This is a genomic window from Rossellomorea yichunensis, from assembly GCF_032337515.1.
Lineage (GTDB): Bacteria > Bacillota > Bacilli > Bacillales > Bacillaceae_B > Rossellomorea > Rossellomorea yichunensis.
This window is the reverse complement of sequence record NZ_JAVYAD010000001.1, coordinates 46,720-161,725: the sequence shown is the minus strand read 5'-3', so window position 1 is coordinate 161,725 and position 115,006 is coordinate 46,720. Positions and strand designations below refer to the sequence as shown.

The 115,006-nt window shown below is 41.6% G+C and carries 118 protein-coding genes and 1 riboswitch (1 of these 119 cut by a window edge); of the genes, 40 read left to right on the top strand and 78 right to left on the bottom strand.

Annotation, left to right across the window (positions count from 1 at the left end; all coding sequences use genetic code 11):
- On the bottom strand, positions 1-502 hold the 5' portion of the coding sequence (locus RSX31_RS00835; RefSeq protein WP_148968364.1) for a TetR/AcrR family transcriptional regulator. The gene continues 74 nt to the left of window position 1, outside the view; 502 of the gene's 576 nt are visible here — the first part of the coding sequence; the start codon lies at positions 500-502; the stop codon falls past the left edge of the window.
- Positions 503-688: 186 nt separating this feature from the next.
- Here RSX31_RS00835 and RSX31_RS00830 point away from each other — a divergent pair, with 186 nt between their 5' ends.
- The gene (locus RSX31_RS00830; protein ID WP_148993321.1) at positions 689-2,095 is read left to right on the top strand and encodes a LysM peptidoglycan-binding domain-containing protein; all 1,407 of its coding nucleotides are present in this window, start codon (positions 689-691) and stop codon (positions 2,093-2,095) included.
- Positions 2,096-2,221: 126 nt separating this feature from the next.
- On the opposite strand, the gene hemY is transcribed toward RSX31_RS00830, so the two are convergent.
- From hemY to hemE, 3 genes are all read right to left on the bottom strand, one after another.
- Complete coding sequence (gene hemY / locus RSX31_RS00825) at positions 2,222-3,619, bottom strand: protoporphyrinogen oxidase (protein WP_315633507.1); 1,398 nt, start codon at positions 3,617-3,619, stop codon at positions 2,222-2,224.
- Positions 3,620-3,734: 115 nt separating this feature from the next.
- Positions 3,735-4,664, bottom strand: a complete 930-nt coding sequence (gene hemH / locus RSX31_RS00820; protein ID WP_315632819.1) for a ferrochelatase — start codon at positions 4,662-4,664, stop codon at positions 3,735-3,737.
- 90 nt (positions 4,665-4,754) lie between these two features.
- Positions 4,755-5,786, bottom strand: a complete 1,032-nt coding sequence (hemE, locus tag RSX31_RS00815) for a uroporphyrinogen decarboxylase (RefSeq protein ID WP_315632817.1) — start codon at positions 5,784-5,786, stop codon at positions 4,755-4,757.
- A gap of 781 nt (positions 5,787-6,567) precedes the next feature.
- Here hemE and RSX31_RS00810 point away from each other — a divergent pair.
- Both RSX31_RS00810 and RSX31_RS00805 read left to right on the top strand, forming a co-directional pair.
- Positions 6,568-7,074, top strand: coding sequence for an antibiotic biosynthesis monooxygenase family protein (locus tag RSX31_RS00810; protein WP_315632815.1), 507 nt, complete (start codon positions 6,568-6,570; stop codon positions 7,072-7,074).
- 197 nt (positions 7,075-7,271) lie between these two features.
- The gene (locus RSX31_RS00805; RefSeq protein WP_148993318.1) at positions 7,272-7,847 is read left to right on the top strand and encodes a cysteine hydrolase family protein; all 576 of its coding nucleotides are present in this window, start codon (positions 7,272-7,274) and stop codon (positions 7,845-7,847) included.
- 96 nt (positions 7,848-7,943) lie between these two features.
- Here RSX31_RS00805 and RSX31_RS00800 read toward each other — a convergent pair whose 3' ends face one another.
- The 3 genes from RSX31_RS00800 to liaF are packed head-to-tail and all read right to left on the bottom strand — an operon-like array spanning position 7,944 to position 10,496.
- Positions 7,944-8,579 (bottom strand): response regulator transcription factor, encoded by a 636-nt coding sequence (locus RSX31_RS00800; protein WP_148994247.1) that lies wholly within the window; start codon positions 8,577-8,579, stop codon positions 7,944-7,946.
- A gap of 36 nt (positions 8,580-8,615) precedes the next feature.
- Positions 8,616-9,644, bottom strand: a complete 1,029-nt coding sequence (locus RSX31_RS00795) for a sensor histidine kinase (protein ID WP_262372522.1) — start codon at positions 9,642-9,644, stop codon at positions 8,616-8,618.
- Between the two features lie 36 nt (positions 9,645-9,680).
- Positions 9,681-10,496: a cell wall-active antibiotics response protein LiaF gene (liaF, locus tag RSX31_RS00790; RefSeq protein WP_315632810.1), complete on the bottom strand. Its 816-nt coding sequence runs from the start codon at positions 10,494-10,496 to the stop codon at positions 9,681-9,683.
- A 242-nt stretch (positions 10,497-10,738) separates the two neighbouring features.
- On the opposite strand from liaF, the gene RSX31_RS00785 reads away from it, so the two are divergent.
- Positions 10,739-12,136 carry a hypothetical protein gene (locus RSX31_RS00785; protein WP_315632808.1) on the top strand — a complete coding sequence of 466 codons (1,398 nt, stop codon included), beginning with the start codon at positions 10,739-10,741 and terminating at the stop codon, positions 12,134-12,136.
- Positions 12,137-12,175: 39 nt separating this feature from the next.
- Here RSX31_RS00785 and RSX31_RS00780 read toward each other — a convergent pair whose 3' ends face one another.
- Positions 12,176-12,775, bottom strand: a complete 600-nt coding sequence (locus RSX31_RS00780) for a phosphatase PAP2 family protein (RefSeq protein ID WP_148993315.1) — start codon at positions 12,773-12,775, stop codon at positions 12,176-12,178.
- 99 nt (positions 12,776-12,874) lie between these two features.
- Between RSX31_RS00780 and RSX31_RS00775 the strand changes: the two genes are divergently transcribed.
- Positions 12,875-14,077 (top strand): M20 family metallopeptidase, encoded by a 1,203-nt coding sequence (locus RSX31_RS00775; RefSeq protein ID WP_315632806.1) that lies wholly within the window; start codon positions 12,875-12,877, stop codon positions 14,075-14,077.
- Between the two features lie 44 nt (positions 14,078-14,121).
- Here RSX31_RS00775 and RSX31_RS00770 read toward each other — a convergent pair whose 3' ends face one another.
- From RSX31_RS00770 to RSX31_RS00755, 4 genes are all read right to left on the bottom strand, one after another.
- On the bottom strand, positions 14,122-14,529 hold the full coding sequence (locus RSX31_RS00770; RefSeq protein WP_148993313.1) for a DoxX family protein: 408 nt from the start codon (positions 14,527-14,529) through the stop codon (positions 14,122-14,124).
- 152 nt (positions 14,530-14,681) lie between these two features.
- Positions 14,682-15,386, bottom strand: a complete 705-nt coding sequence (locus tag RSX31_RS00765) for an EcsC family protein (protein WP_148993312.1) — start codon at positions 15,384-15,386, stop codon at positions 14,682-14,684.
- Between the two features lie 65 nt (positions 15,387-15,451).
- On the bottom strand, positions 15,452-16,678 hold the full coding sequence (locus tag RSX31_RS00760) for an ABC transporter permease (RefSeq protein ID WP_148994245.1): 1,227 nt from the start codon (positions 16,676-16,678) through the stop codon (positions 15,452-15,454).
- Positions 16,671-17,414, bottom strand: coding sequence for an ABC transporter ATP-binding protein (locus tag RSX31_RS00755; protein ID WP_148993311.1), 744 nt, complete (start codon positions 17,412-17,414; stop codon positions 16,671-16,673). The genes RSX31_RS00760 and RSX31_RS00755 overlap by 8 nt, the downstream gene beginning before the upstream one ends.
- 710 nt (positions 17,415-18,124) lie before the next feature.
- Here RSX31_RS00755 and RSX31_RS00750 point away from each other — a divergent pair.
- Positions 18,125-18,547 (top strand): HIT family protein, encoded by a 423-nt coding sequence (locus RSX31_RS00750; protein WP_148968351.1) that lies wholly within the window; start codon positions 18,125-18,127, stop codon positions 18,545-18,547.
- Positions 18,548-18,712: 165 nt separating this feature from the next.
- The gene (locus RSX31_RS00745; protein WP_315632800.1) at positions 18,713-19,249 is read left to right on the top strand and encodes a tryptophan transporter; all 537 of its coding nucleotides are present in this window, start codon (positions 18,713-18,715) and stop codon (positions 19,247-19,249) included.
- A 67-nt stretch (positions 19,250-19,316) separates the two neighbouring features.
- On the opposite strand, the gene RSX31_RS00740 is transcribed toward RSX31_RS00745, so the two are convergent.
- Positions 19,317-19,511, bottom strand: a complete 195-nt coding sequence (locus RSX31_RS00740; RefSeq protein ID WP_315632798.1) for a hypothetical protein — start codon at positions 19,509-19,511, stop codon at positions 19,317-19,319.
- Between the two features lie 163 nt (positions 19,512-19,674).
- Between RSX31_RS00740 and RSX31_RS00735 the strand changes: the two genes are divergently transcribed.
- Both RSX31_RS00735 and RSX31_RS00730 read left to right on the top strand, forming a co-directional pair.
- Positions 19,675-20,046 carry a YtxH domain-containing protein gene (locus RSX31_RS00735; RefSeq protein WP_315632796.1) on the top strand — a complete coding sequence of 124 codons (372 nt, stop codon included), beginning with the start codon at positions 19,675-19,677 and terminating at the stop codon, positions 20,044-20,046.
- Positions 20,047-20,423: 377 nt separating this feature from the next.
- The gene (locus RSX31_RS00730) at positions 20,424-20,999 is read left to right on the top strand and encodes an HTH-type transcriptional regulator Hpr (protein ID WP_113971262.1); all 576 of its coding nucleotides are present in this window, start codon (positions 20,424-20,426) and stop codon (positions 20,997-20,999) included.
- A gap of 1 nt (position 21,000) precedes the next feature.
- Here the strand turns inward: RSX31_RS00730 and RSX31_RS00725 are convergent, their stop codons facing one another.
- Complete coding sequence (locus RSX31_RS00725; RefSeq protein ID WP_148994244.1) at positions 21,001-21,330, bottom strand: DUF1878 family protein; 330 nt, start codon at positions 21,328-21,330, stop codon at positions 21,001-21,003.
- Between the two features lie 194 nt (positions 21,331-21,524).
- Here RSX31_RS00725 and RSX31_RS00720 point away from each other — a divergent pair, with 194 nt between their 5' ends.
- Together RSX31_RS00720 and RSX31_RS00715 are read left to right on the top strand one after the other, a co-directional pair.
- Positions 21,525-22,061, top strand: coding sequence for a DUF3267 domain-containing protein (locus RSX31_RS00720; protein ID WP_315632793.1), 537 nt, complete (start codon positions 21,525-21,527; stop codon positions 22,059-22,061).
- A gap of 238 nt (positions 22,062-22,299) precedes the next feature.
- Positions 22,300-22,479 carry a hypothetical protein gene (locus RSX31_RS00715; protein WP_034763303.1) on the top strand — a complete coding sequence of 60 codons (180 nt, stop codon included), beginning with the start codon at positions 22,300-22,302 and terminating at the stop codon, positions 22,477-22,479.
- A 462-nt stretch (positions 22,480-22,941) separates the two neighbouring features.
- Here RSX31_RS00715 and RSX31_RS00710 read toward each other — a convergent pair whose 3' ends face one another.
- The 3 genes from RSX31_RS00710 to RSX31_RS00700 form a co-directional block, all read right to left on the bottom strand.
- On the bottom strand, positions 22,942-23,028 hold the full coding sequence (locus RSX31_RS00710) for a YjcZ family sporulation protein (protein ID WP_082051156.1): 87 nt from the start codon (positions 23,026-23,028) through the stop codon (positions 22,942-22,944).
- 126 nt (positions 23,029-23,154) lie between these two features.
- Complete coding sequence (locus RSX31_RS00705; RefSeq protein WP_032089274.1) at positions 23,155-23,238, bottom strand: YjcZ family sporulation protein; 84 nt, start codon at positions 23,236-23,238, stop codon at positions 23,155-23,157.
- Positions 23,239-23,325: 87 nt separating this feature from the next.
- Positions 23,326-23,412, bottom strand: coding sequence for a YjcZ family sporulation protein (locus tag RSX31_RS00700; protein ID WP_044337791.1), 87 nt, complete (start codon positions 23,410-23,412; stop codon positions 23,326-23,328).
- Positions 23,413-23,593: 181 nt separating this feature from the next.
- Here RSX31_RS00700 and RSX31_RS00695 point away from each other — a divergent pair, with 181 nt between their 5' ends.
- Entirely contained in the window at positions 23,594-24,550 is a 957-nt protein-coding gene (locus RSX31_RS00695) for a peptidylprolyl isomerase (RefSeq protein WP_148993309.1), read from the top strand.
- 51 nt (positions 24,551-24,601) lie between these two features.
- Here the strand turns inward: RSX31_RS00695 and RSX31_RS00690 are convergent, their stop codons facing one another.
- From RSX31_RS00690 to RSX31_RS00660, 7 genes are all read right to left on the bottom strand, one after another.
- A complete protein-coding gene (locus tag RSX31_RS00690; protein ID WP_113971257.1) occupies positions 24,602-24,781 on the bottom strand; it encodes a sporulation YhaL family protein in 180 nt (59 codons plus the stop codon).
- A 131-nt stretch (positions 24,782-24,912) separates the two neighbouring features.
- Complete coding sequence (yhaM, locus tag RSX31_RS00685; protein WP_315632790.1) at positions 24,913-25,854, bottom strand: 3'-5' exoribonuclease YhaM; 942 nt, start codon at positions 25,852-25,854, stop codon at positions 24,913-24,915.
- Between the two features lie 175 nt (positions 25,855-26,029).
- Positions 26,030-27,235 carry an MFS transporter gene (locus tag RSX31_RS00680; protein WP_148993308.1) on the bottom strand — a complete coding sequence of 402 codons (1,206 nt, stop codon included), beginning with the start codon at positions 27,233-27,235 and terminating at the stop codon, positions 26,030-26,032.
- A 113-nt stretch (positions 27,236-27,348) separates the two neighbouring features.
- Positions 27,349-30,324 carry an AAA family ATPase gene (locus RSX31_RS00675; protein ID WP_315632788.1) on the bottom strand — a complete coding sequence of 992 codons (2,976 nt, stop codon included), beginning with the start codon at positions 30,322-30,324 and terminating at the stop codon, positions 27,349-27,351.
- Positions 30,325-30,341: 17 nt separating this feature from the next.
- A complete protein-coding gene (locus tag RSX31_RS00670; protein WP_315632786.1) occupies positions 30,342-31,550 on the bottom strand; it encodes a metallophosphoesterase family protein in 1,209 nt (402 codons plus the stop codon).
- Positions 31,551-31,698: 148 nt separating this feature from the next.
- Positions 31,699-32,949: an ABC transporter permease gene (locus RSX31_RS00665; RefSeq protein ID WP_148968340.1), complete on the bottom strand. Its 1,251-nt coding sequence runs from the start codon at positions 32,947-32,949 to the stop codon at positions 31,699-31,701.
- Positions 32,942-33,841 (bottom strand): ABC transporter ATP-binding protein, encoded by a 900-nt coding sequence (locus RSX31_RS00660; protein WP_148993304.1) that lies wholly within the window; start codon positions 33,839-33,841, stop codon positions 32,942-32,944. The genes RSX31_RS00665 and RSX31_RS00660 overlap by 8 nt, the downstream gene beginning before the upstream one ends.
- A 184-nt stretch (positions 33,842-34,025) precedes the next feature.
- Here RSX31_RS00660 and RSX31_RS00655 point away from each other — a divergent pair, with 184 nt between their 5' ends.
- The gene (locus tag RSX31_RS00655; RefSeq protein WP_148993303.1) at positions 34,026-34,211 is read left to right on the top strand and encodes a YhzD family protein; all 186 of its coding nucleotides are present in this window, start codon (positions 34,026-34,028) and stop codon (positions 34,209-34,211) included.
- Positions 34,212-34,327: 116 nt separating this feature from the next.
- On the opposite strand, the gene RSX31_RS00650 is transcribed toward RSX31_RS00655, so the two are convergent.
- From RSX31_RS00650 to RSX31_RS00625, 6 genes are all read right to left on the bottom strand, one after another.
- Positions 34,328-35,122 carry an enoyl-CoA hydratase gene (locus RSX31_RS00650; protein ID WP_315632785.1) on the bottom strand — a complete coding sequence of 265 codons (795 nt, stop codon included), beginning with the start codon at positions 35,120-35,122 and terminating at the stop codon, positions 34,328-34,330.
- A gap of 116 nt (positions 35,123-35,238) precedes the next feature.
- A complete protein-coding gene (locus tag RSX31_RS00645; RefSeq protein ID WP_148993301.1) occupies positions 35,239-36,852 on the bottom strand; it encodes a long-chain fatty acid--CoA ligase in 1,614 nt (537 codons plus the stop codon).
- Positions 36,853-37,634: 782 nt separating this feature from the next.
- On the bottom strand, positions 37,635-39,131 hold the full coding sequence (locus RSX31_RS00640; RefSeq protein ID WP_148993300.1) for a coproporphyrinogen III oxidase: 1,497 nt from the start codon (positions 39,129-39,131) through the stop codon (positions 37,635-37,637).
- A gap of 135 nt (positions 39,132-39,266) precedes the next feature.
- The gene (locus RSX31_RS00635) at positions 39,267-40,139 is read right to left on the bottom strand and encodes an HAD-IIB family hydrolase (protein ID WP_315632784.1); all 873 of its coding nucleotides are present in this window, start codon (positions 40,137-40,139) and stop codon (positions 39,267-39,269) included.
- 225 nt (positions 40,140-40,364) lie between these two features.
- On the bottom strand, positions 40,365-40,718 hold the full coding sequence (locus RSX31_RS00630; RefSeq protein WP_148968334.1) for a YlbF family regulator: 354 nt from the start codon (positions 40,716-40,718) through the stop codon (positions 40,365-40,367).
- A 95-nt stretch (positions 40,719-40,813) separates the two neighbouring features.
- Entirely contained in the window at positions 40,814-41,953 is a 1,140-nt protein-coding gene (locus tag RSX31_RS00625) for a DUF445 domain-containing protein (RefSeq protein WP_315632783.1), read from the bottom strand.
- A gap of 131 nt (positions 41,954-42,084) precedes the next feature.
- On the opposite strand from RSX31_RS00625, the gene RSX31_RS00620 reads away from it, so the two are divergent.
- The 4 genes from RSX31_RS00620 to RSX31_RS00605 are packed head-to-tail and all read left to right on the top strand — an operon-like array spanning position 42,085 to position 47,078.
- Positions 42,085-43,422, top strand: a complete 1,338-nt coding sequence (locus RSX31_RS00620; protein WP_315632782.1) for a YheC/YheD family endospore coat-associated protein — start codon at positions 42,085-42,087, stop codon at positions 43,420-43,422.
- Between the two features lie 4 nt (positions 43,423-43,426).
- Positions 43,427-44,515: a YheC/YheD family endospore coat-associated protein gene (locus RSX31_RS00615; protein WP_315632781.1), complete on the top strand. Its 1,089-nt coding sequence runs from the start codon at positions 43,427-43,429 to the stop codon at positions 44,513-44,515.
- Positions 44,515-45,888: a YheC/YheD family endospore coat-associated protein gene (locus RSX31_RS00610; RefSeq protein ID WP_315632780.1), complete on the top strand. Its 1,374-nt coding sequence runs from the start codon at positions 44,515-44,517 to the stop codon at positions 45,886-45,888. Before RSX31_RS00615 ends, RSX31_RS00610 begins: the two co-directional genes overlap by 1 nt.
- Positions 45,885-47,078: a YheC/YheD family endospore coat-associated protein gene (locus RSX31_RS00605; RefSeq protein WP_315632779.1), complete on the top strand. Its 1,194-nt coding sequence runs from the start codon at positions 45,885-45,887 to the stop codon at positions 47,076-47,078. The genes RSX31_RS00610 and RSX31_RS00605 overlap by 4 nt, the downstream gene beginning before the upstream one ends.
- A 27-nt stretch (positions 47,079-47,105) precedes the next feature.
- Here the strand turns inward: RSX31_RS00605 and RSX31_RS00600 are convergent, their stop codons facing one another.
- Complete coding sequence (locus tag RSX31_RS00600; protein ID WP_315632777.1) at positions 47,106-47,504, bottom strand: ferritin-like domain-containing protein; 399 nt, start codon at positions 47,502-47,504, stop codon at positions 47,106-47,108.
- A gap of 126 nt (positions 47,505-47,630) precedes the next feature.
- Between RSX31_RS00600 and RSX31_RS00595 the strand changes: the two genes are divergently transcribed.
- Together RSX31_RS00595 and RSX31_RS00590 are read left to right on the top strand one after the other, a co-directional pair.
- A complete protein-coding gene (locus RSX31_RS00595) occupies positions 47,631-47,840 on the top strand; it encodes a YheE family protein (RefSeq protein WP_148968327.1) in 210 nt (69 codons plus the stop codon).
- A 96-nt stretch (positions 47,841-47,936) separates the two neighbouring features.
- Positions 47,937-48,116 carry a hypothetical protein gene (locus tag RSX31_RS00590; RefSeq protein WP_148968326.1) on the top strand — a complete coding sequence of 60 codons (180 nt, stop codon included), beginning with the start codon at positions 47,937-47,939 and terminating at the stop codon, positions 48,114-48,116.
- A 424-nt stretch (positions 48,117-48,540) separates the two neighbouring features.
- Here RSX31_RS00590 and RSX31_RS00585 read toward each other — a convergent pair whose 3' ends face one another.
- On the bottom strand, positions 48,541-48,801 hold the full coding sequence (locus RSX31_RS00585; RefSeq protein WP_148968325.1) for a metal-sensitive transcriptional regulator: 261 nt from the start codon (positions 48,799-48,801) through the stop codon (positions 48,541-48,543).
- Between the two features lie 150 nt (positions 48,802-48,951).
- Between RSX31_RS00585 and RSX31_RS00580 the strand changes: the two genes are divergently transcribed.
- On the top strand, positions 48,952-49,866 hold the full coding sequence (locus RSX31_RS00580; protein ID WP_148968324.1) for a PucR family transcriptional regulator: 915 nt from the start codon (positions 48,952-48,954) through the stop codon (positions 49,864-49,866).
- Positions 49,867-49,962: 96 nt separating this feature from the next.
- Positions 49,963-51,060 (top strand): ABC transporter ATP-binding protein, encoded by a 1,098-nt coding sequence (locus RSX31_RS00575; protein WP_148993294.1) that lies wholly within the window; start codon positions 49,963-49,965, stop codon positions 51,058-51,060.
- 51 nt (positions 51,061-51,111) lie between these two features.
- On the opposite strand, the gene RSX31_RS00570 is transcribed toward RSX31_RS00575, so the two are convergent.
- Positions 51,112-51,363: a hypothetical protein gene (locus RSX31_RS00570; RefSeq protein ID WP_148968322.1), complete on the bottom strand. Its 252-nt coding sequence runs from the start codon at positions 51,361-51,363 to the stop codon at positions 51,112-51,114.
- A 295-nt stretch (positions 51,364-51,658) separates the two neighbouring features.
- On the opposite strand from RSX31_RS00570, the gene RSX31_RS00565 reads away from it, so the two are divergent.
- On the top strand, positions 51,659-51,877 hold the full coding sequence (locus RSX31_RS00565) for an alpha/beta-type small acid-soluble spore protein (RefSeq protein ID WP_034763234.1): 219 nt from the start codon (positions 51,659-51,661) through the stop codon (positions 51,875-51,877).
- Between the two features lie 110 nt (positions 51,878-51,987).
- On the opposite strand, the gene fumC is transcribed toward RSX31_RS00565, so the two are convergent.
- The 4 genes from fumC to RSX31_RS00545 form a co-directional block, all read right to left on the bottom strand.
- The gene (gene fumC / locus RSX31_RS00560; RefSeq protein WP_148968321.1) at positions 51,988-53,373 is read right to left on the bottom strand and encodes a class II fumarate hydratase; all 1,386 of its coding nucleotides are present in this window, start codon (positions 53,371-53,373) and stop codon (positions 51,988-51,990) included.
- Between the two features lie 155 nt (positions 53,374-53,528).
- Complete coding sequence (locus RSX31_RS00555; RefSeq protein WP_148968320.1) at positions 53,529-54,263, bottom strand: amino acid ABC transporter ATP-binding protein; 735 nt, start codon at positions 54,261-54,263, stop codon at positions 53,529-53,531.
- 18 nt (positions 54,264-54,281) lie between these two features.
- Positions 54,282-54,977, bottom strand: coding sequence for an amino acid ABC transporter permease (locus RSX31_RS00550; protein ID WP_113971234.1), 696 nt, complete (start codon positions 54,975-54,977; stop codon positions 54,282-54,284).
- The gene (locus tag RSX31_RS00545; RefSeq protein WP_282138171.1) at positions 54,961-55,785 is read right to left on the bottom strand and encodes an amino acid ABC transporter substrate-binding protein; all 825 of its coding nucleotides are present in this window, start codon (positions 55,783-55,785) and stop codon (positions 54,961-54,963) included. The genes RSX31_RS00550 and RSX31_RS00545 overlap by 17 nt, the downstream gene beginning before the upstream one ends.
- Before the next feature lie 207 nt (positions 55,786-55,992).
- Between RSX31_RS00545 and RSX31_RS00540 the strand changes: the two genes are divergently transcribed.
- From RSX31_RS00540 to RSX31_RS00530, 3 genes are all read left to right on the top strand, one after another.
- A complete protein-coding gene (locus tag RSX31_RS00540; protein WP_315632769.1) occupies positions 55,993-56,601 on the top strand; it encodes an NAD(P)-dependent oxidoreductase in 609 nt (202 codons plus the stop codon).
- A 351-nt stretch (positions 56,602-56,952) separates the two neighbouring features.
- On the top strand, positions 56,953-57,084 hold the full coding sequence (locus RSX31_RS00535) for a hypothetical protein (protein ID WP_262371578.1): 132 nt from the start codon (positions 56,953-56,955) through the stop codon (positions 57,082-57,084).
- A gap of 96 nt (positions 57,085-57,180) precedes the next feature.
- Complete coding sequence (locus RSX31_RS00530; protein WP_315632767.1) at positions 57,181-57,567, top strand: hypothetical protein; 387 nt, start codon at positions 57,181-57,183, stop codon at positions 57,565-57,567.
- A 163-nt stretch (positions 57,568-57,730) separates the two neighbouring features.
- On the opposite strand, the gene RSX31_RS00525 is transcribed toward RSX31_RS00530, so the two are convergent.
- The 11 genes from RSX31_RS00525 to yfcC form a co-directional block, all read right to left on the bottom strand.
- Entirely contained in the window at positions 57,731-58,225 is a 495-nt protein-coding gene (locus RSX31_RS00525; protein WP_262372518.1) for an endolytic transglycosylase MltG, read from the bottom strand.
- Complete coding sequence (locus tag RSX31_RS00520; RefSeq protein ID WP_282138175.1) at positions 58,222-58,599, bottom strand: hypothetical protein; 378 nt, start codon at positions 58,597-58,599, stop codon at positions 58,222-58,224. The genes RSX31_RS00525 and RSX31_RS00520 overlap by 4 nt, the downstream gene beginning before the upstream one ends.
- Positions 58,600-58,861: 262 nt before the next feature.
- Positions 58,862-60,880 carry an ABC transporter ATP-binding protein gene (locus RSX31_RS00515; protein ID WP_315632763.1) on the bottom strand — a complete coding sequence of 673 codons (2,019 nt, stop codon included), beginning with the start codon at positions 60,878-60,880 and terminating at the stop codon, positions 58,862-58,864.
- On the bottom strand, positions 60,877-62,634 hold the full coding sequence (locus RSX31_RS00510; RefSeq protein WP_315632761.1) for an ABC transporter ATP-binding protein: 1,758 nt from the start codon (positions 62,632-62,634) through the stop codon (positions 60,877-60,879). The genes RSX31_RS00515 and RSX31_RS00510 overlap by 4 nt, the downstream gene beginning before the upstream one ends.
- Positions 62,635-63,173: 539 nt before the next feature.
- Positions 63,174-63,488, bottom strand: coding sequence for a YbjQ family protein (locus tag RSX31_RS00505; protein WP_148968314.1), 315 nt, complete (start codon positions 63,486-63,488; stop codon positions 63,174-63,176).
- Positions 63,485-63,697 carry a sigmaY antisigma factor component gene (locus RSX31_RS00500; protein WP_148993287.1) on the bottom strand — a complete coding sequence of 71 codons (213 nt, stop codon included), beginning with the start codon at positions 63,695-63,697 and terminating at the stop codon, positions 63,485-63,487. Before RSX31_RS00500 ends, RSX31_RS00505 begins: the two co-directional genes overlap by 4 nt.
- The gene (locus RSX31_RS00495) at positions 63,694-64,014 is read right to left on the bottom strand and encodes a YxlC family protein (protein ID WP_315632757.1); all 321 of its coding nucleotides are present in this window, start codon (positions 64,012-64,014) and stop codon (positions 63,694-63,696) included. The genes RSX31_RS00500 and RSX31_RS00495 overlap by 4 nt, the downstream gene beginning before the upstream one ends.
- Complete coding sequence (sigY, locus tag RSX31_RS00490) at positions 63,992-64,531, bottom strand: RNA polymerase sigma factor SigY (protein ID WP_315632755.1); 540 nt, start codon at positions 64,529-64,531, stop codon at positions 63,992-63,994. Before sigY ends, RSX31_RS00495 begins: the two co-directional genes overlap by 23 nt.
- 148 nt (positions 64,532-64,679) lie before the next feature.
- Positions 64,680-65,951, bottom strand: a complete 1,272-nt coding sequence (locus RSX31_RS00485) for an MFS transporter (protein ID WP_148993284.1) — start codon at positions 65,949-65,951, stop codon at positions 64,680-64,682.
- Positions 65,952-66,238: 287 nt separating this feature from the next.
- A complete protein-coding gene (gene iadA / locus RSX31_RS00480; RefSeq protein WP_148993283.1) occupies positions 66,239-67,411 on the bottom strand; it encodes a beta-aspartyl-peptidase in 1,173 nt (390 codons plus the stop codon).
- 75 nt (positions 67,412-67,486) lie between these two features.
- Positions 67,487-68,989: a putative basic amino acid antiporter YfcC gene (gene yfcC / locus RSX31_RS00475; protein WP_148993282.1), complete on the bottom strand. Its 1,503-nt coding sequence runs from the start codon at positions 68,987-68,989 to the stop codon at positions 67,487-67,489.
- A gap of 174 nt (positions 68,990-69,163) precedes the next feature.
- Here yfcC and RSX31_RS00470 point away from each other — a divergent pair, with 174 nt between their 5' ends.
- Complete coding sequence (locus RSX31_RS00470; RefSeq protein ID WP_148993281.1) at positions 69,164-71,221, top strand: sigma-54 interaction domain-containing protein; 2,058 nt, start codon at positions 69,164-69,166, stop codon at positions 71,219-71,221.
- A gap of 364 nt (positions 71,222-71,585) precedes the next feature.
- Positions 71,586-72,110: a universal stress protein gene (locus RSX31_RS00465; protein WP_148968306.1), complete on the top strand. Its 525-nt coding sequence runs from the start codon at positions 71,586-71,588 to the stop codon at positions 72,108-72,110.
- Between the two features lie 57 nt (positions 72,111-72,167).
- Here the strand turns inward: RSX31_RS00465 and RSX31_RS00460 are convergent, their stop codons facing one another.
- Entirely contained in the window at positions 72,168-72,620 is a 453-nt protein-coding gene (locus RSX31_RS00460; RefSeq protein ID WP_149155053.1) for a helix-turn-helix transcriptional regulator, read from the bottom strand.
- Positions 72,621-72,787: 167 nt separating this feature from the next.
- Between RSX31_RS00460 and RSX31_RS00455 the strand changes: the two genes are divergently transcribed.
- Positions 72,788-74,194 carry a cryptochrome/photolyase family protein gene (locus tag RSX31_RS00455; protein WP_315632751.1) on the top strand — a complete coding sequence of 469 codons (1,407 nt, stop codon included), beginning with the start codon at positions 72,788-72,790 and terminating at the stop codon, positions 74,192-74,194.
- Between the two features lie 62 nt (positions 74,195-74,256).
- Here the strand turns inward: RSX31_RS00455 and RSX31_RS00450 are convergent, their stop codons facing one another.
- Entirely contained in the window at positions 74,257-75,501 is a 1,245-nt protein-coding gene (locus RSX31_RS00450) for a dicarboxylate/amino acid:cation symporter (RefSeq protein ID WP_148968303.1), read from the bottom strand.
- A gap of 369 nt (positions 75,502-75,870) precedes the next feature.
- Here RSX31_RS00450 and RSX31_RS00445 point away from each other — a divergent pair, with 369 nt between their 5' ends.
- On the top strand, positions 75,871-76,299 hold the full coding sequence (locus RSX31_RS00445; RefSeq protein ID WP_148968302.1) for a low molecular weight phosphatase family protein: 429 nt from the start codon (positions 75,871-75,873) through the stop codon (positions 76,297-76,299).
- A 46-nt stretch (positions 76,300-76,345) separates the two neighbouring features.
- On the opposite strand, the gene splB is transcribed toward RSX31_RS00445, so the two are convergent.
- From splB to RSX31_RS00405, 8 genes are all read right to left on the bottom strand, one after another.
- Entirely contained in the window at positions 76,346-77,374 is a 1,029-nt protein-coding gene (splB, locus tag RSX31_RS00440) for a spore photoproduct lyase (protein WP_148993278.1), read from the bottom strand.
- Positions 77,375-77,386: 12 nt separating this feature from the next.
- On the bottom strand, positions 77,387-77,632 hold the full coding sequence (locus RSX31_RS00435; protein WP_044337840.1) for a transcriptional regulator SplA domain-containing protein: 246 nt from the start codon (positions 77,630-77,632) through the stop codon (positions 77,387-77,389).
- Between the two features lie 122 nt (positions 77,633-77,754).
- Positions 77,755-78,537 (bottom strand): TatD family hydrolase, encoded by a 783-nt coding sequence (locus tag RSX31_RS00430; protein WP_315632746.1) that lies wholly within the window; start codon positions 78,535-78,537, stop codon positions 77,755-77,757.
- Positions 78,530-79,267, bottom strand: coding sequence for an ABC transporter ATP-binding protein (locus tag RSX31_RS00425; protein WP_315632744.1), 738 nt, complete (start codon positions 79,265-79,267; stop codon positions 78,530-78,532). The genes RSX31_RS00430 and RSX31_RS00425 overlap by 8 nt, the downstream gene beginning before the upstream one ends.
- Position 79,268: 1 nt before the next feature.
- The gene (locus RSX31_RS00420; RefSeq protein ID WP_315632743.1) at positions 79,269-80,030 is read right to left on the bottom strand and encodes an ABC transporter permease; all 762 of its coding nucleotides are present in this window, start codon (positions 80,028-80,030) and stop codon (positions 79,269-79,271) included.
- Positions 80,027-80,320: a thiamine-binding protein gene (locus RSX31_RS00415; RefSeq protein ID WP_315632742.1), complete on the bottom strand. Its 294-nt coding sequence runs from the start codon at positions 80,318-80,320 to the stop codon at positions 80,027-80,029. The genes RSX31_RS00420 and RSX31_RS00415 overlap by 4 nt, the downstream gene beginning before the upstream one ends.
- Before the next feature lie 12 nt (positions 80,321-80,332).
- Complete coding sequence (locus tag RSX31_RS00410; RefSeq protein WP_315632741.1) at positions 80,333-81,316, bottom strand: ABC transporter substrate-binding protein; 984 nt, start codon at positions 81,314-81,316, stop codon at positions 80,333-80,335.
- A 162-nt stretch (positions 81,317-81,478) separates the two neighbouring features.
- Positions 81,479-81,589, bottom strand: a riboswitch (TPP riboswitch).
- Positions 81,590-81,666: 77 nt separating this feature from the next.
- Complete coding sequence (locus RSX31_RS00405; protein WP_315632740.1) at positions 81,667-82,572, bottom strand: phosphotransferase enzyme family protein; 906 nt, start codon at positions 82,570-82,572, stop codon at positions 81,667-81,669.
- 86 nt (positions 82,573-82,658) lie between these two features.
- On the opposite strand from RSX31_RS00405, the gene RSX31_RS00400 reads away from it, so the two are divergent.
- A complete protein-coding gene (locus tag RSX31_RS00400; RefSeq protein WP_315632738.1) occupies positions 82,659-83,561 on the top strand; it encodes an aldo/keto reductase in 903 nt (300 codons plus the stop codon).
- Between the two features lie 53 nt (positions 83,562-83,614).
- Here the strand turns inward: RSX31_RS00400 and RSX31_RS00395 are convergent, their stop codons facing one another.
- The 4 genes from RSX31_RS00395 to RSX31_RS00380 all read right to left on the bottom strand — a co-directional run bounded on the left by RSX31_RS00395 (position 83,615) and on the right by RSX31_RS00380 (position 85,759).
- Positions 83,615-83,800: a Fur-regulated basic protein FbpA gene (locus tag RSX31_RS00395; protein WP_187443320.1), complete on the bottom strand. Its 186-nt coding sequence runs from the start codon at positions 83,798-83,800 to the stop codon at positions 83,615-83,617.
- Between the two features lie 91 nt (positions 83,801-83,891).
- Entirely contained in the window at positions 83,892-84,785 is an 894-nt protein-coding gene (locus tag RSX31_RS00390; protein ID WP_315632736.1) for a cation diffusion facilitator family transporter, read from the bottom strand.
- Between the two features lie 98 nt (positions 84,786-84,883).
- Positions 84,884-85,255: an ArsR/SmtB family transcription factor gene (locus RSX31_RS00385; protein ID WP_282138189.1), complete on the bottom strand. Its 372-nt coding sequence runs from the start codon at positions 85,253-85,255 to the stop codon at positions 84,884-84,886.
- A gap of 174 nt (positions 85,256-85,429) precedes the next feature.
- Positions 85,430-85,759, bottom strand: coding sequence for a hypothetical protein (locus RSX31_RS00380; RefSeq protein WP_315632733.1), 330 nt, complete (start codon positions 85,757-85,759; stop codon positions 85,430-85,432).
- A 286-nt stretch (positions 85,760-86,045) separates the two neighbouring features.
- Here RSX31_RS00380 and RSX31_RS00375 point away from each other — a divergent pair, with 286 nt between their 5' ends.
- The 5 genes from RSX31_RS00375 to RSX31_RS00355 all read left to right on the top strand — a co-directional run bounded on the left by RSX31_RS00375 (position 86,046) and on the right by RSX31_RS00355 (position 91,929).
- Positions 86,046-87,341 carry a hemolysin family protein gene (locus tag RSX31_RS00375; protein ID WP_315633497.1) on the top strand — a complete coding sequence of 432 codons (1,296 nt, stop codon included), beginning with the start codon at positions 86,046-86,048 and terminating at the stop codon, positions 87,339-87,341.
- 233 nt (positions 87,342-87,574) lie between these two features.
- Complete coding sequence (locus tag RSX31_RS00370; RefSeq protein ID WP_315632731.1) at positions 87,575-88,987, top strand: ABC transporter permease; 1,413 nt, start codon at positions 87,575-87,577, stop codon at positions 88,985-88,987.
- Between the two features lie 13 nt (positions 88,988-89,000).
- Positions 89,001-89,699, top strand: a complete 699-nt coding sequence (locus tag RSX31_RS00365) for an ABC transporter ATP-binding protein (RefSeq protein ID WP_315632730.1) — start codon at positions 89,001-89,003, stop codon at positions 89,697-89,699.
- Positions 89,700-89,847: 148 nt separating this feature from the next.
- Entirely contained in the window at positions 89,848-91,134 is a 1,287-nt protein-coding gene (locus RSX31_RS00360; protein WP_315632728.1) for a GntP family permease, read from the top strand.
- Between the two features lie 18 nt (positions 91,135-91,152).
- Positions 91,153-91,929 (top strand): 3-hydroxybutyrate dehydrogenase, encoded by a 777-nt coding sequence (locus RSX31_RS00355; protein WP_315632726.1) that lies wholly within the window; start codon positions 91,153-91,155, stop codon positions 91,927-91,929.
- 44 nt (positions 91,930-91,973) lie between these two features.
- On the opposite strand, the gene RSX31_RS00350 is transcribed toward RSX31_RS00355, so the two are convergent.
- Positions 91,974-93,578 (bottom strand): SLC13 family permease, encoded by a 1,605-nt coding sequence (locus RSX31_RS00350; protein WP_315632724.1) that lies wholly within the window; start codon positions 93,576-93,578, stop codon positions 91,974-91,976.
- 265 nt (positions 93,579-93,843) lie between these two features.
- Between RSX31_RS00350 and RSX31_RS00345 the strand changes: the two genes are divergently transcribed.
- Positions 93,844-94,473: a YczE/YyaS/YitT family protein gene (locus RSX31_RS00345; protein WP_148993269.1), complete on the top strand. Its 630-nt coding sequence runs from the start codon at positions 93,844-93,846 to the stop codon at positions 94,471-94,473.
- Between the two features lie 38 nt (positions 94,474-94,511).
- Here RSX31_RS00345 and RSX31_RS00340 read toward each other — a convergent pair whose 3' ends face one another.
- The 4 genes from RSX31_RS00340 to RSX31_RS00325 all read right to left on the bottom strand — a co-directional run bounded on the left by RSX31_RS00340 (position 94,512) and on the right by RSX31_RS00325 (position 98,754).
- The gene (locus RSX31_RS00340; RefSeq protein ID WP_148968283.1) at positions 94,512-94,856 is read right to left on the bottom strand and encodes a hypothetical protein; all 345 of its coding nucleotides are present in this window, start codon (positions 94,854-94,856) and stop codon (positions 94,512-94,514) included.
- Between the two features lie 129 nt (positions 94,857-94,985).
- Positions 94,986-96,398 (bottom strand): SpoVR family protein, encoded by a 1,413-nt coding sequence (locus RSX31_RS00335; protein ID WP_148968282.1) that lies wholly within the window; start codon positions 96,396-96,398, stop codon positions 94,986-94,988.
- A 661-nt stretch (positions 96,399-97,059) separates the two neighbouring features.
- Complete coding sequence (locus tag RSX31_RS00330) at positions 97,060-98,250, bottom strand: MFS transporter (RefSeq protein WP_315632721.1); 1,191 nt, start codon at positions 98,248-98,250, stop codon at positions 97,060-97,062.
- A gap of 201 nt (positions 98,251-98,451) precedes the next feature.
- Complete coding sequence (locus tag RSX31_RS00325; protein ID WP_315632719.1) at positions 98,452-98,754, bottom strand: DUF3889 domain-containing protein; 303 nt, start codon at positions 98,752-98,754, stop codon at positions 98,452-98,454.
- Positions 98,755-98,920: 166 nt separating this feature from the next.
- Between RSX31_RS00325 and RSX31_RS00320 the strand changes: the two genes are divergently transcribed.
- Complete coding sequence (locus RSX31_RS00320) at positions 98,921-99,175, top strand: YhdB family protein (protein WP_044337863.1); 255 nt, start codon at positions 98,921-98,923, stop codon at positions 99,173-99,175.
- 121 nt (positions 99,176-99,296) lie between these two features.
- Here RSX31_RS00320 and RSX31_RS00315 read toward each other — a convergent pair whose 3' ends face one another.
- The 6 genes from RSX31_RS00315 to RSX31_RS00290 all read right to left on the bottom strand — a co-directional run bounded on the left by RSX31_RS00315 (position 99,297) and on the right by RSX31_RS00290 (position 107,147).
- On the bottom strand, positions 99,297-99,836 hold the full coding sequence (locus tag RSX31_RS00315) for an NADPH-dependent FMN reductase (protein WP_315632718.1): 540 nt from the start codon (positions 99,834-99,836) through the stop codon (positions 99,297-99,299).
- A 20-nt stretch (positions 99,837-99,856) separates the two neighbouring features.
- Complete coding sequence (locus RSX31_RS00310; RefSeq protein ID WP_148993265.1) at positions 99,857-100,492, bottom strand: response regulator; 636 nt, start codon at positions 100,490-100,492, stop codon at positions 99,857-99,859.
- Between the two features lie 12 nt (positions 100,493-100,504).
- Complete coding sequence (locus RSX31_RS00305) at positions 100,505-101,620, bottom strand: GAF domain-containing sensor histidine kinase (RefSeq protein ID WP_262371782.1); 1,116 nt, start codon at positions 101,618-101,620, stop codon at positions 100,505-100,507.
- Positions 101,621-101,810: 190 nt separating this feature from the next.
- The gene (locus RSX31_RS00300; RefSeq protein WP_315632717.1) at positions 101,811-103,562 is read right to left on the bottom strand and encodes a phospho-sugar mutase; all 1,752 of its coding nucleotides are present in this window, start codon (positions 103,560-103,562) and stop codon (positions 101,811-101,813) included.
- A 186-nt stretch (positions 103,563-103,748) separates the two neighbouring features.
- Positions 103,749-105,290, bottom strand: a complete 1,542-nt coding sequence (locus RSX31_RS00295; RefSeq protein WP_148968275.1) for a bifunctional GNAT family N-acetyltransferase/carbon-nitrogen hydrolase family protein — start codon at positions 105,288-105,290, stop codon at positions 103,749-103,751.
- Positions 105,291-105,473: 183 nt separating this feature from the next.
- Positions 105,474-107,147, bottom strand: coding sequence for a glycoside hydrolase family 13 protein (locus RSX31_RS00290; RefSeq protein WP_315632716.1), 1,674 nt, complete (start codon positions 107,145-107,147; stop codon positions 105,474-105,476).
- Between the two features lie 165 nt (positions 107,148-107,312).
- Between RSX31_RS00290 and RSX31_RS00285 the strand changes: the two genes are divergently transcribed.
- Positions 107,313-107,738 (top strand): disulfide oxidoreductase, encoded by a 426-nt coding sequence (locus RSX31_RS00285; RefSeq protein WP_315632715.1) that lies wholly within the window; start codon positions 107,313-107,315, stop codon positions 107,736-107,738.
- A 1-nt stretch (position 107,739) separates the two neighbouring features.
- The gene (locus tag RSX31_RS00280; RefSeq protein WP_148968272.1) at positions 107,740-108,213 is read left to right on the top strand and encodes a thioredoxin family protein; all 474 of its coding nucleotides are present in this window, start codon (positions 107,740-107,742) and stop codon (positions 108,211-108,213) included.
- A gap of 188 nt (positions 108,214-108,401) precedes the next feature.
- Here RSX31_RS00280 and RSX31_RS00275 read toward each other — a convergent pair whose 3' ends face one another.
- Positions 108,402-108,803: a YhcU family protein gene (locus RSX31_RS00275; protein ID WP_262371575.1), complete on the bottom strand. Its 402-nt coding sequence runs from the start codon at positions 108,801-108,803 to the stop codon at positions 108,402-108,404.
- Positions 108,804-108,973: 170 nt separating this feature from the next.
- Here RSX31_RS00275 and RSX31_RS00270 point away from each other — a divergent pair, with 170 nt between their 5' ends.
- Positions 108,974-109,858 carry an RluA family pseudouridine synthase gene (locus RSX31_RS00270; RefSeq protein ID WP_148993259.1) on the top strand — a complete coding sequence of 295 codons (885 nt, stop codon included), beginning with the start codon at positions 108,974-108,976 and terminating at the stop codon, positions 109,856-109,858.
- 49 nt (positions 109,859-109,907) lie between these two features.
- On the opposite strand, the gene wrbA is transcribed toward RSX31_RS00270, so the two are convergent.
- The 4 genes from wrbA to helD form a co-directional block, all read right to left on the bottom strand.
- Positions 109,908-110,522: an NAD(P)H:quinone oxidoreductase gene (gene wrbA, locus RSX31_RS00265; RefSeq protein WP_148968269.1), complete on the bottom strand. Its 615-nt coding sequence runs from the start codon at positions 110,520-110,522 to the stop codon at positions 109,908-109,910.
- Positions 110,523-110,719: 197 nt separating this feature from the next.
- The gene (locus RSX31_RS00260) at positions 110,720-111,127 is read right to left on the bottom strand and encodes a DoxX family protein (RefSeq protein ID WP_148968268.1); all 408 of its coding nucleotides are present in this window, start codon (positions 111,125-111,127) and stop codon (positions 110,720-110,722) included.
- Positions 111,128-111,410: 283 nt separating this feature from the next.
- Complete coding sequence (locus tag RSX31_RS00255) at positions 111,411-112,241, bottom strand: aldo/keto reductase (protein WP_148993257.1); 831 nt, start codon at positions 112,239-112,241, stop codon at positions 111,411-111,413.
- A 130-nt stretch (positions 112,242-112,371) separates the two neighbouring features.
- The gene (gene helD, locus RSX31_RS00250; RefSeq protein WP_315632714.1) at positions 112,372-114,639 is read right to left on the bottom strand and encodes an RNA polymerase recycling motor HelD; all 2,268 of its coding nucleotides are present in this window, start codon (positions 114,637-114,639) and stop codon (positions 112,372-112,374) included.
- Between the last annotated feature and the right edge of the window lie 367 nt (positions 114,640-115,006).

The following is a 115,006-nucleotide window of genomic DNA, read 5'->3' as shown; positions in this document are numbered from 1 at the left end:
GTGCCCGTTCCCAATCGAAAATAAGTGAAACGTACATCTTCAACATAACAAAGGCGGTCATTTCAGGATTACATGGCTTAATCGCTTCTGAGGCAATCGCTTTTTCAATTCGTTGACTCAAGAATTCGATGACCACTTCCTCCATGCGATCAATGACTTCTGATACAGCAGGAGTTCCCATTTCCCTGGCTTCTTGATAAAGCTTGATGGTCAGCTTATGCTCTTTCCTGAATTCAAGCATGCGGAACAATGCACGATGAACATTTTCTGAGAAGGTTTCCTGCGGATCAATCACTTCTTCCGCTTCCCGTTTCATTTCAATGATTAACGATGATACAATTTCATCAAACAATTCTTCCTTATTTTTAAAAAACGTATAAATCGTTCCTTTTCCCACATTCGCTAATTTTGCCACTTGATCCATCGTCGTGGCTTTATACCCAAACAATGAAAACGAATTTGTCGCAGCCTCCAGAACCTGTTTCTTTCGATCGATCGCCATGAACACACCCCTCAATTTGACCATTTGACCAAATTTGTAATTTAGTCACTTTGTTAACATTATTAAATTTATCACATCACTTGCCAATACACAAGTGATTTTTTCTTTTAGTATACCATTCATCTTTCATATAGAATAAGCCCTTCTGAATAGGCTATAAAGATAAGGTTTGTTAGGAGGTGTCTTATGAATATTTATGTTGTCAAAAGCGGGGATTCTCTCTGGTCGATCGCACAGAGATATGGCGTCGAAGTCAATCAAATTTCTTACGGAAATCAATTAAAAAACCCAAATATTCTCGTGATTGGACAAAGTCTTCTCATTCCGGAACCTTTAAAAGAATACATCGTGCAATCAGGGGACACTTTGTATAGCATTAGCCAAAAGTACAATATAAGTTTAAAAGAATTGATCGATTACAATCAGATTTCCGATCCTGCCATGCTATTCGTCGGTCAATTGATCGTTATGCCTTCCTTTATTCATAGAGTAAAGTCAGGTGAATCTCTCTATACCATGTCCTATAACTATAAAGTCCCATTGCAGGAAGTATTAAATGCCAATTCTATTGCGAATCCCTCTCTCATTTATCCAAACCAGCAAATCAGGATTCCAAACACGAAACTCACGACGGAAGTAAATGCCTATATTACCCGGACAGACAGTGAAGGAGTAGCAGAAGTGAACGGTTTGGGCAGCTATTTCACCTACCTGACTCCCTTTACGTATTCCATTACAAAAGACGGTTCGGTCACTGAGTTAAATGATCGTGCTCTTATTTCAGCCTCATACAGCCAAAACGTCGACCCTTTACTGGTTCTCACAAATTTTACAGGTGGAAAATTCGACTCTGATCTTGTCGCCACCATTCTAAGAAGTGAAACTCTGCAAAACACCTTAATCTCATCCATCTTAAAGAAAATGGAGTCGAAGGGCTATAAAGGTTTAAATTTTGATTTCGAATATGTTTTCCCCGAGGACCGGGAAAATTATAATACTTTCTTAAGAAGAACCGTTGCAGCACTAAAACCTAAAGGATACTCTGTGTCGACGGCCCTTGCACCTAAAATTAAAGGTGATCAAAAAGGACTTTTATATGAAGCCCATGACTATAAAGCACACGGAGAAATTGTCGACTTTGTAGTACTCATGACATACGAATGGGGATGGGCAGGCGGCAAACCCTGGGCGATTGCCCCGATCAATGAAGTGAAGAAAGTACTTGATTACGCCGTTACCGTCATCCCGAGAAACAAAATCATGATGGGCGCACCCCTCTACGGACGGGACTGGAAAGTTCCATGGGTCGACGGAACCTTCGCCAAAACGGTCTCCCCTCAAGGAGCTCTTGATCTCGCAAGCAAATATGGTGTAAGGATTCAATACAACGACGTTTATCAATCCCCTTATTTCACCTATTGGGATGAAACCGGCCAAAAGCATGAAGTCTGGTTTGAAGACGCACGAAGCATGCTCGCCAAACAGAAAACGGTGGATGAGTATAGACTGCGAGGTTTAAGTTACTGGGTTTTGGGATCTGCATTTCCTCAGAATTGGATGCTGCAGCATTCCAGGTATCGGGTTGTGAAGTGAGTGATGCACCTCCTGTTGTCTGCAGGAGGTGTCTTTACGGTGGTTCAGCTTGAAGAAAAATCCCCTATTAGTTCCCCAATCTTTTTAGAATCAAAAAGACCGCCAACCCTGGCGGTCTCACGTATCCTATTCCAGATACTCCATTACTTTCGATACAGCCTTTTCCCCCTGTACGATACAGTCAGGAATACTTACTCCTTCATAAGAACTCCCGGCGATAAATAATCCAGGCAGACTTGCTTCAGCTTGTTCATACATACCCTGGATCCGTTCCCTGTGGCCTACTGTATATTGAGGCATGGAGTTCTTATAACGGGACACGATTGTAAACTCAGGTTCACCCTCTATATCCATGATCTTGCTCAGATCTTCAAGGACAATCTGCTCAATTTCATCATCAGATAAATCGACGATGGTTTCGTCACCGGATTTACCCAGGTAACATCGCAATAGTGCCTTTCCTTCCGGGGCAGTGTGTGGCCATTTTTTATGGGTCCAGGTTCCCGCCGTCAAGGAATAGTCACTGTTTCTTGATACAAGGAATTCCGTGCCGGCGATGTCTTTTTTGATGGCATCTTGTGCGAACCCCATTGCTACGGTTGCCACGGATGTAGCCGGCATTTCTTTTAAAAAGGTTAAAAAAGGATACGTGGGAAACATGGATTGTACTACATGATGAGGTGTGGTGACGATTACGCTGTCGGCTTCCAACTGCTCTCCGTTTGCGAAGGTAATCGTGTAAACATTGCTGTCTTCTTTTTCTATGCTGGTTACTTTCATGCTCTTGTATACAGTATACGGGTTCAATCCTGATTCCATGGCATCGATCAGAGATTGAAGTCCTCCTGTAAATGTCAGGAAGTTCCCTTTTTCATTCGAGTTTACAGATTGGCCGCTCTTTTTAATGCCTGCTATTAAACTACGATGTTTTTGTTCTAATTCATACAGTTGCGGGAAGGTTGACATTAGGCTTAATTGACCGATATCCCCGGCAAAGATGCCTGTTAAGAGAGGTTCAATTAAATGGTCAACAACTTCATCCCCCATTCTTCGTCGAAAGAATTTACCCAATGACTGGTCTTCCATTTCCTGTGATCGGGGAAGAACGAAATCAGCGGCAGCCCTCATTTTACCAGTCAACGAGAACAGACTGGTCGTAATGAAGGGAGCGATTTGGGTTGGAATACCTACGAGGGATCCCCCGGGTATAGGGTACAGCTCACCTCCCGCTATCACATAGGAGGTGCCTTTACGGTTCCGAATGAGTGTGTCCTCGATGCCCAGGCGTTCCGCTAAGCGGGAAACTGCAGGTTTGCTGGCTAAACATGAATCCGGTCCCTTTTCGATCACATACCCGTCCCTTTTCAAGGTATGCACTTTTCCGCCGAGTCGATGGGTTGCTTCCACAAGCTTCACCTCGATGGGAAGGTATTTATCTTTTATTTCCTGTTGCAGGTAGTACGCAGTCGTTAATCCGGTGATCCCTCCACCTATGATCACGACTCTTTTATTTTGTTGTCCCAACACGTTCATCGCCTTCTTTAACAATATATCTTATTGAACAATAGAGAAGGACTAAAGCGGTGAGAGTGAACTCATATGCTTCAGTCCTTCCTTTGTTTCAGCCAAAAACGAGAAATTATTTAAGGTGTTTTAACACGACATCTGCCATTGCATCGATGAATTCAGGTTTGGCATTCGGCATTTCCGGACGATAGTACGAAGCTCCAATATCATCTGTTACAACTTTACATTCATAATCGTTGTCATATAGAACTTCAAGATGATCGGATACGAAGCCTACAGGCGTATAGACGAATGTCTTGTATCCATTTTCTTTATAAAGGTCACGGGTTAAATCCTGAACGTCAGGACCTAACCATGGATCAGGAGTGTTTCCTTCACTTTGCCAGCCTACTGCATAATCCTTCACCCCTGCGCCCTCTGCAATCATCTTCGCTGTTTCCTCTAATTGCATCGGATATGGATCGCCTGATTGCAGGATGCGTTCGGGCAGGCTGTGAGCAGATACGATCAGGACAGCATTGCTACGCTCTTCTTCCGACAAGCTTGCATAGGTTTCCTTCACTCTGTCAATCCAATACTGAATGAATTTAGGCTCATCATACCAGCTTTCAACGGATGTAATGTGAGGCCCACCCAGCTTTTCTGCTGTTTCCTTCGCGCGTCCATTGTAGGATTTAACACTGAACGTCGAAAAATGAGGGGCAAGTACAATCGAAACGGCTTCTTGAATGCCGTCTTTATGCATCTGTTCAACCGCATCTTCCACGAAAGGTTCGATATGCTTCAGACCAAGATACATTTTAAACTCCATGTCATCCTGAATGCTGTTTAAATGTTCTTCAAGACTCTTCGCTTGATCCAGGGTGATTTTTGCCAGTGGAGAAATCCCACCAATGGCTTCATAGCGCCCACGGAGGTCTTCCAGCAGTTCAGCAGAGGGAGCTCTTCCATGTCGGATGTGAGTATAGTAGCGTTCCAAATCTTCTTCTTTATATGGAGTTCCATAGGCCATCACCAATAGACCCATTTTCTTCTTTGTCATACCATTTCACCTCATTATCAGTATCATACATTCCATTATTGTGCCATGTTTCTTCATATGAATCCATGGTTGCACACGTATGAATGTGCTCTACCTGGCACTGTAATCATGTACGAAAGCTGCCAGACGCTTTAATGTGTCCGGATTAACTTGCGGGAATACCCCGTGTCCTAAGTTAAAGATGTGGGAAGGAAGCTCCATTCCCTGATCAAGGATCTCTTTGGCTCTTTCTTCGATCACTTCCCAAGGAGCTAACAGAATCGCAGGATCCAGATTTCCCATTACCGTTTTGGAAATGCCTCTTTCTCTTGCTTCATTAATCGGCAGGCGCCAATCTAATCCGACTACATCAAGAGGAAGGTCATGCCATTCATTCGCCAAGTGACTTGCACCAACACCAAACATGATCAATGGTACGTTCTCTTCCTTCAATTCTGTAAAGATCTTCTCCATGACCGGCTTAATGAATGTACGATAATCTTGGATATTCAATGCCCCGACCCATGAGTCGAAAATTTGAAAAGCAGACGCACCTGCTTTGATTTGAGCTTTCGCATACGTCACTGTCATAGCTGCCAGTTTATCCATTAAAGCAAACCAGGCTTGTGGCTCTGCATACATGAACGCTTTTGTTTTATTATAGTTTTTCGATGGGCCGCCTTCAATCATGTAGCTTGCCATTGTAAAAGGTGCACCTGCAAAACCGATCAACGGCACGGACAATTGCTCAACAGTCAATAATTTAATGGTATCTAATACGTAAGGAACATCATTTTCGGGATCGATTTCTCCAAGCTTTTCAACATCCGCTGTCGTACGAATCGGGTTATCGATCACGGGGCCGATTCCTGATTTGATTTCTACATCCACTCCTATAGAAGGAAGTGGTGACATAATGTCTTTATATAGGATCGCTGCATCGACATCATATTGTTCCACCGGCAGCCTTGTCACATATGCGCAAAGCTCAGGTTGGTGTGTAATTTCAAACAGAGAATACTTCTCTTTGATTTTGCGGTATTCAGGTTGTGAACGCCCAGCTTGTCTCATATACCAAACCGGAGTATAGTCCGTCTTCTCTCCCCTTGCTGCTCGTAAAAATGTATCATTCATTTGTTTCATACCTTTGTTCGTCCACCTTTCTATGTAACTCCATTATTCCATTGTATACTAATTTGAGTAGATTCTAAAATTGTACTATTTTCAATCGGTTCTTTCGTAAAGTTTGGTGATTTTAAAGAAGATAGTAGTAATTGATTTCCGCTACAGATGCTCGCTTTCCGCGGGGCGGGCGGTGAGCCTCCTCGGCTTCGCCTGCGGGGTCTCACCTGTCCCGCTTTCCCCGCAGGAGTCGAGCACCTTCCGCTCCAATCAACATTCTCAGTATGAGGTTTTTTATAAAAATAAAAATACTAACTTTTAGAATGCAATCTCTTATTAAGAGAGCCGTGGTCCATTTCCATTTAAGAACAAGAAATTCTAGTTTCTATTAGCTCGTTTTTGTCACCTTTCAGCTCTGTCACGAAAAGTCTCATTTTGATGGTAAGGGGAACTGCGTAGACTCCGGCGGATTTTGGGCATGCCGAGACCCCGTTCGGCTACGCTGAGGAGGCTCGGCCGAACGCTAGCTGCAAGCGGAGCAGTTCCCCTCACCATCCAGCGCACATTGATTGACAGAGCCCTAGACAGATCCTTTTCGAATAGAACCTTATAATATGACCGTACGAATTGTAACCCTTTTAAACTATAGACGTTTTAATGAGAATTGTATAGTTATCAAGGGAAAATGTCATAAATTTGCCGATTTTCAAAGGGGATGAAAAAATATCCAGAAACCATGTTACATGAGCAAAGGATTAGGGAAGAGTATAATAGAGATAACAAATTAATTGAGGTGATTTGGATGAAGGTGTATATAACAACGGGAACGCATGAATTTCTGCAAAAATTAATGGATCGGCATACAGATGAAAAAATGATCTTATTGCAAGGGAAAGATGCCATGCTGCTTCATGAGACAACTGGAGAAAGTGTCTTTGAATCCCCACGCAAATATGAAATCGTCGATCAATCTGGTGAGCTTGTAAATGAAGGGTATGTAGTGTTCAATAATATTCCGGTTACAGATGAAGGCCGTCCGCTATTTGAGTACCGCTTTAAAAATCGGGCAGGACTGATCGAAGAAGTTCCGGGCTTTACGGCCATACGTGTTCTTCGTCCATTAGAATCGGATACATATGTGATTATGACACTATGGGAAGACGAGAGAAACTTCATTGCCTGGCAGGAGTCAGAACAATACAAAAAAGCACATGAAAAGCGCGGGACGGAAGAAGGAATTGATAATAAGAAGGATATTTTCCCCCGCGCTTCCTATGTAAGTGAATATCATGTAACAGGTCAAGAGTAATACATAAGCTGCCCGATCCGAGGCAGCTTTTTATTTTCCTGAATGACAACTACTCGCCGGTCCCCCAAACTTAACAATTACACTTAAAGTGTACATACATAATTACAAATTATTAACAGTATACTTTATCGTATTGGCATAGATATTTACTTTGCATTTATTTACAACACACCCTATATGAAAGGAGTTGAGTACCAATGAGTCAAACGTGTTTGCTTCTGATTGACTTTCAAAAGGCATTTAGTCATCCTTCATGGGGAAAGCGAAATAATCCTGGTATGGAAGAAAACGCCTTTCAGCTTCTTCGCGCCTGGAGAGAGAAGTCATGTCCGGTCGTTCATGTACAGCATTCTTCCAATGATATGGAATCACAACTGCATTCAAGCTGCTCAGGTTTCGATTTTATAGACGAATTCCGCCCTTTACGAAACGAAAAGCAAATCATTAAGCATGTCAACAGCGCCTTTATCGATACGGACCTGGATTTATATTTAAAGAGGGAAAAGTTCAAATACCTTGTAGTGATGGGATTTACGACGAATCACTGTGTATCCACTACGGTTCGCATGGCACAGAACTTAGGTTATGATGTGACTGTTCCTTTTGATGCCACAGCATGCTTCGAAACGTATTCGTATGATGGTTCTTTATTTTCTGCTGAAATTGTTCACGGTCTGTCGCTGGCTAATCTTCATCATGAATTCGCCACCATCTCTTCAACAGAAACCATACTATCTTCACGATTCAAATTTAGCAAACCTGTTACTTTCTAAGTAACTTTTCTGTTCCCGCAAAAGGGGCTTAGTCAAGGGGAGTGATACCATTCCCTTTGACTAAGCCCCTTTGCGTTATTTTTAGTGAAAGTCTGCCTATTTTTTTGTATTATTACTGTATAATATCCCATTCCGATTCGCATATATTGCTGCCTGGGTACGATCGGCCACTCCGAGCTTACTCAGGATATTGCTTACATGAGTCTTAACAGTTTTTATCCCTATGAAAAGTTCTTCAGAAATTTCCTGATTCGTCATCCCTTCTCCCAGGCATTTCAATACATCCATTTCTCTCGACGTCAGCTCTTCATGAGGCAATACTTCCTGAGGGCGGAAGCGGTTCATCATTTTATCCGCTACTTTTGAGGCAATGACGGACTCCCCCTTCATCGCTTTATAAATAGCCGATGTCACTTCTTCGGCACTTGCCGTTTTCAACAAATAACTATGAGCTCCTGCTTCAATGGCAGGAAACACTTTTTCATCATCATAGTAGCTTGTAAGTATAATGATTTTACATTGTGGATGGAAGGTTAAGATCTTCTTTGTGGCTTCGATACCATTCCCATTCTCCATTAATAAATCCATCAGAATCACATCGGGCATATACAGCTTCGCAAGCTGAGCCGCTTCATTACCGCTTTTCGCTTCCCCTAGGAATTCGATCCGATCCTCTGTAAGCAAATAGGTTTTTATTCCTAATCTAACCATTTCGTGATCATCTACAATCATCACCTTTACCTTATCCACCTGATTTCCCCCTTTGGTTTATACTGGAATCCGCAGGTCAATATACGTTCCTTCTTTCTCTTTTGAACGAATTTGAAACAATCCCCCGATTTCCTCGGCACGCTCTCTCATCGTCTGAAGTCCGTACGATGTCATCTTGTTTTCTCTCAGGTTAAAACCTCTTCCATTGTCACTTATGTACAGTGAGACATAACCATCCTTTTTCTCCGTCACAATCTTCACTTTCGTTGCTTCTGAGTGACGCAGGATATTGGAAAGGCTCTCCTGAATAATCCTGAACATATGGGTTTCAGTCCCCTTTGAAAGATTCTCAATCCCATCGAGGCTTGCTTCGATTTCAATCTGAGTTTTTTCCTTTAATTCTCTAATTAATATGGTTAACGCTTCACAAAGACCTTCACCTTTTAAATCGATTGGTCGTAAATGAAGAAGGAGAGCCCTCATCTCACCTTGCGCTTTCCCAGCAATTTCCGCCACTTGTGTTACAATCGTCCCGACCTTTTCAGGATCTGTGTCCATGCTTTTTTGGGCGGCAGAAGAAAGCATATTCAACGCGAATAATTGCTGACTGACTGAATCATGAAGATCCCGCGCAAGTCTTTGCCGCTCTTCCATTACAGCTGCCTGGTGAGCTTGATCGGCAAGCTCGGATTTTTCATCAGCTAATCTCTGCAATGATTTCACCTGTTCTTGAATGAACACAGCAAGCTGATTCAACTCATCCGATAAGATTCCAAGCTCGTCGTGTTCGTATCGGTCCACCCTTGCTGAAAACTTCCCACTTCTTAGCAACGTTACAAAGGTGGAAATATCATCAATTCTTCTTTTAAATGTATATCCAGTACGAAATCCGAAATAAATGCTTAATAATAGAAGAATGCTTGCCAGCCAAATGGTTAAATAGAGTGATACTTTAAGAGTGATGCCTGGACTATTAGATAAGTACAGATAGACTTGCAAGGATATAAAGAAAAGCAAGACAGCCATGGTGGACATCATGAAAAAGCTTTTAAAGATCCAATTGCGAATGTTTGAAGACTTTTCCATGTTCTAACCTCCTTTTATCGGATAAATCGTCTCCGATCACACTCGGCTGATTCGAATCGATCCTATTTTCACATTAACATTCAGTTTGATTTTTTTGCTTGCAAGCTCGTATTCAGGTGAACGGTAATATAGCTCTGAACGAAGATCCGCGGACTTCTGGTCAAATAATTTAATATCTCCTACCTGTACTTTCAAGGTGATCTCCACTGGTAGGTTTTCTGGAATGATCATCTTTACATCACCTATCCAGCCACTGATATCAATTGGCGTTTCCCCTTCTGGTATAAAGGCTTTACTGAAGTCAAAATAGTAATCTCCAATGGCATTGTAAAGATTCATTGTTTCCAGTGGCCAGTTAGGCTCGGAAAAACGTATATCCCCGACAATGAAACCTTTGTTCATTTTATTCTTTTTTTGAAGGATTTTCTCCCCAAACGGCTGATTTTCAAATCCTATTTGCGATGCTTCCTCTTTATTTGGTGATTCATTGCTTATGCTAATCTTGATGGGTTTATTTCTTCCCACTCTATTAATGGCAATAGCAATAATAAAGAGAGGCCATAGTTTCCACCAGCTTCCATAGTCAAAATCCACTACATCATACCCATCCAGTATAATGAGTCCCCCTAAAACCATACTGAACAGTCCAAACAGTAACTTCCCAAAGCTTCCCTTCAAAAAACTGTCTACCGTCCACTTCACGCCAAGGAACAACAACAAAATTGGAATGATATTGACAAATATCTGCGTTATTTCCAAGGAAATGACACCAATATTCAATAGTAATAACAACAATCCTATCGCCATCAACAGGAACGAGAAAAACCATTGTTTTCTTCCCCTATACCTCATACCAGCACCACCTTCACATCTACTATTAGTTTCGCTATAAATGAATAAATTCCTGTTACTACATTCATTATAGATTGTTTTCACTCGTGTATAGAGGAGCATCGGCATGATTCTGCCTCGGTCTCGAGACGGAAAAAATGTTTCTAACCTAAATCACACCTTATCACTTTTTTCATAATCTATAGTACAGATCAGGGCATATGCCTAAAGTTTGAGGAACGATTTAGAGGAGGTTTTTTCTAATGGGGATTGATTTAACGGCTCTTCATTGGATTTATTTAGCTTTCATAGGATTCATCATCCTATTCATGATTTTCCGGAAAGACACCACGATTGTATGTATCCTGGGAATCTTCAGTATTGCCCTGGTGGCAACAGGATCGTTAAGCGGATCGATTAGTAGTATATTTAATAGCTTTATCTTTGCCATAACGGAATTGTTATCTACCATTCTCGTGATTTCCATTATCGTAGCAATGAGTAAAGGACTGACTACTACCGGTATTAACGATGTCATGATCCGCCCGTTTACAAAGTTCATCCGGACACCGGCCCTTGCATACTGGACAATCGGTCTTGTGATGATGTTTATATCTTGGTTTTTCTGGCCTTCGCCTGCAGTAGCCCTCCTGGGTGCCGTGTTAGTACCAGTCGCCCTTAGAGTCGGATTACCCGCTCTTGGAATCGCCATGGCCATGAACCTATTCGGTCACGGTATCGCCCTTTCAGGTGACTTTGTCATTCAGGCAGCTCCGAAGTTAACGGCCGACGCAGCAGGAATACCTGTCTCAGATGTTATTTCTGCAAGTATCCCCCTTATTATTGTGATGGGCGTCGTCACAACTGTCACCGCTTTTCTATTTCTTAAACGAGATATGAAAAATGGAATCCTAAAAGTGGATTCAAGCGCCATTGCATCTATTGATAAGGATCAGGAGGAGTTAACTAATCTGTTATCTACACGATGGAAACGAACAATTGCCATCCTTATCCCTATTTTATTTGCCCTTGATATTACCGCTATGGTCCTATTTGATCTACAAGGGGGAGATGCAACGGCACTGATCGGTGGAACATCCATCATCATTCTTCTCTTGATTTCATTGGCTGCCTATAAAGGAAAGGGATTGGAGAAAACGACGAGCTTCATGATTGATGGCTTTCAGTTTGGATTTAAAGTGTTTGGTCCCGTGATTCCGATCGCCGCTTTCTTTTACTTGGGAGATTCAGGGTTTCAAACGATTATCGGCGACTTCCTTCCTTCAGCCTCTCAAGGAATCGTCAACGACCTCGGGGCATCACTGGCTGCCGTCGTTCCCCTGTCTACAGCAGTGGGGGCGATCACCCTAACAACCGTTGGAGCGATCACGGGTCTTGATGGATCCGGCTTTTCCGGTATCTCCCTAGCAGGTTCCGTAGCCAATCTATTCGCAGATAGCATTGGGTCAGGTGTTGCAACCCTGACCGCCCTCGGGCAAGTCGCAGCCATCTGGGTCGGCGGTGGAACACTCGTCCCATGGGCCCTCATCCCGGCTGCTGCCATCTGTGGAGTCGATCCATTCGAACTCGCACGGCGTAACATGCTTCCTGTCGTCATCGGATTAATAGCTACAACAATCGTGGCGATGTTTTTGATTTGAACATAGTGAGGGACGGACCTTGAAACAAGGTCCGTCCCTCTATTTTTCTTGTTTTGGCCGCTTCTCATAGAGAAAGATGCACAGTATGAAAAAGGAGTATCCAAGTAGGTATCCGGCTGCGACGTCTGATGGATAGTGAGCCTGTTCCACTATTCTGCTGAGACCTGTCAGCAGGGAAAGGAGGATTGCCAGGATATAGAGGCTCACTTTCATTCCAGTAGAAGTGATCTCTCTGCTAATGAAGTATGCAATGACGAGTAAGAAGACAAGTCCCACCATGGCATGGCCGCTAGGAAAGCTGAACCCTTCCTCGCCATGTGAAAATGGAGGTCTATCTCTTTCCATCAAACCTTTGATTGTTTTATTCAGAACGTTACTCCCGGCTACCAGGACAACAACGGTGATGATTCCAACAAAGTCCTTCTTGACCCACCAAAGGTATAAAATAAGGGCGATGGATGCGATCCCAATCACTAATTCAGTACCTATTACGGAAAACAATTCTATTAAGTGAAGGTTGCTCATGTTGGACAAGAGGTACTCATCACCTAAAATCTCCATCTCATAAAAAATAAAATGTGCGATTGTCATAAACAGTACAAATGAAATGATGGCCGTTATGTATTGAAACTTCTTCATCTTGATCCTCCTTGAATTTCACTCTAATTACCCACTTCCCTCTCAATATTTAGTGTTATAATATTCGTAATATTCATCAAATATTAGGAGGTTGTGCACTTGCTGAATGAATTATATCAGAAACTAGAAGAACGTTGGATAGAAATGGTTGAGATTAGAAGATTTCTCCATCAACATCCCGAACTTTCCTTCCAAGAGAAAAATACAGCTGCATACATTGCTGATTACTACAAGAAAATCGGGGTTCCGATCCTGGAACAAGTGGGTGGCAATGGGGTAGTAGCAAGAATCGAGGGAACCCTGCCGGGAAAAACAGTGGCACTTCGTGCAGACTTTGACGCCCTCCCCATCCAGGATGAAAAGGATGTGGAATATCGGTCCACCGTTCCAGGCGTTATGCATGCATGTGGCCATGACGGTCATACAGCAACACTGTTAGTATTGGGTAAAACCCTGCATGAAATGCGTGGTAAGCTTTCAGGTACAGTGGTTCTTATTCATCAGCATGCTGAAGAATATGCACCAGGTGGAGCGAAACCCATGATTGAAGCGGGCTGCCTGGATGGAGTGGATGTTATTTTCGGAACTCATTTATGGTCAAGTGAACCTCTCGGAAAAATTCTATATCGGACAGGTCCAATCATGGCTGCTGCTGATAGATTTGAAATCGTCATCAAGGGGTCCGGCGGTCACGGGGCACAACCTCATAAAACGAAGGATTCCATCGTGATCGGGGCTCAGGTCGTTTCCGAACTTCAGCAAATTGTCAGCAGAAGAGTGAATCCTATTCATCCTGCCGTCGTAACAATTGGTTCGTTTATGGCAGATAACGCATTTAATGTGATTGCCGATTCCACTAAACTCATTGGGACAGTCCGCACATTCAATCCTGAGGTGAGAGATTTTATTGAAGAAGAAATCGAACAGATTCTGAAAGGTGCATGTCTTTCAGCCCGTTGTGAGTATGAATATGTTTATGAACGCGGATATCCTGCTGTCGTGAATCACGCAGGGGAAACGGATTTGTTGATTCAAAGTGTTGATACAATTGATGAAGTTCATAGTGTGGAGGAAATTGAAATGCAAATGGGCGGGGAAGATTTCTCTCATTACTTAGAACATATAAAGGGTACCTTCTTTTTTACGGGAGCCAAACCGGAAAATGTTGAAGTTGCCTTTCCCCACCATCATCCCAAGTTTGATATTAACGAAAAGGCTCTCCTGATAGCCGCTAAATCACTGGCGTCTGCTACCATTCAATACCAAGAAAGACATTCTGTCTCAGAGACGGTGACAAAATAACTCATAATAAAGGATCAGGTCCCATAAGGCCTGATCCTTTACTCTTAATAAAAGCGATGATTTTTTTCAATCTTACTTACCACCAATACCCACCAGATCAAAAGCGGTTGAAACAATAACCTCACCCAAAGCAGTACTACATTCGCTTCCTCTTTCCCTGGAGCAGGAATTTCTTTAATGGCCGCATAAATATTTGCGGGGAAGATGAGAACTAAATAAATCGCAGTGATAATCCCTGCTTTTTCACGAGTCTTTGGAATGAGCAGAAGTACTGCCAATATAAACTCGATCATTCCCGTAATATACACGATTTCTTCCCTTAGAGGTATGAATTCAGGGATCATTTTGGCGAATCCTTGAGCTTCAATAAAGTGAAACACCCCTGCTAAAAAGAAGAAGAATGAGAATAGAATAAGTCCTAACACTTTCAATCCTTTCTTGCGTTTGTTCATCTATTTCACACCTCACTATAATAATGATTACGTACTTTCTAACTATACCTGAATATTCAGAGGAAATAAAAAGATGCGTTTGTATTCCGTTTCCCTGCCAATATCCCTCAAAAAAAAAGATCGACCATAACGTCGACCTTTCCTCACTCCTACTATTCTAAATCATGAAAGTACCGAATCCGATAAGCATATTTTGCCACTTCACCCAATTGATCAAGAAGTTGATAGTTTGCATAGGCTCCCACCACAGCCCCTACCCCGGGAATGAGTTGAAACAATTTCACGAAATCAATGTAATCCCGATACTCCTGCTGGAAAGTTCGCCAGTCCAATCCCTTCAATTTTTCTTTTTCCACATCCCAGTTTTCGATGATGTCGAGGACATGTTTTTTATGAGAATCACTGGAGAATGCAAGCTGAAAGACATAAAGCAGAAACAGGCGTTCCTCATATTGTTTTGTATCATAGCCATGAATGGCAGAGCATTCGCTTAGAAATTTCATTTTAATTGATAAAAGCAACGGAAAATCTGCCAAACCGAGAAAGATTCCACCTGCACCAGTTCCTGCTCCTTCAATCGTAGCCGCTTTCCGGTAAAATTCCATACGTTCCTTCATCAGCGCTTCTCTTTCCTTCAGTGAAGACTTCACAGAGCCGTGCTGAAGGGGTACCCACTCGCTTCCCTTTAACGTTACTTCCACCATCTTCTTGATGCTTTCCGTTACCACTTTATGTGCTTTCTCAGGGATCCATTGGTTCACTTTTGTTTGAGCTTGTTTAGAAACCCTTTGGAAGATGGAAGATTTTCTACTGAATTTACGTTTCCAGGAATCAAGCTCTTCTCTTTCATGGTTCACACTGAACCACCATCCTTTTTTTCTATTTACTCAATCTATACGTTTCTTCCTGCCGGATCGTTTCACTAAAATAATGTTTCATCCATCTTCTTCAATCGCTGCACTAAGTAGAACTGACTGAATAGAAGTGAAAATGCCAATCCGACCAGTAGCGTAATCAACCCTTCTATCCATGCACCCTTTAAAAATAGAGGCAGTGAAAACACAACCGCCTGGATCACCATTGCCTGATTTATGATTTTTTGAAAAGAAGACTTCTTTAATTCCCTTGATACAGGATAAATGAGAACCCAGATTTTATAATCAAACCGTTTAAACAAAGGGATCAGCTGAAAAGCTGTTAAGTAAAGAAACACTAATGCCGTCAAAATACTGAAGATAAAAGAAGAATTCGAATAAATTAGCAGCATTCCGATCAAGGTTAACCGAATGTAAAGACCCGAATATTCACTTGTTCTCACCAAAGACCGAAGATACAAATATCGATAGGTCGATGCTTGAGAGAAAGGCGTTCGCACAAGTCCATCAAGCCATTTCCTCCGGTGCACCTTCCCTTTCAGCTTAGGCACATCCGTGAACATATTGGCGATTCGATAAAAGATCAGCATCCGCTGCTGCTCCAGATTGATTAACAGATCCCACTTAAGATTTTTACCTTTTGTTGATTGAAAAAAGTACAACGCATACCCGAGCATGATGAAGGCAACAACGATGACCATCCAGAATTCAGCGCCCGATAGCACTAAGAATAGGAGAGAACCGCTTAATAAAAACCGCAAAAAGCTGTCGGTCCAATGAGCTTCCTTTTCCTGAAAGCGCAGCATGAACCAGCGTACATATAGATTCCATATCTTTAATGCTAATACAAAGCCAAGTAACGGAAAGAAGCTTCCAAAGCTGCTACCGGATACGGCTACATACATTGGCATGAGTGCAGCCAGTACGAGCAGTTGAATGTATGATTGAAACATGAAACTCATCCAGATGCATTTGGTGAAATAGCTCGATAAACGCCCCTCTAACGGTAAAAGAAACACGGCGTCCGCTTCTCTTAAGAACGTATAGACGGGACTCCATGCCAATAATAAGCCCAGGATCACCGCCATGATGAGTGGTGCAGGGAAAGCTGGATCCAGGGTTTTTACCCACTGATTATATGTATACGCTGCTCCTCCCAGTGCAAAAATCAGGACGAATAGTAAATGATCGTTAAACATGTATTTCAAATACTTTTGAAGCTCCTGATTATACTCTACAATTCGTTTCTTCCAAATACTTTCCACCTTATTCATCATGGGATTCTTCCTTTGTCAGCTGGATATAAATATCATCTAATGTTGCACCCGCCATGGAAAATTCCTTCCGCAGCTCCTGAAGCGTTCCTTTTGCACGAATTTTCCCTTCATGAAGGATGATGAAAGAGTCACAATATCTTTCTGCAGTTGCTAAAATATGCGTCGACATCAGTATTCCGGCACCGTTTTGCTTCATCTCCTGCATCCAGTCAAGCAGTGACTGAATCCCGAGTGGATCTAATCCAACAAAAGGCTCGTCAATGATATAGAGACTGGGCTGAATCAGAAAAGCGCACATGATCATCACCTTTTGTTTCATCCCTTTTGAAAAGTGTGCAGGAAACCAGCTCATCTTCTTCTCCATGCGAAAGGCCTTCAACAGTTTATCAATTCTTCCTTTATACTCAGACTCTGATAAGCCGTAAGCCATGGCCGTCAGCTTTAAATGCTCTTCAAGGGTAAGCTCATCATAAAGAATCGGTGTTTCCGGTATGTATGAAAACTGCTTTCGATACTGATCGGCATCACTCTTCAAGGTATGACCATTAATGGACACTTCTCCTTGCTTTGCTTCCATTAGACCGATTATATGCTTGATAGTCGTACTTTTCCCTGCTCCGTTCAGGCCGATTAATCCGACAATTTCATTTGAATGTATGGAAAATGATATATCCTTTAATACCGGTTTTCGGGTATATCCGCCAACCAGGTGTTTGATTTCTAGTAATGACACGAGCAGCAACGTCCTTTCTCTTCTACATGGTTTTCTCTATTTTATCAAAATTTCATGGTAAAGGCATTGTTAATCCAATTTCTCATTCCACATTTTAACATTCATAACAATACTCGATTTGCACATCATAATATTTGAAGGGGCCAACAATAAGAAAAAGGGGATGGTTGTTAAAGACCAGCTAACCGATTTCACTATTGTTTGCGACTGTAAGGATTGTCGTCTTCTATAGTGAATGACACACTCACCATATTCATTTGTTCAAAAAATTGATAAATGAGGTGTTTGTTAAAGCACACTTTGACTGAATCAACTTACTTTATTAGCTTATTAAGCTTAGGAGATAAGGGGATGGTCACATTGCACAAAGTCATTCATGTTTCTAATGGTTTACACATATCATCCTTATAGCAAATGAGGTGTTTGTCCAAGACGGCTAACAGTTTCTATTGTCTGAATTGCTTAAATAGCGAAAAGATAAGGGGATGGTCGCATTGAACAATTTTCATTCTAACTTAAGAATGTATCACTACAGAAGCTACTAGCGAATGAGGTGTTTATCAAAGAGAATGAAGCCTGACATATAAATCTTTATAGTATTACCCCTTCAAGAAGAGAGGCAGGAAAATCGTTCCTGTCTCTTCTTCATTTATTTTCTCTTTCATGATAAAATACATAAAAATGCCATTACAAAAAAGGTGGAGTAAACATTGAGTGACTGTATTTTTTGCAAGATTATCGACGGTGAAATCCCTGCAATGAAAGTGTACGAGGATGAGCATGTCCTTGCTTTCCTTGATATTAGCCAAGTGACGAAAGGCCATACATTACTTATTCCCAAAGTACATAAAGAAAACATCTATGAGCTGACTCCTGATCTGGCAAGCCACCTCTTCTCTGTTGCACCTAAGATTGCTGACAGTATCAAGGCCGAGTTTAACCCTGTTGGAATGAACCTGTTAAGCAATGCAGGTGAAGAAGCAGGACAATCTGTATTCCATTTTCACATGCACTTCATTCCCCGCTATGGCCATGGAGATGGCTTCGGAGCCGTATGGAAGACACATAATGATGATTACACTCAAGAAGACCTGAAAGGAATAGCTGAATCCATTGCACAGCATCTTTCATAATAATCGAGCCTGATCCCAGAAGTTAAAGGGGATCAGGCTTTTTTCAGAATAATTAATCTTTGACAACAATACTCTGTATGTTATAATGTACCTATCTTTTCGCTAATGGCAACAGTGCACATTAGGAGAAGCAAATAGTATAGTTTAGTTGAGGAGAGATGAGAAATGAAAACAAAAACACTTGTATCCCTGTCATTATTAGTAGGGATCGGAGCCGTCCTGCACACAGTGATCCCGGGAATTTTCTTAGGAATGAAGCCGGACATGATGCTGACAATGATGTTTCTTGGCATTATATTATTTCCAGCCAAGAAAAACGTATTACTTTTAGGTTTATTAACTGGAGTCATTTCAGGTCTGACAACACAGTTCCCTGGAGGATTTTTACCTAACCTGATTGATAAACCGATCACGGCATTCGTTTTTTACGGACTTTTCCTGGCTACTAAAAAAATCGCTCGTTCACTTGTAGGAGCTTCTGTTCTAACAGCAGTTGGTACGCTCGTATCAGGAAGTATATTCTTACTTTCGGCTTATGTTATTGTCGGTCTGCCTGGAGCTTTCTTTGCTCTATTTGCGGCAGTCGTACTTCCAGCTACACTAATTAACGCCGGGGCAATGTTTGTGGTTTATCCAATCATTAACGGGATATTAAAACGTTCAACCATTCGAGAAGCTGTCACATCAGAACAGCTATCCTAATTTAATCATAGTAAAGCCCTCCATTCATTGTGCTATCGCAACATGAACGGAGGGCTTTTTCTATATATTACTTGACTGCAACCCATAAGAGTACTCCAATCAAGAAGGTGATCACCCCACCGGACCCCATTAAGGCAGCACGCTTTTTTAATATATTCTTAGGAGGATACATACCAGGCCTTTGAATGGAAATGAAATTATACACCATACTTAGAAATAATACTGCACAGAGAGCAAAGAAACCAAAGATTACCCCGTCCATCGATTAGAACCCCTCCTTTACTCCACCTCTTACCTTTATTTTTATGCTGCAAATATGAAAGTTATGAATTGACTTGTTTTAATCTGTTTTAAAAGGGAAAAGGAGAATACATGTTGATTGTAGAAATAGAGTATTATAGAAATAGAAGAACGAGGTGATCATAGTGAACAAAAAATCTCTTGCATACGGGCTTATAATCGGTGGAGTGGTAGGAGGAGTAGCATCCCTTCTCACGTCTCCTTCATCAGGGAAAGAAATCCGGGCACAAATCAAAGACAAGAAAGATGACTGGACTGGAGTAATCGACGAGATGAAGGTGAATATTGGAGAATTGAAAGAATCCATCGGAACCCTGTCTCAGGAAGGAAAAGAAACGGTCATGCAGCTTTCTAAAGATCTTCAAGCTTCATTCAAACAATGGCAGGCTTCAACAGAGCCAAATAACCGTCGACTTCAGGAAGAAATCCAATCCATCCAAAGAACCATTGAAGACTTGGAAAAATCGATTAACTCAGCAAATACACCTAATCAATAACTAGATCCCCGCAGTTCTTTTTCACTAATGGTGGTGGAAGGCTGTGGGTTTTTTTGTTTGAATAGGGATTATATCGATACTGGAGAAACATGTTTTCAAAAAAAATTATTATCCCCATTCTTTTCTTTCAATATAATGATTTCATCCACAAATCCCGTCATTACAGTATCCATCCACCCATCAACCTCTGATTTTCACAGTACGTCCCAATCAAAAATTATATACTTCGAAAAATTTTGTCAATTTAACCTTTATTAATTATTACTTTATTGGCATAATAAAATATAAGCGCTTTCTTTTTTGTGATAGTTGTTTTAGTAAGTCATTTTGGTACTACTTAGTTTTAAAAAGATTTTCTAGCAAAGTGGGTGAATGAGATGAAGGAAAGAGAATTTACTTTGAAAGAGGCTATGCTCTTCAGTCAAAGGATGGCTCAGCTTAGTAAAGCTCTGTGGAAGGCCATAGAAAAGGACTGGCAGCAATGGATCAAGCCATACGACTTAAATATCAACGAACATCATATTCTCTGGATTGCGTATCATTTAAAGGGTGCTTCCATTTCAGACGTAGCCAAGTTTGGTGTTATGCACGTTTCGACTGCATTTAACTTCTCCAAGAAATTAGAAGAACGGGAATTACTACAGTTTTCTAAACGGGAGAACGATAAACGGAACACCTATATTCAATTGACGGCTAAAGGGGAAAATATACTTCTTGAGCTTATGAAGAACTATAAGCCTGAGAGTCACTCAATCTTCCAGGGAGTTTCCCCATTACGGGAATTATATGGAAAGTTCCCTGAAATGATTGAAATGATGACCGTCGTGCGAAATATATATGGAAATGATTTTATGGAGATATTTGAAAAATCGTTTCATAACATTGAGAATGATTTTTCTGATGATAATGGAAAACTGGGAGAATTATTTCAAGATGAAGAAGAACTGGCTTGATCTACAAGCTCTTCTTTAACTGTTTCATCAAAGCTGGATAAATGTCTTGAGCTAAACAGCTATCAACCACTTCATGAACCTTCAGCTTTGAATGAAGCTGTTCTTCAAATTCTTTGAAAAGCGGAGTATTGTACACGAATCCTTCCGCTTTTTGCTTTTGAAGTTTCATGCTCAACCTATCACAAGTGCTAAAGAACTCCTTCACTTCCCTCTCCGACAACCCCTTACGAATGATCAGCCGATGAAATGGATAACCATTTTCGGGAATCATCTCCGCCATTAACCGCTGATAATACTCGAGTTTCTCTATACGTTTCACTACATCATTCATCATAATCACCCTTCAATTATTGCAAAAAATTCTCATACTCTCATTGTACAAAACTATAACATACCTTTCCCAAAAAGTTCTTCTAAAAAATATGAAAAAATCAGCCTGAAATGTATTGATTTTTTCCGGCAATCGTAATAAAGTATGTTAGGCACTTAACTATGATTTATTCGTCTAATGGAGGCGATTTTTTTATGCATTGCTGGAAAACAATCAATCTGGAAAAACAATTCGGATTTTATCGAGTCTTTTTACTTTCATCCATCATCATGATGATGGTATTCTCATTAATATACGTACCAATTAACTTACTATTTCCAAGTGCGTTCTATGATAACCATTTCCTTGTTTTCTTCATAGGAATGTTGAGTATCTATCCGTTGCATAAATTTTTTCACATTGTACCGATACTTCCTTTTGTGAAAAAAATGAAGTGTAAATGTAATCGGAAACTATTTCTTTTACCGATCGTTTCTTTGCGAGTGGATCAACCAATCTCAAAATACCGTTACATGCTTGCCTTGGTGGCACCATTCTTTGTATTGAACGGGATTTTGCTATACGGATGCATCCACTTCCCGCATTACTCTCATTACTTTACAATGCTGTTTGCATTTCATTCAGGAATCTGCGCCATTGACTTTATATATGCAAAGCAACTGATGGACTCACCAAAGAATGCATTAATCGAAGAGAATGATGATGGATACGAAATATTGATTTATCAGTAAGGATGATGGATGGCCATTGAAACATACACTCGATGGAAGAAATCATCCTTCTGCTTTTTTCAGGTGTTATCACGAAGATTCTTCATTTACTGATTGAAAATTCCTGCTTGCACTTGGATGATATGTAGAAAAGAATGCAAAAAGTCTTATTTGCATGATTAATGCAATACTCTCGCTACCAATTAGAGAAATTATTTGGTAATGTATAGCTTAAAGGAGATAACGGGGAGGGGTTTGGATGATCTCCATGTTTTTAGTGTTTGCTGTTTTCATCTTATTCTATATAAATAAAATGACAAACGCATTATGTTTACAAAAAGAAATACCTGAAGAACGCCAACCAAAGGTGTTTAGAACCATCAATATCCTAATCACCATATTACTGGTCTCTTCTTATATAGAGATATTATTTACATAAAAGAAAAGCGGAGGCGGCTCGTTCAGAGGCGACAAGCATAAGTTAAACCTACCGGAAAGGTGCTCTTTGCCTTTTTGGTAGGTTTAACTTATGACCTCGAGCCTCTAGCCGCTGGAGCTGGACAAGTAGAAAAGCGGAGGCGGCTTGGTCAGCCCCGACAAGCATAACTGGGAAATCCCTGAAGGCGCTCTTTGCCTTTGAGGATTTCCCAGTTATGACCTCGAGGGGCTAGCCGCTGGAGCTGGACAATCAGAAAAGCGGAAGGGCTTTGCCTAGAGGCGACAAGCATAAGACGAATCTCCGGAACGGCGTTTTTTTGCCTTTTTCGCAGATTTGACTTATGACCTCGAGCCTCTAAGCCCTGGAGCTGGACAATCAGAAAAGCGGAGGCGGCTCGCTCAGTGGCGACAAACAAAAAGCAGACCCGGAAAAATCCGGATCTGCTTTTTTCATATATTCAAATTAGCAAACGTATGCTGCACCAATGATGATTAACAAAATGAATAGAACAACGATTAACGCAAATCCTCCGCCGTAAGCACCTGACATCTGCGCTTCCTCCTTTCATGTATGAAAAAGCCACTTAAATATGAATAAAGCAAAAGGGGCCGCCTTTCTTAAGGTATTGCCCCCTCTACAGTCTTTATCCGATAACTTTAAACCCTGAGGCTAAAATTATAGCCATGCTGCACCCACAATGATTAACAGGATGAACAGTACTACGATTAACGCGAAACCTCCGCCGTATGCATTACCCATAACTTTCCACCTCCTTTGAAGCGCTAATTTATCTTATTCAAGTTAGCTGCCATTTGTTTTAGGCTAATGTCATAAATTTAGTTTTTTTTAGCAAATATATGCGGCACCAACGATGATTAATAAGATGAACAGCACTACGATTAACGCGAATCCGGAATTGTATCCACAGCTCATATTTATTACCTCCTTTTCTCTCTTCGCTCTTATCATATGAAAGTACCTAGGAAATGGGTGTGTAAAATGCCCATTTTTCTGAAGATTAATATGGAAAATATTTTTTTTCATGGAAAAAGTGTGTTATAGTATGTTTTGTAGAAATTTGACAAGCCATCAAATATTGTAGGAGTTGGTCACCATGAAAAAATGGATCATTTCAGTATCATTGGCTGCGGGAGTCGTTGGACTTGCAGGATGCAGCGGAGACGGTGCTGAGGGAAACAGTGACGTTGTTGCAACAACAAAAGCTGGAGACGTAACAAAAGATGAACTTTACAAATCAATGAAGCAAAAATTCACTCCACAAATGGAACAAGCCCTTCAAGAATTGGTTTACACGAAAGTACTTGAAGAAAAGTATGACGTGTCGAAAGAGGAAGTTGACGAAAAGCTGAATGAAGCCAAAGACCAATTGGGACCTCAATTCGAGATGTTCTTACAACAATATAATCTTGATGAAAAATCGTTTAAAGAATACTTAAAGCTTCAATTACTTCAAGAAAAAGCTGCGATCTCCGACGTGAAAGTCACTGAAGAAGAAGTAAAGGAATACTACGAGACATGGAAGCCTGACATTCAAGTTCGTCACATTCTTGTAGATGATGAAAAAACAGCTAAAGAAGTGAAACAAAAATTAGCTGATGGTGGAAAGTTTGAAGAACTTGCAAAAGAATATTCAAAAGATCCTGGTTCTGCTGAAAATGGCGGAAGCTTAGGCTGGGTAGACAATGCTGGTCGTCAAAACTTCGTACCGGAATTCTCTAAAGCTCTGGACACATTAGAAAAAGGCAAAGTGAGTGAGCCTATCAAAACAGAATATGGCTATCACATCATTGAAGTGACAGATAAAAAAGAAAAGAAATCCTTTGACGAGATGAAAAAGGAAATCGAAAAAGAACTGAAGCTTTCAAAAGTGGATCCTCAAAAAATCCAGGAAGCGATGAAAGCTGAAATTGAAAAAGCTGACTTAAATATTAAAGATAAAGATCTTAAAAAGGCATTTGATCAAGTGCTGAACCCTGCGGCTGCACCTGAAGGCGGAGAAGCTCCTGCTGTACCTGAAGGAGAAGAAGCTCCGGCACCTGCCGAAGAGTAGAACAAAAAGGACTGACGGATCCATTCCGTCAGTCCTTTTTATTCTCTATGATCAAGACGTTAGTTGACGTCTCCGCTCCTTCTCCTCTTCCATTCGATGAATGTAGACTTCTCCCTCCTTCTCTATCCACTCATCTTCCATATTCTTTTCTTCCTTAGCTGATTTAATCGTCATAAAGGCACTCCCGAAAATCCCTGCTACAACCAAGTACATCCAAATAGGTAGTGTCATTTGCTTCATCTCCTTATAGGTTTGTCCTCTTTATTCACACTATATGTAGGGAAGAGATAAAACATAACTAGATTTACCCTTTTATTCTACTAAAAAGACCCCGTTTCATTATCCGGGGTCTAAGAGGTTATCTATTTATGAAAAGTCGGTTTATAGAATGAACGATTATCAAGGGCAAATACTCTTTCTGTATACTCCCCCGGTTTCACCCGTTCCAATGCACGATCCAGCATATTCATCTTAGCATCCACATTATCGATATAATGCAGGATTTCAGCTTCACGAATAAGCGGCGGTTTAGGACTTCCCCATTCCGCTTTTCCGTGATGACTCAATACGAGATGTTGAAGGATCATCACTTCTTCCCCTTCAATTCCAAGCTCATCTGCAGCTTTTCCAATCTCGTTCACCATAATCGAAATATGACCGATCAGATTCCCTTCAATCGTATACGTAGTTGATGTTGGACCTGAAAGCTCAATGACTTTGCCTAAATCATGAAGAATGACCCCAGCGTACAATAGATCTGAATCCAGGGATGGGTACAGTCCTGCAATGGCTTTCGAGAGGTCAAGCATCGATACAACATGATACGCAAGGCCAGACACGAATTCATGATGGTTCTTGGTAGCAGCCGGATATTCCAGGAATGGCTTCTGATATTTTTTAATCAAGTGTCTTGTGATGCGTTGAATATTTGGATTTCTCATTTCAAAAATATACTGAGTGATCTTACTCGTCATTTCATCAATGCTCACCGGTGCCGTTTCCAGGAAGTCCGAAATGGCATAACCATCTGCCGGGGAAGCCGGGCGAATCTGCTTGATCTTGAGCTGACTCTTTCCACGATAACTATGTATGTCTCCAACAACCTGCACGATTGTTTCAGGTTGATATGTCTTCTCATCCTGCTCAGAAGCATCCCAAAGCTTAGCTTCCATATTTCCACTCTTATCTTGCAGTATCAGGGTTAAAAACGGCTTCCCTGTATTTGTCGTACCTTTGGTCATTTGTTTAATTAAAAGGGGTAATTCGATTGTTTCTCCGACGTTAAATTGTGTAATCCCAGACATCTCTTCTCCTCCGTCCAACTATATTAGTAGTTTCAGTATACCATATTTCGATAGAGTACAGGAGTGGAAAGGGTTGGAGAGAGATAGGGGTCAAACAATAATCAAATTCCAGAGGTCCGTCCCTCTCTCTTCTCACAACAAAAAAACCGCCCCCACCCGGAGACGGTTCTGAAGCCTAATTCACCAATGCTCTTTTTTGTTTCTTGCTAATCCAAACTTTCGTCGCTACCAGTCCTACGAGCATAATGAATGCTCCGAAGAAGTAGGGGATATGTATATTCCACTCAAACAGTGTCCCGGCAAGCAATGGTCCAGCGACGTTACCAAGACTGAGAAACGAGTTATTCAGCCCCATGACCGTCCCTTGACGTTCTCCTGCCAGTTTTGAAATGAGGGAATTCAACGATGGACGCAGCATCGAGTTTCCGACAAAGAAAACGGCGGTTGTGATCAAGACCCCTACAAAGTCGGTGGCAAATGTCATGATGACAAATCCCAGTGCACTGAGGAGCAAAGAGCCGGTTACTACTTTTTCCTCACCGAAGATCTTCGTCGCCCTTCCCACTCCCACTCCTTGAACAACGGTACCGATGATACCAATGATCAAAATGATGATCCCGACTTCCTGTGGACCATATCCATATCGTTCTAGCGCATAGTAGCTGAAAATCGATTGGAAATTCGCCAATCCGAAGCTCATGATGAATACGAGTACCAACAGAAACCCGACAGGACTCATCACCGCATTCTTCATGACCACGAAGCGGTTTTCACGTTTTTCATTTGGGTCAAAGGTTCTTTTTTCCTTTGGATAGGATTCCGGTAATATGATGACCGAGACGATAGCTGCAATAGAGGCGGCGATCCCGGCAAAGATAAATGGATAGGAGAGGTTGATTTCTGCCAGCCATCCTCCGATTCCAGGCCCGATGACGATTCCAAGACCCATGGCAGCACCAAGTATCCCCATCCCTTGACCCCGATTGTCCTCATCCGTTACATCCGATACATATGCCATTGCAGTAGGCATTAATGCTGAGCCGAAAACGCCTGCTAAGATCCTGGACAGAAATAGCATCCATAATCCTACAGCGAAGGCGAAAATGAATTCAGCTATGGCAAAGCCAACCAAACCGATGGTGATTAATGGCTTCCTCCCTATCCGATCGGATAACCTTCCCCAAATAGGAGCAAATAAAAACTGCATAAAAGCAAATACTGCCACCAACGCTCCAAGTGTTTGAGCATTGGCGTTGAATTTTTCTACATAAAAAGGAAGAATGGGGATGACCAGCCCGATTCCAACCATGACGATAAATAAGTTAAAGCTTAGTAGTGCCAGTGGTCCCCGATTTCGTTTGGACCCTATTGTTTTTGCCATACTATGTGTTCCTTCTTTCTGACTCTCATTTCATTCCCGTGCTCGTGCAAACAAACTCCTTGTAGTATTGTAACGAATCTGAGAAATTATTGCCAATTAAATTCTGTAAAAAATCATGCATTATGAATGGATTCCTTTTCCATTCGCTTTAATACGATTATTTTATCCTCGGTAAACTCATCTCTTATATGAGGATGACAGGTAAAGAACAGAGTCTGGTGGTTCACAGACATTTTCCTCAACAGCTTTAGAAATGCGTTCGTTCTGTCCAGGTCAAAGTTGACTACTCCATCGTCGATCAGTACCGGCAATGGGTACTTGTCCCGGAAAGATTGAATGAGGGCAAAGCGAATTGAGATGTATAACTGTTCTTTCGTTCCTTGACTGAGTTCTACCGCATGGAAAACCGCACCGTCCTTCCGCTCTACCCTGATCATCTCATCATCTCGTAAGAAAATCCGTAGATAGTGCCCTTCAGTCAGTTCTCTAAAATTCTCTTCTGCAAGCTCCATCACTTTAGGCATCTTAGATTTCTGGTAAAGATCCATTGTTTTCCTTAAGGCCGCTTGTGCTAAGGTAAATTTGGACCAGTCATACGCAAGTTCTTGAAGCTCAGCCCTTTTGCTTTGAAACTCCTGAAGGATTGTGGAGTAGCTCTTTCCTTCCTCCAGCACTTTTATTTCATACGAAATGGAAGCGAGCTCTTTTTGATGAGCAGAGAGCTCAGTTGAAAGCTCTTCGATTCGATTCGATACCCTTTTTAATTCTTTTCTACTATCTTCCTGAGAAACAAACCGAAGAAACGTATTGAGTGTTCGTTCGGTCAGCCTCGTTTTCATTCCATTATATTGTACCGATAGGTCGATTCTTTCTTCGGCGTGAAGTGCCTTTTCACGAAATTCTGTTTCTTCCATGCACCCTGCAGATTGAAGAAGGGTTTCAACCTCTTCACGGACCTTTCCACCTTCAATTCTTAGCTTCTCTATCTCAAAAGAAAGAGGCTCGAGCTCTGACTGGATGCTATTTAATGTGAGGGTCTTCTTTTCAATGTCCTGCATGATTCCCTTCAGTTTAATCACAGCCTCTTCCACTGTAGTAAACGTGAGAGAATGGCGGTGGAACCATTCCTGACAATGATCCCTGTACTCATTCAATTTTTGGACGACATAGTCTTGTTCTTCTTTAAGGTGGATATAAGACTCATAATTCGAAACGATCTCTTTCATTTTGACAAACGCATCACGGAGCCACTTCCAGTGAAAATCAGAAGGTAGACAGAGCTCTGATTTCAGACCGGATAGTCTTTGTTCTCCTGAAACAATTTCTTTCTCTACTTCCTTCTGCTTTTCATGGAGCTTCTGAAGTTTTACCTGTTGCTCTTCTAATGAAAGAATCCGCTGCTTCCACTCGTTCCTCAACTCCACTTGTTGCTTTAGGCTTTGCTCAGCCCTATCCAGAGAGTGAAACTCCATTTGACCTTCCGGCTGTAACTCTTTTGCCCTTGCTTTAGTTTGTTGAAGGATGCTGGTTTCTTCTCGCAGATTCCCCCTCGCCTGCACTCCCGATGCACCCACTACAATGAGAAGAAGCAAGCTGATTCCGACAAAAAGTCCATTACCAATCACTATTGCCCATGACCCAATTCCCAATAAAAGAAGGAGTGCTGCACCTATTAAGAGGAGCTGCCGGGAGAAGGAGGACTTTTTTCTGCTGAAACGTAGTTCTGCCTCTTTCACTTGCAGGTTCATCCAATGTGCCTGGTCCCGTGAAGCTTGCCGGGAAGATTCAATTTTCACCGATCTTTGCAATTCTTGATACTCATCTTCTTCCATCAGCCGATCTTCTAAGCTATCACACTTCCTTTCGATGTTGTGAAGTTCTTCTTCTTCCCCTTGGTAATGTTTCTGTAAGCTTTCCCGTTCATGAAGGAGCTTTGATTGCTGGTCCAGTGCATTTTGAATACGGTCAGACATCATTAAGCTTGTATCCAGGGCCGGGATGTCCTCCATCTCTATTGTTAGTCCCAATTCACGGATCGTATCGTTGATTTTACTACGCACCGCTTTTAATTCTCTGCCCCGTTCATTGCTTTCTTCTTTCCATTTCAGATAAAAAGACTGTTGAGACAATATCTTTTCTATAACAGGAAGTTCTTCGACTAGGAAAGGATCAATCTCTTCTGATTCTAATTTGTTGTACAGATTTTCTTGTTTCGTCACCAAGGTTTCAAGATATGCCGATAATTGTCTTTCTTCCGTTTTAAGTTCGTTTAAACGCTCTAATCCTTTTGCAGGAAACTCAATTGTATCCAATTGAGACAGCCGCTCCTCCACTCTTTTGAAGCTAGAGAGTGTATCCCAGTTTTCATTAACTGAAATCAGGTTCTCTTTCTTTTCAGCTAGAGCTGCCTTTTCTGTCTCCATGGATGAAATCCGGGTTTCTAACGATTTTTGCTTTGATATGAGAGGACTGTATTGATCATTTTTTTCTTTTCCTTCCTTTACTTGTTTTTCAAGGTGCTTTAATTGTGTCAGCACTGCGTTGACCATCGGCTTTCTTCCCGATTTCTTAAACAGCTGCTCCCTTTCTTTCTGCCAATTCTGTTCCATCTGTAACAGGAGGTCCGTCCCTGTAGAACCTGCAGAAAATAGGTAGCGGTTCAATTCTTCTTTTTTGAGGCGCTGAATGTTTTGCAGCCCTTCGAGGTTGAATGAGAATATGTTTTGGTAAGTTGTCCTGTCCATATTTCCGAGCAGTTGTTGAAGGGTTTCTTCTCCTTCGGTTCTTCCGTCCTCGAATTGAACGGTCACGTCTCCTGTTGCCTTCCCTTTAACCCGCTCGATACTGAGGAGTCCTTGTCCTTCCATCCTGCAAAGGATTCTCCCACCATACTCTGTAGAAGATTTCGGTTCATACCTGAGCAGAGATTGCTGCTTCGTCGGAAACCCGAACAAAATGCTATGTATGAACGACATAATCGTTGATTTGCCAGCTTCATTTTCCCCATAAAATAATTGAAGGTCACTGATCGTATAGTGCTTGTTTTCTATTTTTCCGTATCCATAAATATGAAGTTCGAGCAGTTTCACCCCATTCACCTCCACGTTCAGCCTTTATTTTGTAACAAGCGCTCTGTTTCTTCTATTAAAGATTTCTTCTCTTCTTCCTTTAAGGGGTCCAGAAAGCGGTATATAGATGGGTGCTCATACATTTCTGCCAGGGCACCCTTCCAGTCTTCTTCACCCATGCTCTCCAATGTCTCCATTACTTCCTGCCTGAACGGATCCTGTTCTATTCCCCGACTCGCTTGGGTATGATTCCATCGTATTGAATGAATCCACTTCAAACCCTGCTGACTCCCGTATTCTGTTCGCAATGCTTCCAGTAGATCACCATTTTCTATTTTGGCCGCCATGTCTTGAGTGAGTGATTCATCATCTGTCAAGATAACCTCAATCAACACATCCCCTTTTTCAAGAGATTCCAGCGCCTGCTGGATACGCTGAAAAATTTCTCCAAAGCGCTGAACAGATTGAAGGGATACCCTGCATGTCCTCCACATCAAGTCGTGAGTCGGGATAAATGTTAATTCTGTATGGTGATGATCAAGCACCACTTCATAGCAGCCTTTCTCACCTGTTTCTTTCCGATGTCTTCCCTGGATGTTACCAGGATATACGATGTAAGGCTCTTCGTGCAGAATCTGCCGCTCATGGATATGTCCCAAAGCCCAATAGTGATAATTCTTCTCCAGTAGTTCCCTTATCGAAAAAGGCGCGTACGTTTCGTGTGAAGAATGCACACTTCCTTCGCTTCCATGGAGGATGCCTATCGTATAGCGGTCATCGTAACGTTTGGGATAATCAGCAACTCTTCTTTCCTGTATATGTCTTTTACCATAGCTGAACCCGACTATGTCTACAGTTGTCCCATTCTTTACAGTAAGCTGTTTCACTTCTGTTTCTGCGTTGAAGATATGTATGTTATCCGGCATATCGAGCTCTAATCGATAGCTTCCAAGATGATCATGATTCCCGTGAACAACGTAAACAGGAATGTTGTTTGAATGTAACAGATTGAATTGCTTCAATAATTTCGCCTGCGCACGAATGCTGCGATCTTCTTCGTCAAACAGATCACCACTGATGATCATGAAGTCAATTTGTCTAACAATCGCTTCCCTTACCACTTTTTCAAAAGAGGCAAAGGTACTATTATGTATTCGTTCGAACACTTCTTTCGGTAAATGTTTTAGCCCGATAAAAGGACTATCCAGATGTAGATCTGCTACATGAAAAAACCGAATCTTTCCCATGAAGTTCCCTCCCCGCACTACGAATATACGTTCTTATATTCTTTCATTATATCCTAAAACCGGCAATAATTTCAGTATATACTCAACATTTTACTCGATTCATAGAGAAAGGCTGCCCCGGGTGAAGGAGACAGCCTGCTCTTACGAATCATTTTTTCGATGTTATATCGATTGCTTTTTTAATATCTTTAAATGAATTAGATTTTCCGTATAGGAGCACTCCACCTCGATACACTCTTGCTCCAAATATTCCAAGAATAATAATCGTCGCAAGGAGGACAACAATTCCTATTACTGGTTCATACACTGGAAGATTCAACATCCCCACACGAAGGAACATAACCATCGGTGTAAAAAACGGGATGTAAGAAGTAATCGTCACAAAACTGGATTCCGGATTCCCAAGACCGAACATGGAGATGAAGAATCCAATCATGATCAAGAAGGTCATCGGCATGATCATCTGCTGCACATCTTCAATTCTACTGACAAGAGATCCCAGTAATGCAGCCAGGGTGGCATACAGGAAATACCCTAATAAAAAGAAGATTACCGCATAGATAATGACACCTACTGATAAAGATTCAAATCCGAATCCTTCAAAGAAATCCCCTACCAGTTCATCCTTCTTTTGAATCATTGTAAAATAGCCCACTGCCAGGATTACGGCTAACTGTGTTAATCCTGCAAGGCCGATTCCAATGATCTTGGCAAACATTTGTTTAACCGGAGACACACTGGATATGAGGATTTCCATTACCCTCGAGCTTTTTTCTGTGGCGACTTCCATGGCCGTCATGTTGGCGTAAGCAATGACGGAGAAATAAATAAAGAATAATAGAACATATACTATACCCCTAGCCTGACTCAATTCTTCCTCAGACTTGGCTCCTTCAATAAGGGCTTCCTTTTCAAAAGCAACAGGACCGCTTAACAGTGCCAGTTCATCACCTGAAAGCTCTAATTTACTTGCAGCCAGTGAAGACTTCACATTTTGCAGGGCGACTTGTAATTCCCCGCTCACATTGGAATCTGATAATGAATTGGATTTATACAGTGCTTGCGGAAGACCTTCATCGCTTTCACTCAAAATGAGTAATCCTTTTAATTCTTCAGATTCTATATTCTTTTCGATTTCTTCCATCGATTGGGTGGCAGGTTCCAGCTCGATCTCGCTATTCATGATCTTCAGCTGCTGCACTAGCGGATCATACAGGTTGCCCGTTTCGTCCTGAACCGCTATTTTACTCGTGTCATCATCACTGAAGTTCGAAATGATACTGTCAAAATTGGCCAGTAATACAAGGGCAGCGGCAATGATGACGGTGGAAATGATAAAAGATTTTGCCTTAAGCTTTGAAAAATAGGACTGACTAAGGATCAAGAAGAAATTATTCATAAGAAGTTCCCACCTTTTCTATGAAAATATCGTTCAGGGAAGGTTCTTCTAATTCGAACTTACGAAGGAATCCCTTTTGAACAACGTCATGAAATACATTTTGGGCATCAGCCTCAGACTCGACCTGAAGAAGAACCCCTTCCGTTGTTTCTTTCAGCTTCGTCACGCCTTTCATATCCTTTAGATATAGAAGATCAAAATCTGAGTGGATGACCACATTCTTCTTCCCGAAGGAACGCTTGATTTCCTTCAAGCCGCCATGCACTACGGGACGCCCTTTATGCATGATGCATAGGCTTTCACAGAGCTCCTCCACATGCTCCATACGGTGACTGGAGAAGACGATTGTGGTTCCATTATTCTTGATTTCCCGGACCGCATCCTTTAACAGTTCAACATTTACCGGATCCAGGCCGCTGAACGGTTCGTCGAGAATCAGTAAACTCGGCTTATGGATAACCGATGCGATAAACTGAATTTTTTGCTGATTTCCTTTTGAAAGTTCTTCTACTTTCTTGTTCACGTTCTGAGGAACATTGAATCGTTCCAGCCAGTAATCCAGTTCTTTCAGGATGGTCTTTTTCTCCATACCACGAAGACGCGCCAGATAGACAATCTGATCGTTCACCTTCATTTTCGGATATAATCCTCTTTCTTCAGGCAGATATCCAATTTCCGGACTTGTGGAATAATCGATCCTCTTCCCTTTCCACGTAATCTGCCCTTCCGACGCATCTAATAACCCTAACACCATTCGAAATGTCGTCGTCTTCCCTGCCCCATTCGCGCCAAGGAATCCAAACATTTCCCCCGGTGGGATATCCAGTGACAGCTGATCAACTGCTGTAAATTGTCCAAACCTTTTGGTTACCTGTTGTATACTCAAACTCATTTCAGCATTCCCCTCCTATACTTTTAAACAAGCATCTTTTTTCTCTCTAGTACTCTACGATTTTATACAAAAAAGGTTTCATTTCCCACCTTTTTTATTTATCAAACTATTGGGACTTTCCAAAAAAATGATAATATGAAAAAATAAAAGAGTACATGAATACTATACAAAGGGGTATATCACAATGAAAGTTTACAAATTAACGGTTTTTGAAAAAGACGGAAAAAAGATTCTGGATGAATCATTCGAAGCTTCATCCGACAGCGACGCAAAGAAAATGGGTGAATCCATGTTAGAAGAAAAGGGGTATTCCGAGCATACGCATCGCTGTACTTCTCCTCTTGGGAAACTATTGTTGTTTCATGTGTAAGGTATACATCCTGCATTGCGGGTCACTTCCAGTGGCTTGTAATGCATTTTTTAATTAAAAGGATGAATGTATAACGAAAAAAAGAACCAACCCTTCAGGTTAGTTCTCTTTAACTATTATTCTCCCTTAAATTCAGGTCGTCTTTTCTCCACAAATGCACGGATGCCTTCCTGGTGATCCGAGGTTTGACGCATGAGCCATTGCCCTTCTTTTTCCAGTTCAAGCGCACGTTGTAGTCTGTCTTTGTTTAATGTGACATATACTTCTTTCGTTTTCATCATCGCTTTCGTCGGTGCACTTAATACTTGTTTTGTATAGCGCTCTATGCCTTCTTCCAATTTCCCGGATGGAATCGCTTCGTCTACAAGTCCCTTCATAAGGGCCTCTTGCCCTTCCAATACTTTACCGTTCCAAATCAATCGTTTAGCTTTATGTGTACCCAGGCGCTCCTGCAGAAGAAAATGACTTCCACCATCCGGAATCAGTGCGATGCCGATAAAGTTCATGGCAAGCTTGCTGTCTTCTTCACACAAAATATAGTCCGAGCAAAGCGCCAGACTGAAACCAAGACCTGCAGCAGCCCCATGTATGCCTGTTAGAACAATCTTAGGCATGGTATACAGAGTCATCACCAGTTCACTGATGGTATCCATAATACCTGAGAACTGTTCCTCTCCGCTTAAGGAAAGCATCGACTTAATATCTCCTCCGGAAGAAAACCCCTTTCCTTCTCCTGTCAGGACCAATAAAGAAATAGATGGGTCATTTTTCACTTCTTTTAACGCAGCCAGGAGCTCTCCCATAAGCCCTGCATCCAACGCATTCAGTGATTGAGGACGGTTCAGCTGTAGCCTTGCCACCTTACCTTCTTTATGTAATTTTACTGTTTCGTATTGATTTGACACTGTCAAAAAAATCCCTCCCCTTTCTTCTAGCATAGCGTAATATCCTATTTTTAGGAATTATTATTTTGAATAGTACAATAATTCAAAGGAGAGGTCGACTTCGGAACGACCTCTCTTACGAGTTATATTTGTTTCATTCTATCCTGCACTTGATCCCTCAAGGCTCTCTTTAAAAATTTCCCTACAGACGTTTTGGGTATCTCATCAAGGAACAGGATTTCATCCGGCAGCCACCATTTGGCAAACTGTGGTTTCAGAAAGTCCATGATTTCTTCTTTGGACACATTTCCTTTTCCCGAGTCTTTTAACACCACACAAGCGATCGGGCGTTCCTGCCATTCTTCATGGGGAACCGCAACTACCGCTGCTTCGAATATATGTTCATGTGCCATGAGAGCATTTTCAATGTCTACAGAAGAAATCCATTCTCCACCTGATTTGATCAAGTCCTTTGTGCGGTCCACGATTTTAATGTAGCCCTCTTCATCGATGGTGACGACATCACCTGTATACAGCCAGCCATCACGGAATGCTTCCTCTGTTCTTTCATCTTCATAGTATTCAGAAGCAATCCATGGACCTCTCAGGGCAAGCTCTCCCATTTCCTTTCCATCCCAAGCCACTTCTCCGTCTTTCCCGACGATTTTCATGTCTAATCCAGGGACGAGTAACCCTTGCTTTGCTTTCAAATCAAGCTTTTCTTCAGTGGAAAGATCATCATGATAGCTTTTCGATGCAGCTATCACGGCAAGCGGACTTGTTTCCGTCATTCCATATGCATGCATGAACGGAATACCGAATTTCTCTTCAAAGGTCCTGATCATTCCTTTAGGTGCTGCAGAACCCCCGCATAGAACGGAACGAAGGCTGGAGAGATCATATTCATTTTTCTCTAATTCATTGAGCAAACCAAGCCAAATGGTCGGGACCCCTGCAGAGATTGTTACCTTCTCATCCTGCATTAACTGAGCCAGCAATCCTGGAGTGAAATATGGTCCAGGCAGAACCTGCTTCGTCCCGAACCATACAGAGGCAAACGGAAGTCCCCATGCGTTTACATGGAACATCGGTACGACCGGCAGTGCAACGTCTCTTTCACAGACACCAGTGGTATCAGCAAGCCCCAGCGCCATGGCATGCAGGACGATTCCGCGATGAGAATAAATGACCCCTTTAGGATTTCCGGTTGTGGCTGAGGTGTAACACATCCCGGCAGGAGCATTCTCATCAATGTCTGTCCGGAATTGGAAAGAAGGATCGCCTTCCTCCAGCAATCTCTCATAATGATAAACCGGTTCCAAAGTGGTTTCCGGCAAGTCACCATCAGTCATTACAATGAAGGCTTTGACCGTCGGTATCTGGTCTTTGATCTTTTCGATGAGCGGTACGATGTCTGAATCGATGAGCAATACCCGGTCCTTGGCATGATTGATGATATATACGATGTGCTGGGGTGATAAGCGAATATTGATCGTATGTAGGACAGCCCCGCTACAAGGAATTGCAAAATAGGATTCAAGATGTCGATGATGGTTCCAGGCAAGGGTCCCGACCTTATCCCCTTCTTCAATCCCGAGTTTTGATAGGCTGCTTGCAAGTCTTCGTGTTCTTTCTCCCCACTGTTTATACGTGAATCGGCTTATTCCGGACTCAGTGCGTGAAACAATCTCTTTGTTAGGAAAATACTTTTCGGCTCTTTCTATCATTTGTGTCAGAAGCAGAGGTGTTTGCATCATATTCGATCTCTCCCCTCAATTTTGGTAACGTTTTCAAAAGTATTGTCTGATTTCTATGTCTACCTTACTAATTCGACCTTTTCAGAAGTAATCCTTTAAGTATTGTTGAAAAATTCCGATAGTTGCACATATATCAACACGTCCTTAGAAATAAAGAAAAAGCCGTCCAGAAGTTCTCTGAACAGCTTGTTTTTATAAAAAGCTCTTTTCGTAAACATTGTTGCTATTTACACACAGACAGTACAGCCTTTTATGAATGAGTGCAAGTGTGAAAACATAGACCGTTCCTTTTCGCTCCAGGCTCTTGCCTTCCGCTACAATCCACTCTGTGCTACTACATTAATACTGCTTACAAGTATAGATAGAAAAACAAAAAATGCTCCTATTCTAGGTATGTTGAGAGTTCCTCCACAAAACAAAGAATCTACAAAGGAATAAAAGAAGATTTCACCTAAATTGATGGATCATTGAACAATCTTTCAAGTGAATCAACAATGCTCCCACGGTAAATAACTTCTTGTAAAGAAGCGATAGTCCGTATTCTTTAGATAGTTTTGTTACTTTTAAGCTCTGTCTCGAAATTTTTTTATAGATGGTGAGGGGAACTGTGTAGACTCCTGCGGAAGTACGGGCGTGCCGAGACCCCGTTCGGCTAAGCTGAGGAGGCTCGGCCGAACGCTAGCTGCAAGCGGAGCAGTTCCCCTCACCATCCAGCACTTACTAATTTGACAGAGCCCAGGCAGATCTTATGTTATAGATCAACAAACTTCGCAAAAAGAGGCTTATGAAAATAAACCATTGAGGATCTTGATCTTCTTATCGGTATATTCTTTGAATCCCAGGTTGTAGGCGTTTGGCTCTTTCGGATTGGCAAAGTGCGTGATCTTTCCGGTCTTCGGATCGATGAATTTACTCGCAGCGCCACAGCCGATGCCAATGATGGTTTGGACCTCTTCCATGATCATGATGTTATAGAGGCTATCCTGCCCCGGGAGAGCATAGCCGACATTCTCGAGGTTACCCAGAATGTTCTTCTGACGATATAAGTAATAGGGATCATAGCCGTGTGCCTTTGTCCACTCTTCGGCAAGGTCCATCATCTTCCCGATTTCCACCCGGTCTGCCACTTTATACTTGTCTTTATTCTTCGTCATTTCAGACGCCCGCTTGAAGGACAGTGTGTGGACGGTCAACGATTCCGGCATAAGCTTCTCGGTCTCATCCAATGAATGCTGAAGCTCTGGAAGCTCTTCACCTGGAAGTCCGATAATGAGATCCATGTTGATGTTGTTCATTCCCATGTTCCGGGATAAATGAAATTTATCGATGGTTTCTTCCACGGTGTGATGACGGCCGATTGCTTTTAATGTTTCTTGTGTATACGACTGAGGGTTGATGGAAATGCGATCGATATTCCATTTCTTTAGTACCTCCAGTTTATCTGGGGAAATCGTATCCGGTCTTCCTGCTTCTACCGTCACTTCCCTTACCGCGTCCACATCTGGGAATGATCGATACATTTCTTCATATAGGGCATCCATTTCTTCTGCCGTGATGGAAGTAGGTGTCCCTCCGCCATAGTAAATCGTCGTAATCTTGACGTTATTCTCTTTGAGCCAGCGTCCCATTTCCTGGATTTCATAGTGAAGCCCGGCCAGGAAGGAATCTACCCGACCTTGTTTACCGAGAATCGCGTATGCAGGAAAAGTACAATACGCACATTTGGTAGGACAAAACGGGATTCCGATATAGATGCTCACTTCATGCTGGAGATCATAGAGATCCGGAACAACCGAAAGCTGCCGGTCCACGATGTTTTGCATCAGCTGAATCTTTTCATCGGTAATAAGGTATTCCTCTTTCAATTTCGCATGAATCGCCTCTTGGGGTATCCCAAGCTGTGTCTGCTTATGTAAAAGCTTGGTAGGACGGATCCCTGTTAAGATCCCCCACTTTTGCCTGATTCCTGTAAGATCTTGAAGAACATTCAGATATACATGAGATACTGCAGTTTTCAGCTGTTTGAAGCGTTCTTTTTCATTTTCATATGAAGTCCAGCCTCGTTCATAGGTCGCAGTGTATAATTCATCAGAAGTCGGTTTTATCAACACAGCTTTTGCTTCTATCTTTTCTTCTATTGTAAGTTCTATTTTGACTTGAAGATCCATGTCATCACAAGAGCCAAAGTGAATCACGGATTCTTCAAAAAATAAATTAGCAATCAATCGCAGGGGGCGCTCAAAACGCTCATCCTCGATTCCTTTTATCAAAACATTCACGTTCTAATCACCTTTCACCAAATCTAATAAGCTTTTATAAGTGTACAGAATGGGGTGGGAATGGTCAATGGCAGGGAGTCCCTTTGAAATAAATACAACACCCCGCTTTCCAATAGAAAAGCGGGGTGTATTGGTTTATGATTTAATGATGTTCATTTTTTTCAGGAATGGAATTGGGTGCTGCTTACGGAATAGCTCTGTTACAAAGTATGGGATGCCTTTTTCGCTTTGGCTCCGTGTAATCCAGTTCGCTGCATCTCTCACCTGTCTAGGCGCGTCTCCCATAGCTACTCCAAGACCACAGCATTCCAAGGAGTCGATGTCATCCGGCCCCGATCCAACCATCACGATTTGATCCTTTTTCACTCCAAGGCGTTCAGATAAATACATTAACCCTCGAAGCTTAGATACGCCCCTTGGCACGATATCAAGTTTATAGTCGGATGTCGGAATGGCGTCCACTTCTTCATACATGCCTTTTAGAGAAGCGACGACGTCCCACACATCTTCACGATGCTCCATGACAACCGATATCTTCGGAACCGACATTGGATTCTCCAAAAGATGATCACTCACACGATCCACAAACTGCTTACTATAAAGTAATTTCGACTCTCTTTGCCAAGAGACTTTTGCCATCTCCCTTGCCTGGGAATTGGCTTTGCCAATGATTGACCTCTTTTCATGGGATAGAGCTACTTGACTTGAGAAACCTTCAAGGAATTGAGCAATTTCATACGTAATGTCCTCGGCAATCTTTTTTACATACATCGGTTTTTCAAGCTCACCAGCGATGTAGGACCCACTATGTGTGACGAGCGGGGTTTTGAGTTTAAGGGCCTTGGCTACTTTCTTAGCTGAAGCAAAGCTCCTGCTAGTTACCAATGTGACCGTTACACCTTTATCTTGAACGTACTCAATTGCATCCTTTGTTTCCCTCGCAATTTTTCCGTTATCATTTACAATCGTTCCATCAATATTTAACGCTAGCATTCTATAGATCATCATCGGTGTCCCCCCTATATGTTGTCTACTCCCTTTCTTTACTTTTATGAAGGAGGAGAGACAAATATGACAAGGGGGTGGGAGCAATTCGCAAATTATAGCGAGTTGCTGGTAGAACTCATCAACTAGATGAAAGTTCTTGTTGGAGTGTATCTTTCTGTTCCACTGCTATATCCACAAAAAAAGGACTAACCCCCGTACTGGAAGTCAGTCCTTGTTGTTCCCATATTATTTCTGCATTGAACCGTAAAGTTCTTCAAGCGGCTTCATGATGACCTTGTTCAAGTCATTGATGACCATGCTCATGCGTTGCTCAGCTTCCATAAGCTTTGCAATTACTTCGTGTTGTTGAACAAGTTGAGCTGTTTTTTGAGCTTGCTCTACTTCTTCTTGAGAGATTTCTTCACCGCTCATTTGTTTTTGTTGAAGATTCATTTGAATGTTTCTGAAGTTTTCAAACATCTTGTTAGCAGATTCGTCATTGTTTACTTCGTCATACATCTTCTTCAGTTGTAGAAATTCATCGCTTTGACGTAAAGCACTTTCCAATTCGTTCGCTTGATCGTATAAGTTAATAGCCAAAATACGTACCTCCTATAATTTCACTCTATGTTTCCTACACCACTATAACAAACTATAGAGTGAAATTCTAGGAAGGACCCTTAGGCCCTGCTGAATTAAGAGATAAAGAGGGCTATGACCCCTTGAACGATTCCAATCACTCCTCCAAGTAATGCCCCTAAGTAAGTAATCATCTTGAATTCACGACGGGAAATGCCGAGAACCAATTCTTCCAATCTTCCAACTGAAAAAGATTCAACCTGTTCCTGCACAATATGCTGCAAGTGCATCTTCTCCATCAGGTTTGGAATCTTCTTAAATAAGAGGTCCGTCCCTCTATCCACCCATTTTGGCAGCTGGTTATTGAAGATGGAATCCTTATGAGGCTCAAGAAAGTTTCTTAGCGGCTTGGATAGGTGTCCTTCGATGTTGACTAGTTTGACCAGGGATGCCTGGACGGTTTTAATCAAGTCTTCTTCAGGTAATCGATCGATGAATTCATCAAGCTTCATTTGTTTCAGTTTGGACCATTCTTTTGTCAGTAGATTGAAAAGGATTTCCTGGGTTCCTTCATGCTTGATGAACTTTACGATTTCAGGCTGTACTTTATCAGCAACAGACGTGTTGCCGAGGAACATTCCGAGCATGTTTCCGAGCATGCCTCTTTCTTTCAGAAAATCGTCGATCATGATCTTCACTTTCATTTTTCCTTCTGGGCTTGTGAAATAAGTTTCCGCACGGTTTGCGATAAAGTCAACAAGCTTCGGAATACTCTCTTCAACTTTTTCCTGCCACTTTTCAGGTAGAGCCTCTTCCAGCCTTTTAGAGGTGTATGCTGCTTTCGTATCTTTCATCTTTTCAGCTACCCACTCTTCAAGCCATTCATTAAGACGATCGGAGGATACAGGGATTTGCAGGATATCCAACCACTCATTCACCGTTTTGTCCGAAGTGAAGACAGGTTGTAATTCTTCCCCTAGCCAGTGGGTTACATCCCTTTGAAAATCTTCATTCATCACTTTTTTCTGAAGACTTTCAGGCGTGATTAAATGATCGACCACCATTTTCCCAAGTTGTTCCGCCAATTCTCCACGGCGTTTTGGGATCAACCCTGGTGTGAATGGTACTTTAAATTTCCCGATATAGTAAGCCCTATAAGGTCTGAATAACATTTTTATGGCTAATGAATTGGTGACTCCTCCAATGAGGGCTCCAATCAACACCATGAACAGTATTAGGATGAAAGCATCCAGCATGATTGCACCTTCCTTTTCTACCTCTCTTGTTTGAACATTTTGCCTTGCTTTACATAGAATGCTATATCAACATTAGCCCAATAAATCATTATAGAATCATTCTTACGGGTTATGCAAACGGGGAATGCCTGATGAAGATAAAATGTTCATTTAGTTCGCATATACATCATCATGATCATCATCACTTGTATATACCGAAACAGATGATGAATCGATATCCTTTTGAACGGAACATGATACTGAAATGTGGAAACTCTTCTCTAAACATCACATGCAGAGAATATCCATCCGATTCTTTACAGATTATGTTAGAAACAAGCGATTCATTATTCTCTTCCATACCGAATCTGGAAAACATATGGATATCCATCGATTCAAGGCATAGCATCATCCATCTGGGACCGGTTGTGGCCCTACTAATCAACCAATTTTCTTTGAATACATTACATTCACACTCTTTAAAAGAATATTTTACAGAGTGTCAGAGCTGGTTTCAACGAAAAGGTGGATTCTTTTATCTTATTCCGCTCTCTTCTTTTATTGGAGACCTCTCTGAAGGGGTTGTATTTCTTGATCAAGACTGGGAGCTTAAAACACTTCCTGCTCCTAACATCATTTACAATCGATGTCATTCAAGAAAGGTAGAAAAGACTCCTTCCTTTGAAAAAGCCCTCACTCAATCTGAAGAACGGGACATTCTCGTTTTCAATTCTGGGTTTCTATCTAAAGACGAGGTTTACAATGCGCTGAAAGATGGACCGTCACTCGCCCATCACCTGCCCAAAACCGTGGAGGGATTCGATTCATTGGAGGAAATGCTTTCCTTATATAAGGATGTTTTCGTTAAGGGGGTAAACGGTAGCAGGGGACGCTACATCATGCGTATCCAAAAAAGAGAGAATGATTTTTTCATGCACCAAAATTCATTCACATCACAGAGTCCACTTTCTTTCTCAACCTACTCTGCACTCTATAGGCAAATTCGATCCTGGTGCAACCCTTCTTCTTATTTGGTTCAGGAAACCATTCCATTTCTTACAGTGGAAGATCAGCCATTAGATTTTCGGTTTCTTTGTCACTTGAATGGAAAGGGACACTGGGAAATCGTTTCTTCTGTCGCCCGGATTGCTTCTCATGATCAATTCGTGGCGAATGTCGATCAGGGAGGACGAATCGCAAAACCTCTTCCAATCCTTCAATCTCTTTTTCCCCCCCAGAGAAGTGTTGGGATTCTAAATGATATGAAGGTGTTATGTACGTCTTCTGCCCGACTCCTTTCTGACACGGTTGAAGGGCATTTCGCCGAGCTTGGCATTGATGTCGGCATCGATGAAAGCGGGAAGCCCTGGCTGATTGAAGTCAATTCCAAACCCTCTAAACGAACATACTTGGAAAACGACCGGATTCGTCCTTCGGTTAAAGCATTCTATGAATATAGTTTCACAAAATGGATGAACAAGGAGGATTAAAACGATGAACCAATCATTGGGCATTATGACCCTTACACCGCAAATAACAAACAGCTACTTTCTTGGAATAGCGAAACAATCCCTTTCTTATCCGATTGATCTTTATCTGTTCTCCCCCAAAGGAATCTCTCCTTTAAACGAAACGGTGGATGGATTTTATTTCAATAAAGAAACACAATCATGGGAAAATGAAGCCTTTGAAATTCCGGAATATATCTACGACCGTACCTATTATCAAAAGGATATACAATCCCAGCAGGCAAAGGCCGTTGTTCAGTGGTTAAAGAACCAGAGACACATTCGATTTCTCGGTTATGGGTTACCAAACAAATGGCTTCTTTACGAAAAACTTAAAAAGACCCCAATCTCCCCTTACATTCCCGAAACGTATCTTGTGACCGACGGAAAACATTTATTAAATCTACTTACTGAACATAAAGATATAATGATCAAACCAGTGGATGGGGCTCATGGATTTGCCATTTATCATCTTGTTGAAAGCCAGGGGGGCATAGTCGTTCGAACAACGAAAAAGGAAGGGATCAGGGAACAATCCTTCCAAAGGAAAGAGATCTTTATCAAGTGGGTTAACCGAATCCTTCTGCAGCATACGTTCATTTGCCAAAAGCGGATTCTCAATCTGACGAATGAGAATGCACCTTTTGATCTGCGCATTCTTTTGAATAAAAACGCTAATGGAGAATGGAGAGAATTTCAGCGGGCGATCCGTGTAGGGGAACAGCTGGCAATTCTGACCAATATCAGTCGAGGAGCTTCATATAAATCATATAGTGATTGGATGACTCTTCACGATTCTTCTTGGGACAATATTGAAGAAGAACTCACTGACATTATGGAAGAAATGCCTTTACTACTTGAAGAACATTTTTCAGCTCTGTTTGAAATCGGGGTTGATATTATTATTGGTGAGGATCAATCACTGTGGATTCTCGATATGAATTCTAAGCCGGGACATAAAGTAGTAGATGCACTTGGACCTGAGAAACTGCCATCCTTATACAAAGCTCCATTAGATTATTGTGAGTTCTTGGCATCACAATCACTAACATCCTTAAGACGAGGTGATTTCTAATGCTTAAAACGTATAAAATAGAACAATTCCAAGATGAAGAATGTCTTCTATACCTCCCCTCTGGTTTCAAGCTGGAGGAAAAAAAATTCCCTCATACAGTAATCCTTGGAACTGCAAGGCAATCCGCGGAATGTAAGCGTCATCCGAATGGACGTAACGTGATTGGCATTAGCTCTGGTTTAGCCGGGAAGTTACATCTTCCTTCGAAAGTAAAGTCCCTTTCTCTCTTTTGTAAAGAGGATTGTTTATATGCAGGAGTGCTCATTGGCATATTCACCTCAGGATTCACAAGTTTTAGCTTAAGCCCGATTGGTGAGCGCTCTTATTTCTTCAAAAAGCTCTTATCTGTTCAATCATCCCTTGGAGTCATTCCCTTTGTGTTTGGAGAGCGTCATATTAATTGGGAGAACGGACTCGTAAAGGGATATTTTCACTTTGGAGAAGGTTGGGAAATCGAGGAGATTCCTTTTCCAAATGTTATCTATGACAGGCTACCGAACCGCCGCAGTGAAAAGCGTAAAACGTACCAGAGCATCAAAGAAAGGCTACAGAGGGAATACGGTATTCCCTGGTACAATCCAGGTTTCTTTAATAAACTTGATTTGTTTGAACGACTGGAAAACGATTCTTCAGTCCAGCACCTGCTTCCGGAAACACATTCATTTCAATCATTTGATGAAATGGAAAGAATGCTTGCCACCTATCATCATATTTATCTTAAACCGAAAAACGGCAGTCTCGGCAATGGCATCCACAAGATTACGTATAATCGCTCATCCGATGAATATTATTGCCGGTTCAGAGATGAAGATCGTAAAAATCGCTTACTGAAATTTAAGTCCTTGGAGCAACTTGTCAATACGGTCTTTAAGAATCGAAATCTTGACACTTTTATCGTTCAGCAGGGAATTTCTCTGTTGCAGGAAAATAACCGGCCGATCGACTTCCGGGTTCATACGAATAAAGGTGGGGACGGAGAATGGCAAGTAAGTGCAATGGCCGGAAAAGTGGCAGGATCAGGAAGTGTGACCACCCATGCAAATAACGGTGGAGAAGTGAAAATTTTATCGGAGCTGTTTCCGGATGAAGCAGTCCGAGAAGTTATTGAAGGTGCACTAAAGGACGCAGCTTTAACACTATCACATGCCATCGAACGAAATCTGGAAGGATTTATAGGAGAAATCGGTTTTGACTTCGGAGTGGACGAAAATCATCGAATTTGGATGTTCGAAGCAAACTCTAAGCCGGGAAGGTCTATTTTTTCCCATCCCCATTTGAAGAGCTTTGATTTATTAACAAGAAAACTTGCCTTATCATTCGGGATCTTTCTCACTCAGCAAAGCTTGAATCACCCTGAGGAAATGCTTCCATGAACATCCTTTATAATCGGGAGAAGAAAACCTTTTTTCATGTGGAAGAATCCATAAAGACCTATAAATTTGCGAAGAATTCCTTTCTTCTTTCTTCTAAGAATTCAAAAGATTGCTATCAATTCACCATCTCGCCTCATCAGAAGAACATTCCGGCGATTCCCCTGATCGGAATCGTAGCAAGTAAGGAGGAAAAGAATAAATACAAGGGGAATTTTGAATTGTTTAGATCGATTCAGCTGGACGTTGAACAGGCAGGTGGAGTCTGTTTTGTCTTCTCTCCTCAAGATGTTTTCGGTGATTCCATTTCCGGGATCATGTACAATCAGCCATTAAACAAATGGGTGAAATGCCTATTTCCTGTACCAAACGTCATTTATAATCGCGTTCCCTCGAGGCATGCTGAGCAAAATCAGGCCTATCAGAAGCTTCTCCATTTTATTAAGGAACATAAAATTCCTTTCTTCAACCCTCATTTCTTTAACAAATGGAAAATATACGAGCTTCTGTCCAAAAGTCGTGAACTCGATCCGTACCTGCCGCAAACTGAGCTTGTCACAAATGAAGAGTCCTTTACCAACTTTCTTACGTCACATAAAAAAATATATGTGAAACACTCTCTCGCTTCGCAAGGAAAAGGAATCAGACTCATCGAAATCGATGACAATGGACGTATTCTCTGCAAAAGCATAAAAAAAATGGAGAGGTTCTTAAACGTATCCCGCCTGTTTCAATCATACAGCGAATGGTTTAATAGTAACCAGTGGATCATACAGGAAGCCGTTGACTGTAAAACATTGCATGATCATCGCTATGACTTCCGAATATTAGTCCTTCACACGGGGGAGGATTTTCGTTTAATAGGCATTGGTGTCCGTATGTCACAACGACAGGAAGTCACCACTCATGTACCTACCGGTGGGAAGATCATTTCTCTTAAAGAAGTCGCAGACGTTCATACGAAAAAGGAAATCTCACGGATCGTTCAAACATGTGGGGAAGAGCTTGCTAAATCCTTTGGCTATGTTGGAGAGTTCTCCATCGACTTAGCTCCACGGGAACAAGGGGGATTTGTATTATTTGAAATCAATTCAAAGCCCATGAGCTTTGATGAAGAAGAAATTGAAAACAAACGGCGAAAACAGCTTGTCCGCACATTCCTCACACTCAGTGCTAAAAATAGCGAAGGTTGAATCCAGGTGGTTCAACCTTTGTCATTCTTACCGTAATGAATTATAAATCGTAGAAAATCTTGTAGCATGTTCCATTTCATCAGTCATGGAAATAAATAGGGGCTTATAGGCTTGTTGATTCGGAATCTCCAGCAGCATGTCCCTGTAGAATTCTGCAGCCTCAAGCTCATCCTTCAGTGCAAGCAGGACTCCTTCTTTAAAAGTGGTAAACCCCACCTTCTCTTTCTTATGCTCGTAATATTCTCCCGTTAATAAATAATGGAGGTATTGGAACATTTCATAATGCACCTTTTCATCCTTCTTGGCATGTTCGATAAACTCTACATATAATGGATTATTCGTCCGCCCTTTTAATTCTTTATAGAAATAATAGGCTGTCCATTCATCACTGATCGCCTTTTGCAAATCACGAATAAACGAATTCATTCTTCGTCCCTCCTCTATCTCTTCAGTAAATTCTATTAGAGGAGAATTCCATTTATGATACATTTAACACCCACACCTACACAGCATGTATTAAAACGTTTACAATAATAGTGGAGGTGATGAAAAATGATTCAACATTTTCAATATAAAAGCATGTTCGAAAATAAACAGCTTCCCGGCTGGACGTTTTCCTTTTACTTCAGCGGGACAAAATTTCAAGGGAATTACCATAAAGACGGTAAAATTGAATGGACTGGAGCAACTCCACCGCCCGATAAGGAAGACACCCTCAAGAAGCAGCTTCATGAGCTGATGCTGTTCCACGTTTATGATTGATGGAACGTACATAATTCACCTGAAATAGAGAATTAATGAGCCTTCATGTATAACTTCAGCTTCCTTTCCAAAACTAAAGTAAGGAGGCTGATGAGCATGAAAAAAGATGATCAATTCCTTCCAGATACCAATTATGAAGGAAAAGAAAAAGTATTTCTCGATGTGGACCGTTTTATCAACGAAGGCATGTCCGGGGGGTCCGTCCACATGAGGGAAAACACAACCAACATCGAAGAAGCAATCGAAATCACGGATCATGAAGAACCACCGAAATAGAAAAGCGGAAGCGCCTTGTTCAGCCCCGACAAGCATAAGGCGGGCTTGCTGGAAAGGCGCTTTTTGCCTTTTTAGCAAGACTGACTTATGACCTCGAGGGGCTAGGCGCTGGAGCTGGACAATAGAAAAGCGGAGGGGGCTTGCCCAGAGGCGACAAGCATAAGACGAGAATGCCAGAAAGGCGCCCTTTGCCTTTTTGGCATTCTTGGCTTATGACCTCGAGCCTCTAGCCACCGGAGCTGGACAATAGAAAAGCGGAGGGGGCTTGCCCAGAGGCGACAAGCATAAGAAAAGAATGCCGGAAAGGCGCTGCTCTTTGCCTTTTTGGCATTCTTGGCTTATGACCTCGAGCCTCTAGCCACCGGAGCTGGACAAACAAAAAAGCTGCCAAAAAGGAGCATTATCCTTCGGCAGCTTTTAGTATTTATCGACTTCTGACAAGCATATTGACGGCTTCCTGAATAGCATCTTCTGCATTGATGCCCTCTTCTTCCGATTCACGAATGCAGGCTTCCAGGTTTTTCGCAACGATGAGACCTAATGTACGATCAACGGCAGTACGTACGGCAGATAATTGAGTCACAACATCCTTACAGTGTTTTTCTTCTTCCATCATTTTCAACACGCCGCGCACTTGACCTTCAAGGCGTTTCATTCGATTGGTAACTTCTTTAGTATATTCCATTTTAGGACACCCCATAATGATTTATTCATTCTTCAATAGTATTAAAATTAGCGATTTATTGCAATCGTGCACACTTTGATTAATCCAACTATTTAAGTACAATAGACATTATAACCTTTTTCACTATAATAATGAACAAAGAGGGATGACATGTTTACATATTTACGTAAAAAATTTCCTACTGCCATAATCCAAAACCATTATCCAACCAATCTTGAAGCTACAAAGATTTGGTTTACAAATGAAGCAGAAGATGAATACATAGGCATTGTTAGAAGTGAGATCACTCAAGAGGAAACGGAGTTATTGCACTGCTTGTTCAAAGAGATAATAAATCCATCCGGATCGATCAATGATTCTCCCAACTCAATGGAATGGTTCACCTATTTATATAATAATGGACCAATGCCTTCAAATATAGACGGCGAATTCCGGATCATTCAATTCTCTATGAAGGAGAGTTTAGACCAGCTTCTATTAAAAGAGGCGTTTAAACATTTATTACCCCTCCACACGATACTTGTATTGCAGGATGATAATATGGGCTTGCTCATTGAAGAGAAAGGTGCATGGAATTTGGATGAAGAGCAATTATTATCTATTTCCCATGTGATTGAATCGGACTTTTTTGCCAGTCTTTCTTATTTCATAGGACAATTTCACGATGTTCCACAAATCCCTCTCACCTTTAAATATGAGCGGGAATTGTTTTCATTCTCCAGAACTGTACATAAGCAGGCATTTATTCAATCCGTGGTGACGGTTCTGCCTGAATTTGCCCTCCATCATTTACCGCAGGAATGGAAAAAACAAATTTTCACAAAGGTGACTGACACCTTTCTGGAAGATCCTGAATTGATTCACACTGTTAAGGCTTTTCTCGAACATCAATCAAATATCAGTCAGACTGCCAAGAAACTATTTATGCATCGGAATAGTGTACAGTATCGAATTGATAAGTTCATTGAAAAAACCAATATTGATATTAAAACGTTTCAAGGTGGAATTTTAGCCTATTTCGCATGCTTGAACTTTCAATCTGACAACCTGCATAAAAAGGAATAAGGAACTTTGTGCAAGTTGACCATATCGTTTTGAATCCGCTTTCTCTACAATAGGGCTATAGATGAAAACGATTGCATTTCAAGGAGGAGAAAGTAAATGGCTGAATTAAAATTAGAAAATATCCACAAAATTTATGATGGCAAGGTTACGGCAGTAAATGACTTTAATCTTCATATTCAAGATAAAGAGTTTATCGTATTTGTAGGACCTTCAGGTTGTGGAAAGTCAACGACTTTGCGTATGATTGCCGGACTTGAAGAAATTTCTAAAGGAGATTTCTCTATCGATGGAAAGCGCGTAAACGATGTGGCACCAAAAGACCGGGACATCGCCATGGTTTTCCAGAACTATGCCCTATACCCACACATGAGCGTATATGATAATATGGCCTTTGGACTTAAATTACGTAAATTCGATAAACAAGAAATAGACCGTCGAGTTCAAGAAGCGGCTAAAATCCTTGGTCTTGAAGCACTGCTTGATCGTAAACCGAAAGCATTATCAGGTGGTCAGCGCCAGCGTGTAGCACTTGGACGTGCCATCGTTCGTGATGCGAAAGTGTTCTTAATGGATGAGCCTCTGTCCAACCTTGATGCTAAGCTTCGTGTGCAAATGCGTGCAGAAATCGCCAAGCTTCACCAACGTTTACAAACGACAACGATTTACGTAACACATGACCAGACAGAAGCAATGACTATGGCAACTCGTATTGTTGTCATGAAGGATGGAGTCATCCAACAAGTTGGTTCTCCTAAAGAAGTATACGATAAGCCTGAAAATGTTTTCGTAGGCGGATTCATTGGATCACCTGCTATGAACTTCTTCCACGGCTCCCTTGAAGATGGTAAATTCGTGATTGGAAATACCAAAGTTTCTGTACCGGAAGGGAAAATGAAAGTGCTTCGCGAACAAGGTCATGTAGGCAAGAGCATCGTTCTGGGAGTGCGTCCTGAGGATATTCATGATGAACCGCTATTCTTAGATACTGCACAAGGTGCGAAAATCACTGCGAAAATCGAAGTATCTGAATTAACAGGTGCTGAAACGATGCTTTACTCTCAATTAGAAGGACAAGAGTTTGTTGCCCGCGTTGACTCTCGTACCGATATCGCTGCCGGCCAAACAATTGAACTTGCTTTTGATATGAACAAAGCTCATTTCTTTGATTCAGAATCCGAGTCAAGAATTCGATAAAATAAATACTTAAAGCCGCACTCATTCACGAGTGCGGCTTTTTTACATCGTTTAAAACTCTGTCAAATCTATGCTTTTCCCCTCTTCTTCCCCACATCGAATACATGTAAAAAGATGGAGGCAAGTATCAGAGCAGCTGCTATTCGGTATGCCATCGGCTAATTGTACATGCTGTATATCCATATACGCACTGTACTCATCGTAAAAATCATAATATCTTCCCTGATCGGTTGTAGAGTCTCCGCACTTTGGGCAAAGTCCCCTGTATTCAACGATCCCGTTACATAATGCGCAAGCTTTCATGCTGTGTCACCATACTTTCAATCTAATTCATTGTATAGTGTTATCCTTTTTACAATCACAGTGATTTATGTAGAAAACTTTTAGGGATTTATCAGGAATAAATTCCCTGTCATCACTTTGAATATAAATTCAGAAACGAACCATAATACCTATTAACAAGGCAGGAACAAGCCTTCTCTCCCACCACTCGATGGGTTACGCCATTATTAGAATGGTCGCTCATGGAATAGCGGGCTGGTGCAAATCCAGCTAACCCAACCAAAAAAACTTATACATTTTAAGGAGATGACAGATTATGCAACAGCAACAATCTCGCAGCAATTCATCTAACCAACTAGTAGCTCCAGGAGCTCAACAAGCTATCGACCAAATGAAGTACGAAATCGCTTCTGAATTTGGCGTACAATTAGGACCAGATGCAACAGCTCGTGCTAACGGTTCTGTAGGTGGAGAAATCACTAAACGCCTTGTACAAATGGCTGAACAACAAATCGGTGGCGGGTACCAAAAATAATCAGCAATTTCATATGAATGGATAAAGCCCCCGGTCCTTGGCCGGGGGTTTTCATTTTGGCTGTCTTTTCACTATAAAAAACTGACCCCATTAGGAGCCAGCTCTTCCTATTATTTATTATGAACCATACTTGCCGGATCGATCCACTGATCATACTCCTCTGCGGTCAGATATCCTGATTCGATGGCTGCTTCTTTTAATGTAGAGCCATCGTTGTGAGCTTTCTTGGCTATTTCAGCCGCTTTTTCATACCCGATATGAGGATTTAATGCCGTTACGAGCATAAGGGACCTTTGAACAAAGTCCTCTATTACCTCTACGTTCGCTTCAAGTCCTTTTACACATCTATCGTTAAAGGACTTTATTCCATCTGTAAGCAGTCGTACGGATTGCAGCATGTTATAGATGATGACTGGTTTAAATACATTAAGTTCGAAGTTTCCTTGGCTGGCGGCAAATCCGATGGCCGCGTCGTTCCCGAATACTTGTGTCACTACCATCGTCACTGCTTCACTCTGGGTGGGATTCACTTTACCCGGCATGATCGAACTTCCTGGTTCATTGGCAGGGATCGTTATCTCACCAATCCCACTACGGGGACCGCTCGCTAACCATCTAACATCGTTGGCTATTTTCATCAGATCTGCTGCCAGTGCTTTTACAGCTCCGTGTACGTACACGATTTCATCATGGGACGTTAGGGCGTGAAATTTATTATCAGATGAGGAAAACTTGATGCCAGTCTGAGCTTCTAATTGTCTTGCCACTTTGTCACCGAATTCCGGATCGGCGTTAATCCCAGTACCGACAGCCGTCCCACCGATAGCCAGATTGACTAATTGATGAACGCTTTCTCTCAGCATACTATAGGACCTTTCCATCATGCCACGCCATCCGCTGATTTCCTGACCGAGCGTCAATGGTGTTGCATCTTGAAGATGTGTACGGCCAATTTTAATAATATCACTGAATTGGTCTTCTTTTTCTCTTAATGTCGCAGTAAATTCCCGAACGACAGGAAACAGCTTTGATTCGATTTCTTGATACGCAGCGATGTGCATGGCTGTAGGGAATGTATCATTTGAGCTTTGGGACATGTTCACATCATCATTCGGATGGACTTTCTCGTCCGATCCTTTATCTTTGAGAATTTCATTGGCACGAAAGGAAACGACTTCATTTATGTTCATATTGGATTGTGTACCGCTTCCTGTTTGCCATACTACAAGGGGAAAATGGGCGTCCCACTTTCCTTCCAGGATTTCATCACATGCCTGTCCAATCGCCGTCTTCTTGGCATCTGATAACTTACCAAGTGAATGATTGACAACTGCGGCGGCTTTCTTTAACTGTGCGAAGGCATATGTAACCTCAATGGGCATTTTCTCTGTACCGATTTGGAAATTTTCTTTACTTCGCTGAGTCTGTGCTCCCCAATATTTTTCCTTGGGCACCTTCATTTCTCCGATTGTGTCACGTTCTATACGATATTCCATTCTAGTTCCTCCCTTAAATGACTCTTCTATTACCATATTTCCACTAATCCAGTTAATCTAACCTTTTTCTGAAAAGTTTATTAGACTGACATAACATTATGACTCTAAACCTAAAAAAAGATGAATGAGCATGAGTCTCATTCATCTTTTACAATTTATTGTATTAAGTTCAGGAATTGTTTCGTACGTTCGTTCTTAGGCTGTTCAAACACTTCTTGAGGAGAGCCTTCTTCAACGATATATCCACCATCCATGAAGATGACTTTATCGGCTGCTTCTTTGGCAAATCTCATTTCATGAGTCACCACAACCATGGTCATCCCTTCTTCAGCAAGGTCCTTCATTACCTTAAGAACCTCCCCGACCAATTCTGGATCGAGTGCTGAGGTTGGTTCATCGAAGAGCATCACTTCCGGCTCGATCGCTAATGCTCTTGCGATTCCTACCCGTTGCTGCTGCCCTCCTGAGAGCTGGAACGGATAGTAGTCCACTTTTTCACCGAGTCCTACTTTTTCAAGGAGTCTGATCGCTTTTTCCTTTGTTTCGGACTTGCTGCGTTTTTGGACGATAGTTGGTCCTTCCATTACGTTCTCCAGTGCGGTCATGTGGGGAAACAGATTATAGTTTTGGAATACCATGCCTGTTTTCCGTCTAAGTTTAATAAGCTCTTGCTTGGAAACCTTTTTATTAAAATCAACGGAAGTCCCGCCAATTGAAACCGTTCCGTCATTCGGTAATTCCAGTGCATTTAAACAGCGGAGGAAGGTTGTCTTTCCTGAACCCGATGGGCCAATCAGGACGATCACCTCTCCTTTATTGACTTCTACATTCATTCCTTTTAATACTTCTAATTGATCAAATCGTTTAGTTAATCCTTTGATGGAAATCATATTCAATCTCCTTTAATATTACTTGGCAATATATCGGTCCAGTCTTGTCTCGATCCGCCCTTGAATGATGGATAGAATAAAGCAAATAATCCAGTAGAGCAAGGCAGCTTCCATGTACATGAGCAGGAACTCATAGTTTGTCGCAGCGATTTCCTGTGCTTTCCTGAACATTTCCGTTACGAGAATTAATGAAGCAAGAGAGGTATCCTTCACCAAACTAATGAAAGAGTTCGATAACGGTGGGATGGATACCCTGGTTGCCTGGGGCAGGATGATTCTCTTTAGTGCCTGCGAATACGTCATACCAATTGAATAGCCCGCTTCCCATTGGCCTTTAGGAATCGATTGAATCGCTGCACGGACGATTTCAGAGGAGTAGGCACCTTTATTTAATGAAAAAGCAATTATGGCAGACGGGAACGGATCAAACTTTATTCCAAGTGTCGGTAAGCCGTAGAAAATAATGAACAATTGAACGAGTAAAGGTGTTCCCCTGATGGCAGATACATAGAATCGTGCAATTCCTCTTAGAATCGATACATTGGACAATCGGGCAAGGGCTGTAAGGACGGCCAGGATCATTCCTAAAGCAAAAGAAATCAGCGTCAGAGGGATAGAATAGTACAAAGCTCCCTCTAGCATTGGAAGCAGGGAGCTTTGTAAAATATCAATCATCGCTTCAGGATCCTGGTAGATACTACTTAGGAGATACATCTTCTCCGAACCATTTCTCAGAAATCTCTTTGTACGTACCGTCTTCCTTCATTTCCTCTAACGCTTTGTTTACTTCTTCCACTAACTTGTCGTTACCTTTACGGAACATGAGACCACTTTGACCGGCATCTTCAGCTTCAGCTGCAATTTTGACTTTGGCATTGGGCTGTTTCTTTAAATAATCCAGAATAGAGATTTTATCGTTCACTGTCACGTCCACTCTGCCTTGTTCAAGGAGTTGTATGGATTGTGATAGTCCCTCTACACCCTGGATTTCTGCACCATTTTTTTCAGCGATGTCGCGGTAGTTACTTGTCAGAGATTGAGCAGAAGTCAACCCCTTGATGTCTTCAAATGATGTTACGTCCTTATTGTCTTTCGATACAACCACTACTGCACTTGATTCAATATACGGTGTTGAGAAATCATATTTCTCCTGGCGATCTTCACGAATTCCCACTTGGTTCGCGATTACGTCAAAACGCTTAGAATTCAAACCTTCAAACATGGCATCCCATTGAGTCTCTTGGAATTTAGCTTCAACGCCAAGGCGCTTTGCTACTTCACGGGCAATCTCTACGTCAAACCCAGTCAGTTCCCCAGATTCGTCGTGGAATGTGAAAGGAGGATATGTACCTTCCGTTCCAACCAGTAATTCTCCTTCTTCCATCACTTGATCGTAAAGTGATGTTTCAGAACCTTCTTTAGAATCACCACTGGATTCTTCTTTATCATTAGATTGACCACAAGCAGCTAATACCATGGATAAAGCAATTAGCATGATGATGGATAATTTCCATTTTTTCATTGTAAAACCCCCACTATTCTTATCGGATTTAAAACTATTACGAATGTCATCATAAAACGATACAAGGAATAAGTCAACACAAAAGTTTTCAATTCGAGACTTTATTATTCTTCACACTTATTAGTATGTATTCTGATATGCTCAATCATGTAAAGAATAGCGATTTTGCGATAAACTAGTTCAAATGGGAAACGGGAGGTCATAATGATGAAAATCGCTTTATTTGGAAGTACGGGGCGTGTCGGTTCTGTTGTTTTTCAACAAGCAAACTCTACACATGAAGTGAATCGCTTGGTTCGTAAAAAAATGGATAGACAAGCTTCTGGCATGGATATTGCTGGTGATGTATTGAATGAAGAGGATGTAATGAAAACCATCGAGGGCTGCGATGCGGTGATCAGCTGCTTGAATACGGATAAGAATGACGTACTCTCAAGAAGCATGCCCATCCTCTTAAAAGCAATGAGGCATCATGGTGTAAAACGAATCATTACCTGTGGTACAGCAGGGATCCTACAAGCACGCAAGGAGTCCAGTCTGTATCGATTCCAGTCAAATGAATCAAAACGTAGAAGCACGACTGCTGCAGAGGACCATTTAAGAGCCTATTTAATCTTAAAAGCTTCAGAAATGGATTGGACGATTGTTTGTCCTACCTATTTACCTGATGGAGAGCGCCTTGGGGAATACCGGACAGAAGTTGATGTCCTTCCTGAAGAAGGAATAAGCATCTCCATGTTTGACACGGGGGATTTTATCTACCAACAGCTGGAGGATGACCGATATATCAAAACTCGCGTGGGGATTTGTTACTAAAATTAGGGTGGATCCTACTTGGCGCCTCATATGAAAAATTCAAGAATATTTCCATCCATAAATCCGTTTGTAATTAGAGGATAGCATGCCCGCTATCCTCTTCCTATTTTCTACTGAAACATTATCTTTAGCCCCGTTTCCCCCCGGATGACCTACTCATGTCATATCATCTATCCATTCATTATATGTAATATATTTTTTCATCACTCATTTTCACTATACCAATACAAAAGGGCTGCCCATATTCACTTAATATAGGGGAATAGCTGAAGCTTGTCCCACCAATCCACATAAGATGTTTTTGTAAGGTTCGAATTTTACCTGACTTCCATTTAGAAAGGGGGTGAGGGAATGATTGTAACAGCACTGGTTGTGCTATTACTCGCACTCGCTCTTGTTGTGGCTATTCTATTAGGGCAGGAAGCTCTTGCTGATGTCCTGTATAGCTGCATCGGTGAAGTTATTAGTGCAGGAAGGGCTTAATGGTCTCCTGTAATTCAACATTGAATCCTTACTCACTCCCCGTCAGACCGGTCTGACGGGGAGTACAAATATTAATAGAAAGGTTTTGAGTATAAGATGTCAGTGAATGATGATTTAAAAAAACAATTGGAAAATTTGGATATAAGCGGCATCATGAACCTTGCTGAGACGATGGTGAATGAAAAAGAGATGAAACAAACGAAGGGAAATACAAATGAAATTGAAGGGAATAAGCTGATAAAGGAGGAAACTCTTTCTTCCCTGAACAAATCATTAAAAAATCTGGTCAACCCCACTTCCCTATCTTTCCTTTCAAACATAGGCAAGCTTTCCGATGTACATCAATCCAGCATTGGAACATCAAGCCTATTAAAATCAATCGGTTCCCTGGAAAATGAACTTGTAAATACTCAACAGAAATTAGATGAGCTAAAAAAACAGAACACAAAAATCCTCCGTCTTTTAAAGGCTAATACAGAATAATCTACAGGGAAAAATTGATACCATGAATATGTATAAAACAAAAAACCTCCTATTATGGTAACCAGTTCTTTGCAGCTCTGGTCATACCAAATAATAAGGTGGTTTTTTGTTTTCTATACAAACGGAAGTTTTTCTAGTTGTTGCTTAGTTTTTCAGTTTCTAATTATTGAAAGATCGTCGAAATGATTTCGTCTGTTGTCATTCCGCTCTCGACCTCGAAAGTACCCGGACGTAAATCATTTTCAAGACCTCTCTTTTCAACTTCTTTGTAGAAATCGAGGCCGTCTTTGATGATGTTTGCGTTTTCCAAGGCATTTCCGACATCAATACTTGTCATACCTGTAGAAACAGTCAATATGGTCTTGTAAACGACCTTATCGTCCGTTTTTTCCTCTTTCTTATCTTCCACTTTCTCTTCCTGTTTCTCGGTCATGGCTGAAAGCTGCTTGTTCCACTCTGCTTCTGTATGTATGACAAAGCCGTTTGAAGTCAGCTGTTTCACCATTTCCTCCTCTGAGAGCTTCTCCGTTTTAACGGTTTCCACTTTCTCTGTACTCTTGGCTTCAGATGGACCAAACATATAAACGGCACCGATTGACGTCGTTGCGATTAAGAGACCCGCAGCAAAACTGCGCAATGAATTAGGCGTCACTCTCATTGTGCTACTAAGCTCCTTTCAGTCTTCCTTGTCTTGTAAGGAGCAAGCATGCGCTCTACTTCATTCGGTGTGAGCTGTTGTTTGGATGCAATGCTTTCAATTGAATACCCTCTCTTATGTAAGTCAAGCATTTCACGAAGTATGAACCGTTCTTCCGATTCCGCTGGCGCTGCCCCGGACTGTTGTGCTGTAATTTCAGCATCTAATTGAATATTTCTTAACTGCTTCTCCAGTTCATGTACTTCATTCAATACTGAAATTGAAACATGCTCTATTTGTTGCTCAAGCTGTGAGTTGGTTTGTGTCGTTTTAATAAACGATAAAATGAGCAGCACGACTGCTGTCCCAAATAAAATGGCGATTGCCCACCCCATCATAGGATCCTCCCTTTATGAAACTTTTTTATCAATTAAATTATACATTGATAATGAGAGAATTTCGATTTAAAACGACAAAATCCCACAAAAGTCCTGTTTTCTTAGCAGAATATTGTATTTTTTATTTCACCTCGGGACTAAACGAGTTGTCGTTCTAGCCTCTTGTCTCGCCCATCCAAGCTTCCTTTAGATGCGTTTTCAAGATACTCTCCAGAAAATGAAAGAGCACCCGACTAAATTAGTCAGGTGCTCCTCCTTCCTATCCTGCCATTTCACCTTTCGATCCTTGTTGAAGCTGATACATTTGATAATAGCGACCCTTCCGCTTCATCAGATCATCATGATTGCCCTTCTCTACGATTTCTCCCCGATCTAATACAATTATTTGATCGGCATTCTTAATCGTAGAGAGTCGATGAGCGATAATGAAGGTCGTTCTTCCCTTTTTCAAGACTTCCATCGCTTCCTGAATGACGGCCTCAGTCTCTGTGTCAATACTCGAAGTCGCTTCATCCAAAATCAGGATTGCTGGATTAAAGGCCAGTGCCCTTGCAAAGGAAATCAGTTGACGCTGCCCTGAAGAAAGGGTGCTCCCTTTCTCGATCACCGGTTCATCATAGCCGTTCTCAAGGTTTTTGAACACTTTTTCAGCACCGACTGCTTTTAGTGCCGCTTCCACCTGTTCTCTTGAAATTCTGGGGTCATCCAAGCTTACGTTGGATGCGATGGTTCCCGTAAACAAGTAAGGGTCCTGTAAGACGATTCCCATATGCTCACGAATCGTTTGATAGGGAATATCTACAATGTCTTTTCCGTCAATCAGGATCTTCCCTTCATCGCTATCGTAAAAACGGAACAATAGATTCATGATCGAGCTTTTCCCTGAACCCGTGTGCCCCACCAGGGCAACGGTCTCTCCTTTACTTGCGGTAAACGAGATGTCCTTCAGAACATATTCATTTTCCTTGTATCCAAAGAATACATGTTCAAAGCTGACATTTCCGTCATACCTGCTCATTTTCTCATCTTCAACCGATGTTCCGGTTTCTTCTAACAGTCGGAAAACCCGTTCCCCTGCCACTAGTGCCTGCTCAAGGTTTGCCAGCTGATTGACGATTCCTGTCACAGGCTGGAACAACCGGTTGATGTAATCAACGAAGGCATAAAGCACGCCCAAAGTGACAACAGATCCAACTCCCATTGAAGCGCCTCCGAAGTACCATATGAATGCCACAAATGTGATGTTTCTCAGTACCCCGACCAGGTTGTGTGATGTCATCGAATTCAAGCTCAAGAGCTTATTTTGATACTTGAAATGTGTTTCGTTCAACTCTTCGAATTCTTCGTTCGTTTTCTTTTCTCTGCTGAAAGCCTGAATGATGTTCATGCCCTGGATCGACTCATTGATCATGGCATTGATATCACTCACTTTCGACCTGATGATATGGTTGTATTTAGACGCATAGATACGATACAGGTACGTCCATACAACCAGGATCGGAATCAGGATCAAGCAAATGGCTGCTAATTTTGCATCAAGTATAAAGAGTGCGATGTATATTCCAATAATGTAAATCGTACTGGAGAAGAAAGTTGATAAGACAGTTACATATAAATCCCGGATCGCTTCGGTGTCGTTTGTGATCCTTGCTACGACCTTCCCTGCCGGCAGATTATCAAAATAGCGGATCGGCAGTTTCTGGATATGCTGGAACACATCATTACGCATCTTCTGAATGACCCGGTTTGCTGCTTTCTGCAGATAGTAGCGCTGACCGTATTGGAAAAAGGCAGCGACTACAAGCAGCCCAAAATAAAAGGCGATCAATTTAATGATTTTCGGGATTTCAGGATTATAAAAACGCAGCAGCTCATCTCCGGTCAACTTCTCGGCGGGATAAGTTGCCGACTCATCCCCTTTCGTAATCGTCATTTCACCTGACTTGACAGACCTTTCTCCGTCGAAGGAGACGGTGGAAGGAACGAAATAAAACTCTCTCCCGACCTGTAAGATACGGATATCATCTTTTCTCGTCTCACCTTCTGAAAAATATTGATCACGTTTATACCATTTTCCCTTATATGATACAGCTTCTTTCCCTTCTCCCGTTTCATACCAGGTAGATTCAATTCCAAGAATATGATCATCGATCAGTTTCTTCGCAATAAATGGGCCTGCAAGTTCTGCTGCTACTGACACACTAAGCATCAAGAGAGCAGCAATGATGATTTTTTTGTAAATAAGGGCATATTCGGTTAGTCTTCTTCCGACGTTCATGCGCTCACCTCCTCGCGTGAGGAATCCTCAACTTGTTGGCGGTCGAATTGTTCTTTATACCAACCACCGTTTTCAAGGAGTCGTTCATGTACCCCTTCTTCTACCACTTTCCCATCTTCAAATACGATAATCCAGTCTGCATGCTGAACTGCGGAGAGACGATGAGTCGTAATAATCGTTGTTTTTCCTTCACGTTCTTTTCGTATATTGTCAATGATCTTCGCTTCAGTTTTCGCATCAACAGCCGATAGCGAGTCATCCAGAATCAAGATTTCCGGATTTTTGATCAGTGCCCGGGCAATCGAAATCCGCTGCTTCTGGCCACCTGAAAGAGCCACACCCTTTTCTCCTACAAGAGTGGTCAATCCGTCCGGAAGCATTTCAAGATCTTTTTTGAAATCAGCCAGTTCAATGGCTTGTTCCAGGTCTTGCTCAGTCGCATCAAGTCTGCCGAACAGAATGTTTTCTCTAACGGTCCTTGAGAAAAGGACATGATCCTGGGGCACGTAACCGATCCAATCCCTAACCTGCTGGATGGTCAATTCACTGATCGGGACCCCTCCTATGGATAAATCCCCTTTTCCGGCAGGGTATTCACGAAGGAGCTGCTTGATAAAGGTCGTTTTCCCGCTTCCTGTCTTCCCGACGATCCCAAGAGTGCCTCCCCGGTGGATATGAAGATTGATATTGGACAGATTCAACACTTGTGAAGTCGGATATTGAAAGTCCACATCCTTAAATCCGATTTGATCAGGAGAATCTATCCGTTGAGGATTCTCAGAATCCTGGACGTCCTGCACATAATCAAGGGTCTCTTGAACCCGGTCAAGTGATGCATTCCCGCGCTGCATGATATTGATCAACTCCCCGATGGCAAACATCGGCCAAATCAGCATCCCGAGGTACACGTTAAAGGAAACAAGCTCTCCCAATGTGATCGATTGATGAAACACAAGATATGCTCCATAACCAAGTCCGATTAAATAGCTCAACCCGACAAGTACTTTGATTGTTGGTTCAAAGAGAGAATCAATTTTTGCCACACCAATATTCTTGTTATAGACGTCTTCAGTCATATCAGCGAAACGCTTCTCATCCGCTCTCTCCTGTACATATGCACGAATGACACGGACCCCTGCAATCGATTCAAGCACTTTATCATTCAAGTCACCGAATGAATCCTGGGCTTCCGTGAATCGCTTATGAATTCTCGCACCGTACACCTTCATCAACATAGCCATGATCGGAAGCGGCAATATTGCTGCGATCGTCAGTTTCCAGCTGATTAGAAATCCCATTGTAAAAAGGATCGTTAACATAAAGACACTGGAATCGATTAGTGTCAATACTCCGAAACCGGCTGTAACCGAGATGGCCTTCAGATCATTCGTTGCCCTTGCCATTAAATCTCCCGTACGATTCTTTTCAAAAAAAGTCGGAGTCATCTTTAGTAAATGTCCCATAAATTTACCGCGAAGCTTACGTTCAACGAGAAACGCTCCGCCAAATAATTGATACATCCACACATACGTCATTGCGTACGAAATGAGTGCGATTCCGGCGATCAGCCACAGATATTCCCCTACGACTTCCCATGTCATCGCACCTAGGTGAATGTCATCAATGGCATTCCCTACAAGCTTTGGAGGAATCACATCAAGGATTCCGACAATCGTCAATAGAACGATTGCCACCGTATATCTCTTCCAATTTTCAATAAAAAACCACGATAATTTCTTAAAAATACTAAACATTCCACATTACCTCCTCTTGTTGACTTTCTTCACTATCCGCCTTCTGTCTCCACAGCAGACATCATCTTCTTCATTTGAATGAGTAACATAATCTTTTCCTCCTTATGAAATTATGTTTTTATATGTGATCAAGGATGATCCTTGGTACACTTAAACAATAAAAAAGACAGACGCCTAAGGCTTTTATCACAAGATCCGATAGGTATTCGTTCCGAATCCCTATCAATCTGTTGCGCCTTAAAAACGTCCGTCTTTATTTTTGGACATAGAAAGGCACAGATTATATGCATAACCTGTGCCTTTAATATTCGTATGACAGAATGATTAAGGAGTTACTGGTTATGTGATGATATGAAATTGGCTGCCGGTACTCCTTGAATTGTATACACTTTCATCATCACAAACCCTCCATTCATTTTTATTATTTATTCCATTAATAACCATACTACACGCCGTGAATTGTGTCAATATTATTTTTATTGATAATTTTCTATATACTATATGTTTTTTCACAATATAAGTGAACCACCATAGCAGAATTATTCCACAACGACAGCCGTTCCGTAAGCAATAATTTCAGAAGCGTTTTGCATGACGGCCGAGGTTTCTAAACGAACGGCAATAACCGCATTTGCACCTTTTTGAGAAGCTTCTTCCATCATACGATCAATCGCTTGTTTTCTTGCTTCCTCCATCAACTCACTGTATTCACTTATTTCTCCGCCAATAATGGTTTTAAGACCGGCAATGATATCTTTGCCAATATGCTTTGCTTGGACGGTGCTTCCCCTTACAAATCCTTTTAATTCTTTTACATCCTTACCCGGTACATAATCGGTTGTCACTATAATCATGATTTCCTCTCCCCTGCATTGAATTTTCTCCAGATCTTCTTTGTAAATATGAAATAAAAGATGAGTGGAAATGGACACTGAATCAATCCCCATATCCCCCAGAACCAATAGTTATGTCCGTTCTTACGTGCATCGAGAAACAGGTAAATGCTTTGAGTCAGAAGGATCGGAATGACAAGGGGTAAGATATAGAGCTCTTCTTTTGTCATATCCTTTTCACCTTTTTCGTATATGTTATGCCAGTAAAAATCGAGGCTCCCACAAAGATAGTAACTTGAAGGAGAAGAAATAGAATTGGCATTTGAAATAATGTAAGGGAAAACACAGTCAAGATACAACAGGCCAAAAGAAAAAAGATGGTGAGATCCCGTTTAAACCTGGATTTAATCTCCTCTTGCTGATCCTCTACTAATTGCTCAAACCACTGCAGGGACGGTGTACTTTCGTCAATGTCCTCATCAATTGACTGGAATCCGTTCTCCAGTAATTCCTTTAATTCGTCATTATGTTCCTGATGGTTGTTCATCTAGTTTCAACTCCTTCCTCAGCCGAATGATCCCATGATGAACCCGTGATTTCACTGTCCCAGGTGGCACTTCTGTCATGTGTCCAATCTCTTCATAGGAATATCCGTAATAATGTTTCAGAATGATAGGGAGCCTGATATCCTCTGATAGAGTGGACAAGGCCGCCAGCACATCATTCCATTCTTCATTCCTTGACTCCATCTCCCATTTTAATTTTCTAAAGTTCTCTTCTTCATTCTGCCAATTCTGTTCCCTTTTCTTTTTTCGTTGAAGATCAATATAACGATTGGTTGCGATGGAAATCAGCCAAGATGAGAATTTTGATTTCCCATTGTACTGATGAATCTTCTCTACACATTTTGCCATTGTGTCCTGTGCAAGCTCCTCTGCCTGATCCCGATTCATTGTCACTTTCATTAAGTACTTTACTAGAAAAGGATAATGTTCTTTAAAAAGGATAGCAAAGGCTTCGTGATTCCCTTTTTTCGCCCCTTTGATCAGATCTCTCTCTTTCATCCTTTACTGTCCTTTCTTTTCGCCCCAGCCGGCGAGTTCATTCATAAGACGCACAAGAAGAAAAATCGTTCATAAAATCATTATAGTTTTTTTGAAATGAAAATATCCCTCTATGAATTGCTCTTTCCAATTCATAGAGAGATTTCACTTAGCCATTCAGAGCAGCAGGCTGAGCTTCACTTTCCTCCTTTACATATTTAGGAAGAATGATGGTGTAGAAGATACCTACTATGATTAGACATCCTCCAACGAGCCAGTAGAGCATTTCAACGGTTACTACAGTCGGGAATGTCAAAGCAATCACTCCCAGGGTAATGGATTGTGACAGCATCATAAGAGGATTGATCCACCCTTGCACTCTTCCCATCATTTTCGGATCAATGATGCTTGGCATCCATCCCCCGATTGCAATATTCACAAGTGGTAACCCCAGTGCAGCGAAGAAGATGATCGTGAGGAAGATCCAAGTCGCAGGAGCAAAAGATGCTGCGATGATAAACGTTCCGGAAATAACCAGCCCCGCAACGATCAACACATGAAACTTGAACTTCTGAGCAAGCATTGAAGAGCAGATACTGCCAATCAATACACCGGCACCGAAGGCGACACCTAATAAAATCGAATATTCTTCATAAGACTCTGGAGCCAATTTATATTTCAATATAAAAATGGGAATGACCGAGAATCCGCCGTTCACAATTCCAAATACGACAAAACCTCCAATTAGGGATAATAGCAGCTTGTGATTCAGTATATAGTTCATTCCGGCTGTAAAATCTTTTGTCACAGACTGAATGTTCAAGTCTTTCAACGTATGGTTGCCGTTTGGAAGACGAACTTCTTCAGGAATGATACATTTCCTGATTAAGATGGCAGAAATAACGAATGTAACAAAATCGACTGCAATTGCACCAAAGATCCCGGCAGTCCAATATACAAAGATGGCCACAGCATTTCCAAGTAACATAAACAAGCTCATCACCATTTGATTCAAGCCGGCGGCCGTTGAATAATCATCTTTTGAAAGCACTCCTTGGAGTATCCCCTGTTCAGCAGGAAAGAAGAACTTCTGTACACCGCTTCGCAGAAACAAAATCGTAAATATGAGGGGAAGCCAGCCAATAAAGATGGCCCCAAATAATAAAAGTGTAAGGAGCGCACTGATCGTATCACAGTGGTAGGCAATTTTTTGCCGGTCCATTCTGTCCGCGAATACCCCCACCAGGAAGAATACGAGAAGTGTAGGAAGTGAGTACATCATTTCCGTTAGCGACGCAAACATGGGCTGTTCTGAAAACCGGTCAAGAAGATAAAACATAAAAGCTGTCAAACCAATCACACTACCCATATGCGAAGTGAAATTAGCAAAGAATAACTTTAGAAAAATTGGATTCTTAAAGATTTCAATCATTTTTTTCATGAATAACCGTCCCCCATCAATGATTAACTATCTTTATAATATAGGGAACAACCGAAGAACATGAGGGTCTATTGGTGGTTTTTTCCTCCGTCTGTGGTCGGATAGGTATCGAGAGTCAATCTCTCCTCGTTAGCAAAAAATCAGGAAATTCGGTATCGCCGATATAATTAGAATTTCGGTTAATACGAAAATTTCGCCGTTATCCGCTCAAAACATCTTTATCCCTTACCGTTGCAATAAAAATAGCCCAAAGCCACAAGGCTCCAAGCTATTTCAAAACCAAACAATCATTCAAACGTTCCCTTCACTATCGCTTCCCCGTTCTCTACCATCAACTTACCTTTGGCAAACACCGTGTTCACTTCAAGCGTATCCTTTTCCAACAACACCAGATCTGCGTCCATTTCGACTTCAACACGACCTTTTTGCTTTAATTTAAGGATTTTGGCAGGATTTGATGTTATAACTTTAATGGCTGTTTCTAACGGGATGCCTTCTTCCAGAACTGCATCCTTTACCTCCTTGTAAAGACTCGACACCTGACCAATCTGTAATCCAATCAGCTCGCCGTCCCTATCAAAATTAGGCAGGCTTGCTTGTCCATCCGATGTGTATGTGATTTGTTCTACCGGTACACCTGCATCGAGCATGCGTTTTAGCGCTTTACTGCATTTCACTTCGCCATCTTCGAGAAATTGAGGAATGGTACTAGTCGTAAAGTCTACATAACCACCCCTTTGAGCGTATTGAATCCCGGCTTCAAACAGATGGGCATTTCGATTGATATGGGTTGGATAGAATTGTTTAATCGGAATATCCGTTGTGTCGACTATTTCCTCTAGAAGCTTTAAATGGTCATGACTATCTCCTACATGAACATTGACAATTCCCGATTTACCTGAAAGCATGCCGCCAATTCGGGCAGCAGAAGCAATTTTCGTCAATTCGTTTACTGTGGGTTGAGATGAGCGATGGTCAGCAATCGCCACTTCACCTACTCCGATGATGCGGTCTACTAAAATAATATCGTCTTCAATTTTTCCGGTTAGCGTCTTCAATGGTACTTGATAAGAACCGGTTTGCGCGTAGCAGGTGATCCCCTCTTCTTCAAGACCCCTTGCTTTCGCTACAAGGCTCGCCATCGTTCTCGTCGTTCCATCTGTTCCAATCACACCAACAAGAGTCGTGATACCGGCAAGCGTAGCCTGAGTCAGTTGAATTTCCGGCGTTCTCGTACGAAAGCTTCCTTCGCCGCCTCCGCCCATTATATGTACGTGAGAGTCTATAAAGCCAGGTACTACAAATTTACCCGTTGCATCCACAATCTTTATATCAACAAATTGATGAGGAGGTTCAATCTTTTCTTCAATAAAACCTAATTTATTATCTACTATTAATATATCCTTTTTCCCTATATATTCTGGAGCATAAATTTCTCCGTTTTGAATTAATGTCAGCATGCTGTTTGCTCCCTTCTCTTCTTTTTCATATAACCGTGCCGAACCTTACAACAAGGTTCGGCACTATTATTCCAATCAGAATCCGATGAGTGTTGCCGTTATCACAAAGATCGATGACAGAACGAATAGAATGAGCATGAATTTAATAATGAATTTAGCCCATATTCCCCAATCGACACGGGCTGCTCCAAGCGTACCAAGTAAGGCAGCAGAGGTCGGAACAAGAATATTGGTTAATCCATCTCCTAATTGGAAGGCCAGGACCGCTACTTGACGAGAGACACCGGCAATATCTGCAAGTGGAGCCATCAAAGGCATTGTTAAAGCGGCTTGACCGGAACCAGATACGACAAAGAAATTGAATACAGACTGGAATACATACATACACCAGGCAGAAATGGCTTCAGGGAAATCCCCGACCACTTGCCCTGCTCCATATAACATCGTATTTAATACAGATGGGGCGTCAGGTGAATCTCCCCCAAGTATAATGACGATTCCTTTTGCCATACCTACAACTAAGGCAGCCGGCAATAAATCTTTCGCTCCGTCGATGAAACCATCTGCTATATCATCCCATGACATTCCATTCAATTTAAACAGAACGCCAATGATTCCTGCTACTAATCCAATCGTAAAGAATTGGCTCGCAATTTCCGGAATATAGTAAGCGTGTTCCACTACTCCCCAAATGATCCAGGCAATACCAACTGCAACCGTTAATATGACAAGTGAATGACCTAAAGTGAATTTGGTATTTAGGTCTCGTACTCTGCCTTCTTTACGGAAGTATTCATCAGAAGCGTAAGAAAGACTTCGTTTAGGTTCCTTCCGAATCGCTTGAGCATATCTCCATGTGTAAATGATCCCCACAAGTGTAAAGACAATCCACATAATAATACGGAAACCTGCTCCCGAAAGAACCGGTACACCTGAAACACCTTGTGCGATAGCCACTCCGAATGGATTCATCCATGAAGTGGCGAAACCGATTTGAGTCGCCACGTATGTGATCATGATTCCAGTGATGGCATCATACCCAATCGCAATCATGATTGGAACGAGAATCATGGCAAAGGCAATGGCCTCTTCCCCCATTCCGAACACGGCTCCCCCTAATGAGAACAAGAAGAACATAATCGGGATGATGAGAGATTCCTTTCCTTTCGTCCTCTCAATAACCTTCAGGATCCCTTCTTCAATGGCCCTGGTCTTCATGATGATACCAAACGCTCCACCAATAATTAAGATAAAGGCTACTACACCTACAGCGGACCCCCATTTATCCCCTGATACGAGACCTTCAAATACATAATTAAGGAATCCAATTCCGCCTCCCGGCTCGAAAAGACCGGTTCCTTCTCTAATTAGGTTTCCATCATCATCCTTTAAATAACTAAAGGAATCAGGATTTAATACCGTTTTGGTTTGTTCTTCTCCATCCTGCATGAACGTGATTTCTTCTGTTGTGAATTGCCCCTTTGGTACGACATACGTTAAAATTGCGGCTGCCAGTACAACGAAAAACACAATAATGAATGTATGCGGCACCTTCCAGGCCTTTTGTTCTTTCTCCATTTCTTTCCCCCCGTTTGACAATTATGATTTTCTTCACATATGTACATGCAAGTTCCGTGCCACTCTATAATTATCTGAAAATACAAACTTCACGAGCACTGATGGTTATTATCGGTTAAAATATACTTAACCATTAAACCATTTATCAACCATTAAACCATAAGGGGGAGACGTATGAAACGTGAATTAATTCTATTAGCTGGAACAAAGGAAACAGAAAGAGCTCTTAAGGAGCAATTACAATCCGTTTTCGGAGAACTGATCGATATTAAGAGTTATGCTTGTGATGAAGGAATTCCTATGTATTTCACCAATAAATTGATTGTTTATTCTTCTGCGCTGATTGCACCAGAAGTGAAGGAATATATCGATTTCGGTTCATGCACTATCATTAAAGCACGTCGTACCGTCAATTACGAACACATAGATCGTATTTTTGAATTACCTCCTGGAAAAAAGATACTTTATGTGAATGATTTCATTGAAACAGCCAAAGAAGCAGTCTCTAACTTGAAACGATTAGGGATAGATCATGTCGATTACATTCCATACTCCCCAACTGGAGACTACCCTAGGCAAATTGACATTGCCATTTCACCAGGAGAAACAGCAAGTATCCCACCTTCCGTTCCCAACAAGATTGATATCGGTGTACGTCTGATCGATTTGAATACCATTATGAAAATCATCTACCACTTTCAATTGTCAGAGCAGTTAACCTTCGATATCACCGATCGCTATACGAGAAAGATCATCGAGCTCAGTCAAAAACTGGGAGCTATCAATCGACGTGCGAAAACGTTAAATAAATTTTTAAATAAAGTAGTGGATGGTGTAAATGATGGGATCCTTGCCTTTCAGGAAGACGGAGAAATTACCGTTTTCAATGAAGTCCTTGAACGAATGGTCGGGATTACATCTAACCATGCGAAAGGAAAAAAATTAAACAGGGTGTTCAAGAATATCGAGCTCAATCACTTTTTGACGTCTCAACACGATGAAGATCAACAATATTTCACACTCCGTCAGCAGAATGTGATGGTCTATCGTTTCCGTTTGAAGGCAGAAGGAGTCATCGTTGCAACGTTTAAAGACATGGAAGAGACCATTGAGATGGAAAAGGTCCGTAAACGGGAGCTTCAGCGAATAGGATATATTGCGAAATATACATTTGATAGCATACTGGGTAAAAGCGCAATCATTAATGAAACAAAATTGATAGCCAAAAAGCTCGCTCAAAGTGAGCTTCCGGTTCTAATCTATGGGGAAACAGGCACAGGAAAAGAGCTTTTTTCAAGCGCAATGCACAATGATTCGTCCCGAAAAAACAGTCCGTATCTTGCTGTAAACTGCAGCGCATTGCCTGAAGATTTATTAGAAAGTGAATTATTCGGCTATGAGGATGGAGCCTTCACCGGTGCAAAAAAAGGAGGAAAAAAGGGATTATTTGAACAAGCAGACGGGGGTACCCTGTTTCTTGATGAGATCGGTGATATTAGCCTAAAACTTCAAGCGAGGCTCCTAAGGGTCCTTCAGGAGATGGAGATCAGACGTATTGGAGGAAATAAGAATATTCCCGTTGATGTCAGGATCATTGCTGCTACGAACAGGGACCTCCAATCCTTAATAATAGAAGGAACGTTTCGTGAGGATCTCTATCACCGTCTGAAAGTTCTATCATTGCAGCTGCCGAGCCTCCGGGATCGAAGCGAAGATATCCCCCTTCTCATCGAGAATTTCCTTCGTATGGAACATAGCAAAATCACAACAATCGACGTGGCTGTATTAGACGCATTGAAGAAAGCACCTTGGAGCGGGAATATCCGTGAACTTAAGAATACACTACTGTACATGATCACTGTTGCAGAACAAAATCGGTTAACGATTCATCAATTACCGAAAAATGATTATAATTTCATCGAAAAGGATCATACTAAAGGTACCTTTTCCCTTCCTTCTATCACAATGTCTAAAACCGGAGAATATGTAAATATCCTTACCGCTTTAGTTGAATTTTTTGAAGAAGGAAAGCGAGCCAGCAGACAAAAGATTTATTCTTCCCTGCAACGGACCTCCACTCCTCTATCCGTTCAACAAATCAGGACAAGATTAAACGAGCTCAAGGATCTTGGATATGTAATGATCCAGAGAGGGAGAGTTGGAACAGAAATCACGCCTGAAGGAGTAACCTGGTTAAATAATAATGAAGAGAAGGTTTTAACTATTCGTTGACAGGGTAACTTTATATTAACCGGTTAGAAATACAAAACATATTTCATTGATACGATAAGTCGAGGTGATTTTAATGGTACGTACAATCTTAATGGTCATTGGAGCAATTGTTGTCATTGGTTGGATTATCAGCATGCTTTAATAAAGAACATTCAAATTAAACATTATTCCTGCTATTATATGAGTTTTAATCAAAAAGAAAGAGCAGAACGGATCTTCCCCCGTTCTGCTCTTTCTTTTTGTGATTAATCGTTGGTTGAATCCGTTTAAAAATGGACATTATCCCATTCATCGATTTACTGAAAAAGATTAAAAAATTTAATATTGGGTAAATAATAGATATCCTATTGATGAGGTGATTTTGATGTATAAACATATCTTGTTAGCTTACGATGAAACCGATGGAAGCAAGAAAGCATTGGATGAAGTGCAAAAATTAATAAAAGGTTCTATAGATACACAATTAACCGTACTCCATATATCAGATGAAAAGGTAGCTAATGAAAGTCATGACAACTATACCCCTACCCACGCGTTGGCAGATACCTCACCAGGGTTTGATAACAATTATATGGGGAATTTGTCAGTTTCACCAGACAACAAAGTTCATACTCCGGAGGAAGAACGTCATGAAATTAAGACACCATCCTCTACACATCACTTTTTGAAAAATGCAAAAGAAAAACTTTCTCCTTACGGGATTGAGGCAAACTATATTCACCTATCCGGTTCAGAAGCAAAACGCATATGTGAATATGCCAAAGAAATTCAGGCAGACCTGGTAGTAGTCGGAAGCAGCCGGAAATCCGGCATGAAAAAATGGGTGCTCGGCAGCGTCAGTGAAAAAGTCACTCAAAACTGTGAAACCAGCGTCCTCGTTGTAAAATAAGAGAAACGAATAGAGGGACGGACCTTTGATAGGTCCGTCCCTCTATTTAAATATGTATTATTTCCCCGTCAATTCATCAAAACGTTTATGGGCATTATTCTCGTCAAAGCTGCTGTATATCCGATAGTCTTCAAAGTCCAAAATTCGGAAGTGCTGACTGAAAAGGTTTTGCTGAAGTATATATTCATCATTCTTCTTTACATCTTTCCACCATACCTTCCCGCCTAACGTTTTTTCCTTTCGATAATCAATGCCTTCCCGCGCAATGGTCTCTATGATTTCAAGGGGCTCCCCACCAAGACTAGTGGTTAAGGTTTCACTATCTTTGAACAATGCGCAGATGGCAATTACCGCTGTCCAGCCTGCCATGACTCTTCCTTTTTCAATTTGAACAAGGGTTTTTTTGGATAATCCGATAATGTTCGCCATCTTATCCTGTGTATAACCTGCCTCTGTTCGTATTAGCCTTAATTTATCTGAAATGATTAGAACGATCTCTTCTTTTGTCATCGATTCACACCTTACTTCTTTTATAGTGTGATATTACACTATTTTCTTTTCCATTTTCAAGAATATTTAAATGTTTTTATCAAACCCATCGATTTTTGTATCACCATCTTTATTTTACTATACTTTAGGTAAAGAATTGACGAATTCGGCTATTAGGAGGGAAAATCATGACAAAACGCATCATTGTCCTTATTAGGGAGGACCTTCGTATTCACGATCACCCTGCTCTATATAGAGCTTCTCAAGAAGGAATGGTGATTCCTCTATATATCCTGGATGAGGAAACTTCTTACTCCTCCCATGGAGAAGCTAAGAAGTGGTGGCTGCATCAGAATTTAGAGGCCTTCCAGACGGCCCTTCAATCGATTAACGGACAACTTTGGATAGATAAAGGAAAACTAGAAGACCTTCTCCCCCAATGGGTTCAGAAAGCCAATGCACAAGGGGTTTACTGGAATAGAGTCTATGATCCAAGAGTTTATGAGCGGGATCTCGCATTAGCCCGTTCTTTATCCTCACAAGGAATAGATGTTCAAACATTCGAAGGTACACTTCTTCTTCCCCCTTGGAAAATCAAAAAAGATGACGACACTCCTTATAAAGTGTACTCAGCATTTTATAAATCTTTAAGGAAGGAGGACATCCCGAAACCTCTCCCATCTGTGAAGAAAGTAAAGGTCCCGGACCTTGATGTGGAGGGTCTATCACTAAATGATTTAAAACTCATACCAACTATCCCCTGGTTTCACATCATGGAAAGCATGTGGGATCCGGGCGAAAAAGCAGCTATTAAAAGGTATAATGCATTTGTTAAAAAAAGCATCAATGATTATTCGGAGGGAAGAGACTTCCCTGCAAATGGCCATCACTCCACCCTATCCCCTTACTTAACTCTTGGTGTCATATCGGTGAGAAGTTTGTATCATTCACTCCTTGAAAAAGAAAGTGCTCAGGTTGAACCCTTCATTAAACAATTAATTTGGAGAGACTTCTCTTACTCCGTCCTGCTTCATTTTCCTGAGTCCACCACACAACCTGTAAATGAGAAATTCAAGGAGTTCCGATGGCATAAGGAAAGGGATCATTTGGAAAAATGGAAAAAAGGAGAGACAGGCTATCCACTCGTTGATGCAGGAATGAGAGAATTATGGGCAACTGGGTTCATGCACAACCGTGTCAGAATGATCGTTGCATCGTTCCTGACCAAGCATTTACTGATTCCTTGGCAAGAAGGTGCAAAATGGTTTTTGGATACACTGATTGATGCAGACCTCGCCAATAATTCAATGGGCTGGCAGTGGGTTGCAGGCTCCGGCTTTGATTCAGCCCCCTACTTCCGTATTTTCAATCCAACCCTTCAAAGTGAAAAATTCGATAAAGAAGGCACTTATATCCGGATGTGGGTTCCCGAATTAAAAGATGTTCCCAATAAACATATCCACAACCCTTCAGAAGCTTCCATGGATATTCTGGAAGATGCGGGGGTCATCCTGGGGGAAGATTACCCCTATCCAATCGTGGACCATAAAGCCGCGAGGGACCGGGCATTAGAGCGCTACCACGAGATAAAATAGATATAAAAAAATCGAGTCTATCGCCTTTACAGGTGATAGACTCGATTTAATATATGAGAAGATTACGCCTCTCCTCTTTGTTCCTTAATTGTACGTTTCTTTTCAGATTCTGATACAAACAACGCACAGGCTGCATCTCCTGAAATATTGATGGAAGTCCTTGCCATATCAAGCAGGCGGTCAATCCCCAGAATTAATCCAATTCCTTCTACAGGCAGGTTTACACTGCTTAAAACCATCGCAAGAAGGATCAATCCCACTCCAGGAACCCCTGCTGTACCGATACTGGCTAATACAGCCGTCAGTACAACCGTAATCAGTTGTTCCAATGATAAATCAACACCATATACCTGGGCGATAAAGACGGTTGCAACCCCCTGCATGATCGCAGTACCATCCATGTTGATGGTAGCTCCCAATGGTTGAACGAATGAACTTACTGATTTCGACACGCCTAAACGCTGTTGGGCGACATCCATTGAGATGGGAAGCGTCGCGTTACTGCTTGATGTACTGAATCCTACGCTCATCGCAGGACTGAAATTCTTGAAGAACCAAAGCGGATTCTTTTTTGCCAGAAGGAGGATCGTTCCACCATAGGTAACGATGGCGTGAATGATCAATGCTGCAAGAACGACGACAAAATATAGCCACATAGCCTTCAACGCACTGAAACCCTGGCTTCCTATTGCTGAAGCGATTAATCCGAATGTTCCGTATGGAGCAAATTTCATAACGAGTGTCACAAGGTACATCATTAGATCATTACCTTGTTCAACAAGCTTTAATATTCCTTTTGTCTTATCCCCTAAAGCTGTTAATCCAAATCCAATAAAGATGGCAAACGCAATGATCTGCAGCATATTTCCTTCTGTCATCGCCGTAAGTGGATTTTTGGGAATAATGTTCATGAGGGTCTCTCCTACAGGAGGAGCCTCTTCCGTTTCAAAACCTTCTGATTGTGTTTTGTCGATTCCCTCTACCAAACCGGGATCAATGACATAAGCCAGAGATAAACCAATCACGATGGCAATGCAGGTAGTCACTAAGAAGAATACAATGGTCTTCAACCCTATCCTCCCCAGCTTCTTAGGGTCACCCAGACCTGCAGATCCGAGAACGATGGATAGGAAGACAATCGGCACGACAAGCATGCTGATGAGGTTAAGGAATATCTTCCCTAACGGAGTAAAGAGATAAGGATCTAATATATCAAATATATCTTTAGCAAAAATATTAAGCAGTAATCCCACAATTGCCCCTAGTATTAAGGCAATAATAATCTTAGTTGTTAAATTAAATTTCATAGATGTACCTCCCCTATTGAATACAAAATAATTAAAAGATGTTTACCCTTAATTACTTTTAGCAAAACTATTATTTTTGAATTTTTCTATTATCTTTTCCTGAACTGCCTTCCCATCCATTTTTTTGCTGCATCTTCATTCTCCTTTTCCTATTATACTGATTTTTTTAATAATTGAAGAAGATTAAGGGTGAATTAAAACATTTTTACTACGTTTCACCTGAAACCTCACACAATATGTGGGAGTTGACTGAATCTTTATGACTACAGATTACTTTCCAATCTTTTCTTTTTTACATTTAATGATTAAATGCTACGTGATTGGGTAAATAGTAATAACAGCATGAAAATAGAAAGGAACATACCAAAAATGAATAAAACAGTCTATTTTCTTTCAAGTAGTCAACAGCGCAGCTTGATAGCTGAAGGTTGGGCCGAGAAGCTCGATGTGTCGGATTGGTCGTTCAAAAGTGCCGGATGGGTTGCCGAGAGTCGTGCTGAATTCAGCGTTTTAGCAATGAAAGAGTTATGTATCGACATTAGTACCTTCCCACTTACTCGCATCGAGATGAATGAACTTGGTGACGCTTCGGTTATTGTTGCGATTCAGGATACAGAATTTGATGATAAGATAGAGATTCCATCTGAATTAGAAGATAAAGTCATCTATTGGAATTTGCCTAATCCAAGGAAGCGTTCCAAGACACTTATTGAAGAATGGGTACACTATCAAGAAATTTGTGATGAAATTGCCATGAGGGTGAAAGATTTAGAAAATCTTCTTCCACAACTACATTAAGAGGACTGATTACAACCAAAATTGTATTGTAATCAGTCCCTTTTTTTTAGGTGAAATACTCCAGCTTCGCATTTGGAAAATGCTTCTCCATATAAGCATACAGATGATCTTTCATTTCCTGCTCTTCATCCTTCTGATAAATATACTTGCCAATTCCGTATTTACCCCATTTATATCGCCGTTCTTCCTCATTAAGTTCAAGTTTTGTCATCGGATAATTTTTCTCAATGACTCTTTTAGCCGGCTTTGTGAAACGATGTTGAATGAATTCAAAGGTTAAATCCCTTTTCGCTTCTTCCGGCAGGTGAGCCTCCAAGTGCTCAAACATTTGCTTATACCCTTCCTTCCATCCTTCATGGATATAGATAGGTGCCACAATGAATCCTAATGGATACCCCGCTCTCGCAACCTTCCCCGCGGCCTCAAGTCGCTTATCCAAAGGAGATGTACCAGGCTCAAAGTTCTTAATCACATAATCGGCATTGATACTGAACCGGAATCTGGTCTTCCCATTATGTTTCGCATCAAGCAGATGGTCGACGTGATGGAATTTCGTCACAAAACGAAGCTTGCCATGCTCGGATTCGCCAAAATGCTCGATCGCTCGTTTTAGGGTATGAGTGAGATGATCGATCCCTACGATATCGGACGTACAAGCAGCTTCAAAGCGTGTGAATTCAGGAGCTCTTTCTGCAATATACTTGTCAGCCGATTCAAATATTTCATCCACATTCACATACGTTCGTATATATGGTTTACTCCCCATCGTTGTTTGCAGATAGCAATAGTGACAGTGACCCATGCACCCTGTTGCAAATGGGATGGCATATTCAGCAGACGGTTTGGATGTATCAAACTTCAACGTTTTTCTCACTCCGACTACTAATGTGGATTTTGCAATCCGGTATTTCTGAAAATGGTTGTCCCCTGGCAAATTACGAACCTGGTTATGCGATGTTGTGTACCTGATTTCCACATCCATTTTTTCAAACTTTTCTTTGAGCTCTTTACCAAGGGGATATTCCAAGGCATTCGGTTCAAAGTAGACCAATTGTGGCACGAACGGTTTAACCATGATTCATCCCTCCTACAGGTCTCCAAATGATTGAGTATAAGCTTGCTCCGCTTCAGCTTCCGAAGAATACACCGCAATTTCATGTGTTAAAGGATAATAGGTTTCATATAAAAATAATGCCAGTTCGTTCGGATTTTCCGGGTCATGCACGACGGCTGCTTCCTGCACGTTAGCTACACTTTGTGTATGCGGATTCCGATAAATCACATATACTACATCGCCTGCTTGATAAGGCATATATTGATCATTCAGTTCCATTCTTTTCACCTTTTCCCTAAACGTCATTACTATCATTTTTTGTTATCTTCCTGATAAATATGATGGTAAAAGATGTTTATAAAAAAACTTCTCCTGCACCAATGATGCAAGAGAAGCCTGATTTAGGAAATCCCATAAAATTCGGTTGTATTCTTAAATAGTTGTTTATATACTTCTGCTTCTTTGATATGTTTTAATTCGGCGATTTTTTCAATGGACCGATGCATGATTCCGGGGTGGGTCATCCTTCCCTGGAAGATCCCTTCAAAACGCCAAGGGCCATCCGTTTCAACCATAAGTCTCTCGATTGGGTACTTCTTAACAAGATCTTGTATTTCCTTCTCATAAAGGACATCAGGAGTAATGGAGATGGAATAGTCATTTTCCTTCATTCTTTCAATCGTCTTTTCATCTCCCTTAAACCAATGAAAATGAGCTTTCTCTATGGAGTGCTTTTCTAACAGATCACAAACGATAGGCGCATGCTCGTACACGGCATGAAGGATGATCGGTTTATTGATCCTTTTTGATTGGATCATAAACCGTTCCAAGAGATCGATATACGGTTCCACTTCAACTTCAGGATGTTCTTTCATTTTATAATAAGGCAATCCTACCTCTCCAATCGCCACTATTTCGTGTTGATGGAGTTCAATCAATGATAGAAGCTCCTCGACATCTCCATCAGATGGCAGATCCTGCTCCGGATGGAAACCTGCAGCCGGTTTGACCCTTGCATCTCTTCTTGAGAGATCTAAATTGGTCCTGGTCGATTGAAGGTGGAACGATACAGATATGAGTGCTTCTACAGAATACAGATCAAGTTCCTGCAGGATCTTATCACGCTCGTATCCTTCGTATAAATCCAAGTGAATATGGGCATCAATCAAGGAAGGTTTACACATATTGAGAAAGCTCCTCAAAAATGCTCGTTTTCCATTTCAAAAACTCCTCCGTTAAGAGAATTTCTTTATCGCGGGGGCGGGGAAATGGTACTTTGAACTCCTTCTGGACCCTGGCTGGCCGAGTCGATAATACAATGATCCGGTCTGACAGGAACAGGGCTTCGTCGATATTATGAGTCACAAATAGAACGGAACTCAAATCTTCTTCCCAAATGGAAAGGAGCCATTTCTGCATGTCCAATCGTGTGAATTCATCCAGGGCAGAAAAGGGCTCATCTAGGCATAAAAATGATTGAGGACTGACAAGGGCACGAATAAACGCCACCCGCTGCTTCATCCCTCCGGATAAATCATCAGGATACGCATTCTCATACCCCTTCAAGCCCGCCCGTTCAATCATGCAGAGCGCTTTGTCCCTATCTTTCTTCCCGTGTAACTCCTGGCCAAGCATCACATTCTCAATCACGGTTCTCCATGGCAGGAGGGAAGGACTTTGCGGCATATAACTGATGGTCCCTCTTTGACCATTTATCGATTTTCCATCTAATTGAATGTCTCCGGAATCTGGTGTGAACAATCCACCGATCACATGAAACAGGGTGCTCTTCCCGCTTCCGGAAGGACCAAGGATCGACACAAACTCCCCTTCTTCAACATGAATGGAAAGCTCATCGAGGATCAGCTCCCCATCAAAGTATTTTGACATATTTTGTATGGATAAAGTCGTCATGTTACCTGTCCTCCTTTCGGTTCCACTTAATCATGATTTTCTCTAATAACAAAATGATCCCAAAGAAAACGAGGCTGAGCATCATGATCATGAAGATGGCTACAAATACCCTGTCTGTCCTGAAGGAGGAAGAAGCAAGAGTCATATAGACACCGATTCCTTTCTGGGCACCTAACCATTCTGAAATCACCGCCCCCATCACACTATAGGTAGCTGAAATTTTCAATCCTGAGAAGATGGAAGGAAGTGCATGCGGCCATTCAACTTTTCGAAAGATTTGACTTTTTGTGGCTCCCGACATTTTCATATAGAGGATGTACTCTGCATTTGTCTGCCGGAACCCATCCAATGCCGAGACCGCTACCGGAAAGAAGCAAATCAGGGTAATGACAATGATTTTCGGTAATAGTCCAAATCCAAACCAGATTACAAGTAATGGTGCCAGGACGATGATCGGAATATTTTGAGACAAAATCATAAGTGGATATATCGCTTCTCTTACCTTAGGCAGAAGGTGCAGACCCACTGCAGTCCCGATTCCTATCGTACATCCAATCACAAACCCTCCGATCGTAAGGAGGGTTGTCGAAGCAAGATGTCCTGTAAACGTGGACCATGAGGCGACTCCTTCCGCCCATATTTCTGAAGGTGAAGGCATTAGCCATGCCGGCACCTCAAATACTCTAATGGTGGATTCCCAAATGATGAATAAAAGGATGATGACCAAGAAGGGTCTCCATCCTTTCGATATCCATGCTTTCATCCTTTATACTTCTCCGTTAATTGATCCATTTCAATCCCGGCTGGCTGATATAATACCTTGATTTGAGAAATGACGTTTGAGCTGCCCATTTCAATCATTCGTTCATTCATTTGTTCAATCACCTTAAATAAGTCAGATAGATTCCCTTCCATTGTTGTTTCTAATGGATGGACTTCATAACGGACACCAGATTTATCAATGACCGCGATGGCTTCATCCACGTATGGTATAACGTCTTCACCATTTTTCGTCTTTGGAATAATTTGTATGCTTACGAGTGCGTTCCCCATTTTGTTCACCTCTTATTTTGGTAAAAATTCGTTTGTGAATGCTTTTTTACTGTCCAGTTCCTTATCTAATAAATCGTTATCATACATCCATGAAGCATAGTTTTCCCAAACCTCCAGCTTTTGCTCTCCCCATTTGTCAGCGTCATCCTTGTATTTAGGAGACAGCCACTCCTGACTCTTCATGACTAATTCTTTATCAAGGTCCGGAGCTGCATCTAAAAGGATCTCACCGGCCTCTTCCGGATTGTCGATTGCAAATCCATAGCCTTTTGAAGAAGCTGATAAAAATGCTTTGACTGTTTCAGGGTCTTTTTTAATCATCTTTTCATTCGTCGTCAAAACAGGGGTGTAATAATCCAGTTTTTCAGAGTAATCCTTTACGTACATCATATTCAATTCCTCACCGCGAAGCTCTGCTTCAATCCCTGTCCATCCATAGTAGATCCACGCAAAGTCAACATCCCGTTTCACGGCAGTAAAGAAATCTGTATCCCCCATGTTTACAAAATCCACTTTCTCTACATCAGCATTTTCTTGTTTCATAATAGACGTCATGACGGCTTTTTCTACAGGTGATCCCCATCCTCCATAACTTTTCCCTTCAAAATCCTTAGGAGTCGTTATACCCTTATCCTTAGGTGAAGCAAACCCGGATGTATTATGCTGTATGACCGCAGCGATAGATACGAGTGGTACGTCCTGTACCCTTGCTTGTGTGACACTTTCCTGATATCCAACTCCGAACTCAGCTTTACCCGAGGCAACTAGTTGATCTGCCCCTGCCTCACCAGGTAAGATGATATCCACATCAAGTCCCTGCTCTTTAAAGTATCCTTTTTCTTTCGCAACATATAATCCAGTGTGATTGGTATTCGGTGTCCAGTCCAGCACAACCGTAACCTTTTTAAGACCTTCTTTCTGTTCTGATGTATTTCCTCCACCACCGCAAGCAGTTAAAAGAAAGACAGAACAGATAATATACATCCACTTTTTCATCATGATTCCTCCTAAAAATCCTTGTATGTAGTTGTAACGTTTATTCTCTATTCTTCACATAGTAGAGAGAATGAATGTAAAACACCTTAAAACATTAGGACACAACAACAAAAAAAGCGCCCCAAGCTTCAGCGAGGGACGCATTGTTAAACATGATTATGTAATGTTTAAGAGAATGTTTCCTACGCTGGTATCAGCCAGTTCAGGTTCAAAGGGTCAGTATCTGTCAGGATACAATCTCAACCGGCCACACCGGTCCCCCTACACTTGTACTATGAAATTAAACGTTATCTTCTTCCCTACTTTGCCACAGAAAAGGTGGATATTCAAGCATTTCCTCTTAAATAGATTTACATTTGAAAGGCCAGTTGATAATCACTGGAATTTACCAGCCTGTTAATGAATGGGATGTATGCAGATACAAGGTGTGAATACCCTTTTTGATTGTAAAAAAAGGTGTATTGAAGAAGAAAGATAATGACTAAGAATGGCATCAGTTCCTTTTCTTCCTGAGTTAAAGTACCTTCGGACTGATAGCCCCCCATAAAGGCATGGATACGTTCAAATTGCTCATCCCCCGTTTGCTTGACCTGGTCTTTGAGCGTCCCTGCAAGAAAGTAACAGACATCTGCTATACGGGGTGCTTTCCGTATCCTCTCGAAATCTATGACCCCTGTCACCCTTCCTTCTTTCATGAGGATATTACGGGGATGACAATCGCTATGTACGAATTGATGGGGTAATTTGCTATAGGAGTAAGACCATTCATTAAGCCTTCCTAGAAACCCCTCACCCCACCTTTCTATCATTTTAGAACCCTTTCCGCCTATCCACTCTCTCAAATGTGTTTCAACTTTCCATTCTTCTACCTCGTTTTTACAGACGTATTGTTTTAGCCTGCTATGGAGTTGGGAAAGATACGTTCCCACCCCTTCAAGAGAAGTTAAGGAATAGACTTGTACTGGCAGACCTTCCAGAGCTTGGTACAGGGAGTAGAAAGCTTGATGCTGTTGTACATATGGGTGTTGTGAGACAGTTAACAGCGGCCTTTCAACAGGAAGTCCCTTTTCCAGTAAAAAAGAAGTTAAGAGCAGCTCTTCTATTCGCTTCTCCACTGAGGAGTTCAATCTCTTTTTTAAATAAAATGTCTTCTTCCGACTCTTCACCTTATATACATTTGGGTGACTTTCCACGGTCTCTATGGAGGAAGGATGAACCTTCCAGTTCAACAATACATCATGAAGAGGTTCAATCATTTTTAATTCCTTTCCAAACATAGTAATATACATTTAGTATGACTATGAAAGAATGTCTACATACCATATGAAAAGAGGTTGCATCGATGCAAAGGATACAAATGACGGAAGACCTATCATTCTCAAGAATCATTCATGGGTTGTGGAGACTTGCAGATTGGAATCAATCAAAGGAAGACACTCTTTCTTTGATCCAGCACAATATTGGAAACGGAATCACGACTTTTGATCACGCAGATATTTATGGCTCGTATACATGTGAAGCCTTATTTGGAGAGGCTCTCAACCTTCAGCCATCCATACGAGAAAAAATGGAAATTGTAACGAAATGCGGTATTGTCCTGCCTTCTGACAACCGTCCGGAACATAAAACACATCATTACAACACGAGTAAAAAGCACATTTTGACTTCTGTTGAAAACTCCCTGCAGAATCTGAAAACGGACTACATCGATCTTTTATTGATTCACAGGCCAGATCCATTTATGAATGGGGAAGAAGTGGCTGAAGCCTTCACTCAATTAAAAGAAGAAGGTAAGGTGCGTCATTTCGGAGTATCAAACTTTAAAGATCATCAATGGAATATGCTTCAATCTTATTTGCCATTCCCATTGATCACAAACCAAATTGAATTGTCTGCCTATAACTTAGAAAACTTTGAAGACGGTACATTAAATCTTTGTCAGGAGAAGCGTGTCGCACCAATGGCCTGGTCTCCACTCGCAGGCGGGGCGATTTTCAAAGGAGAGGATGAAAAAGCCATTCGTCTTCAACATACATTGAAAAAGGTACAAGAAGAAACAGGTGCAAAGGGAATTGATGAAGTTCTATATGCATGGCTTCTTAATCACCCGGCAAACATTATGCCTATCGTCGGTTCAGGTAAAAAAGAACGCATTCAACATGCGATCGACTCTCTTTCCATTTCTTTAAACCACGATCAATGGTTTGAAATCCTGCAAACTTCTATGGGACATGATGTGCCGTAATTAGCCTTACTACAGCAAAAAAGACGATCCTTTTTCTAAAAGGTTCGTCTTTTTCAATTCGCTATATCGCCACCAACGTAATATTCCAGATAGACATCTTGTAGTTCATTCATTGAGAGCTCATAAAGCTGCTTACCGAAATATTTATATACGCCTATCCTTAATAATTGTTGAATATAGAAATCCTTTTTACATTCAGGTGTCTTTTGCTTCTCTGATTTATTTTCTTGATGTAACATGTTCATCCCTCCAGTTGAGGATATACCCCAAATCCGGAGTGAACTAAACATCTTCTTACACATTGGTAATATTAGGAGAATACGAGAGCTGTTACGTACAAATATGATGATGGCCCTCTGTGACATTTTTTCCCTCAACTTGAATCGTAGAGTGATGAATGCCAAATTCCTCTTCAAGATAGGCTGAGAGTCGTAATAAAATCGTATCTCGATTCACTTCGTTTCCCACCACAACATGGCAGCTTAGGGCAGTGAATCCCGACGTGATGCACCATACATGAAGATCATGTACTTCAATGACTCCCGGGGCAGCTGCCAGGCTATTTTTCACATCTTCCATATCAATACCTTTTGGAGTTCCTTCCATTAAGATATGAATGGAATCCTTCGTTACTCTCCAACCGGAAATGACGATTAAGATGGCAACCATGACTGATGCAATAGGATCAGCCAAGTTCCAATTAAAGAAATAAATCAAGAGTCCGGCTGCGATTGCGCCTACTGAACCCAACATATCACCAAGTACATGAAGAAAGGCACTTCGAACATTCAAGTTATGTTCCGTATCCCCTCTCATTAAAATCCATGCCACGATAATGTTGACAATCAGACCTATGATGGCGATCACCATCATACCTGGTGAAACCACAGGAGTATCTATGAAACGATGATACGCTTCCCAGAAAATATAGAGTGAAACAAGAAGCAACGTGATGCCATTAATAAACGCCGCCAGTATTTCGAACCTCTTGTACCCATACGTCTTCCCTTTATCCGACGCCTTCTCACCTATATAAAAAGCTGCCAAACTAAGACCTAAAGCAGCTGCATCACTAAGCATATGTCCCGCATCGGAAAGAAGAGCAAGACTATTTGTGACGATTCCACCAATGACTTCTACGATCATAAAGGTAAAAATAAATAGGAAACTGATTAATAATGCTTTTTTATTCTGATTGTGTCCATGACTGTGGTCGTGTCCCACTTGACATCCCTCACTTTCTTTCCCTGATTCTTAATAATCTGAGACCATCGTTCATAAATAATCAAATAATGAAATTTTTCGATAATTTCGCGACTGGCTTACCGGTCACGTTCCTCCAACTCCATTTGATGAGTCAACGCAATTTCAATTAACTCTTTCACATGATGATCGTCTAAGGAATAATAAACGAGCTTGCCTTTTTTTCTGAATTTGGCTAACCCCTGCTTTTTTAACAAACGCAAATGATGGGATGCCGTCGCTGTTGAAGCATCCACGATATTTGCCACATCGCATACACAAAGTTCTTCTTCGATGGTAAGTGCATACGCAATTTTCGCTCTTGTTTGATCAGAAAGTGCTTTAAAGATTTCAGCTACCTTAGAGGTATTTTGTGATAAAATCATTGATTTTAAGCGATTGACCTTCTCATCTTCCACACAGGCTACTTCACATACATCCGCCTCTTTCATCTCGTCACCCCCCTAACATTCAAATACTCTTTTGAATATAGTATAAAAGAAAGGCTGATAATGTTCAAACATTCTTTTGAATGAGAAAAATTTTAAGGTGTTTATCGACCGATTAGACGAATTCCGGGTACAAAAAAAGCCCTGGCATATAACCAGAGCTAATGAAAAAACATATTAATTCTGTTGTAGTTTTTTTCGATCACGTTTCATAAAGAGATCCAATGTTATCCAGAAAACAACTGATGAAATCGCAAAGATCGCAATTGCAAAGTAAATCTCTTCTGTTTTCCAGTCTAATTGTGGAATAAGCAGGCCAAGTACGCCTGATACTATATAGTAGCCACCAATTAATTGCAGATATAAACGTCCTGTTTGAGTTTGAATATTTTCCAGATAGCCTTTCCCTGCTTTGCCAAAGAAAATAGCTATTCCTCTTAAGATGACATAAACCGAAAAGGCAATGATAAGGGCTACAACAAATCCTTGGTTAAACACGTCTGCCATAATCGTTCTCCTTTCCAACTATCCATTGATTCGTATCCTGATTTTGTCCATTTCTATTCTTTAGATGAAAATTGTTATTTCAACAATAACCGAATGACCTGCACATTGCAACGAACTTTGGATACGGTTAAGAATGTGATACTTTTAAAAGGATATACTCATTGCAACCGGATTTCAAGTGCAATCTTGCTTCATTTTTTTAAAGAACCATGACTTTTTAATTCAGGAGGTGTTTGAAGCTTTAGAAGGGTCCTTCGATTCACTCCCTTTTTACAGCTTCTTCTCATTGGACATTTTACTTAATTTATTTCTAGTTGCTGTATTAATTGCGCTGACCGCTTTCTTCGTTGCATCAGAGTTTGCCATTGTCAAGGTAAGAAGCTCTCGTATCGATCAGCTGGTTTCTGAAGGAAATCAAACGGCCATTGCTGCTAAAAGGGTCATCTCACATTTAGACGAGTACCTTTCTGCCTGTCAATTAGGCATTACCATCACAGCCCTCGGACTCGGTTGGTTAGGTGAACCGACCATCGAAACGTTGCTTCATCCAGTGTTTGAGAAGCTTGATTTAAATGCTTCCATTACAAGTATCATTTCATTTGGACTCGCATTTTCCGTCATTACCTTTTTACATGTGGTGATTGGAGAATTGGCACCGAAAACCTTTGCCATTCAAAAAGCAGAGAAAGTCACTCTTTTATTTGCACGACCATTGATATGGTTTTATCGACTCGCTTATCCATTCATATGGGCATTAAACGGCTCTGCCCGGGTGTTTACCGGGTTATTCGGTTTAAAACCCGCTTCTGAACATGAAATTGCCCATTCCGAGGAAGAGCTTAGGATCATTCTTTCCGACAGCTACAAAAGTGGGGAAATCAATTCATCCGAATTCAAGTACGTAAACAAAATTTTCGAATTCGACGAGCGAATCGCAAAAGAAATCATGGTTCCAAGAACGAATATCGTAACTCTCTCCTCAGATTCCACCATTGATGAAGTACTCACCATCATTAAAGAGGAACGCTATACGAGATATCCAGTAGTAGAAGGTGATAAAGATAATATCCTCGGCATAGTGAACGTGAAGGAACTGTTGACAACACTCGTGAACCACAAGGAGGAACATGAAGACTTAACTTCCTTTATCAAGCCTGTAATCCGTGTCATCGAAACCATCCCTATTCAAGCCTTACTCGTCAAACTTCAGAAAGAGCGGTCGCCAATGGCCGTACTCCTTGATGAATACGGTGGAACTGCCGGTCTTGTAACAGTTGAAGATATCATTGAAGAAATTGTCGGAGAGATAAGGGACGAGTTTGATATCGATGAAATACCTGAAGTGCAGAAGGTGAAAGAAGATCATTATATCTTTGACGCCGTCATGCTCATTGAAGATGTGAATGACCTTCTTGGCATCTCCATTGAAGAGGATGAGGTCGACACGATCGGAGGCTGGTTCCTGACACAGAAGTACGAAGTGAAACTTGATGATAAGATCGAAGAACAAGGGTATTGCTTTAGAGTGAAAGAAATCGATGGCCATCATATTCAATATTTAGAGGTTACAAAAATGGCATAGCAGCCATGATGAAAAGAACGAGTCCGATTAATGGCTCGTTCTTTTTTTTATGATGTTTAACCGGATTAGTTCATGGCCGGTGTGACTCGATTTCTTTTTCACTACTTTTAATCAATCGGACATTATTCGTTCATAGTTTGGACATATCTGATGGATAAGCTTTTACCGAGGGCAAGTCAGGGATTTAAAAAACTAAATTCCCACTATTTTGATCAGGAGGAGAGGAAAAGAAAATGAATTTTATGAAACGTGCTTTTTGGAGTGTAAAAGCTCGCAAGGGGAAAAGCATACTATTACTGTTTGTCTTGACCGTCATATCCGTTCTCGTTCTGTCGGGATTGACGATTCAAACCGCCGCTGATCAATCCAGTATTTTGGCTCGTGAGAAATTAGGCGGTGAAGTTTCTTTAATGGTTGACCGGGAAAAATTAATTTCTGGCCAGCAGAACGAGGAAAGTGGCGGAAGAGCCCGTTTTCAGCCTGTCCCCATCCCTTTGGATTCTGCTGAGGAACTTACCGATTCCTCTTACGTAAAGGGCTACAACTACTATTCATCCACCTCTGCCCTTGCCAAGAACTTTACTGCTGTCGGAAGTGAAGAAACAGCAGAAGGTACAGAGCAGGAAGGCTTTGGTGGCGGTGGTAGAATGATGGCCGGTGATGTTTCCGTCGAAGGGATCTTATTCTCAGATTCAACCAGCTCATTTTTGAATGGGGATGCGTCCATAGTGGAAGGACGTCATTTGACGGAAGAAGACATCAACAAAGAAGTTACTCTTATTGAAAAAAACCTTGCTGCAGAAAATGATTTAAAGGTTGGAGACTCGATAACCATAGCAAATACTGAGAATACAGAATCGACTCTTGAAATCGTAGGTATTTATGAATCGACTTCAGATATGGATGAAAGAGCTCAAAATTTTGCTTTTCTGAATCCCTATAATCAGCTGTTCGTTCCATATACTGTTGCAAATGAATTAAAAGGAACTTCCGAAACGATTGATCGAGCTGTCTATTATATGAAGGACCCGGCAGATATCCAAACCTTTATTTCAAATGCAGAAAGTAGCTCATCCATTGATTTTGATCAATTTAAACTGGATGCAAATGATCAATTGTATCAGCAAATGATGGGACCAATTGAGAATGTGGCCTCTTTTTCTAATAATGTAGTATTTCTTGTGGCAATAGCGGGAGCCATCATTTTGGCCCTGATTGTTATGATGACGATTCGGGAAAGAAAATATGAAATGGGCGTACTCCTTGCCATAGGAGAGAAAAAAGGTAAGCTCGTCAGTCAATTTTTAGTTGAGATTTTGATTGTGGCTGTTCTGGCAATGGGTATATCAACATTATCCGGCAATCTGGTTGCAAACAAAATGGGGGAACAACTTCTCCAGCAGGAAATCACTCAATCAGAAGAAACAGCAAATACACCAGCCTCCTTTAATTCACGCCGTATGCCATTTCAATCATCAAACGTACAGGATGTAGAAACGGTGAATGAGTTATCCATCCATACGACAGGAGAAGACTTGTTGAAATTGTTTGGCATCGGACTGATGGTGGTTCTACTATCCACATTGATTCCATCATTAACCGTGTTGAGATTAAATCCTAAAGCGATATTAACAAAACAGGATTAAAGGAGGCTAAAGAATGAGTACATTATTACACTTTGAAAATGTGAGTTACAGCTATAAGCAGGAATCCAAGTTACAGCCTATTTTGAGTAAGGTTACGGCCGAATTTAAGAGTGGATCTTTCTATACTTGTGTCGGCCCATCCGGCTCGGGTAAAACCACTTTCCTCTCCCTGGCAAGTGCACTTGATTCACCCACTTCCGGACAAATCTTATTTGAAGGAAAAGATATCAAGAAAATCGGATTATCAACATTTCGAAATCGCCATGTTTCTATTGTCTTTCAATCCTATAACCTCCTGCCATATATGACAGCACTGCAAAATGTCATCACTGCAATGGAGATCACGAAATCAACTAATAAAAATAAAAAAGCATTTGCCCTTGAGATGCTTCAGAAGGTCGGCATTTCAGAGGAACAATCCCGTCAAAGAGTATTGACCCTCAGTGGGGGACAACAACAAAGGGTTTCTATTGCCAGGGCGCTCTCTTGTCAGTCGGAACTCATTCTGGCAGATGAACCTACAGGAAACTTAGACGAAGATACCGCAAGTGGAATAGTTGATTTATTCAGGGAAATTGCTCATAAAGAAAACAAATGTGTCATTGTTGTTACCCATGATCAAGGAGTTGCCCAAGTATCGGACACTGTCATTTCCCTTTCAAAGGGAGGTTTGGTATTCAAAGAAATGAGGAAGTTGGAAAAGTTCGTTTGATGTGGAATTTCGGAAGTGGCAGTCGCCTGTTCACGGTGACTGTCTTTTTCTATTTTCATATCGTATATACCGTTAAAGCAGATTCCTCCATAGAATAAAACCTTTCATTAATGGAAAGATAACTACAAACATTTATGAGAGGTGAGTTATGACTAGCATCATTGTTGGTTTAATCCTGCTTATGGTCTTGGCGTATTTAGGCTGGTCTATCATTTGGATCGCTCCCCTGGTTGCAGGTTTAGTAGCATTAATGAGTGGTCTCGACCTGCTTCCTGCTTATACGGAAACATATATGACCGGGTTTGTGGATTTTGCTAAAGAATGGTTTCCTGTATTCCTGTTCGGAGCCATTTTCGGAAAATTGATGGAAGACGTGGGAGCAGCCCAGTCCGTCGCATTCAAAATTACGAACATCATCGGTAAAGACAGGGCCATACTGGGAGTGCTGATTGCAGCTGCCGTCTTAACATATGGCGGTGTGAGCTTATTCGTTGTTGTATTTGCGATATATCCCCTGGCTATTGCCATGTTCAGAGAAGCGGATATCACACGGAAACTATTGCCGCCGACTTTCGTATTGGGGGCTTTCACCTTTACAATGACAGCCATCCCGGGTACACCACAGATTCAAAACTTGATTCCAATCGATTATTTTAAAACATCCCCCACCGCCGCCCCGATCATCGGTATCGTCGGCGGATTAATAATGGCGGTTGGAGGGTATTTTTATTTAAGATGGCGTCAAAAGCAATTTACAAGTAAAGGAGATACGTTTACCGAGCCTAAAGGTGGGAACGATGTTAAGGAAATTAAAGAATCAGAGCTTCCTAACTTCTACTTGTCATTTCTTCCTCTTGTCATTGTTGTCGTTACATTGAATGTCTTTAAGTGGAACATCCTCACCGCTCTGCTTGTAGGAATACTTTCGATATTATTAATTAACTTCATGCATTATAAAAAATTCATCCCTGCTGTCAATGGCGGTGCAAAGGGCTCAGTCATGGCAGTCATTAACACAAGCGCTGCCGTTGGTTTCGGAGCGGTTGTCACAGCGGCACCAGGTTTCAAGACGTTAACGAAGCTTATTCTTGGCATAAAAGGTAACCCTGTCATATCTGAAGCCATAGCTGTTCAAACTCTTGCAGCTATCACTGGATCTGCTTCTGGAGGAATGGGGATTGCCCTGGAGGCTTTGGGAGATAAATATTATGAGTTGTCTCAAACAAGTGGTATCAGTGCAGAAGCATTCCATAGAATTGCTTCCATTTCATCAGGGGCATCGATTCTGCCTCATAACGGTGCACTCCTGACGTTATTTGCCGTAACAGGGCTGACCCATAAAGATTCGTATTTGGATGTAGCTGTTGTCGGGTTGCTTATTCCTACGATTGCAGAAATCGTTTCAATCATCCTGGCCAATATGGGAATTTATTAATCAGAGGAGGAAAAGAAGATGGTCAATGATAAAGTTGTATTCATTACGGGTGCTGCAAGGGGGATTGGTTTTGAAATCGGGGAACACTTTGCACAAAATGGTGCGAAAGTTGTTCTCTCAGACATCAATCAAGAAGGATTGGATGAAGCGGTTGAAGAACTGAAAGACAGAGGATTCGATTGCCTCGGCATTAAATGCGATGTTACTAATGAAAAAGAAGTGAAAGCGGGAATTGATAAAACAGTTGAACACTATGGCCGCATAGACGTATTAATCAATAACGCAGGTATTCAACACGTAGCTCCAATTGAAGAATTCCCTATTGAAAAATTTGAGCTCCTGATCAAAATCATGCTGACCGCTCCCTTTATCGCAACAAAATTTGCTTTCCCTCATATGAAGAAGCAAAAATTCGGTCGTATCATCAATATGGCATCCATTAATGGACTGATCGGTTTTGCCGGTAAAGCGGCATACAACAGCGCCAAGCATGGTGTTATCGGACTTACAAAGGTATCGGCTTTAGAAGGTGCCGAACACGGGATTACCGTCAATGCCCTATGCCCCGGATACGTGGATACCCCCCTTGTCCGTAACCAATTAAAGGATATTTCAACGACTCGTGGTGTGAAGCTTGAAAAAGTATTGGAGGATGTCATTTACCCTCTTGTTCCACAAAAGAGATTATTATCAGTAGAAGAAATTGCAGACTACACCATTTTCCTGTCCAGTGACAAAGCAAAAGGTGTAACTGGACAGGCCGTTGTTTTAGATGGCGGCTATACTGCGCAATAATACGCAGCCAAAAAATCGGATCAAGGAACTGATCCGATTTTTCTTTAGTTCATATTTGCAGGAAATACACTTAAATCGATTCCCCATACGAGTGGCATGAAAAAATAAATCAAAAGTGTAATAAATACGATACTAATTAGATTTAACCATACTCCCGCCTTGACCATATCCCCCATTTTGATATAACCTGATCCGAATACGACAGCATTCGGAGGTGTAGCCACCGGCAGCATGAAAGCACATGACGCGGCTAAGCCCGCCGCCACCATCAAACTATAAGGGTGAATATTCAAGGCAGCTGCAAGGGCAGCCATTATTGGAAACATCATCGTGGCTGTCGCCGTATTGGACGTAATTTCCGTTAAGAAAATAACAAAGGCCGTCACTGATAGCAGGATAATAATGAAGGAAATCCCTTCAAGAATCGTTAGTTGCTGTCCGATCCACTCTGCCAACCCCGTTTCTTTGAAACCCTTGGCAATGGCAAGACCTCCACCGAATAAGAGCAGGATCCCCCATGGAAGCTTCTTCGCATCGTCCCAATTGATCAATCGGGATTCCTTTCTTCCTGGAAGAAGAAATAAAACGAGTGCCCCTGTAATTGCTATGATGGTGTCGTCTAATGACGGAATCCATTGGTTCAATAGAAACGATCGAGTGATCCAGCATAGGGCTGTAGCGACAAAGACCGTAAGAACAAGCTTTTCTTCAAATGAAATGCGACCAAGAGACCGGTTCTCTTTCTCTACAATCTCCCTTCCCCCCGGCAATTCTTTAATCTTTAATGGAAAAGCCACCTTGATTAAATACCACCAAGTAACAAATAGAAGAATAGCAGCAAGTGGAACACCAAAAAGCATCCACTTCGCAAATGAGAAATCAATCCCATACAACTGTTTCACCACTGCAGCAAATATCGTGTTTGGAGGCGTTCCGATCAACGTTCCCAAGCCTCCAATCGATGCACTATAGGCAATCCCCAGCATGATCACTTTACTGAAGTGCCCCGTTCTATTAGCCCCCTCCTTTTTTAGACTTTCATTAACTTGATAAATCACGGCTGTTCCAATCGGAAGCATCATCATAGCCGTTGCCGTATTCGAGATCCACATAGATAAAAAACCGGTAGCGAGCATAAATCCAAGGACGATTCTCTCGGTGCCTGTACCAATCAACAGAATGATGTTCATGGCAATCCGCTTATGTAAGTTCCACTTTTCCATGGCAATCGCAATGATAAACCCACCCATAAAAAGAAAAATCGTACTATCACCATATGCAGACGTTACATCTCCGGATTGGAGAGCTCCCGTAAGTGGAAACAAAATGATCGGCAACAAAGCAGTTGCCGGAATAGGTATTGCTTCTGTTATCCACCATACCGCTATCCATGTTGTACCTGCAAGGACAGCAACAGCCTCCTTCGCCAAACCTTCAGGAGAGAAAAATATCATGATAAGAATAAATAGGAGTGGTCCCAAAAAAAACCCGATTTTCTGTGTTGGATTTGCATTAGGCTCCGGAACAAGATTGGTATCCACCTCGCGAGAAGCAGCAGGTGTACTTCCGGAAGTGAAAAATTGCAAAGTATCCATAACATCTCCGTGCCATTTCCAAAGTGTCTCCCATGCGTTTTTCACAGTATGCATCTACTCATTCCCCCATTACTCGTCTTACTAAAACTCTATCGACCATCGAAAGCGCTGTCAAATACAACCCCTTCAAACAAAGGAAATATCTGAATATTCACTCCTTTACTCCTAGTCTCCTACTGTTTTTTCCTTCAAAGGATGTATATCTCTTGAAGGACCTTCGTCCTCTCTCTGCCAAACTGAAAACAAACCATATCTTCATAAACCTTTTCGTTGTAAAATATTGTTATAGAGTGATGACTGTCATTTCAAAGGAGACACTATGAAAATCTATTGGCAAATAAGTTATTTTGTAATAGGGTTACTTATTTTCAGTTATGGGATCAGTATGTCCATCAAAGTGCAGTACTTAGGAATCCATCCATGGGATGTGTTAAACATTGCCTTATTTGAGAAGTTCGGCTTAACGATTGGTACGTGGAATATCATTGTCGGTGCCACCCTCATTGCAGGAACCCTTGTTTTGAAAGGGCAGTATGTTCGTATCGGGACGATCCTTAACGGTGTGATGGTTGGCATGTTGGTCGACTTCTTTCTATTTTACGACCTGCTTCCTCCTCAAACGAACATAGTCTCAGATATCCTGATTCTATTATCAGCGATTATTTTAATGGGGGTTGGCGGGGGATTGTATTCAGCGGCACACCTCGGTACGGGTCCGCGGGACGGGTTTATGCTTACCATTTCAGATTTAACGAATCTTTCAATCAGCAGAGTCCGGATCATGTGTGAGTGTGCTGTATTACTGATCGGACTGCTTCTTTCCGGCCCAGTCTTCGTTTTTACTTTTATTTATACGTTTATTCAAAGTCCCATCTTTCAGAAATCCTTTTTATTTTTCACCGATAGACTCAATACCCGATTCACCAGTCGAAATAATGTAAGTATGTAAAAAGGACAAATGCCTGAGGCAGTTTGTCCTTTTCTACGTTATGACATCTCGCATGCCACTAAGCCGTATTGTTGATGGGGATTTAATTGCTTTATAAATTGAAATAGTTGCTGCACCTGTTCATTATCCATATCCCGCTTATAGTAATCTTCCAATACCGACTGCATTTCATCCGGGTACATCAAACAAGTATGACTTCCCCAGTCTGTTTGCCTGCCTTCTATTTTTTTATAGTAAATGCCATCCAATAGGGAGAAAAAGAGTTCATACCCTTTCGGAAAAAACGGACTGATCCTTTTCGGGTAATTATGATTCCAGTCCCCTCCTTCATAATGAAATGTCTGGTCCGTTAAATCACCGATAAAGACTTCAACATCTGCCATTCCCGTCTCCTCCTAAAGTTTAATATAAGCTCTCTATTTATCGTATAAGCCAGTCCATCTATTTAGAACACCTTTACCTAAAAAGGAAAACAGCAGTTCCAGGATTTCACCTGGAACTGCTCTGCCAATTTACAAATATTTTCGTTGTACGCTTCTTCCGTCATAGGTAAATAACATATCACGGTTCTCCACATGGGTTTCGATATGGACCGGTCTTCCCCACAGCTGATGCAGATACGGTAAAACTTTTTCTAAATACTTAATATCGAGCTCCACGTCTTCAAACCAGTGCTTAAGATATAGCTCCCCGCTCTTCATATAATCCCCATCATTCACGGTAATGTAAGGGAAACCGCCATTGACCCTCATGCCTACCAGCTGGTCCCGTACATGAGTCCATTCTTTATCGACGATTTTGTAGTCCTTCCCTTGCTTCTGGAATAAATACATATCTTCTCTCGTGACGAGATCTTTCGTTAAATAGTTCCGTAAGAAGGAAATGTCAGATTCAATCTCACGAACCTCAAACATCTTTTCTCGCCCTGAATTTGGTTTCACCCCACGCTTTTTCATTTCATCCGTAGGGTTGTCGAAACGATCTTCAATATCTTCAAAAATCTTCAATCCTAAATAATATGGATTGATCTGCGTACGGGAAGGCTGTACTACACCTGCATTCAGCTTTGCAAACTCGATGGACTCACCACTCGTCAAATCCATTTCACGGATGATGCGCTGATGCCAATACGAAGCCCAGCCTTCATTCATGATTTTCGTTTCAAGCTGCGGCCAGAAATACAGCATTTCTTCCCTCATCATCGTCAGTATGTCCCGCTGCCAGTCAGACAACTCCCTGCTATACTGCTCAATAAAAAGGAGAATATCCTTTTCCGGCTGTGGCGGGAACTTCTTCTTCACTTTCTTCTTTTCCCTGCTCTTCGGTTTTTCATCCAACGACCACAGATCGTCATAAGGAGTCGCATGAGTCACTTCTTCCTCAACCCACTCCACGTCATCCATCGTCCACGACAACTTCGGGCGCATCAATGACGGATCAATATGCTCATCCACGGCAAGCACGGCATCGAGGAAGTTTTCAACCTCCTGCTTCCCATGCTCGATCTCATATCTTCGCACCCGTTCCGCAGTAGCCGCCATACTTTCCACCATATCCCGCTTCGTATTCTGGAATCGCACATTATTCTTAAAGAAATCACAATGGGCCAACACATGGGCAACAATCAACTTATTCTGAATAAGCGAATTCGAATCCAATAAAAAAGCATAGCAAGGATCCGAGTTAATCACGAGCTCGTATATTTTACTTAAACCCAAATCATATTGAAGCTTCATCTTATGAAACTGTTTCCCAAAACTCCAGTGAGAAAATCGGGTCGGCATTCCATAAGCACCGAATGTATAAATAATTTCAGCAGGACAAATCTCATAACGCATCGGATAAAAGTCAAGACCAAACCCGGCTGCAATCTCAGTAATTTCCCCTATCGCATTTTGTAACTGCCTTTGTTCCTCTAAATTCATCGCCATCCCCCTCTTTATACTCTTATCTAAATGTATGAAGAGAAAAGGGATTTGATGAAAAGAAAAGCGGAAGGGGCTCGCACTGGGGCGACAAGCATAAGGCGAATCTGCAAAAAAGGCGCTCTTTGCCTTTTTTGTGGATTTGACTTATGACCTCGAGCCCCAAGCCCCTGGAGCTGGACAAGAAAAGCGGAGCCGGGTTGGGCAGGACCGACAAGCATAAGACGAGGTCGCTGAAAAGGCGGCTTTTTGCCTTTTTGGCGACCTTGCCTTATGACCTCGAGGGACTACCCGGCGGAGCTGGACATGAAGAAAAGCGGAGGCGGCTTGGGCAGGCCCGACAAGCATAAGGCGAGGTCGCTGAAAAGGCGGCTTTTTGCCTTTTTGGCGACCTTGACTTATGACCTCGAGGGACTACCCGGCGGAGCTGGACATGAAGAAAAGCGGAGGCGGCTTGGTCAGAGGCGACAAGCATAAGGCGAATCCGCACAAAAGGCGCTCTTTGCCTTTTTTGTGGATTTGACTTATGACCTCGAGCCTCTAGCCGCCGGAGCTGGACATCTCGAAAAGCGAAAGGCTCGCACTGGGGCGAAGCATAAGATGAAGTCGACAAAAAAAGCTGCTCCCTATCACGAGTTGGGAACAGCTTTTTTTATCGATGTTATGTCCGGAAATTCTTTTGAAGCAGCATAACTGGAATGAGAGTACCCACCAGTAAGAGTGCTGATAGTGAAAAAATCATTGAAATACTTAGTACTTCAAGAAGCAGCCCTACTCCAACAGAGGATAACCCAAACAGCAATGTGGTTAACGCTCCTTGAGCAGCATAGATTTTCCCGAGCTCTTCAGGTGGTGCACTTTCCTGCAAATACGTCTGAAGAACGACATTTTTAATTTGATCAAACAATCCGAACACAAAGGATAAAACAAGTGCAAGGAGAGCAACCTTATTCCAGGCAAAGACGAGTGTCACACTTGAGGTAAAGACCATGCAAAGCGGGAGCCATCTATGACTGTACTTTGAAAACAAGCCGTGAAGCTTAAAAATCAAATACGAAGCAAGAACCAAGCCTACAAAGAAGCTGGAGTTGATGAACCCCCACCATTCTTCTCCTCGCTGCAATTGCAGATCAACATACAAATACAAAACAGCCGCAATCCAAACGGTGCCTGAAATCGACTCTAACCCGTAGATCCAAAACACGGGAACTAATCCCTTTCTCTTTCTAACTTCTGACCACCCTTCTCCAAGCTGTTGCCACCAAACTTTCCTCACTTCTAAGCTGGTACTTGGGATAACAGGCAGCTTCATCATAAACAGGGTACTTGCAAGAAACAAAACTATGATCACGATAAAAAGATTCGTTTCATTTATGAGCGATAATAGGATTCCACCTAATGCCCAGCTTGAAAATTGTATCGTCTGATCGACGGTGGATAAAAACCCGTTCGCTCCCATCAACTCTTCCCGTTTTACAAGAAAAGGCACATACGAATTCCTGGCAGGCAATGCCCATCCATCTAAAAAAGAAATGATACTCGCACACCCTAAAAAGAACCACACATTTTCAATATTGAGTACTATTAATAAGAGGAAGAAACATAAGAAGAATGTTTTTCCCATTTGAGAGTAGGCAATTAAATTCTTCATTTGCGTGCGATTCAACAGAAGAGGTGCCGCCATGCTGCTTATGAATCTCGAAAACGTAATCACCAAAGGAACGGCCGTCATATAAACAGCAGAACCCGTTATATTGTATACAAGGGAGATTAACCCTACAATGTACAAAACATCTCCCATATTTGCTAATGCTTGACCGAACCAAAGATTTCTAAATGCAGTGGAATGCATATCTTTTCCTCCCTCTATTCAGTTTTTATTTAGGTGAGAAAAAGATGGCATCACATTGGACCAAAGAACCCCTTTCAAAATCAAAAATAGATTATGTATAGGTTTATTTTAGCAAATGGTTTCAATCTTTGCAGAGAATACTTTATTTTATGCTCTCCGAACAAAAAAAGCCTTCTATTTAGAAGACTTTATCTGTTGCACCTATTCCTGCACCGTAATGTTCAGTATTTTTTCATTATCAAGATCGTGTACGACGACTACAAGTACCTTTTTCTCTGCATTGTTCTCTTGAACGGTAAATTCAAATGAATCGGCCACTTTGTTTTCGGTCATTTTCTTTCTACCCTGGTATTGATAATCCTTCACAGCCTGACCAGGATAATCTTCTTTAATGACGGCTGTGGCAATCCGGCCAAATTTTTGATAATCCGTTGGTTGAGCATTTGCATGACTTGAAAATAACAGAAAAAACACGGTTGATGCAATCGCTATGACTTTATTCATTATCATCACCTCTGTTTACTTTTCATTAATAGGATGAATTAATTTCACTGATTTATTCACCCAATAGTAGGAAAGCCAGCATTTGCAACATAACCAACTTTTACAGAGAAATAAAAGCGGTTTTCTCCATACAATATGATTACCCCTTCAAAAGGAGGGAAACCAAGTGAACAAAGTCGATTACGATCGGGCCTTGTATTACACTCACCGATCAGAATGGGATAACCTGTTGATCCTCATGGTGAGAACGAAGGATGACCTTCTTTCGAAAAGAATTGAACACTTCTTACATGCGTATCATTTTTCTAATGATTACACGGTTGTAGAGCGTAACCTATATACGCTTTTACGATATATTGAACATGCAAACTTCACCTATAGTGTCGAGCAACCACTTGAGGAAACCTTTGCAGAGATGTAACAAAAAGAGAATTCCACCTACGGCTGATCCAATTAGTATGCGCTAATGGATCAGCTTTTATTATTTTGGATTGTATAAATTGAACCAAATAAAAAAACCGGCACAATGCCGATTTTCCCGATTAAGACGATATTTCACTTTTCACCAGTTCAGCCGCTTTCACATACACCTTCAGTTCCCTCATCAAGTCATCGACTAATTTAGCAGGTTCTTCTAAGAGTCCGTCCCCTTCAAAATCAAAACAGTGTGGATCAAGGATGAGCTGCTTTGGAATGACGTTTGCATACACTCCACGGCCGACGATGCGAAGGTTGTTCAAGCAGTTGATCCCGCCCTTTCCTCCACCGGCACATGCAAGTAGTGCCACTGGTTTGTGGGCAAATTGCTCGCTGCTCAGGAAATCGAGTGCATTTTTCAATGTCCCGCTCATACCGCTGTGATATTCAGGGGAAGCTAGAATGACGGCTTCTGCTCCCTTCACTTTTTGTTTAAGTGCTCGAACGGATTCAATCTCTGGTTGATCCTGCTCTCCGTTGTACAAGGGGAGTGACCCATCACTTAAGTCGATAAGGTCACAGTCATACGTCCGGGCAATGAATCGAGATGCAATTCCAGTACGCCCGCGTTTTCTTGGACTTCCGTTAATAATTACAATACTCATATAGAAAAATCCTTTCCTGTTTAGTTTGATGTCAATTGATGTTTAACGGCATACAATGCCGCTTGGGTTCGATCAGTTACTTCCAGCTTGGAAAAAATGTTTGAAATATGAGTCTTGACGGTTTTTTCCGTTATAAAAAGGCTGGAAGCAATCTCTTTATTACTCTTCCCTCTCGTAAGCTCAATCAAAACATCCTTCTCCCGTTTGGTAAGCTCATGGATTTTGTGGGGTGGTTCTTTTCTGGAGATACGGGTAAGTAAATGGTTGGTTGCCTTAGGATGGAGAGAGTTTTCCCCGGATAGTAGCTTCCGGATGCTATTCACTAATTCATCGGGTTCAATATCCTTTAATTGGTACCCGGCTGCTCCTGCTTCAATGGCAGGAATCACGTGATTTTGATCAGAAAAGCTGGTGAGCATCAAAATTTGAATGGCAGGGTGATTCTTTTTTATTTCCTTTGTTGCTTGAATTCCGTCCATGACCGGCATCATTAAATCCATCAAGATGATATCGGGTTCAAGTGTTTCAGCTAAACGGACGGCTTCTGCCCCATTTTTTGCTTCCCCTACGATATCCAGATCCTTTTGTGTTTTCAAAAAGAAGACAAGACCTCTTCGTACGACGTGATGGTCATCGGCTATTAACACTCTGATCATGCTTGGCACCTCCTAATACGGTATTTGAACTATAATTGTCGTTCCTTTCCCAAGTCCACTATCTATCGTTAAATCCCCGCCAATGCTTTTCACACGTTCTCTCATACCTTGAATTCCCACTGAGGGCAAAGACTGTTTCCTGTCATATTGAAATCCGTATCCTCTATCTTCAATCGTTAATCGAATTGATTGTGCTTCACTTTTTAATGTATAGAATATGTTCTTTTCACCCGAATGTTTTTTACAATTATTCAGGGCTTCCTGACTGACACGCCACAATACTTCCTCTATTTTAGAGCTTAGGCTTAGGACTCCCTCTACTTTCAATTCAAGGGTTAAACCGAGCATGTCTGCGTATCCTTTAGCAGCCTCGACCACTCCGTTTTCCAAACCATGGGGCCTTAATTGCCAGATGAGGGCACGCATTTCCGATAGCGCTTCCTGGGCAAGGCTCTGAATGGTCTTGAAGGTGTCCTTTACTTCTGCTTCCCCGGTCATCTCCGCTCCTCCTCTTGCCGTTAACGTAAGGGAAAACAACAGTTGGTTCACAGAGTCATGAAGATCTCTTGCCAATCGGTTCCTTTCACCAATAAGAGCGACTTCCTGCTCCTTCTTAGTCAGCATAATACGCTTAATGGCAGAACCGATTTGAAAGGCAACCGATTCCAGAAGAGCCAGTTCATCAGTAGAAAAGTGGGTCTTATTGGGAGCTGCGACATTCAATAACCCAAAGGATTCATTTCCGGACTGAAGGGGGACGGTTGCATGATACGTTATTTCATCCGTATCCCCTCTGTTTTCTTCGATGGCCTGCTCAATCCGCTGACATTCGATGATATTGGATGCTTTCGTCAGCTTTCCATTTCGAAAGCGATTGACACACCAGCAGCCGCCTTTTTTCATCAGCTCACAATTCCGGTCGGATAGTGACTTTGGGAGATTTTCATGGGAGACAAGCTCGTGACTTCCTTCCTTATCAATAAAGAAAATCCATCCCGTCGTGAAGCTTGTTCCTCTGATCAACTTCTTGACAGCACCTGAAAGCATGGAAGAAAGCTCTGTTTCATTGTTCAGCAATTCGGCTATCTCTTTCAAAAGCCCGATATTTGAAAGGGATTCTTGATTCATCTTCATCTTCCTCTCCGATCCTTCACTACCATTATATAGATTTTACACAAAACCGGTATTCTCAAAAAGAATGAAACGTTCTACGACCTTTGACTGAAAACATCTGTTCTTATTTTTATCCAAAAAAACAAGAGATGCACCTGCACATCTCTTGTTTTGTATTACGCAATGCAATACTGCTGTAAAGGCTTTACGCCTCTCCTACAGATGAACTTACCATCGTTTCCACCTTCGCCATGATGGCTTCTTGCAGAGCATGTAATTTATCATCGCTATCGCTTTGTGTCTCACCAATCACGCTGAAGTAGAACTTGATCTTCGGCTCGGTTCCAGATGGGCGTAAGCAAATCCATGATCCGTCTTCAAGATAGTATTTTAAAACATTGGAAGATGGAAGATGAATGATTGATTCCTCACCTGATTGTAAATCGACTTTCTTACTTACTTTATAATCTTCCGATGAAATGACCTGCATACCTGCGACTTCGTTCAAAGGCTCGTTTCTGAAGTCCTTCAGAATCCCCTGGATTTGTTCAGCGCCTTCTTTTCCTTTAAGAGTCAAACCTTTTAATCCCTCTTGATAGAAACCATGCTGATCAAATAAATCATTCAGTACATCATATAGGGTTTTGCCTTGCTTCTTATAGTAAGCTGCCGCTTCTGCTGCCATCAGCACGGCTTGAATAGCATCTTTATCGCGTGCGAAGTCGCCGATTAAGTACCCATAGCTTTCTTCATAACCAAATAAGAAGGAGTATTCGCCTGATTCTTCATACTTTTTGATTTTTTCACCGATAAATTTGAAGCCTGTCAGTACATCCTCCACTGAAGCTCCGTAATGTTCTGCCACTTTACGGCCTAATTCGGATGTAACGATGGTTTTGAATACTCGTCCATTTTCAGGAATCATATTTTTTTCTTGTTTACGTGCCAGAATATAATCCAATAGAATAGCACCTGTTTGGTTTCCAGTGAGAAGGATATACTCTCCTGATTCATCTTTAACGGCTACACCCAATCGGTCTGCATCGGGATCTGTCGCAATCAGGATATCGGCGTCGATTTCCTTCCCGTCACGGATGGCATATTCAAACGCTGCTTTATCTTCCGGGTTCGGGGATTTCACAGTATTAAACTCAGGATCTGGAATCGCCTGCTCCTTTACAATGTGAACAGACTCATATCCTAAAGCTTTCAGACCCTTTTCAGCCATCTTTAAAGCTGTTCCATGTAATGGGGAAAATACGATTTTCAGATCGACTTCCTTTGCGATTTGCGGTTTTTCAGAAATCGAGATCAGATGCTCGAGGTAAGATTGATCAATCTCTTCGCCAATCATTTTAATCAGTCCGGATGATTTCAATTCTTCTTCGGATTTAACTTCAATTTCCAGCTCATTTTCCACTTCATTCACTTTATCGATAACGGAATCGGCTACGTGTGGAGGCAGCTGGGCTCCATCCTCACCGTATACTTTGTAACCATTATATTCAGGTGGATTATGGCTTGCCGTGACTACGATTCCAGAGAATGCCTTTAATTGTCTAAGGGCAAATGAAAGCTCCGGAGTTGGTTTCAGTTCATCGAACACATATGTTTGAATACCATGTGTAGCCAACGTCTTAGCTGATTCCATGGCAAATTCAGGAGATTTATAACGGGAATCGTAAGCGATTACAACTCCGCGCTTTTTAGCCTCTTCACCTTGTTCTTCTATGTATCGCGCTAATCCTTCAGAAGCTTTTCTAACTGTATAAATGTTCATTCGGTTGGTTCCGGGACCAATTTCTCCCCTCATTCCACCAGTACCAAATTCCAGGTTTTTGTAGAAAGCGTCTTCTAAAGTTTTCTCGTCGTCTTTCATTGTTTCTAACAGCTCATTCACTTCTCCATCAAGATGTAAGTAGTTGCTCCATTTTTCCCATGATGTTTTCCAACTCAAAACGATCCCCTCCTAATGCTGTATAATAATAAATTCTATCACATATTGTAGAAATCCTGCTAAAACAATCCGTCACATGTCGACAAGATTCGTTCAGACCTTATTTTAGCATAATTTTTCTAAAAAGAATTTGTCTTTTTTTCTCAAAAAAGCCTCACTGAACAAATCAGCAAGGCTTTTACTGGATTACTTTTTATAAGTCACCCCATACACATCATGGCGGCGATCTTTCAACTGGCGCACCGTACCCGATTGACGCTGGCGGCGCAGGACTTCGAGGTCGACGTCTCCGATCATGACCATTTCGATGTTCGGATTCGTCTCTCCGACAATTCCATCACGGGCAAATTCAAAGTCAGATGGAGCAAAGATACCTGATTGAGCGTATTGAATGTCCATGTTTTCTGTTTGTGGAAGATTCCCCACGGTACCGGAAATCACCGTATAAATCTGGTTCTCGACAGCACGGGCTTGGGCACAGTATCTGACACGGAGATACCCTTGGCGATCTTCTGTACAGAATGGAGTAAAGATGATCTTCGCCCCTTTGTCAGTTGCTATACGGGCAAGCTCGGGGAATTCGATATCATAGCAGATTTGAATCGCGATCTTCCCGCAATCCGTGTCGAATACCCTTACTGAATCTCCAGGGCTGATTCCCCACCATTTTCGTTCATTTGGTGTGATATGAACCTTGTACTGTTTCTCGATCGTCCCATCACGACGGAACAAGTATGCGATATTGTAGATTTCATCGTCTTCTTCCTTAACGAAGTGAGAACCCCCAATGATATTCACGTTGTAACGAACAGCTAAATCCGTGAATAATTCGATATATTCCTCAGTAAAATCCGTCAGCTTTCTCACAGCTAAACTCGGTGACTGGATGTTCAAGAATGACATAAGCTGAGTCGTGAAGATTTCAGGGAACACGACGAAATCAGATTTTGCATCTGATGCTACATCTGTGAAGTATTCAACCTGGTTCGCAAACTCCTCGAAGGAATTGATTTTACGCATCATGTATTGAACAACACAGATTCTGACAGGATAACTTGTTTTAAAATGACGCTTGCTTGACGGACGGTAATCAACGTTATTCCATTCCATCAGCGTGGCGTATTTATGTGATCGTTTGTCATCAGGTAAATAGTTCGGATTGATCCGCATCAAGGTGAAGCCGTTTAATAACTGGAAGGATAGTACAGGGTCATAGATCTTATGACGCCCGACTGAATCCACGTACTCCCTTGGAGACATCTCCTCTGAGTGTTTATGGTAGTTCGGGATGCGTCCCCCGATGATGATACTCTTTAAATTCCATTGTCTTGCAAGATCCTTCCTTGCTTCATATAAACGGTGTCCTACCTTCATGCGTCGGTATTCAGGGTGCACCATGACTTCGATTCCGTACAGGTTATAGCCATCGGGATTGTGATTCGTTATGTAACCATTATCCGTTACATCATCCCATGTATGGCGGTCGTCATACTCGTCAAAGTTAATGATCAGACTCGAGCATGATGCAATAATTTCCCCTTCTAATTCGGCGACAAGCTGACCTTCCGGAAACACGTCCAAATGACTTTCCAGATGCTCCACCTTCCAGGGATCCATCCCTGGGAAACAAACAGACTGCATATTGATAATATCTTGAATGTCCTTATGTTCCATTGGACGAATGATCATTTTCTTTTCAAACTGTGATAAGTCTAGTTTTTCTGCCATCTATGATCTACTCCTTCATAAAATACCTGAATTATATACCCTTATAGTGCACTGTTGAAACAAAGTTCATGACAATCCATCCCTTTTATTTTAGCAAAGGGGTGTGGATGATTTGAAGAAATTTGATTTGGCGTTAAATGTTCAACTAAAAGAAGCACCCTCATTCATGGGTGCTTCCTTCCATTACCCTTTAAAATAGTAAGCCGTTGCTTCCCAGGGGTTTAAAGTAAATTCATCTTTTTCATGCTTTTCTTCGTTTGTTATGAGGATTTCAGCCTGATTGATATCAAAAGAAGCGACGTTATCAATGACCTGTTTTTCTCCGGATACATTGCAAAGAACAAGAATCTTCTCGTTTTCATATGCTCTCGTATAGGCATATATTGAAGGATGATCTGCATAGTGAAGTTCGAATGATCCGTATGGGATAATTTCATGCTCTTTACGAAGAGCAATCAATTTTTGATAGTAGTAAAAAATGGATTCCGGATCTTTTAACGCTTGTTCGGCATTGATTTCTTTGTAGTTCGGATTAAGGGCAATCCAGGGTTCTCCTTCAGTGAACCCTCCCTGGTCCTCACTGTTCCACTGCATAGGGGTTCTTGCGTTGTCTCTTCCCTTTACATAAATGGACTTCATGATATCTTCTAGATTCATGCCTTCCGCTACTTTTTCACGATACATATTCAGGGTTTCGATATCCTTATACTCTTCAATGGAAGAGAATCGGACATTCGTCATTCCGAATTCTTCGCCTTGATAAATGTAAGGCGTCCCCTGCATCAGATGAAGAAGTGTTGCCAGCATTTTGGCAGATTTCACGCGGTACTCTCCATCGTCACCAAGTCGTGACACAATCCTTGGCTGGTCGTGGTTGTTCCAGTACAAACTGTTCCAGCCCTTCCCGTGAAGTTCTGTCTGCCACTTCGTTAAAATGGTTTTCAATTTTACAAGGTCGAAAGGAATGACGTCCCATTTCCCTCCTGGTCCCGAGTCCACATCCATGTGTTCGAACTGAAATACCATATTCACCTCATTGCGGTCTTCACCTGTGTAAAGTACGGCTTCATCCGGTGTCACACCGGGCATTTCACCAACTGTCATCGCGTCATAATGGGATAATACCTCTTGATTGATTTCCTTAAGGAATTCATGAATGCGCGGACCATTCATAAAGTACTCATGACCGGAAGCATACATCTTCCCTTCAGGATTAGGCGCATCAGGCAGTGTTGGCACTTTCGAAATGAAGTTGATGACATCCATACGGAAACCATCGATCCCTTTATCCAGCCAGAATTTCATCATGTCGTAGATTTCCTGACGTAGCTTCGGGTTCTCCCAGTTTAGATCCGGCTGCTTTTTAGAAAAGAGATGCAAGAAATATTCCTTTGACGATTCATCATATTCCCAAGCAGAACCGCTAAAAACAGACTCCCAGTTGTTCGGTTCTTTACCATCTTTTCCTTCACGCCAAATGTAATAATCACGATATGGATTGTCCTTTGATTTCCTGGATTCCACAAACCAGCCGTGCTCATCGGAAGAGTGATTCACCACTAAATCCATCACAAGCTTCATACCACGTTTATGCATATCGTTTAGCATTTCTTCCCAATCAGTCATCGTGCCGAACTCATCCATAATCTTTTTATAATTGCTTATATCATAACCATTATCATCATTCGGAGATTCATACACAGGAGATAACCAAACCACATCAATCCCCAGTTCTTTCAGATAATCCAATTTAGAAATAATTCCTCTAATATCACCAACGCCATCACCATTTGAATCCATGAAGCTGCGAGGGTAAATTTGATAGACGACCGATTCTTTCCACCATTGTTTTGTCATATGTGATTCCTCCTGTTAGGTCAATTCAATGAATAAAACGCTTTCTGCAAACGTTTGCATAAATCGTTAAAAAAATATCATATTTCTTCATAAAGATTTCTCATTTTACATTTATAATAATAACATACTATAATTTGATAGAATATACTAAGAAAGGAATTCTATATGAATAAAAAAGCAGATTCTATGTTGTTCCTTGCATGGGCTTCCTCTCTTATCGCAACTATGGGGAGCTTATATTTCTCTGAAATCATGAAGTATGAACCATGCGTATTATGCTGGTATCAGCGTATTTTAATGTATCCGATGGTCATTCTATTAGGATTGGCTTACGTTCGTAAAGATTTTCAAGCGGCTTTTTATTCTACTATTTTATCGGGAATCGGCCTTCTCGTCTCCTTGTATCACTACTCTATTCAAAAAGTTTCAATCCTAACAGAGAGTGCACCTGCCTGCGGACGGGTCCCATGTACAGGCGAATACATCAACCTGTTCGGCTTTATCACCATCCCATTCCTGGCATTGACAGGTTTCCTTATCATCTTCATCGCAAGTGTAATTGTATTAAAAGCATTAAAGGAGGACAATTAGATTGAAGAAAATCATCATATTTCTAGTAGCGATTGTCGCATTATTTGCTGCCATCGCTCTCATCACAAGCATGCAAAACAATCAAAAAGCAGAAGGAAATAAGTTTAAAAAAGCGAATCTTGAACCGGCCACCGTCGAACTGCTGGACGACCCGAACTATCAGAATGTGATCCTTCCCGAAGAGCTGGAAGAAAAATTAAAGAATAACGAAGATGTGACTGTGTATTTCTACAGCTCATCCTGTATTCATTGTAAGAGGACTACTCCTATACTTGCTCCACTTGCCGAAGACATGGGAGTCGATATGGTTCAGTACAATCTACTTGAATTTGAACAAGGATGGGACCAATACCGAATCGAATCCACTCCAACACTGGTACATTTCGAAGGTGGAAAAGAAGTAGCGAGAATTGTAGGAGAACAGCCTGAAGAAGAATTTAAGAAGTTTTTTGATGAGAACGTTACGAAAGAATAAATAAGCAAAAAAAAGAGGGGCTGACTTTTCCACGAGTCAGCCCCTTTCAAGTGAGGAGGAATTTCAAGATGAAGATACTGTGTATCTTCAAAATCAACTTATTACAAGCTATTTTCCCCTCACTGGAATCTTCTAAACATTTTTATTCGAACTTTCTAAAGTATCAAACTTTTCCAGACGTGATTTCTTTAAACAAGCAGCTGGTTATCCGCTCTAGAATAAATACTTAAATTATGCTTACAATCAGATTCTACACTGAATTGATCATACGACAGTGGGAAAAACATACCAAACCCTTGAAGAATTTCAGCATTGTGGTAAAACATTTCTTCATACACTTCTTCATTTGAACCGCTCTCGACAATGGAAATCAGTGTTTGTAGGCTTGAAATTACCTGGAACGCTTCTTTAAGGGTTCCGAAGTATTCAAAGTTTCTCGTTGTCGTATGTAATACTTGCATATCATCAAATTGCTCAATTTCATCATCTGTGAAATAATCAGGGAAAATAGTACAATACATGTACTGTATGAGCTCTTGAATTTTATCTTCCTGTTCATGTGTTGATGCTAGTAAAACTTTCACCGTCATAACCCACCTTTGTAATGGTTGTAATCTCTCTGTAATAGATATATTAAGGATAACATAGAAGTAGAACCAACAGCGTGGTAATTATACCCATGAATTGGGTTGAATAGGTGTTAAATTAGGCTTTAATACCCACAAAGTATAAGATTTTTGTCATTTGAAGGAGTTTTTTGATGAAAACACAGAAAAAAGGAGAACTATTTGAACTAGTCATACCAGATAAATGGAAAAATGTAACGATTGAAACAATTCTTAGAAATCACTGGCAAGCACCTAAGAAGCTGATTCATTCCATGAGGATGGAAGGTGATATTAAAGTGAACGGGGAATCGATTTCCTGGACCCAGCCCCTTTCTCAGGGAGATACGCTTCAGCTTCATTTATTTAAAGAAGTAGAATACGATGTCCCACCGACCTATGGAGAAATCGATGTTCTATTCGAAGATGACCATCTGATTGTCGTCAACAAACCTGCGGGAATTGATACTCACCCAAACCATCCGAATGAGACGGATAGCCTTGCAAATCTGGTGGCCTTTCACTATCAAGCCCAGGGAGAAAGCTCCCGCGTCCAGCACATTCATCGTTTGGATCATGACACTTCGGGAGCGATCATCTTCGCCAAGCACCCTTTAAGTAAAGCGATTCTTGACCGCCTCCTCACTGAAAGACAGATCAAGCGTACATACCACGCTCTCGTCCATGGTCGATTGAAGCAGAAAAAAGGCACCATCTCTGAACCGATTGGAAGGGACCGCCATCACAATACCAGAAGAAGAGTTTCACCTTCTGGTCAGGGTGCGGTCACTCACTACAAGGTGCTGGAGGATAGAAATTCTTATACATTGGTGGAGGTCCAGCTTGATACAGGACGCACCCACCAGATTCGCGTCCATATGAGCCACATCGGTCATCCTTTAGTCGGAGACACATTATATGGAGGAAAGCCGGTTTTCAAAAGGCAAGCGTTGCATGCAGCACAGATTTCATTTCCACATCCCCTGACTGGCGATTGGATTGAGTGTGAGGCTGATTGTACCGATGATGTAGGACTGTGAGAACATAAAAAAACGAGCCACTCTCGAGTGACTCGTTTTTTTATGTTATTTATTTCAATCCGTTTTTCACAGCTTCAGCGATTTGGATCGTACGGCGAGTTTGGTGTTTCACTGCAGGCTCTACGGATTCAACCATATTGCCTTCTTGATCGACTGTTACACTCGTTCCGTACGGGTTTCCTCCTGTTGTAAAGCTTGATTGGTCTGTGTACCCTGGAGCCGCTATGATTGCACCCCAGTGCATCATAGTGGTGTATAGAGCCAGAACCGTCTGCTCCTGCCCACCGTGTGAGTTGCTCGCAGATGATGTGGCACTTACTACTTTATTTGCAAGTTTCCCGTTGAACCATAGACCTCCAGTAGTATCCAGGAAGGATTTTACTTGAGAAGGAACATTTCCGAATCGTGTTGGAACGTTGAAAAGGTAAGCGTCTGCCCATTCAAGATCGTCAAGTGTCGCAACAGGCACGATATCTTTTGTTTCATTATAGTGCTTTTCCCATGCCGGGTTTGAAGCGATTGCTCCTTCAGGTGCCGTTTCTTCAAAACGAAGTACCTTCACTTCTGCGCCTGCTTCTTTCGCAGCCTCTTCTGCCCATTTTGCCATTTGATAATTTGTTCCCGTTGAACTGTAGTACATGATTGCTAATTTTACGTTAGACATAGTCGAAATCTCTCCTTTAAATATGGTTTATATATAGTAAATAAGTGAAACACCGAATCTGAGTGCAGGTTAATCAATCAACATTCACCTGCATTATTCATTTGCTACCTAATTTAAAATAGTGATGTTGGATTGCACGCCGAGTTTCTGTGTTGGATTTCCACATCAGATAATTCCTACTGAAAAATGAACCTTATCTAAAATAATAGTGCGTCTATAGAAAATGATCCTGCCCCTACCAGTGCTACCCCTAGAGCAACAACAATGAGCATCACATTATATTCTGTACCATTTTGTGTTACCCAATAACCATTTGGTCCGTGAACTTTCACAATCGCTACAATCATCGTTCCAATGATAAGTAACGCTGCTAATGGCGTCAGGAAACCTGCAGCGAATAGCAATCCCCCTGCAACTTCAGAAAGTCCTGCAAGTAATGCCATCGTTTTTCCCGGTTTGATTCCAATGGACTCAAAGAAACCACCTGTTCCTTGTAGTCCGTGTCCACCAAACCATCCAAATAACTTCTGTGCTCCATGAGCAGCGAATGTTAACCCCACTACTAAACGAATAACCAATAAACCGAACGCAGCTAATGCTGTCATTTTACTTCCTCCTTTATGTTTTCCCATCGAGATGTAGCTTCAAACATTTCAAATTCAATTATTCTCAAATCATTTATCTTGAATTTGAGATATATGCGTAAAAAAAGAGTACCTGTTATCTCGAATGTAATTATTTTGATTTCGAGATAATTGTATAATACTCCTCACTTCTCTGTCAATAACTATTTTACAACTTTTTAATAAAGGGTACCTGAAAGCAAGAGGGCAAAAATAAGAGGTCCGTCCCTCTTCTGGAGGGACGGACCTCTTTCCTATATATCGTTTAGAAATCGAAGTTGTCCGGGTCTGGCCCGAAACGTTCGTCGAGATTCAATCCGTTGATTTGGTTCATTTCTTCAAGTGATAGCTCGAAGTTGAACAGGTCTGCGTTTTCTTTGATACGATTTTCATGTACAGATTTAGGAATGATGATGACATCATTCTGAAGGTGCCAGCGCAGAATCACTTGGGCAGCGGATTTTTCATGCTTTTCAGCAATGTGATTCAGTGTTGGTTCATCCAGTACACGACCTTGAGCGATTGGTGACCATGCTTCCACTGCAATATTTTGTGATGCACAGAATTCTCTTATTTTTTCCTGATTCAGACGAGGGTGTAATTCGATTTGATTTAATACAGGCTTTTCATTGCTGTTCTTCATCAAATCTTCAAGGTGATGCTGATGGAAGTTGCTTACACCGATTGATTTCACTAATCCTTCACTCTGAAGTCTTTCGAATGCCTTCCATGTATCATTGTATTTTCCTTCTACAGGCCAGTGAATCAAGTAAAGATCCAGGTAGTCCATATCAAGCTTTTTAAGGCTGGTTTCGAATGCTTTCAATGTCGTATCGTAGCCTTGATCACTATTCCATACTTTCGATGTAATGAACAGTTCCTCTCTCGCTACTCCACCTTCTTTCACACCTTGACCTACACTTTCTTCGTTATCGTAGATCGCCGCTGTATCGATGGAACGGTATCCTGACTCAATCGCTGTGCGAACAGCCTGCACCGTTTCAGACGGATCTTTCATTTGGTAAACTCCTAAACCGACATAAGGAATTTCGATTCCGTTATGTAGTGTCTTCGTGCTCTGTAAGTTTTTTAACATATTGCATCCCTCCTGATTTACCATTTTACAAATTCACTCAGCTTTTTGCTAATGTTATGATTGAAAAATTCGATTATATACTAAATTAAGGTCCGTCCCTCTCCATGAGGGACGGACCTATTTGGAGCTTCTACCGGCCGATAAATTGCTCTCTTCTCCTCCCGATAAACGCAAGCTTATGCAGGGGGCGTGTCATGGACACGTATTGGAGCTTGATGTCGAGTTCGTTTTCCGGGTTGAATGCTTCATCCACCGCTGCGATGATGACCACATCGAATTCGAGTCCTTTTGACAGATAAGATGGTACAACGACGATTTGATCTTTCGGGATCGATTCCTGTTCTTCTAATAACTTCACTTTCGCAGGCTGCCGATCTTGAAGGGTTTCGCTGATTTTTACACAATCCTTCATGCTTTTTCCGATCACTGCAAAGGTTTGGAATCCTTCTTCTCGTCCAGTATCCACCTTTTCCTTTATTATGGCAGCCAATTCTTCCAATTCCACATACTCATCGAAGCTGGGAGAATCTCCATGTCTCACCACTGGATTCACTTTAGGAAAATCATAGGGTAAGAGATTCAGCAGTTTATTTGCTTCCTCCATGATTTCAATTGTGGTTCGGTAACTTTTTTGCAACTCCGTATAGGTCGCCCTTGGAAAAACATCTCTAAACACCGGTTCCCATGACTGAAGTCCACGATAGGAGTGGATTCCCTGGGCAAGATCCCCCACCAGTGTAAACATGTCGGTTTCAAGTGCCCTCTTCAATGAATAAAGCTGCAGATAACTATAATCCTGGGCTTCATCAATGACGATGTTTTTTGCTTTATGAAATTTGTCTATTCCGAACAAGTGGGATTGCAAGTAAAGAAGAATCGCTAAATCTTCTACTTCATACTGTTTTTTCTTCGCGTATCTAAGGGTATAGTGACAAATCTGTTCAGCTTGTCCCCTGTTTAGCTCGCCTTTTGAGTATGATACAAGACGCTCTGGATCTAAAAACAATTCGATGAAATATTGATCCAGATTCTTCTTCTCAAACTGTTTCATGTACCCCGATACGCTTGTGCGGATGGCTTTCTTGACTTCATCTACACGCTCAGTTTTTTTGTCCAATGCTTTTGATACATAGTCCTTGCGGTTCGCTGCCTTTGACCGCTCAAAGAGAGCTGTTTCGATCCGCTCATCAAAGAACTTTTCAACACCTTCTATCATTTGTTTCTTATTTGTCCGCACATAACTCTGTAAAAGGGCCTTCAGCTTTTCCATCCTGCGATAGATTGGCATATACGTATATTCATCTTTAAAAAGATGAGTGAACTTTTTTGCCGTGTAGAGTTTGTATTTATCAACATAGAAGTCCTTTGATGTATAAAAACGCTGTTCAATTTCTTCTATATAATAATCAAGAATTCTCCTGAATGCCTTGGAGCCTTTAAACCCTGAAATCCAGGAGGCAGCCTCTACGTCTTCACCGTGGGTTTCAATTAACTGAATGAGCTTATTATCTTCTACTAATTTCAGCTTTTTCTCTAAGCAGGTCATCACATAATCCGTGAACGTCGTTTGTCTGACACGTTCCACTCCAAGTTCCGGCAACGCCTCTGAAATATAGTCGATGAATAAATTACTCGGAGCTAGAATCATTAGTTGTCTGGGATCAAAATGTTGTTTGTAATTGTAAATGAAATAAGAAATCCGGTGAAGGGCAATCGTCGTCTTTCCGCTGCCCGCCGCACCTTGAACAATGATGGGTTTGTTTAAATCGGCACGGATGATCCGGTTTTGTTCTTCTTGGATGGTGGAAATGATCTCGGTTAAACGATTGCTGGAGCTTTTGGCTAATGAATCCTGAAGCAATTCATCTGTGGTCGTTAAGTCGATATCCCGGATTTCTTCTAACAAGCCATCTTCAATCATGTACTGACGCTTTAATGAAAGATCTCCTTCATATGTCTCGTCTTCCGCTTCATAGGAAACATCACCGATTCTTCCTTCGTAGTAGAGATTGGCTATGGGGGAACGCCAGTCCACTATGATTTGTTCTTGATTTTCACGCTGATACAAGGAGGTCTTGCCGATATAATGCTTCTCTACATTGTCAGCACCCTTATGTTGAAAATCAATTCGTGCAAAGTAAGGCTTGTTCTTCGCTTTAAGGAGGGATTCCAGTTCTTCCTTCGACATCTCAAAAAAGCTTGAGTTGGTCAATATATCGATGTAGGCAGCACTTGATTCTCCCCAATCGATATCTCCAAAAGCTTTCTCCATGTTTTCTTTATACTTTTCCTTGCTTGTCTGGGATGTGTTGATCACAACGTCAATGTAGCGTTTTGTAAACTCTAAGCGTTCTGATTCAGTTAAAAAATCGGGATGAATGGTTGATTCCTTCGTCATACATTTCTCCTTCCAAATGGTAGTAGCCGCAATGGAGAAAAAAACGTCTTATTATTCCACTGAGGTAACGACTCTCAGTGGATGCATATGGAAATCCGGATAAATTATGTAGGCGTTTGGGAGCAGGAATATATATTATCAGATAATTTAAGAAAGTTCAATAGCGAAAAGCGGAGGCGGCTCGCTCAGGCCCGACAAGCATAAGGCGAGGACACCGGAAAGGCGCTCTATGCCTTTTTGGTGTCCTTGACTTATGACCTCGAGGGACTAGCCGCAGGAGCTGGACATATCGAAAAGCGGAGGCGGCTCGCTCAGGCCCGACAAGCATAAGGCGAGGACACCGGAAAGGCGCTCTATGCCTTTTTGG

Excerpts from the sequence above, each read along its gene's own strand:
- RSX31_RS00830 (WP_148993321.1), top strand. The coding sequence starts at position 689 with ATGAATATTTATGTTGTCAAAAGCGGGGATTCTCTCTGGTCGATCGCA.
- hemH (WP_315632819.1), bottom strand. The coding sequence starts at position 4,664 with ATGACAAAGAAGAAAATGGGTCTATTGGTGATGGCCTATGGAACTCCA.
- hemE (WP_315632817.1), bottom strand. The coding sequence starts at position 5,786 with ATGAAACAAATGAATGATACATTTTTACGAGCAGCAAGGGGAGAGAAG.
- RSX31_RS00810 (WP_315632815.1), top strand. The coding sequence starts at position 6,568 with ATGAAGGTGTATATAACAACGGGAACGCATGAATTTCTGCAAAAATTA.
- RSX31_RS00805 (WP_148993318.1), top strand. The coding sequence starts at position 7,272 with ATGAGTCAAACGTGTTTGCTTCTGATTGACTTTCAAAAGGCATTTAGT.
- RSX31_RS00800 (WP_148994247.1), bottom strand. The coding sequence starts at position 8,579 with ATGATTGTAGATGATCACGAAATGGTTAGATTAGGAATAAAAACCTAT.
- RSX31_RS00795 (WP_262372522.1), bottom strand. The coding sequence starts at position 9,644 with ATGGAAAAGTCTTCAAACATTCGCAATTGGATCTTTAAAAGCTTTTTC.
- liaF (WP_315632810.1), bottom strand. The coding sequence starts at position 10,496 with ATGAGGTATAGGGGAAGAAAACAATGGTTTTTCTCGTTCCTGTTGATG.
- RSX31_RS00785 (WP_315632808.1), top strand. The coding sequence starts at position 10,739 with ATGGGGATTGATTTAACGGCTCTTCATTGGATTTATTTAGCTTTCATA.
- RSX31_RS00780 (WP_148993315.1), bottom strand. The coding sequence starts at position 12,775 with ATGAAGAAGTTTCAATACATAACGGCCATCATTTCATTTGTACTGTTT.
- RSX31_RS00770 (WP_148993313.1), bottom strand. The coding sequence starts at position 14,529 with ATGAACAAACGCAAGAAAGGATTGAAAGTGTTAGGACTTATTCTATTC.
- RSX31_RS00760 (WP_148994245.1), bottom strand. The coding sequence starts at position 16,678 with ATGAATAAGGTGGAAAGTATTTGGAAGAAACGAATTGTAGAGTATAAT.
- RSX31_RS00745 (WP_315632800.1), top strand. The coding sequence starts at position 18,713 with ATGAAAACAAAAACACTTGTATCCCTGTCATTATTAGTAGGGATCGGA.
- RSX31_RS00740 (WP_315632798.1), bottom strand. The coding sequence starts at position 19,511 with ATGGACGGGGTAATCTTTGGTTTCTTTGCTCTCTGTGCAGTATTATTT.
- RSX31_RS00730 (WP_113971262.1), top strand. The coding sequence starts at position 20,424 with ATGAAGGAAAGAGAATTTACTTTGAAAGAGGCTATGCTCTTCAGTCAA.
- RSX31_RS00725 (WP_148994244.1), bottom strand. The coding sequence starts at position 21,330 with ATGAATGATGTAGTGAAACGTATAGAGAAACTCGAGTATTATCAGCGG.
- RSX31_RS00720 (WP_315632793.1), top strand. The coding sequence starts at position 21,525 with ATGCATTGCTGGAAAACAATCAATCTGGAAAAACAATTCGGATTTTAT.
- RSX31_RS00715 (WP_034763303.1), top strand. The coding sequence starts at position 22,300 with ATGATCTCCATGTTTTTAGTGTTTGCTGTTTTCATCTTATTCTATATA.
- RSX31_RS00710 (WP_082051156.1), bottom strand. The coding sequence starts at position 23,028 with ATGTCAGGTGCTTACGGCGGAGGATTTGCGTTAATCGTTGTTCTATTC.
- RSX31_RS00705 (WP_032089274.1), bottom strand. The coding sequence starts at position 23,238 with ATGGGTAATGCATACGGCGGAGGTTTCGCGTTAATCGTAGTACTGTTC.
- RSX31_RS00700 (WP_044337791.1), bottom strand. The coding sequence starts at position 23,412 with ATGAGCTGTGGATACAATTCCGGATTCGCGTTAATCGTAGTGCTGTTC.
- RSX31_RS00695 (WP_148993309.1), top strand. The coding sequence starts at position 23,594 with ATGAAAAAATGGATCATTTCAGTATCATTGGCTGCGGGAGTCGTTGGA.
- RSX31_RS00690 (WP_113971257.1), bottom strand. The coding sequence starts at position 24,781 with ATGACACTACCTATTTGGATGTACTTGGTTGTAGCAGGGATTTTCGGG.
- yhaM (WP_315632790.1), bottom strand. The coding sequence starts at position 25,854 with ATGTCTGGGATTACACAATTTAACGTCGGAGAAACAATCGAATTACCC.
- RSX31_RS00680 (WP_148993308.1), bottom strand. The coding sequence starts at position 27,235 with ATGGCAAAAACAATAGGGTCCAAACGAAATCGGGGACCACTGGCACTA.
- RSX31_RS00670 (WP_315632786.1), bottom strand. The coding sequence starts at position 31,550 with ATGGGAAAGATTCGGTTTTTTCATGTAGCAGATCTACATCTGGATAGT.
- RSX31_RS00665 (WP_148968340.1), bottom strand. The coding sequence starts at position 32,949 with ATGAATAATTTCTTCTTGATCCTTAGTCAGTCCTATTTTTCAAAGCTT.
- RSX31_RS00660 (WP_148993304.1), bottom strand. The coding sequence starts at position 33,841 with ATGAGTTTGAGTATACAACAGGTAACCAAAAGGTTTGGACAATTTACA.
- RSX31_RS00655 (WP_148993303.1), top strand. The coding sequence starts at position 34,026 with ATGAAAGTTTACAAATTAACGGTTTTTGAAAAAGACGGAAAAAAGATT.
- RSX31_RS00645 (WP_148993301.1), bottom strand. The coding sequence starts at position 36,852 with ATGATGCAAACACCTCTGCTTCTGACACAAATGATAGAAAGAGCCGAA.
- RSX31_RS00635 (WP_315632784.1), bottom strand. The coding sequence starts at position 40,139 with ATGATGATCTATAGAATGCTAGCGTTAAATATTGATGGAACGATTGTA.
- RSX31_RS00625 (WP_315632783.1), bottom strand. The coding sequence starts at position 41,953 with ATGCTGGATGCTTTCATCCTAATACTGTTCATGGTGTTGATTGGAGCC.
- RSX31_RS00620 (WP_315632782.1), top strand. The coding sequence starts at position 42,085 with ATGAAGATAAAATGTTCATTTAGTTCGCATATACATCATCATGATCAT.
- RSX31_RS00615 (WP_315632781.1), top strand. The coding sequence starts at position 43,427 with ATGAACCAATCATTGGGCATTATGACCCTTACACCGCAAATAACAAAC.
- RSX31_RS00610 (WP_315632780.1), top strand. The coding sequence starts at position 44,515 with ATGCTTAAAACGTATAAAATAGAACAATTCCAAGATGAAGAATGTCTT.
- RSX31_RS00605 (WP_315632779.1), top strand. The coding sequence starts at position 45,885 with ATGAACATCCTTTATAATCGGGAGAAGAAAACCTTTTTTCATGTGGAA.
- RSX31_RS00600 (WP_315632777.1), bottom strand. The coding sequence starts at position 47,504 with ATGAATTCGTTTATTCGTGATTTGCAAAAGGCGATCAGTGATGAATGG.
- RSX31_RS00595 (WP_148968327.1), top strand. The coding sequence starts at position 47,631 with ATGATTCAACATTTTCAATATAAAAGCATGTTCGAAAATAAACAGCTT.
- RSX31_RS00590 (WP_148968326.1), top strand. The coding sequence starts at position 47,937 with ATGAAAAAAGATGATCAATTCCTTCCAGATACCAATTATGAAGGAAAA.
- RSX31_RS00585 (WP_148968325.1), bottom strand. The coding sequence starts at position 48,801 with ATGGAATATACTAAAGAAGTTACCAATCGAATGAAACGCCTTGAAGGT.
- RSX31_RS00580 (WP_148968324.1), top strand. The coding sequence starts at position 48,952 with ATGTTTACATATTTACGTAAAAAATTTCCTACTGCCATAATCCAAAAC.
- RSX31_RS00575 (WP_148993294.1), top strand. The coding sequence starts at position 49,963 with ATGGCTGAATTAAAATTAGAAAATATCCACAAAATTTATGATGGCAAG.
- RSX31_RS00570 (WP_148968322.1), bottom strand. The coding sequence starts at position 51,363 with ATGAAAGCTTGCGCATTATGTAACGGGATCGTTGAATACAGGGGACTT.
- RSX31_RS00565 (WP_034763234.1), top strand. The coding sequence starts at position 51,659 with ATGCAACAGCAACAATCTCGCAGCAATTCATCTAACCAACTAGTAGCT.
- fumC (WP_148968321.1), bottom strand. The coding sequence starts at position 53,373 with ATGGAATATCGTATAGAACGTGACACAATCGGAGAAATGAAGGTGCCC.
- RSX31_RS00555 (WP_148968320.1), bottom strand. The coding sequence starts at position 54,263 with ATGATTTCCATCAAAGGATTAACTAAACGATTTGATCAATTAGAAGTA.
- RSX31_RS00550 (WP_113971234.1), bottom strand. The coding sequence starts at position 54,977 with ATGTATCTCCTAAGTAGTATCTACCAGGATCCTGAAGCGATGATTGAT.
- RSX31_RS00545 (WP_282138171.1), bottom strand. The coding sequence starts at position 55,785 with ATGAAAAAATGGAAATTATCCATCATCATGCTAATTGCTTTATCCATG.
- RSX31_RS00540 (WP_315632769.1), top strand. The coding sequence starts at position 55,993 with ATGAAAATCGCTTTATTTGGAAGTACGGGGCGTGTCGGTTCTGTTGTT.
- RSX31_RS00535 (WP_262371578.1), top strand. The coding sequence starts at position 56,953 with ATGATTGTAACAGCACTGGTTGTGCTATTACTCGCACTCGCTCTTGTT.
- RSX31_RS00530 (WP_315632767.1), top strand. The coding sequence starts at position 57,181 with ATGTCAGTGAATGATGATTTAAAAAAACAATTGGAAAATTTGGATATA.
- RSX31_RS00525 (WP_262372518.1), bottom strand. The coding sequence starts at position 58,225 with ATGAGAGTGACGCCTAATTCATTGCGCAGTTTTGCTGCGGGTCTCTTA.
- RSX31_RS00520 (WP_282138175.1), bottom strand. The coding sequence starts at position 58,599 with ATGGGGTGGGCAATCGCCATTTTATTTGGGACAGCAGTCGTGCTGCTC.
- RSX31_RS00515 (WP_315632763.1), bottom strand. The coding sequence starts at position 60,880 with ATGAACGTCGGAAGAAGACTAACCGAATATGCCCTTATTTACAAAAAA.
- RSX31_RS00510 (WP_315632761.1), bottom strand. The coding sequence starts at position 62,634 with ATGTTTAGTATTTTTAAGAAATTATCGTGGTTTTTTATTGAAAATTGG.
- RSX31_RS00505 (WP_148968314.1), bottom strand. The coding sequence starts at position 63,488 with ATGATTATAGTGACAACCGATTATGTACCGGGTAAGGATGTAAAAGAA.
- RSX31_RS00500 (WP_148993287.1), bottom strand. The coding sequence starts at position 63,697 with ATGACAAAAGAAGAGCTCTATATCTTACCCCTTGTCATTCCGATCCTT.
- RSX31_RS00495 (WP_315632757.1), bottom strand. The coding sequence starts at position 64,014 with ATGAACAACCATCAGGAACATAATGACGAATTAAAGGAATTACTGGAG.
- sigY (WP_315632755.1), bottom strand. The coding sequence starts at position 64,531 with ATGAAAGAGAGAGATCTGATCAAAGGGGCGAAAAAAGGGAATCACGAA.
- RSX31_RS00485 (WP_148993284.1), bottom strand. The coding sequence starts at position 65,951 with ATGAAAAAAATGATTGAAATCTTTAAGAATCCAATTTTTCTAAAGTTA.
- iadA (WP_148993283.1), bottom strand. The coding sequence starts at position 67,411 with ATGCTGACATTAATTCAAAACGGAGAAATTTATGCTCCAGAATATATA.
- yfcC (WP_148993282.1), bottom strand. The coding sequence starts at position 68,989 with ATGGAGAAAGAACAAAAGGCCTGGAAGGTGCCGCATACATTCATTATT.
- RSX31_RS00470 (WP_148993281.1), top strand. The coding sequence starts at position 69,164 with ATGAAACGTGAATTAATTCTATTAGCTGGAACAAAGGAAACAGAAAGA.
- RSX31_RS00465 (WP_148968306.1), top strand. The coding sequence starts at position 71,586 with ATGTATAAACATATCTTGTTAGCTTACGATGAAACCGATGGAAGCAAG.
- RSX31_RS00460 (WP_149155053.1), bottom strand. The coding sequence starts at position 72,620 with ATGACAAAAGAAGAGATCGTTCTAATCATTTCAGATAAATTAAGGCTA.
- RSX31_RS00455 (WP_315632751.1), top strand. The coding sequence starts at position 72,788 with ATGACAAAACGCATCATTGTCCTTATTAGGGAGGACCTTCGTATTCAC.
- RSX31_RS00450 (WP_148968303.1), bottom strand. The coding sequence starts at position 75,501 with ATGAAATTTAATTTAACAACTAAGATTATTATTGCCTTAATACTAGGG.
- RSX31_RS00445 (WP_148968302.1), top strand. The coding sequence starts at position 75,871 with ATGAATAAAACAGTCTATTTTCTTTCAAGTAGTCAACAGCGCAGCTTG.
- splB (WP_148993278.1), bottom strand. The coding sequence starts at position 77,374 with ATGGTTAAACCGTTCGTGCCACAATTGGTCTACTTTGAACCGAATGCC.
- RSX31_RS00435 (WP_044337840.1), bottom strand. The coding sequence starts at position 77,632 with ATGGAACTGAATGATCAATATATGCCTTATCAAGCAGGCGATGTAGTA.
- RSX31_RS00430 (WP_315632746.1), bottom strand. The coding sequence starts at position 78,537 with ATGTGTAAACCTTCCTTGATTGATGCCCATATTCACTTGGATTTATAC.
- RSX31_RS00425 (WP_315632744.1), bottom strand. The coding sequence starts at position 79,267 with ATGACGACTTTATCCATACAAAATATGTCAAAATACTTTGATGGGGAG.
- RSX31_RS00420 (WP_315632743.1), bottom strand. The coding sequence starts at position 80,030 with ATGAAAGCATGGATATCGAAAGGATGGAGACCCTTCTTGGTCATCATC.
- RSX31_RS00415 (WP_315632742.1), bottom strand. The coding sequence starts at position 80,320 with ATGGGGAACGCACTCGTAAGCATACAAATTATTCCAAAGACGAAAAAT.
- RSX31_RS00410 (WP_315632741.1), bottom strand. The coding sequence starts at position 81,316 with ATGAAAAAGTGGATGTATATTATCTGTTCTGTCTTTCTTTTAACTGCT.
- RSX31_RS00405 (WP_315632740.1), bottom strand. The coding sequence starts at position 82,572 with ATGATTGAACCTCTTCATGATGTATTGTTGAACTGGAAGGTTCATCCT.
- RSX31_RS00400 (WP_315632738.1), top strand. The coding sequence starts at position 82,659 with ATGCAAAGGATACAAATGACGGAAGACCTATCATTCTCAAGAATCATT.
- RSX31_RS00395 (WP_187443320.1), bottom strand. The coding sequence starts at position 83,800 with ATGTTACATCAAGAAAATAAATCAGAGAAGCAAAAGACACCTGAATGT.
- RSX31_RS00385 (WP_282138189.1), bottom strand. The coding sequence starts at position 85,255 with ATGAAAGAGGCGGATGTATGTGAAGTAGCCTGTGTGGAAGATGAGAAG.
- RSX31_RS00380 (WP_315632733.1), bottom strand. The coding sequence starts at position 85,759 with ATGGCAGACGTGTTTAACCAAGGATTTGTTGTAGCCCTTATCATTGCC.
- RSX31_RS00370 (WP_315632731.1), top strand. The coding sequence starts at position 87,575 with ATGAATTTTATGAAACGTGCTTTTTGGAGTGTAAAAGCTCGCAAGGGG.
- RSX31_RS00365 (WP_315632730.1), top strand. The coding sequence starts at position 89,001 with ATGAGTACATTATTACACTTTGAAAATGTGAGTTACAGCTATAAGCAG.
- RSX31_RS00360 (WP_315632728.1), top strand. The coding sequence starts at position 89,848 with ATGACTAGCATCATTGTTGGTTTAATCCTGCTTATGGTCTTGGCGTAT.
- RSX31_RS00355 (WP_315632726.1), top strand. The coding sequence starts at position 91,153 with ATGGTCAATGATAAAGTTGTATTCATTACGGGTGCTGCAAGGGGGATT.
- RSX31_RS00350 (WP_315632724.1), bottom strand. The coding sequence starts at position 93,578 with ATGCATACTGTGAAAAACGCATGGGAGACACTTTGGAAATGGCACGGA.
- RSX31_RS00345 (WP_148993269.1), top strand. The coding sequence starts at position 93,844 with ATGAAAATCTATTGGCAAATAAGTTATTTTGTAATAGGGTTACTTATT.
- RSX31_RS00340 (WP_148968283.1), bottom strand. The coding sequence starts at position 94,856 with ATGGCAGATGTTGAAGTCTTTATCGGTGATTTAACGGACCAGACATTT.
- RSX31_RS00335 (WP_148968282.1), bottom strand. The coding sequence starts at position 96,398 with ATGAATTTAGAGGAACAAAGGCAGTTACAAAATGCGATAGGGGAAATT.
- RSX31_RS00330 (WP_315632721.1), bottom strand. The coding sequence starts at position 98,250 with ATGCATTCCACTGCATTTAGAAATCTTTGGTTCGGTCAAGCATTAGCA.
- RSX31_RS00325 (WP_315632719.1), bottom strand. The coding sequence starts at position 98,754 with ATGAATAAAGTCATAGCGATTGCATCAACCGTGTTTTTTCTGTTATTT.
- RSX31_RS00315 (WP_315632718.1), bottom strand. The coding sequence starts at position 99,836 with ATGAGTATTGTAATTATTAACGGAAGTCCAAGAAAACGCGGGCGTACT.
- RSX31_RS00310 (WP_148993265.1), bottom strand. The coding sequence starts at position 100,492 with ATGATCAGAGTGTTAATAGCCGATGACCATCACGTCGTACGAAGAGGT.
- RSX31_RS00305 (WP_262371782.1), bottom strand. The coding sequence starts at position 101,620 with ATGAATCAAGAATCCCTTTCAAATATCGGGCTTTTGAAAGAGATAGCC.
- RSX31_RS00295 (WP_148968275.1), bottom strand. The coding sequence starts at position 105,290 with ATGGCAGAAAAACTAGACTTATCACAGTTTGAAAAGAAAATGATCATT.
- RSX31_RS00290 (WP_315632716.1), bottom strand. The coding sequence starts at position 107,147 with ATGACAAAACAATGGTGGAAAGAATCGGTCGTCTATCAAATTTACCCT.
- RSX31_RS00285 (WP_315632715.1), top strand. The coding sequence starts at position 107,313 with ATGAATAAAAAAGCAGATTCTATGTTGTTCCTTGCATGGGCTTCCTCT.
- RSX31_RS00275 (WP_262371575.1), bottom strand. The coding sequence starts at position 108,803 with ATGACGGTGAAAGTTTTACTAGCATCAACACATGAACAGGAAGATAAA.
- RSX31_RS00270 (WP_148993259.1), top strand. The coding sequence starts at position 108,974 with ATGAAAACACAGAAAAAAGGAGAACTATTTGAACTAGTCATACCAGAT.
- wrbA (WP_148968269.1), bottom strand. The coding sequence starts at position 110,522 with ATGTCTAACGTAAAATTAGCAATCATGTACTACAGTTCAACGGGAACA.
- RSX31_RS00260 (WP_148968268.1), bottom strand. The coding sequence starts at position 111,127 with ATGACAGCATTAGCTGCGTTCGGTTTATTGGTTATTCGTTTAGTAGTG.
- RSX31_RS00255 (WP_148993257.1), bottom strand. The coding sequence starts at position 112,241 with ATGTTAAAAAACTTACAGAGCACGAAGACACTACATAACGGAATCGAA.
- helD (WP_315632714.1), bottom strand. The coding sequence starts at position 114,639 with ATGACGAAGGAATCAACCATTCATCCCGATTTTTTAACTGAATCAGAA.